Source organism: Pseudomonas sp. HMSC063H08 (genome assembly GCF_001813645.1).
Taxonomy (GTDB): domain Bacteria; phylum Pseudomonadota; class Gammaproteobacteria; order Pseudomonadales; family Pseudomonadaceae; genus Pseudomonas; species Pseudomonas aeruginosa.
The window spans coordinates 3,955-87,401 of record NZ_KV813438.1; the positions used below are offsets into that span (position 1 = coordinate 3,955).

77 protein-coding genes, 1 other RNA gene and 1 pseudogene are annotated in these 83,447 nt (G+C 66.8%); 45 read left to right on the plus strand and 34 right to left on the minus strand.

Translation table 11 applies throughout. The features are described 5' to 3' along the window. From HMPREF2924_RS14310 to HMPREF2924_RS14325, 4 genes and pseudogenes are all read left to right on the plus strand, one after another. Nucleotides 1-201 (plus strand): annotated as a pseudogene (locus HMPREF2924_RS14310) (TerC family protein); the annotation flags it as partial. A gap of 229 nt (nucleotides 202-430) precedes the next feature. Continuing rightward, nucleotides 431-1,060, plus strand: a complete 630-nt coding sequence (locus tag HMPREF2924_RS14315; RefSeq protein WP_003096365.1) for a LysE family transporter — start codon at nucleotides 431-433, stop codon at nucleotides 1,058-1,060. Nucleotides 1,061-1,164: 104 nt separating this feature from the next. Next, nucleotides 1,165-3,066: a cytochrome c/FTR1 family iron permease gene (locus HMPREF2924_RS14320; protein WP_003123698.1), complete on the plus strand. Its 1,902-nt coding sequence runs from the start codon at nucleotides 1,165-1,167 to the stop codon at nucleotides 3,064-3,066. A 66-nt stretch (nucleotides 3,067-3,132) separates the two neighbouring features. Further along, entirely contained in the window at nucleotides 3,133-3,615 is a 483-nt protein-coding gene (locus tag HMPREF2924_RS14325; protein WP_003136094.1) for a YaiI/YqxD family protein, read from the plus strand. Here the strand turns inward: HMPREF2924_RS14325 and HMPREF2924_RS14330 are convergent. From HMPREF2924_RS14330 to HMPREF2924_RS14340, 3 genes are all read right to left on the minus strand, one after another. Further along, complete coding sequence (locus HMPREF2924_RS14330) at nucleotides 3,600-4,073, minus strand: thioesterase family protein (RefSeq protein ID WP_003096359.1); 474 nt, start codon at nucleotides 4,071-4,073, stop codon at nucleotides 3,600-3,602. The genes HMPREF2924_RS14325 and HMPREF2924_RS14330 overlap by 16 nt on opposite strands. A gap of 95 nt (nucleotides 4,074-4,168) precedes the next feature. Further along, nucleotides 4,169-4,837, minus strand: a complete 669-nt coding sequence (gene elbB / locus HMPREF2924_RS14335) for an isoprenoid biosynthesis glyoxalase ElbB (RefSeq protein ID WP_003096356.1) — start codon at nucleotides 4,835-4,837, stop codon at nucleotides 4,169-4,171. 164 nt (nucleotides 4,838-5,001) lie between these two features. Then, the gene (locus HMPREF2924_RS14340; RefSeq protein ID WP_003096354.1) at nucleotides 5,002-5,592 is read right to left on the minus strand and encodes a DedA family protein; all 591 of its coding nucleotides are present in this window, start codon (nucleotides 5,590-5,592) and stop codon (nucleotides 5,002-5,004) included. A 243-nt stretch (nucleotides 5,593-5,835) separates the two neighbouring features. On the opposite strand from HMPREF2924_RS14340, the gene hemB reads away from it, so the two are divergent. Both hemB and ppk1 read left to right on the plus strand, forming a co-directional pair. Continuing rightward, the gene (gene hemB / locus HMPREF2924_RS14345) at nucleotides 5,836-6,849 is read left to right on the plus strand and encodes a porphobilinogen synthase (RefSeq protein ID WP_003096352.1); all 1,014 of its coding nucleotides are present in this window, start codon (nucleotides 5,836-5,838) and stop codon (nucleotides 6,847-6,849) included. A gap of 17 nt (nucleotides 6,850-6,866) precedes the next feature. Then, nucleotides 6,867-9,077 carry a polyphosphate kinase 1 gene (gene ppk1, locus HMPREF2924_RS14350; protein WP_003096343.1) on the plus strand — a complete coding sequence of 737 codons (2,211 nt, stop codon included), beginning with the start codon at nucleotides 6,867-6,869 and terminating at the stop codon, nucleotides 9,075-9,077. On the opposite strand, the gene ppx is transcribed toward ppk1, so the two are convergent. Beyond that, nucleotides 9,064-10,569, minus strand: coding sequence for an exopolyphosphatase (gene ppx / locus HMPREF2924_RS14355; RefSeq protein WP_003099207.1), 1,506 nt, complete (start codon nucleotides 10,567-10,569; stop codon nucleotides 9,064-9,066). The two genes, ppk1 and ppx, sit on opposite strands and share 14 nt — an antisense overlap. A gap of 198 nt (nucleotides 10,570-10,767) precedes the next feature. Between ppx and trxA the strand changes: the two genes are divergently transcribed. The 5 genes from trxA (at nucleotide 10,768) to HMPREF2924_RS14380 (ending at nucleotide 17,169) form a co-directional block, all read left to right on the plus strand. Next, entirely contained in the window at nucleotides 10,768-11,094 is a 327-nt protein-coding gene (gene trxA, locus HMPREF2924_RS14360) for a thioredoxin TrxA (RefSeq protein WP_003096336.1), read from the plus strand. Nucleotides 11,095-11,338: 244 nt separating this feature from the next. After that, nucleotides 11,339-12,598, plus strand: a complete 1,260-nt coding sequence (gene rho, locus HMPREF2924_RS14365) for a transcription termination factor Rho (RefSeq protein ID WP_003096334.1) — start codon at nucleotides 11,339-11,341, stop codon at nucleotides 12,596-12,598. 69 nt (nucleotides 12,599-12,667) lie between these two features. Beyond that, complete coding sequence (locus tag HMPREF2924_RS14370) at nucleotides 12,668-14,656, plus strand: acyltransferase family protein (protein ID WP_023094939.1); 1,989 nt, start codon at nucleotides 12,668-12,670, stop codon at nucleotides 14,654-14,656. Nucleotides 14,657-14,734: 78 nt separating this feature from the next. Beyond that, nucleotides 14,735-16,201, plus strand: coding sequence for a 4-hydroxy-3-polyprenylbenzoate decarboxylase (gene ubiD / locus HMPREF2924_RS14375; protein WP_003096332.1), 1,467 nt, complete (start codon nucleotides 14,735-14,737; stop codon nucleotides 16,199-16,201). Further along, nucleotides 16,201-17,169 carry a CDP-6-deoxy-delta-3,4-glucoseen reductase gene (locus tag HMPREF2924_RS14380; protein ID WP_003096331.1) on the plus strand — a complete coding sequence of 323 codons (969 nt, stop codon included), beginning with the start codon at nucleotides 16,201-16,203 and terminating at the stop codon, nucleotides 17,167-17,169. The genes ubiD and HMPREF2924_RS14380 overlap by 1 nt, the downstream gene beginning before the upstream one ends. A gap of 36 nt (nucleotides 17,170-17,205) precedes the next feature. On the opposite strand, the gene glpT is transcribed toward HMPREF2924_RS14380, so the two are convergent. Further along, nucleotides 17,206-18,552 carry a glycerol-3-phosphate transporter gene (gene glpT, locus HMPREF2924_RS14385; RefSeq protein WP_003096330.1) on the minus strand — a complete coding sequence of 449 codons (1,347 nt, stop codon included), beginning with the start codon at nucleotides 18,550-18,552 and terminating at the stop codon, nucleotides 17,206-17,208. 249 nt (nucleotides 18,553-18,801) lie between these two features. After that, entirely contained in the window at nucleotides 18,802-19,779 is a 978-nt protein-coding gene (locus tag HMPREF2924_RS14390) for an NADPH:quinone oxidoreductase family protein (protein WP_003096329.1), read from the minus strand. Between the two features lie 154 nt (nucleotides 19,780-19,933). Here HMPREF2924_RS14390 and HMPREF2924_RS14395 point away from each other — a divergent pair, with 154 nt between their 5' ends. The 4 genes from HMPREF2924_RS14395 to HMPREF2924_RS14410 all read left to right on the plus strand — a co-directional run bounded on the left by HMPREF2924_RS14395 (nucleotide 19,934) and on the right by HMPREF2924_RS14410 (nucleotide 25,508). Beyond that, nucleotides 19,934-20,353, plus strand: coding sequence for a flagellar basal body-associated protein FliL (locus tag HMPREF2924_RS14395; RefSeq protein ID WP_003096328.1), 420 nt, complete (start codon nucleotides 19,934-19,936; stop codon nucleotides 20,351-20,353). 206 nt (nucleotides 20,354-20,559) lie between these two features. Beyond that, on the plus strand, nucleotides 20,560-21,633 hold the full coding sequence (locus tag HMPREF2924_RS14400) for an HlyD family secretion protein (RefSeq protein WP_003136086.1): 1,074 nt from the start codon (nucleotides 20,560-20,562) through the stop codon (nucleotides 21,631-21,633). Beyond that, entirely contained in the window at nucleotides 21,630-24,380 is a 2,751-nt protein-coding gene (gene rbbA, locus HMPREF2924_RS14405; RefSeq protein WP_003110670.1) for a ribosome-associated ATPase/putative transporter RbbA, read from the plus strand. Before HMPREF2924_RS14400 ends, rbbA begins: the two co-directional genes overlap by 4 nt. Nucleotides 24,381-24,383: 3 nt before the next feature. Next, on the plus strand, nucleotides 24,384-25,508 hold the full coding sequence (locus tag HMPREF2924_RS14410) for an ABC transporter permease (protein WP_003110669.1): 1,125 nt from the start codon (nucleotides 24,384-24,386) through the stop codon (nucleotides 25,506-25,508). A 9-nt stretch (nucleotides 25,509-25,517) separates the two neighbouring features. Here HMPREF2924_RS14410 and HMPREF2924_RS14415 read toward each other — a convergent pair whose 3' ends face one another. Then, nucleotides 25,518-25,976: an EVE domain-containing protein gene (locus HMPREF2924_RS14415; RefSeq protein ID WP_003096326.1), complete on the minus strand. Its 459-nt coding sequence runs from the start codon at nucleotides 25,974-25,976 to the stop codon at nucleotides 25,518-25,520. A 184-nt stretch (nucleotides 25,977-26,160) separates the two neighbouring features. On the opposite strand from HMPREF2924_RS14415, the gene HMPREF2924_RS36435 reads away from it, so the two are divergent. Further along, nucleotides 26,161-26,292 (plus strand): hypothetical protein, encoded by a 132-nt coding sequence (locus HMPREF2924_RS36435; protein WP_003096323.1) that lies wholly within the window; start codon nucleotides 26,161-26,163, stop codon nucleotides 26,290-26,292. Between the two features lie 50 nt (nucleotides 26,293-26,342). On the opposite strand, the gene HMPREF2924_RS14420 is transcribed toward HMPREF2924_RS36435, so the two are convergent. The 4 genes from HMPREF2924_RS14420 to HMPREF2924_RS14435 form a co-directional block, all read right to left on the minus strand. After that, a complete protein-coding gene (locus HMPREF2924_RS14420) occupies nucleotides 26,343-26,954 on the minus strand; it encodes a 5-formyltetrahydrofolate cyclo-ligase (protein WP_003096321.1) in 612 nt (203 codons plus the stop codon). Nucleotides 26,955-26,963: 9 nt separating this feature from the next. Next, nucleotides 26,964-27,142, minus strand: a non-coding RNA gene (gene ssrS / locus HMPREF2924_RS14425) — 6S RNA. A gap of 33 nt (nucleotides 27,143-27,175) precedes the next feature. Then, nucleotides 27,176-27,490: a cell division protein ZapA gene (locus HMPREF2924_RS14430; RefSeq protein ID WP_003096316.1), complete on the minus strand. Its 315-nt coding sequence runs from the start codon at nucleotides 27,488-27,490 to the stop codon at nucleotides 27,176-27,178. Continuing rightward, nucleotides 27,487-27,696 (minus strand): TIGR02449 family protein, encoded by a 210-nt coding sequence (locus HMPREF2924_RS14435; protein ID WP_003096314.1) that lies wholly within the window; start codon nucleotides 27,694-27,696, stop codon nucleotides 27,487-27,489. The genes HMPREF2924_RS14430 and HMPREF2924_RS14435 overlap by 4 nt, the downstream gene beginning before the upstream one ends. Nucleotides 27,697-27,884: 188 nt before the next feature. On the opposite strand from HMPREF2924_RS14435, the gene HMPREF2924_RS14440 reads away from it, so the two are divergent. Genes HMPREF2924_RS14440 through HMPREF2924_RS14460 form a run of 5 tightly spaced genes read left to right on the plus strand, consistent with a single transcriptional unit; the run spans nucleotide 27,885 to nucleotide 32,708 of the window. Further along, complete coding sequence (locus HMPREF2924_RS14440) at nucleotides 27,885-28,439, plus strand: YecA/YgfB family protein (RefSeq protein ID WP_003099193.1); 555 nt, start codon at nucleotides 27,885-27,887, stop codon at nucleotides 28,437-28,439. A 9-nt stretch (nucleotides 28,440-28,448) separates the two neighbouring features. Continuing rightward, nucleotides 28,449-29,783, plus strand: coding sequence for a Xaa-Pro aminopeptidase (gene pepP, locus HMPREF2924_RS14445; protein WP_003096308.1), 1,335 nt, complete (start codon nucleotides 28,449-28,451; stop codon nucleotides 29,781-29,783). A 7-nt stretch (nucleotides 29,784-29,790) separates the two neighbouring features. After that, a complete protein-coding gene (gene ubiH, locus HMPREF2924_RS14450) occupies nucleotides 29,791-30,975 on the plus strand; it encodes a 2-octaprenyl-6-methoxyphenyl hydroxylase (protein ID WP_003096305.1) in 1,185 nt (394 codons plus the stop codon). A 4-nt stretch (nucleotides 30,976-30,979) separates the two neighbouring features. Continuing rightward, complete coding sequence (locus HMPREF2924_RS14455) at nucleotides 30,980-31,462, plus strand: hotdog fold domain-containing protein (RefSeq protein ID WP_003099189.1); 483 nt, start codon at nucleotides 30,980-30,982, stop codon at nucleotides 31,460-31,462. A gap of 28 nt (nucleotides 31,463-31,490) precedes the next feature. Further along, nucleotides 31,491-32,708, plus strand: a complete 1,218-nt coding sequence (locus HMPREF2924_RS14460; protein WP_009314482.1) for a 2-octaprenyl-3-methyl-6-methoxy-1,4-benzoquinol hydroxylase — start codon at nucleotides 31,491-31,493, stop codon at nucleotides 32,706-32,708. Between the two features lie 36 nt (nucleotides 32,709-32,744). Here the strand turns inward: HMPREF2924_RS14460 and HMPREF2924_RS14465 are convergent, their stop codons facing one another. Together HMPREF2924_RS14465 and HMPREF2924_RS14470 are read right to left on the minus strand one after the other, a co-directional pair. Then, nucleotides 32,745-33,566, minus strand: coding sequence for a hypothetical protein (locus HMPREF2924_RS14465; protein WP_003136060.1), 822 nt, complete (start codon nucleotides 33,564-33,566; stop codon nucleotides 32,745-32,747). A 38-nt stretch (nucleotides 33,567-33,604) separates the two neighbouring features. Next, nucleotides 33,605-34,798, minus strand: a complete 1,194-nt coding sequence (locus HMPREF2924_RS14470) for an MFS transporter (RefSeq protein WP_003096293.1) — start codon at nucleotides 34,796-34,798, stop codon at nucleotides 33,605-33,607. Between the two features lie 96 nt (nucleotides 34,799-34,894). Between HMPREF2924_RS14470 and HMPREF2924_RS14475 the strand changes: the two genes are divergently transcribed. The 6 genes from HMPREF2924_RS14475 (at nucleotide 34,895) to gcvP (ending at nucleotide 43,281) form a co-directional block, all read left to right on the plus strand. Further along, nucleotides 34,895-35,809 carry a LysR family transcriptional regulator gene (locus tag HMPREF2924_RS14475; protein ID WP_003110664.1) on the plus strand — a complete coding sequence of 305 codons (915 nt, stop codon included), beginning with the start codon at nucleotides 34,895-34,897 and terminating at the stop codon, nucleotides 35,807-35,809. A gap of 67 nt (nucleotides 35,810-35,876) precedes the next feature. Next, a complete protein-coding gene (locus tag HMPREF2924_RS14480) occupies nucleotides 35,877-36,875 on the plus strand; it encodes an extracellular solute-binding protein (RefSeq protein ID WP_003096289.1) in 999 nt (332 codons plus the stop codon). 67 nt (nucleotides 36,876-36,942) lie between these two features. Next, nucleotides 36,943-38,562, plus strand: coding sequence for an ABC transporter permease (locus HMPREF2924_RS14485; RefSeq protein WP_003099178.1), 1,620 nt, complete (start codon nucleotides 36,943-36,945; stop codon nucleotides 38,560-38,562). A gap of 150 nt (nucleotides 38,563-38,712) precedes the next feature. Beyond that, on the plus strand, nucleotides 38,713-39,795 hold the full coding sequence (gene gcvT, locus HMPREF2924_RS14490) for a glycine cleavage system aminomethyltransferase GcvT (RefSeq protein WP_003136048.1): 1,083 nt from the start codon (nucleotides 38,713-38,715) through the stop codon (nucleotides 39,793-39,795). Nucleotides 39,796-39,841: 46 nt separating this feature from the next. After that, nucleotides 39,842-40,231, plus strand: coding sequence for a glycine cleavage system protein GcvH (gene gcvH, locus HMPREF2924_RS14495; RefSeq protein WP_003107397.1), 390 nt, complete (start codon nucleotides 39,842-39,844; stop codon nucleotides 40,229-40,231). A 173-nt stretch (nucleotides 40,232-40,404) separates the two neighbouring features. After that, entirely contained in the window at nucleotides 40,405-43,281 is a 2,877-nt protein-coding gene (gene gcvP / locus HMPREF2924_RS14500) for an aminomethyl-transferring glycine dehydrogenase (protein WP_003136046.1), read from the plus strand. 34 nt (nucleotides 43,282-43,315) lie between these two features. Here gcvP and HMPREF2924_RS14505 read toward each other — a convergent pair whose 3' ends face one another. The 4 genes from HMPREF2924_RS14505 to HMPREF2924_RS14520 all read right to left on the minus strand — a co-directional run bounded on the left by HMPREF2924_RS14505 (nucleotide 43,316) and on the right by HMPREF2924_RS14520 (nucleotide 47,637). Then, on the minus strand, nucleotides 43,316-43,645 hold the full coding sequence (locus tag HMPREF2924_RS14505; protein WP_003096280.1) for a DUF2388 domain-containing protein: 330 nt from the start codon (nucleotides 43,643-43,645) through the stop codon (nucleotides 43,316-43,318). Between the two features lie 131 nt (nucleotides 43,646-43,776). Then, complete coding sequence (locus HMPREF2924_RS14510) at nucleotides 43,777-44,229, minus strand: NfeD family protein (RefSeq protein WP_009314473.1); 453 nt, start codon at nucleotides 44,227-44,229, stop codon at nucleotides 43,777-43,779. A gap of 221 nt (nucleotides 44,230-44,450) precedes the next feature. Further along, nucleotides 44,451-46,235 carry a type IV pilus assembly ATPase TfpB gene (locus HMPREF2924_RS14515; protein ID WP_003096276.1) on the minus strand — a complete coding sequence of 595 codons (1,785 nt, stop codon included), beginning with the start codon at nucleotides 46,233-46,235 and terminating at the stop codon, nucleotides 44,451-44,453. A gap of 37 nt (nucleotides 46,236-46,272) precedes the next feature. Beyond that, the gene (locus HMPREF2924_RS14520; protein WP_003136034.1) at nucleotides 46,273-47,637 is read right to left on the minus strand and encodes a CYTH domain-containing protein; all 1,365 of its coding nucleotides are present in this window, start codon (nucleotides 47,635-47,637) and stop codon (nucleotides 46,273-46,275) included. 113 nt (nucleotides 47,638-47,750) lie between these two features. Here HMPREF2924_RS14520 and HMPREF2924_RS14525 point away from each other — a divergent pair, with 113 nt between their 5' ends. The 3 genes from HMPREF2924_RS14525 (at nucleotide 47,751) to argE (ending at nucleotide 50,997) form a co-directional block, all read left to right on the plus strand. After that, entirely contained in the window at nucleotides 47,751-48,428 is a 678-nt protein-coding gene (locus tag HMPREF2924_RS14525; RefSeq protein WP_003096272.1) for a TIGR00153 family protein, read from the plus strand. A 46-nt stretch (nucleotides 48,429-48,474) separates the two neighbouring features. Beyond that, the gene (locus HMPREF2924_RS14530) at nucleotides 48,475-49,743 is read left to right on the plus strand and encodes an inorganic phosphate transporter (RefSeq protein ID WP_003109992.1); all 1,269 of its coding nucleotides are present in this window, start codon (nucleotides 48,475-48,477) and stop codon (nucleotides 49,741-49,743) included. Between the two features lie 99 nt (nucleotides 49,744-49,842). After that, a complete protein-coding gene (gene argE, locus HMPREF2924_RS14535; protein WP_003136032.1) occupies nucleotides 49,843-50,997 on the plus strand; it encodes an acetylornithine deacetylase in 1,155 nt (384 codons plus the stop codon). Here argE and HMPREF2924_RS14540 read toward each other — a convergent pair. Then, nucleotides 50,970-51,671 carry a MarC family NAAT transporter gene (locus HMPREF2924_RS14540; RefSeq protein WP_003096266.1) on the minus strand — a complete coding sequence of 234 codons (702 nt, stop codon included), beginning with the start codon at nucleotides 51,669-51,671 and terminating at the stop codon, nucleotides 50,970-50,972. The genes argE and HMPREF2924_RS14540 overlap by 28 nt on opposite strands. A 336-nt stretch (nucleotides 51,672-52,007) precedes the next feature. On the opposite strand from HMPREF2924_RS14540, the gene argA reads away from it, so the two are divergent. Beyond that, complete coding sequence (gene argA / locus HMPREF2924_RS14545) at nucleotides 52,008-53,306, plus strand: amino-acid N-acetyltransferase (RefSeq protein ID WP_003096265.1); 1,299 nt, start codon at nucleotides 52,008-52,010, stop codon at nucleotides 53,304-53,306. A 42-nt stretch (nucleotides 53,307-53,348) separates the two neighbouring features. Here the strand turns inward: argA and gshA are convergent, their stop codons facing one another. From gshA to HMPREF2924_RS14560, 3 genes are all read right to left on the minus strand, one after another. After that, nucleotides 53,349-54,932: a glutamate--cysteine ligase gene (gene gshA / locus HMPREF2924_RS14550; RefSeq protein WP_023094938.1), complete on the minus strand. Its 1,584-nt coding sequence runs from the start codon at nucleotides 54,930-54,932 to the stop codon at nucleotides 53,349-53,351. Between the two features lie 206 nt (nucleotides 54,933-55,138). Further along, on the minus strand, nucleotides 55,139-55,501 hold the full coding sequence (locus HMPREF2924_RS14555; protein ID WP_042115369.1) for a PaaI family thioesterase: 363 nt from the start codon (nucleotides 55,499-55,501) through the stop codon (nucleotides 55,139-55,141). 38 nt (nucleotides 55,502-55,539) lie between these two features. After that, nucleotides 55,540-57,879 carry a Tex family protein gene (locus tag HMPREF2924_RS14560; RefSeq protein ID WP_003136018.1) on the minus strand — a complete coding sequence of 780 codons (2,340 nt, stop codon included), beginning with the start codon at nucleotides 57,877-57,879 and terminating at the stop codon, nucleotides 55,540-55,542. Between the two features lie 188 nt (nucleotides 57,880-58,067). On the opposite strand from HMPREF2924_RS14560, the gene amgR reads away from it, so the two are divergent. Then, nucleotides 58,068-58,811 carry a two-component system response regulator AmgR gene (gene amgR / locus HMPREF2924_RS14565; protein ID WP_003096259.1) on the plus strand — a complete coding sequence of 248 codons (744 nt, stop codon included), beginning with the start codon at nucleotides 58,068-58,070 and terminating at the stop codon, nucleotides 58,809-58,811. A gap of 94 nt (nucleotides 58,812-58,905) precedes the next feature. Further along, entirely contained in the window at nucleotides 58,906-60,225 is a 1,320-nt protein-coding gene (gene amgS, locus HMPREF2924_RS14570; RefSeq protein ID WP_003109988.1) for a two-component system sensor histidine kinase AmgS, read from the plus strand. A 76-nt stretch (nucleotides 60,226-60,301) separates the two neighbouring features. Here amgS and HMPREF2924_RS14575 read toward each other — a convergent pair whose 3' ends face one another. The 3 genes from HMPREF2924_RS14575 to HMPREF2924_RS14585 form a co-directional block, all read right to left on the minus strand. After that, the gene (locus tag HMPREF2924_RS14575) at nucleotides 60,302-61,225 is read right to left on the minus strand and encodes an LD-carboxypeptidase (RefSeq protein ID WP_003136006.1); all 924 of its coding nucleotides are present in this window, start codon (nucleotides 61,223-61,225) and stop codon (nucleotides 60,302-60,304) included. A gap of 190 nt (nucleotides 61,226-61,415) precedes the next feature. Next, the gene (gene rimK, locus HMPREF2924_RS14580) at nucleotides 61,416-62,321 is read right to left on the minus strand and encodes a 30S ribosomal protein S6--L-glutamate ligase (RefSeq protein ID WP_003096254.1); all 906 of its coding nucleotides are present in this window, start codon (nucleotides 62,319-62,321) and stop codon (nucleotides 61,416-61,418) included. A 131-nt stretch (nucleotides 62,322-62,452) separates the two neighbouring features. Next, entirely contained in the window at nucleotides 62,453-62,887 is a 435-nt protein-coding gene (locus HMPREF2924_RS14585; protein WP_003123679.1) for a retropepsin-like aspartic endopeptidase RimB, read from the minus strand. A 209-nt stretch (nucleotides 62,888-63,096) separates the two neighbouring features. Between HMPREF2924_RS14585 and HMPREF2924_RS14590 the strand changes: the two genes are divergently transcribed. After that, nucleotides 63,097-63,492: an RNA-binding S4 domain-containing protein gene (locus HMPREF2924_RS14590; RefSeq protein WP_003136003.1), complete on the plus strand. Its 396-nt coding sequence runs from the start codon at nucleotides 63,097-63,099 to the stop codon at nucleotides 63,490-63,492. Between the two features lie 37 nt (nucleotides 63,493-63,529). Here the strand turns inward: HMPREF2924_RS14590 and HMPREF2924_RS14595 are convergent, their stop codons facing one another. Continuing rightward, entirely contained in the window at nucleotides 63,530-64,333 is an 804-nt protein-coding gene (locus HMPREF2924_RS14595) for a phosphatase PAP2 family protein (protein WP_003109984.1), read from the minus strand. Nucleotides 64,334-64,445: 112 nt separating this feature from the next. Here HMPREF2924_RS14595 and hslO point away from each other — a divergent pair, with 112 nt between their 5' ends. Then, a complete protein-coding gene (gene hslO, locus HMPREF2924_RS14600) occupies nucleotides 64,446-65,339 on the plus strand; it encodes an Hsp33 family molecular chaperone HslO (RefSeq protein WP_003109983.1) in 894 nt (297 codons plus the stop codon). Between the two features lie 115 nt (nucleotides 65,340-65,454). Then, nucleotides 65,455-66,996, plus strand: a complete 1,542-nt coding sequence (locus HMPREF2924_RS14605; protein WP_003096242.1) for a phosphoenolpyruvate carboxykinase — start codon at nucleotides 65,455-65,457, stop codon at nucleotides 66,994-66,996. A 57-nt stretch (nucleotides 66,997-67,053) separates the two neighbouring features. Here HMPREF2924_RS14605 and HMPREF2924_RS14610 read toward each other — a convergent pair whose 3' ends face one another. Next, on the minus strand, nucleotides 67,054-67,410 hold the full coding sequence (locus tag HMPREF2924_RS14610) for a fimbrial protein (protein ID WP_003109981.1): 357 nt from the start codon (nucleotides 67,408-67,410) through the stop codon (nucleotides 67,054-67,056). Nucleotides 67,411-67,663: 253 nt separating this feature from the next. Here HMPREF2924_RS14610 and HMPREF2924_RS14615 point away from each other — a divergent pair, with 253 nt between their 5' ends. Then, nucleotides 67,664-68,266: a nitroreductase family protein gene (locus tag HMPREF2924_RS14615; RefSeq protein ID WP_003136000.1), complete on the plus strand. Its 603-nt coding sequence runs from the start codon at nucleotides 67,664-67,666 to the stop codon at nucleotides 68,264-68,266. A 14-nt stretch (nucleotides 68,267-68,280) separates the two neighbouring features. Here the strand turns inward: HMPREF2924_RS14615 and HMPREF2924_RS14620 are convergent, their stop codons facing one another. Continuing rightward, nucleotides 68,281-69,189, minus strand: a complete 909-nt coding sequence (locus tag HMPREF2924_RS14620; protein ID WP_003096239.1) for a LysR family transcriptional regulator — start codon at nucleotides 69,187-69,189, stop codon at nucleotides 68,281-68,283. Nucleotides 69,190-69,331: 142 nt separating this feature from the next. Between HMPREF2924_RS14620 and HMPREF2924_RS14625 the strand changes: the two genes are divergently transcribed. The 4 genes from HMPREF2924_RS14625 to HMPREF2924_RS14640 are packed head-to-tail and all read left to right on the plus strand — an operon-like array spanning nucleotide 69,332 to nucleotide 74,015. Further along, the gene (locus tag HMPREF2924_RS14625; protein ID WP_003135998.1) at nucleotides 69,332-70,567 is read left to right on the plus strand and encodes a 3-hydroxyacyl-CoA dehydrogenase; all 1,236 of its coding nucleotides are present in this window, start codon (nucleotides 69,332-69,334) and stop codon (nucleotides 70,565-70,567) included. 1 nt (nucleotide 70,568) lies between these two features. Next, nucleotides 70,569-72,359: an acyl-CoA dehydrogenase C-terminal domain-containing protein gene (locus HMPREF2924_RS14630; protein ID WP_003135996.1), complete on the plus strand. Its 1,791-nt coding sequence runs from the start codon at nucleotides 70,569-70,571 to the stop codon at nucleotides 72,357-72,359. Between the two features lie 26 nt (nucleotides 72,360-72,385). After that, nucleotides 72,386-73,549 (plus strand): iron-containing alcohol dehydrogenase, encoded by a 1,164-nt coding sequence (locus tag HMPREF2924_RS14635; RefSeq protein ID WP_003135995.1) that lies wholly within the window; start codon nucleotides 72,386-72,388, stop codon nucleotides 73,547-73,549. Between the two features lie 22 nt (nucleotides 73,550-73,571). Next, nucleotides 73,572-74,015, plus strand: a complete 444-nt coding sequence (locus HMPREF2924_RS14640) for an acyl-CoA thioesterase (RefSeq protein WP_003096230.1) — start codon at nucleotides 73,572-73,574, stop codon at nucleotides 74,013-74,015. Here HMPREF2924_RS14640 and HMPREF2924_RS14645 read toward each other — a convergent pair. Next, the gene (locus tag HMPREF2924_RS14645) at nucleotides 73,997-74,554 is read right to left on the minus strand and encodes a chorismate mutase (RefSeq protein ID WP_003096224.1); all 558 of its coding nucleotides are present in this window, start codon (nucleotides 74,552-74,554) and stop codon (nucleotides 73,997-73,999) included. The two genes, HMPREF2924_RS14640 and HMPREF2924_RS14645, sit on opposite strands and share 19 nt — an antisense overlap. 223 nt (nucleotides 74,555-74,777) lie before the next feature. Here HMPREF2924_RS14645 and HMPREF2924_RS14650 point away from each other — a divergent pair, with 223 nt between their 5' ends. Continuing rightward, nucleotides 74,778-74,993 carry a carbon storage regulator gene (locus tag HMPREF2924_RS14650; protein ID WP_003096222.1) on the plus strand — a complete coding sequence of 72 codons (216 nt, stop codon included), beginning with the start codon at nucleotides 74,778-74,780 and terminating at the stop codon, nucleotides 74,991-74,993. A 68-nt stretch (nucleotides 74,994-75,061) separates the two neighbouring features. On the opposite strand, the gene HMPREF2924_RS14655 is transcribed toward HMPREF2924_RS14650, so the two are convergent. From HMPREF2924_RS14655 to HMPREF2924_RS14675, 5 genes are all read right to left on the minus strand, one after another. Further along, nucleotides 75,062-75,469, minus strand: coding sequence for a glycine zipper domain-containing protein (locus HMPREF2924_RS14655; protein WP_003135994.1), 408 nt, complete (start codon nucleotides 75,467-75,469; stop codon nucleotides 75,062-75,064). Between the two features lie 97 nt (nucleotides 75,470-75,566). Further along, nucleotides 75,567-76,082, minus strand: a complete 516-nt coding sequence (locus HMPREF2924_RS14660; RefSeq protein ID WP_003096217.1) for a hypothetical protein — start codon at nucleotides 76,080-76,082, stop codon at nucleotides 75,567-75,569. A gap of 309 nt (nucleotides 76,083-76,391) precedes the next feature. After that, entirely contained in the window at nucleotides 76,392-78,713 is a 2,322-nt protein-coding gene (locus HMPREF2924_RS14665; protein WP_003135992.1) for an FdhF/YdeP family oxidoreductase, read from the minus strand. A 7-nt stretch (nucleotides 78,714-78,720) separates the two neighbouring features. After that, nucleotides 78,721-79,560, minus strand: coding sequence for a formate dehydrogenase accessory sulfurtransferase FdhD (fdhD, locus tag HMPREF2924_RS14670; protein WP_003135991.1), 840 nt, complete (start codon nucleotides 79,558-79,560; stop codon nucleotides 78,721-78,723). A 58-nt stretch (nucleotides 79,561-79,618) separates the two neighbouring features. Continuing rightward, a complete protein-coding gene (locus HMPREF2924_RS14675; protein ID WP_003096212.1) occupies nucleotides 79,619-80,539 on the minus strand; it encodes a LysR family transcriptional regulator in 921 nt (306 codons plus the stop codon). Nucleotides 80,540-80,712: 173 nt separating this feature from the next. On the opposite strand from HMPREF2924_RS14675, the gene lysM reads away from it, so the two are divergent. Next, on the plus strand, nucleotides 80,713-81,150 hold the full coding sequence (gene lysM, locus HMPREF2924_RS14680) for a peptidoglycan-binding protein LysM (RefSeq protein WP_003096210.1): 438 nt from the start codon (nucleotides 80,713-80,715) through the stop codon (nucleotides 81,148-81,150). Nucleotides 81,151-81,201: 51 nt separating this feature from the next. Here the strand turns inward: lysM and yrfG are convergent, their stop codons facing one another. Continuing rightward, nucleotides 81,202-81,867 carry a GMP/IMP nucleotidase gene (yrfG, locus tag HMPREF2924_RS14685; RefSeq protein ID WP_003135990.1) on the minus strand — a complete coding sequence of 222 codons (666 nt, stop codon included), beginning with the start codon at nucleotides 81,865-81,867 and terminating at the stop codon, nucleotides 81,202-81,204. A gap of 125 nt (nucleotides 81,868-81,992) precedes the next feature. Here yrfG and nudE point away from each other — a divergent pair, with 125 nt between their 5' ends. Beyond that, a complete protein-coding gene (gene nudE, locus HMPREF2924_RS14690; RefSeq protein WP_003135989.1) occupies nucleotides 81,993-82,559 on the plus strand; it encodes an ADP compounds hydrolase NudE in 567 nt (188 codons plus the stop codon). Then, nucleotides 82,556-83,377: a 3'(2'),5'-bisphosphate nucleotidase CysQ gene (gene cysQ / locus HMPREF2924_RS14695; RefSeq protein ID WP_003135988.1), complete on the plus strand. Its 822-nt coding sequence runs from the start codon at nucleotides 82,556-82,558 to the stop codon at nucleotides 83,375-83,377. The genes nudE and cysQ overlap by 4 nt, the downstream gene beginning before the upstream one ends. Nucleotides 83,378-83,447 lie beyond the last annotated feature (70 nt).

Here is an 83,447-nt window from a genome sequence, read left to right on the forward strand (position 1 = left end):
ATGCTCGCCCTGTCGTTCCTCATCGTGGTCGGAACCGTGTTGGTGGCCGAGTCCTTCGAAGTGCACGTGCCGAAAGGCTACGTCTACTTCGCCATGGCCTTCTCCCTGGCGGTGGAGGCGCTGAACATCCGCTTGCGCGGGGCCATGGCGCGCAAGCGCGGCGAAGAGCCGGTGAAGCTGCGCAAGGGTTCGCCGGACTGAGAGCGTTCGGGGCCAGGGCGAATAGCCGCATCGCGGTGGTCCGCCCAACATGGCTGAGCGCGTATCCTCGGGAAAGCCCGGCATCTGCCGGGTTTTTTCTGTCCGCCAGGTTGCGCCCGCAAAGGTTGGGCGAGGCGCGTGGTCGGAAAACCTGTGCGGCTGCTCCGCCTTGGTGCACACTGGCTTTTTCGTTCCCGCCGCCAGCCGCGTTCGCTTTCCGAGGTGTGCAATGCTCGTCAGTACCTGGTTCGCCTTCTTTCTCGCCTGCTGGGCCATCAGCCTGTCGCCGGGCGCCGGAGCCATCGCCTCGATGTCCTGCGGGTTGCAGTACGGCTTTGCGCGAGGCTACTGGAACGCGCTGGGCCTGCAGATCGGCCTGGCCCTGCAGATCGCCATCGTCGCCGCCGGCGTCGGTGCGTTGCTGGCGACCTCGGCACTGGCTTTCAGCCTGATCAAGTGGTTCGGCGTGGCCTACCTGGTGTACCTGGCGGTGCGCCAGTGGCAGGCGCCGCCACAGGCCTTGAGCACCGATGGCGAACGGCCTTTGGGGCGACCGTTGACCCTGGTGCTGCGTGGTTTCCTGGTCAACGCCAGCAATCCCAAGGCGGTGATCTTCATGCTCGCGGTGCTGCCGCAGTTCATCGACCCGCACCAGCCGCTGCTGGCGCAGTACCTGATCATGGGCGGCACCATGATCGTCGTCGACCTGATCGTCATGGCCGGCTACACCGGACTGGCTGCGCGCGTGCTACGCGTACTGCGTTCGCCGCGCCAGCAGAAGCTGGTGAACCGTACCTTCGCCAGCCTGTTCGTCGGCGCCGCGGGGCTGCTGGCGACGGTACGCCGAGCGCCGCTCTGAGCCGCCCGACACGCCGACGGGCGTGATTGTTACAGAGTATTTCTTGCATGGGCGGGAAGGCGAAGGGACAATTTAATCTCTTCCATTCTCACTTCGTCTTCGCCATGCACCCTCCGAAAATCCTGCTGTGGCTGCTGCCGCTGGTCTGCGCGTTCAGCCTTGGAGCTATTGCCGACACGGCCGTCGACCCCTCCCAAGCCTTGCATCTGTTGAGTTACCTGGCGGCCGACTATCCGCCGACCGTGGCTGACGGCAAGATCGTCGACCCCAGCGAATACCAGGAACAGGTGGAGTTCGTTGGCAACCTGCAGGCATTGGTCCTGACCCTGCCGATGCGCCCCGAGCGCGCCGAGCTGGAGAGGGGGGTCGCCAGCCTGCGCCAGGCCATCGAGCAGCGCTTGCCGGGAAGGGACGTGGCCCTCCAGGCGCGCAACCTCGAGGCACGGGTGGCGGATATCTACCAGGTGGTGCAGACCCCCGCGATCACCCCCGACCCGAGCCGCGCAGCGCCGATCTATGCCCAGCAGTGCGCGATCTGCCATGGCGATGCGGGCAAGGGCGACGGCCCCGCCGGCATCGGCCTGGAACCGCCGCCGGCGAACCTCACCGATCGCCAGCGCCTCGACCACCTGAGCCTCTACGACCTGCGTAACGTCATTGGCCTGGGCGTGGCCGGCACCGACATGCCGGCGTTCGCCGACCAGCTCGACGAACGCCAGCGCTGGGACCTGGCCAGCTATGTGGCCGGCCTGAGCGCCGGCAGTGCGCAGCCGGACAAGGCCCATGCCTACCCGCTGGCGACCCTGGCCACGCAGACTCCGGCCGAAGTCGCCGAGCACGACGGCGAGGCCGCTGCGGAGAGCTTCCGCGCCCTGCGTGCGCATCCGCCGCTGGAGCAGCGCGGTCCTGGGCAATTGATCGACTATACCGCCGCCACCCTGGACAAGAGCTTCGCGGTCTATCGCGAAGGCGACCGCGACCAGGCCTACGACCTGTCGGTGGCGGCCTACCTGGAAGGCTTCGAGCTGGTGGAAAGCTCGCTGGACAACGTCGACGCCGATTTGCGCCGCTCCACCGAGAAGCAGCTGATGGCCTACCGCCAGGCGTTGCGCGATGGCCTCCCGGAAACCCAGGTGGCGCAACAGCTGGAGCTGGCCAAGGGCAAGCTGGCAGAGGCCGCCAAGCAGCTTGGCGGCGACTCGCTGAGTTTCTCCATCAGTTTCGTTTCCGCCCTGTTGATCCTGTTGCGCGAAGGGGTAGAGGCAATCCTGGTGCTTGCCGCCATCCTCGCCTTCCTGCGCAATACCGGGCAGGAAAGTGCCGTGCGTGGCGTGCACGTCGGCTGGGGGCTGGCCTTCGTCGCTGGCTTCGCCACCTGGGCGTTGGCCGCCTATGTGATCGATATCGGCGGTGCCCAGCGCGAGCTGATGGAGGGCTTCACCTCGCTGTTCGCCTGCGTGATGGTGCTCTGGCTCGGCGTCTGGATGCACGACCGCCGCCACGCGGCAGCCTGGCAGGACTACATCCGCAGCAGCCTGGTGGGCGGTGGTGGACGCTTCGGCTTCGCAGTGCTGGCGTTCTTCTCGGTCTACCGCGAGTTGTTCGAGGTCATCCTGTTCTACGAAACCCTCTGGTTGCAGGCCGGACCGGCCGGGCACAATGCCGTGATCGGCGGCGCAGCGACCGCCGTGGTCCTGCTGATCGGCCTGGCCTGGGTGATCCTGCGTGGCTCGGCGAAACTGCCGCTGGGGTTGTTCTTCAGCATCAACGCGGCGTTGCTCTGTGCGCTCTCGGTGGTGTTCGCCGGACATGGCGTCATCGCCTTGCAGGAAGCCGGGGTGATCGGCACCCGTCCGGTGCCGTTCTTCGACTTCGACTGGCTGGGGATCAAGGCCGACGCCTATTCGCTGTCGGCCCAGGCCATGGCGCTGGTGGCCATCGCGCTGCTCTACGGACGTAGCCGGATCGTCGAGCGCCGGCGTGCGGCGGCCAACGCGGCCGACTGAGCGGGTTCGCGCAACCACGACGGCCAGTGCGATACTGGCCGTCGTCATTTCTACGGAAGTCCGTTCATGCGTATCTGGATCGATGCCGACGCCTGCCCCAAGGCGGCCAAGGAACTGGTCTGCAAGTTCGCCCTCAAGCGCAAGCTGGAAGTCTGGATGGTCGCCGGCCAGCCGCAGGTCAAGCCGCCGTTCGCCTGCGTGCGTCTGGTGGTGGTGGAAAGCGGGATGGATGCGGCTGACGATTACCTGGTGGAGCAGGCCGAGCCGGGCGACCTGGCGATCTGCAGCGACGTACCGCTGGCCGATCGGCTGATCAAGAAACAGGTTGCCGCCCTCGATCCTCGCGGCCGCGAGTTCGACGCGCGGAACATGGGCGATAAGCTGGCCATGCGCAACCTGATGGCCGACCTGCGTGACCAGGGGCAGATGGGCGGCGGCCAGGCGCCCTACGCTGAGCGTGACCGCCAGGCGTTCGCCAACGCCCTGGACCGCCTGCTCACCCGCCTGCAGCGGGAAGCCGATCTACGCGCGAGTCAGCCGCACAGATAGGTACCGGTACCGACGGCGACCAGCGTGCCGTCGTCGCTATGCAGTTCCGAGCGCACCACTGCGACCTTGTTGCCCGAGCGAAGCGGCACCGCATGGGCGGTGAACGTCCGGCCGCGTCCCGGGCGCAGGTAGTCGACGCGCAAGTCGATGGTGCCGAGCTTCGACAGCCGCGCCATGCGCTCGTGGCCTGGCAGTTCGCGATGCCGTTCGAGGGCGCCGATCAGGGCCATCGCACCGCCGGTGACGTCGAGCAGGCTGGAGATCACCCCGCCGTGGAGAATGCCCTGGACGAAGTTGCCGATCAGTTCGTCCTTCATCGGCAGGTCGAGGACTACCCGCTCGCGGCCGAGGCTCGCCACGCGGATCCCGAGCATGCGGTTGAAGGGGATGCGCTGGAAGAAATCCGCCACCAGTTGGTGGACGTCGTCAGGCAGGGCGGGGGAGGGCGTTTCGCTCATCGCGGCGTCTCGATTCGATGGTTTCGAGACGCACGCTGGCGTAGCGGCACGGATTTGAAAAGGGCGGCGGCGCGACCGCCCTCGTGCTTGGCCGATCAGGCCTTGTCCTGGTCCACCAGTTCGAGCACCCGGTCGACCAGCTTGTTGATCCCGGAAGCGGCTTCGGCGATCGACTGGGCGAGCATGTAGGCCGGGGTGGTCACCAGCTTGCGCGCGCTGTCTTCGACGATCTCGTCCACCGGCGCGTCGATGTGCTCGGCACCCATCTGCTTCAGCGAGTCGGCGGTGTCGGCGTCGTTGCCGATGGTGCATTGGACGCCGGCACCGTAGATCTTCGCCGCCATCGCCGGAGCGATGCAGATCAGCCCGACTGGCTTGCCGGCTTCGGCGAAAGCCTTGGCCAGCGCCAGCACGTCCGGCTGCACCTGGCATTGCGCGCCGTTGATGGCAAAGTCGCTGAGGTTCTTCGCAGCGCCGAATCCACCGGGCACGATCAGCGCGTCGTAGTCCTCGGCGCGGGCTTCGCGCAGATCCTTGACTTCGCCGCGGGCGATACGCGCGGACTCGACCAGGACATTGCGGCTTTCCGGCATTTCCTCGCCGGTCAGGTGGTTGACCACATGGTGCTGGGCGATGTTCGGCGCGAAGCATTGTGCCTCGGCGCCGCGCTGGCTGAGGCGGAGCAGGGTGATCACGCTTTCGTGGATTTCCGCGCCATCGTAGACGCCACAACCGGAGAGGATGACGGCAACTTTCTTGTGCATGAGGCTTACTCCTTGGGAACGCAGGATCCGGACCGGACGGGCCTGGCCGGGGTCGGTATCGCGCAAGCATAGCGAGCCGCCGGCCCCGGCGGCCAGCCGGAGCGGAGGGTACAAGGAGTTGGAGTGTGCGAAGGGGCCGGCTGTTCAGTCGCGCCGGCGCGGGTTCACTCGGATTTGTCGGCGTTGCCGCCCGCGCCGTTGCCGCGCGGTGTCTTGAAACGCCGCCATAGCCAGAGCAGCAGGCCCAGCACGATCAGGCCGCCGAGGACCATGAGTTCGTATTTCTTGATGTTGCCGAGCATGCCTTCCAGTACGCTGCCGAAATAGTAGGCGGCGGAGCCCAGCGCGGCGGCCCAGACGATGGCGCCGATGCCGTTGAGAAGAAGATAGCGGGCCGGTGGATAGCCGGACAGGCCGATGGCCACCGGCATCACCGTACGCAGGCCGTAGACGAAGCGGAAACTCAGCACCCACAGGTCAGGATGGCGGCGCACATGGTCCAGCGCCTTGTCGCCGAGCTTCTGCCAGCGCGGCTTGCGCGCCAGCAACCGGCGTCCGTGGCGGCGTCCGAGGAAGTACCAGAGTTGGTCACCGGCGTAGCTGCCGAGGAAGGCGGTGAGAATCACGGTATCCAGCTGCATGTAGCCGCGGAAGGCAAGGAACCCGGCCAGCACGAGAATGGTTTCGCCCTCGAAGAAAGTACCGAGAAAAAGGGCGAAATAGCCGAAGTCCTGCAGGAATTGTTGGAGCATCATCGGGGCAGCGAAGCGAAATGAACGCGCAGCCTAACTCGGTTGAGGGCGTGGGGAAAGCGCGATCGTCACGGCCCAGGTCATTGATTGTGCAATGAATGGCCTTTGCCGCTGGCTTTTTGCGATGATTGGCGGTGCGGCAGGATGCCGCGACCTTGAGTCACTGTCGTCGCTTGTTGCCAATCCGTCATAATCAGGGACTATAACTGTCACACTGTGCCCGTTATCTGGGCCCTGGAGTAAACCGTGAGCTTCACTCCCGCCAACCGCGCCTATCCCTACACCCGCCTGCGGCGCAATCGCCGCGATGACTTCTCCCGCCGCCTGGTCCGCGAGAATGTCCTCACCGTCGACGACCTGATCCTGCCGGTGTTCGTCCTCGATGGGGTCAACCAGCGTGAAAGCATTCCGTCGATGCCCGGCGTCGAGCGCCTGTCCATCGACCAGTTGCTGATCGAGGCGGAAGAGTGGGTGGCCCTGGGCATTCCGGCGCTGGCGCTGTTCCCGGTGACCCCGGTGGAGAAGAAGTCCCTGGACGCCGCCGAGGCATACAACCCGGAAGGCATCGCCCAGCGCGCCACCCGCGCCCTGCGCGAGCGCTTTCCGGAGCTGGGCATCATCACCGACGTGGCGCTCGACCCGTTCACCACCCATGGCCAGGACGGCATCCTGGATGACGACGGTTACGTCCTCAACGACGTCAGCATCGACGTGCTGGTACGGCAGGCGCTGTCCCACGCCGAGGCCGGCGCCCAGGTGGTAGCGCCCTCGGACATGATGGACGGTCGCATCGGTGCGATCCGCGAGGCCCTGGAGTCTGCCGGTCACACCAATGTGCGGATCATGGCCTACTCGGCCAAGTACGCCAGCGCCTACTACGGTCCGTTCCGCGATGCGGTCGGCTCGGCTTCGAACCTCGGCAAGGGCAACAAGGCCACCTACCAGATGGATCCGGCGAACAGCGACGAGGCACTTCACGAAGTGGCCGCCGACCTGGCCGAAGGCGCCGACATGGTGATGGTCAAGCCGGGCATGCCCTACCTCGACATCGTGCGTCGGGTGAAGGATGAATTCCGCGCCCCGACCTTTGTCTACCAGGTCAGCGGCGAGTATGCGATGCACATGGGCGCCATCCAGAACGGCTGGCTGGCCGAATCGGTGATCCTCGAATCCCTTACCGCCTTCAAACGTGCCGGCGCCGATGGCATTCTGACCTACTTCGCCAAGCAGGCCGCAGAACAATTAAGACGGGGGCGTTGACCCCCTCGGGAAGATGAATGAATACGCAGCAAGGACTTGATGAGATCGAACGTATCGCCGCCGACGAAACCGTAGTGGCGAACGTGGAAAGCGAAGCAGAAGTGAAGATGGCCGAAACGATCCCGGTGGAAACGCCACCTGCGGTGGTTCCCAGCGTGGATGACAGCAGCCTGTACATTCATCGCGAGCTCTCCCAGTTGCAGTTCAACATCCGCGTGCTGGAACAGGCGCTGGACGAGTCCTACCCGCTCCTGGAGCGGCTGAAGTTCCTCCTCATCTTCTCGAGCAACCTCGACGAATTCTTCGAGATCCGCATCGCCGGCCTGAAGAAGCAGATCACCTTCGCCCGCGAGCAGGCCGGCGCCGACGGCCTGCTGCCGCACCAGGCCCTGGCGCGGATCAGCGAGCTGGTCCACGAGCAGGTATCGCGGCAGTACCGGATCCTTAACGAGACCCTGTTGCCGGAGCTGGCCAAGCACCAGATCCGCTTCATCCGCCGGCGTCACTGGACGCTGAAGATCAAGACCTGGGTGCGGCGCTTCTTCCGCGACGAGATCGCGCCGATCATCACCCCGATCGGCCTCGACCCGACCCACCCGTTCCCGCTGCTGGTGAACAAGAGCCTCAACTTCATCGTCGAGCTGGAGGGGATGGATGCCTTCGGCCGCGACTCCGGCCTGGCGATCATCCCGGCGCCGCGCCTGCTGCCACGGATCATCAAGCTGCCGGAAGACGTTGGCGGCGAGGGCGACAACTACGTGTTCCTGTCGTCGATGATCCACGCCCACGCCGACGACCTGTTCCCCGGCATGAAGGTGAAGGGCTGCTACCAGTTCCGCCTGACCCGCAACGCCGACCTGTCGGTGGACACCGAGGATGTCGAGGACCTGGCCCGCGCGCTGCGCGGCGAGCTGTTCTCGCGTCGCTACGGGGACGCGGTACGCCTGGAGGTGGTGGATACCTGCCCGCAGAACCTGACCAACTACCTGCTCAAGCAGTTCGGCCTGTCCGAAAGCGAGTTGTACAAGGTCAGCGGCCCGGTCAACCTGACCCGCCTGTTCAGCGTCACCGGCCTGGAAAGCCATCCGGAGCTGCAGTACCCGCCCTTCACCCCGGCGATCCCGCGTCTTTTGCAGAAGAAGGAAAACCTCTTCAACGTCCTCAGCAAGCTCGATGTGTTGCTGATGCACCCGTTCGAGTCCTTCACCCCGGTGATCGACCTGCTGCGCCAGGCCGCCAAGGATCCGAACGTGCTGGCGATCAAGCAGACCCTGTACCGCAGCGGCGCCAACTCGGAGATCGTCGACGCCCTGGTCGAGGCGGCACGCAACGGCAAGGAGGTCACCGCGGTGATCGAGCTGCGCGCCCGCTTCGACGAAGAGTCCAACCTGCAACTGGCCAGCCGCCTGCAACAGGCCGGCGCGGTAGTGATCTACGGCGTGGTCGGCTTCAAGACCCACGCCAAGATGATGCTGATCCTCCGTCGCGAGGACGGCGAACTGCGCCGCTACGCGCACCTGGGCACCGGCAACTACCATGCCGGCAACGCTCGCCTGTACACCGACTACAGCCTGCTGACCGCCGACGTGGCGCTCTGCGAGGACCTGCACAAGCTGTTCAACCAGCTGATCGGGATGGGCAAGACGCTGCGCATGAAGAAGCTGTTGCATGCGCCGTTCACCCTGAAGAAGAACCTGCTGGAAATGATCAACCGCGAGGCGGCCCAGGCGGCGCTCGGCCAGCCGGCGCACATCATGGCCAAGGTCAACTCGCTGACCGATCCGAAGGTCATCCGCGCCCTGTACAAGGCCAGCCAGGCCGGGGTCAGGATCGACCTGGTGGTGCGTGGCATGTGCTGCCTGCGGCCAGGCATCCCGGGGGTCTCGCACAATATCCACGTGCGCTCGATCATCGGACGCTTCCTCGAGCACAGCCGCATCTACTACTTCCTCAACGGCGGCGACGAGAAGCTCTATCTATCCAGCGCCGACTGGATGGAGCGCAACCTCGACATGCGCGTCGAGACCTGCTTCCCGGTGGAAGGCAAGAAGCTGGTGCAGCGGGTCAAGAAGGAACTGGAAACGTACCTGACCGACAACACCCAGGCCTGGGTGTTGCAGGCCGACGGTAGCTACCAGCGGCTCAGCCCCACCGGTAACCAGAACCCCCGCAATACCCAGGCGACCCTGCTGGAGAAGCTGGCCGCGCCGGTGCTTACCGCACGTTGAGGCTGTAGCCGACCCGCTTGAGCCATTCGGCTTCCTGGGCGAAGTCGGCCTGGGTCAGCGGGTTGGCTTCCAGCCAGCCCTCGGGGAAGGTCACCGAAAGGCTCTTGGGCTCTGCCTTCAGGCGCACCGAGGGCATTTCCTGGGTGCCGCGAATGTGGTGGAAGAGGATCGCGAAGCGCAGCACGATGCACAGGCGCACCAACTTGTCGCCTTCCGCGGCGAACTCCGCCAGCTTATCCGCCGGAATGTTGCGGCGGTGGCCGCGTACCAGTAGCGACAGCATCTGCTGGTCCTGGCGCGAGAAGCCAGCCAGGTCGGAGTGCTCGATCAGGTAGGCGCCGTGCTTGTGGTAGTGGTAATGGGCGATGTCCAGGCCGATCTCGTGGACCCGTGCGCCCCAGCTCAGCAGGTCGCGGTGCAGTTCGTCGTTCAGCTCCCAGGCGTCGCCGACTTCGGCAAGCACCTTGAGGGCCTTGGCCTCCACCCGCGAAGCCTGCTCCGGATCGACGTGGTAGCGCTGCATCAGCGAACTGATGGTGCGTTCGCGCACGTCCTCGTGCTGGTGACGGCCGACCAGATCGTAGAGAACGCCTTCGCGCAGGGCGCCCTCGGAGTGAACCATCTGCTCCAGTTCCAGCGCGTCGAAGATTGCTTCGAGAATGGCCAGTCCGGCCGGGAAGATGGTCCGGCGGTCCGGCTTGATCCCCTCCAGATCGAGCTTCTCCACGTCGCCGAGCTTGAGCACCTTGCGCTTCAGCCAGGCCAGTCCGTCCGGGCTGATCTCGCCGTTGCCGTGGCCGCCGGCCTTGATCGCCAGCGCCACTGCGCGGATGGTGCCGGAGGCGCCGACCGCCTGTTGCCAGCCGAGGCGCCGCAGGCTGTTCTCGATGCCCATCAGTTCCAGGCGTGCGGCGGTGTACGCCTGGGCGTAGCGGGCCGGGGTGATCTTGCCGTCGCGGAAGTAGCGTTGGGTGTAGCTGACGCAACCCATCTGCAGGCTTTCCCGCAGCTCGGACTCGAAACCCTGGCCGATGATGAACTCGGTGCTGCCGCCGCCGATGTCGCTGACCAGCCGGCGACCGCCGCTGTCGGGCATGCTGTTGGCGACGCCAAGGTAGATCAGGCGGGCTTCCTCGCGGCCGGAGATGACTTCCACGGGATGGCCGAGAACCTCTTCCGCACGACGGATGAAATCGCTGCGGTTGCGCGCCTCGCGCAAGGCGTTGGTCGCGACCACGCGTACGGAACCCTGGGGCATGCCGCTGATGAACTGGGCGAAGCGGCGCAGGCAGTCGAGGCCACGCTGGGTGGCCTCCTCGCTGAGATTGCGCTCCTCGTCGAGGCCGGCGGCCAGTTGGACCTTCTCGCCCAGCCGTTCGAGGATGCGGACTTCGCCGTGGATATTGGCCTTGGCCAGACAGAGGTGGAAACTGTTGGAACCCAGGTCCAGGGCGGCAATCAGCGGGAATGCCTCGGCAGGTTTTTGCGGCATGCTTTGCAAGTCCATTGGAAAACTGCGCCATCCTGCCACGATAGGGCGAGGGTCGCCAATGCGGCAGCCGATCAATCGGGAATCAGCCGACCAACGATAGAGACTCTCAATCGGCTGCGCCTTCCGGCGAGGGTCAAGGCGGGATATGATGGTCGGCACTTTCGCGTTTCAATTCGCGTCCGACTACGGAGAGATTTCATGAGCGAACATATCGTCAACGTTACTGATGCCAGCTTCGAGCAGGACGTGCTGAAGGCCGACGGCCCTGTGCTGGTGGACTACTGGGCCGAGTGGTGCGGTCCGTGCAAGATGATCGCGCCGGTGCTGGACGAAGTCGCCAGGGACTATCAGGGCAAGCTGAAGGTCTGCAAGCTGAACATCGACGAGAACCAGGACACCCCGCCGAAGTACGGCGTGCGTGGCATCCCTACCCTGATGCTGTTCAAGGACGGCAATGTCGAGGCGACCAAGGTCGGCGCACTGTCCAAGTCGCAGCTGGCGGCCTTCCTCGACGCCAATATCTGAGCCGGGCCCAGGCCTCGCTGGAAAGCCCCGCGATTCGCGGGGCTTTTTTTTGCGTTTCTATAGACGCCACGCGGCCACGGTGTTAAATTCGGGTTCGCGACGTTTTTTCCGTCGCCTTCTGCATGCCGTCCCGGACGCACTTCCTACTCGAACTTTCTAGCGCTCCTGTCGCCCCCTTGCGACACGGCTTTCCCAAGCTCGACGCTTTCTCCAATTCCTCTTTCTGCGTACCTATCTCTTTCCTATGAATCTGACCGAACTCAAGCAAAAGCCGATTGCCGAACTGCTGGAAATGTCCGATGCCATGGGCCTGGAAAACATGGCCCGTTCGCGCAAGCAGGACATCATCTTCGCCCTGCTGAAGAAGCACGCGAAAAGTGGTGAAGAGATCTCCGGCGATGGCGTGCTGGAGATTCTTCAGGACGGCTTCGGCTTCCTGCGCTCCGCCGACTCTTCCTACCTGGCCGGCCCCGACGACATCTATGTCTCGCCGAGCCAGATCCGGCGCTTCAACCTGCGCACGGGCGACACCATCATCGGCAAGATCCGGCCGCCGAAAGAGGGCGAACGCTACTTCGCCCTGCTCAAGGTCGACTCGATCAACTTCGATCGTCCGGAGAATGCGAAGAACAAGATTCTCTTCGAGAACCTGACGCCGCTGTTCCCCAACGAGCGGATGAAGATGGAAGCCGGCAACGGCTCCACCGAAGACCTGACCGGCCGCGTCATCGACCTCTGCGCGCCGATCGGCAAGGGCCAGCGCGGCCTGATCGTGGCGCCGCCGAAGGCGGGCAAGACCATCATGCTGCAGAACATCGCCAGCAACATCACCCGCAACAACCCCGAATGCCACCTGATCGTCCTGCTGATCGACGAGCGCCCTGAGGAAGTGACCGAAATGCAGCGCACCGTGCGCGGCGAAGTGGTCGCCTCGACCTTTGACGAACCGCCGACCCGTCACGTACAGGTCGCCGAGATGGTGATCGAGAAGGCCAAGCGCCTGGTCGAGCACAAGAAGGACGTGGTCATCCTGCTCGACTCCATCACCCGTCTGGCGCGGGCCTACAACACCGTGATCCCCAGCTCCGGCAAGGTGCTCACCGGCGGTGTCGACGCCCATGCCCTGGAGAAGCCGAAGCGCTTCTTCGGCGCCGCGCGGAACATCGAAGAGGGCGGTTCTCTTACGATTCTCGCCACGGCGTTGGTGGAAACCGGCTCGAAGATGGACGAGGTGATCTACGAGGAATTCAAGGGTACCGGCAACATGGAACTCCCATTGGATCGCAAGATCGCCGAGAAGCGCGTGTTCCCGGCCATCAACATCAACCGTTCGGGTACCCGCCGCGAAGAGCTGCTGACCAGCGAGGACGAGCTCCAGCGCATGTGGATCCTGCGCAAGATCCTGCACCCGATGGACGAGATCTCCGCGATCGAATTCCTCATCGACAAGCTCAAGCAGACCAAGACCAACGATGAGTTCTTCGATTCGATGAAACGAAAGTAGTCTTCGAGAGTACCAAACAAAGGCGCTCCGGTTGACCGGGGCGCCTTTTGCATATCTGGAGGGACGTGGATGTCGAGCCTGGCCTATCGAAGGGACATCGATGGTTTGCGAGCGTTGGCCATTCTGCCGGTGGTGTTCTACCACCTTGGCTTGGGGGGCATCACCGGCGGCTATGTGGGCGTCGATGTTTTCCTGGTCATTTCCGGCTACCTGATCACTTCGATCATCCGGCGCGAGCAGCAGGCCGGACGTTTCAGCTTCGTCGACTTCTGGGCGCGCCGGGCACGCCGCATTCTCCCCGCGCTGTTCGTGATGATGGCGGCGAGCCTGGTGATCGGCTGGTTCCTCATGGCGCCGCGCGACTACGAAGAGTTAGGGCGTTCGGTTCGCTACCAGACGATGTTCGCCTCGAACATCCTGTTCTGGAAGCAGGATGGCTATTTCGACGCCGCGTCCGAATTCAAGCCGCTATTGCATACCTGGTCGTTGTCGGTGGAAGAGCAGTTCTACATTCTCTTCCCTCTACTGCTGGCCGCGGTCTCCGGGCGTCTGCTGCGCTGGCGGCTCGCCATCCTCCTCGCGGTCCTGGCGCTATCGCTGGCGGCCAGCGTCTGGGCGGTGAACCAGCGACCTGGCAGTGCATTCTTCCTCCTGCCGATGCGCGCCTGGGAACTCCTGGCGGGTGCCGCGCTGGCATTGCTGCCGGGCGGTAGCCGCGGTCATTCGCAGTGGTCCCTGCAACTGGCGGCCACCCTCGGGATAGCGGCGATTCTCCTGCCGGTGTTCTTCTACGACAGCGACACTCCTTTCCCCGGCCTCGCGGCGCTGCCGGCGGTGCTTGGCACCGCCCTGCTGATCTGGGCCAACGGCGCCGGCGACACCTGGGCTCGCCGCCTGCTGGGCTGGCAACCGCTGGTCTGGTTCGGTCTGATCTCCTATTCGCTGTACCTCTGGCACTGGCCGTTGTACGTCTTCGTCCAGTACCACGCACTGGAGACCCTGGGCCTGCCGGCACGCCTGGGGTTGCTGGCGGCGAGCATCGGCCTGGCGGCACTGTCGCTGTACTACGTCGAGGCACCGTTCCGCGAGCGCAAGCTGTTCGCCGGGCGCCGGCAGATGCTTGGCGCGGCGCTGTGCAGCTTGCTGCTGCTGGGAGTCGTCGGCCAGTTGGTGCGGCATTACGACGGCGTGCCGTCGCGTCTTTCCGAGGAAGCCTTGCGTTATGCCAAGGCGTCCAAATGGCGCGATGGGCAGACCGACTGCATGTTCGACAAGAAGGCGCTCAGTCAGGAAAGCATCTGCCGCTTCCCGGCGGAACTGGCTGCCGAACGACCGCTGCTGGTCAGTTGGGGCGACAGCCATTCCGCGGCGTTGAGCCCGCTGCTGCGCGAACTGGCTACCAGTCGCCGACTGCCGATCTGGCAGGCTTCGCTGGCGGGCTGTCCGCCGTTGCTGGGGATGTTGGAAAAGGACACTTGCCTGCGTTTCAACCAGCAGATGCTCGAGTTCGTCGAACAGCAGCGGCCGGGCGGGGTGATCCTCGCCGGGCGCTGGGACATGTATATATACGGCGACTCGCAGGACGGTACCCGCAACATTCTCCGCGAGCCGGACGACACGCCGGACAGCTCGATCGCCGAGGCGCTGCTGCGGCAACGCCTGAGCGGGATGATCGAAAGGCTGAACGCGGCCGACGTACATGTCTGGCTGGTCAAGGACGTACCGCTGCTGCCATTCAAGGCACCGGCGCGGCTGGTGCGGCTGAGTCTGAGCGGGGAGGATGTCGGGCGCGCACGTTTTCCCTTCGCTGAGCACACTGCGCGCGTCGCCTACGTGAATGCGCTGTTCGATGCGCTGGCCGAAGGCAACCCGCGGGTGAGCGTGATCGACCCCTCCAGCGTGCTCTGCGATGGCCGGGATTGTTTCGCCGAACGTGATGGCTGGTCGCTGTACATGGATAACAACCACCTTTCGACCCAGGGGGCCCATGAACTCGGGCCTTTGTTCGAGCCGATGCTACAGAGCCTCGACGACTCGCGGATCGCCAGCCAGCAGTGACCGAATGCCGCGTTTGCCTGCTGCCGGATGGGCCGGGAGCAGGTAGGATGTGGGGTCTTGCAGTGAATGGTTAGGCCAATGACGTTCAAGGATCTCCGCGATTTCATCGCCCAGCTGGAGCAGCGCGGTGCGTTGAAGCGCATCCAGGTGCCGATTTCCCCCGTGCTCGAGATGACCGAGGTGTGCGACCGCACGTTGCGCGCCAAGGGCCCGGCATTGCTGTTCGAAAAGCCGACCGGCTTTGACATGCCGGTACTCGGCAACCTGTTCGGTACGCCGGAGCGCGTGGCGCTGGGCATGGGCGCCGAGGACGTCGGCGCGCTGCGCGAGATCGGCAAGCTGCTGGCGCAACTCAAGGAGCCCGAGCCGCCGAAGGGTCTCAAGGACGCCTGGGCCAAGCTGCCGATGTACAGGAAGGTCCTGTCCATGGCGCCGAAGGTGCTCAAGGACGCCCCCTGCCAGGAAGTGGTCGAGGAGGGCGAGGATGTCGACCTCGGCCGGCTGCCGGTCCAGACCTGCTGGCCGGGCGATGTCGGGCCGCTGATCACCTGGGGCCTGACCGTTACCCGCGGGCCGAACAAGGAACGGCAGAACCTGGGCATCTACCGCCAGCAGGTGATCGGCCGCAACAAGGTGATCATGCGCTGGCTCAGCCATCGCGGCGGCGCACTGGACTACCGCGAGTGGTGCCAGAAGCATCCGGGCCAGCCCTATCCGGTAGCCGTGGCGCTGGGCGCCGATCCGGCGACCATCCTCGGTGCGGTGACGCCGGTGCCGGACACCCTTTCCGAATACGCTTTCGCCGGCCTGTTGCGCGGGCATCGTACCGAGCTGGTCAAGTGTCGCGGCAGCGACTTGCAGGTGCCGGCCAGCGCCGAGATCGTCCTCGAAGGGGTGATCCACCCCGGCGAGATGGCCGACGAAGGTCCCTATGGCGATCACACCGGCTACTACAACGAGGTCGATCGCTTCCCGGTGTTCACCGTCGAGCGCGTCACCCGCCGGCAGAAACCGATCTACCACAGCACCTACACCGGGCGTCCGCCGGACGAGCCGGCGATCCTCGGGGTGGCACTGAACGAAGTGTTCGTGCCGATCCTGCAGAAGCAGTTCCCGGAAATCGTCGATTTCTACCTGCCGCCGGAAGGTTGTTCCTACCGGATGGCGGTGGTGACCATGAAGAAGCAGTACCCAGGGCACGCCAAGCGCGTGATGCTCGGGGTCTGGTCGTTCCTGCGGCAGTTCATGTACACCAAGTTCGTCATCGTCACCGACGATGACATCGATGCGCGCGACTGGAACGATGTGATCTGGGCCATCACCACGCGGATGGACCCCAAGCGCGACACGGTGATGATCGACAACACGCCCATCGACTACCTCGACTTCGCCTCGCCGGTCTCCGGCCTCGGCTCGAAGATGGGGCTTGATGCCACCCACAAGTGGCCGGGCGAGACCAGCCGCGAATGGGGGCGCGCCATCGTCAAGGACGAAGCGGTGACACGGCGCATCGACGCGCTCTGGTCGAGCCTCGGGATCGACTGATGCGTATCGTCCTGCAACCGTCCGGCGCCTGCCTCGAGCTGCTGCCGGGGGAACGCATCCTCGATGGCGCCCGGCGGCTCGGCTACGATTGTCCGCAGAGCTGCCGCAACGGCAACTGCCATATCTGCGCGGCGCTGCTGGTGGAGGGGCGGGTACGCCAGAACGGCGAGGTACGCGATCATGGCGAACTCTTCACCTGCCTCGCCGAGCCGCTGGAAGACTGCGTGCTGCATTGGGACGGGGTGCTGGCGCCGGGTGAACTGCCTCTGCGCAAGCTGACCTGCCAGTTGAGCTTCTGCGAAGAGGTCGGCGGCGACGTCTACCGGGTCGGCCTGCGCGCGCCGGCCGGCAAGCCGCCACGCTATCACGCCGGGCAGTACCTGTTGCTGGAGCGTGACGGCGGCGACAGCGCGGCGTTTTCCCTGGCCTCCGCACCGCATGCGGGACGCGACCTGGAGTTGCACATCCTGGCCAAGGAAGACAGTGCCGTCGCGCTGATCGCGCAGTTGCAGCGCGAGCGCCTGGCACGGATCCAGCTGCCGTTCGGCGACGCGCACCTGGCGGAACTGCCCGACGGTCCGCTGGTGCTGATCGCCGCGGGAACCGGCATGTCGCAGATGCACAGCCTGATCGAGCACTGTCGCGCCGCCGGCTTCGCCCATCCTGTACATCTCTACTGGGGCGTTCGGCGTCCGGAGGATTTCTACCGACTGCCGCACTGGACGGAGTGGGAAGGCCTGCCGAACCTGTTCCTGCACCGGGTGGTCAGCGACCTCTGTGGCTGGGAGGGGCGTTGCGGCTTGCTGCACGAGGCGGTGCGTGAGGATTTCGCCGACCTGTCGAGCCTGCATGTGTATGCCAGCGGCTCGCCGGCGATGGTCTACGCGACCCTGGATGCCCTGGTCGAAGCAGGGATGGACGCGCACCAGATGCGCGCCGACGTGTTCGCCTACGCGCCGCGGGACTGAACGCGGCTCCGGCCTGGCGCCGGAGCCGCCGCGTCATCAGCCGGCTTGCTGCGGCGCGGCCTGGACCGCGGGTTTGCGCAGGGTCAGGCAGAGGAACAGGATGGCCAGCAGGCAGGCGCCGATCAGCAGCTTGAAGCCACCGTCCCAGCCGAAGTGGTCCACCGTGTAGCCGACCAGGGCGTTGGCCGCCACCGAGCCGCCGAGGTAGCCGAACAGACCGGTGAAGCCGGCGGCGGTGCCGGCCGCTTTCTTCGGCGCCAGCTCCAGGGCCTGCAAGCCGATCAGCATCACCGGGCCGTAGATCAGGAAGCCGATCATGATCAGCGCGGCCATGTCGATCGCCGGGTTGCCGGCCGGGTTCAGCCAGTAGATCAGGGTGCCGACGGTCACCAGGATCATGAACACCACGCCGGTGGCGCCGCGATTGCCCTTGAACAGCTTGTCCGACAGCCAGCCGCAGAGCAGGGTGCCGGGAATCCCCGCCCATTCGTAGAAGAAGTACGCCCAGGACGACTTGTCGACGTTGAAGTGCTTGGCCTCCTTGAGGTAGGTCGGCGCCCAGTCGAGCACACCGTAGCGCAGCAGGTAGACGAACACGTTGGCCAGGGCGATGTACCAGAGCAGCTTGTTGCGCAGCACGTAGGTGACGAAGATCTCCTTGGTCGACAGCTCGCGCTCGTGGTGTTCGTCGTAGCCTTCGGGGTAGTCGTCCTTGTGCTTCTCGATCGGCGGCAGGCCGCAGGATTGCGGGGTGTCGCGCATGGCGAAATAGGCGAACACGGCTACGCCCACGGCGACGATGGCCGGCACGTAGAAGGCCGAGCGCCAGTCGCCGAACAGCGCCAGGCCGAGCAGGAACAGCGGGCCGATCAGGCCGCCGCCGACATTGTGGGCGACGTTCCACACCGAGACCACGCTGCCGCGCTCCTTCTGCGACCACCAGTGGACCATGGTCCGTCCGCTCGGCGGCCAGCCCATGCCCTGGGCCCAGCCGTTGATGAAGAGCAGGACGAACATGATGGCGACGCTGGAGGTAGCCCAGTGCGCGAATCCGAAAATGAACATCACCGCCGCCGACACCAACAGGCCGAACGGCAGGAAGACCCGTGGGTTGGAACGGTCCGAGACCAGGCCCATGATGAATTTCGACAGGCCGTAGGCGATGGCGATGGCCGACATCGCGACGCCCAGCTGGCCGCGACTGTAGCCGTCCTCGATGAGGTAGGGCATGGCCAGGGAGAAGTTCTTGCGCAGCAGGTAGTAACCCGCGTAGCCGATGAAGATACCGGCGAAGATCTGCCAGCGCAGGCGCCGGTAGGTGCTGTCCACCTCGGCATCGGGCAGTGGCGCCTGGTGTGGCGCGGGACGAAAGATTCCGAACATCGCGAGCTCCGCTTGTTGTTGTGTCGCGCCTTTTTACGCGGTTGCGAACACTACATTTTTCGTAAATGAAAAAATAGCGGAAATGTTACAGGTTGAGTGCATTGGTCGGAAATAAGAAAGCCCCGGTCGGAAACCGGGGCCTTCATAGGGGAAAAACATCTGACAGCGTGGGCCTCGGCCGGTGTATCGCTCCGGCCCGCCATGCCTTTCTCCGCAGGGGCGGGAGGCAATACTCGCCGCCTTCGTGGCTCAGCGAACCTCCACCACCACCTTGCCGACCGCCTTGCGCTGGCCGAGGGCGTCGATGGCGTCACCGGCCCGTTCCAGCGGGAAGCGCTGCGACACCAGCGGTTTCAGCTTGCCTTCGGCGTGCCAGGCGAACAGCTGGCGGAAGTTGTCAGCGTTGTCCTGCGGCTGGCGTTGGGCGAACGATCCCCAGAACACGCCGACCAGCGAGGCGCCCTTGAGCAGGGTCAGGTTGGCCGGCAGCGAAGGGATGCTGCCGCTGGCGAAGCCGACCACCAGCATCCGTCCGTTCCAGGCGATGCTGCGGAAGGCCTCCTCGAACAGTTCGCCGCCCACCGGATCGTAGATCACATCGACGCCCTGGCCGCCGGTCAAGGCCTTGAGCTGCTCGCGCAGGCTACCTTCGCTGTAGTTGATCAGTTCGTCGGCGCCGGCGGCCTTGGCCACGGCGAGCTTGTCGGGGGTACTGGCGGCAGCGATCACCCGGGCGCCCATGGCCTTGCCGATCTCCACGGCAGCCAGCCCGACCCCGCCGGAAGCGCCGAGCACCAGCAGGGTCTCGCCGGGTTGCAGGTTGGCGCGCTGTTTCAGGGCGTGCATCGAGGTGCCGTAGGTCATGCCGAAGGCGGCGGCGCTGGCGAAGTCCATGCCTTCGGGTATCGGCATCACGTTATAGCCGGGCACCTTGACCTGCTCGGCGAAGCTGCCCCAGCCGGTCAGGGCCATGACCCGGTCGCCGGGCCTGACGTGGGCGACCTTTTCGCCGACCGCGGCGACCACTCCGGCCGCCTCGCCGCCCGGGGAGAAGGGGAAGGGCGGTTTGAACTGGTACTTGCCCTCGATGATCAGGGTGTCTGGGAAGTTGACCCCGGCGGCGTGCACATCGAGGAGGATTTCGTTCTTCGCCGGGCTCGGGCTGGCGATTTCTTCCAGGACCAGGCTGCTGGCCGGGCCGAAGGCTTTGCAGAGGACGGCTTTCATCGGGGACGCTCCAGTTTGCGGTCCGGCCAGTGTAGGAGGGAGACGCCGGGGGTCAATCAGCATCGCCGCAACTGATGGTTGTCCATAAACCCCGGGCTTGGGCCCGGCCGAGAGTCTGGCTATGCTTGCCGGCATTCGTCGAGGAGATGCGCCCGTGAGAACCCCCATTGCCCTGTCGCTGGCCCTGTGCCTGAGTCTGTTCCCGTCGTTCGCCTCGGCCGAGGAGGCCGCGCCGGAAGGCGAGGGCGCGAACAAGCCGGTCTACGTCGACCTGACCCCGGCGCTGGTCGGCAACTACGGCAGCGGGCCGCGCCTGCAGTACTACAAGGCCGACATCGCCCTGCAGGTGGCCGACAAGGACGCGGCGACCAAGGTCGAGCATCACGAGCCCTTGATCCGCAACCAGTTGATCATGCTGTTCGCCCAGCAGACCGACCAGAGCCTGGGTACGGTCGAGGCCAAGGAAAGCCTGCGCCAGGAGGCGCTGAAGCAGGTCCAGCAGACCCTCGAGCAGGAAGAGGGCAAGCCGCTGGTGACCGACCTGCTGTTCAACAACCTCATCGTCCAGCCCTGAGGTCAACTATCCGTTCTGTCCCGCGCTCCCGGATGCGAGGCTCCGGGGATTCTGCTTTCCTGTGAGGTTCGGTCGGGCGCGTCTGACGTGCATCAACACCTGCGCGCCGCCCTGGAGGGACAATCGAGCCAGTGAAGTCCGCGGCGGCCGCGCTTTCCAGCGTGAGCGTCATCGCCGCGGCCTGGCCGAACGTGCGAGGAGAAGGGATGAAACAGGAAAGCAAACGGTGGCTGAGCCGTGCCCTGGTCGTGGCGGCGCTGCTCGGCGTAGGCGTGCTGGTCTGGCAGGTATCGCGACCGACCGGCCTGGGCGAGGGATTCGCCAGCGGCAACGGACGCATCGAGGCCACCGAGGTGGACGTGGCGGCCAAGCTTCCCGGGCGGGTCGCCGAGATCAAGGTCGACGAGGGCGACTTCGTCAAGGCCGGCGAAATCGTCGCGCGGATGGATACCCAGGTGCTCGAGGCGCAGTTGGCCCAGGCCCAGGCCCAGGTGCGCCAGGCGGAGAACGCCAAGCTCACCGCGACCTCGCTGGTGGCCCAGCGCGAGAGCGAGAAGAGCACCGCCCAGGCCGTGGTGGCGCAGCGCCAGGCCGAGCTGACAGCGGCGCAGAAGCGCTTCACCCGTACCGAGGCGCTGGTCAAGCGCAATGCCCTGCCGCAACAGCAACTCGACGACGATCGGGCGACCCTGCAGAGCGCCCAGGCGGCGTTGTCCGCGGCACGCTCGCAAGTGATTTCGGCGCAGGCGGCGATCGAGGCCGGGCGTTCCCAGGTAATCGAGGCGCAGTCGGCCATCGAGGCGGCCAAGGCCAGCGTCGCCCGGCTCCAGGCGGATATCGACGACAGCCTGCTCAAGGCGCCGCGCAACGGCCGCGTGCAGTACCGCGTGGCACAGCCGGGGGAAGTGCTGCCGGCCGGTGGCAAGCTGCTCAACATGGTCGACCTGGCCGACGTCTACATGACTTTCTTCCTGCCATCCATGCAGGCCGGCAGGGTCGGACTGGGCCAGGAAGTGCGCTTGGTGATCGACGCGGTGCCGGACTACGTGATCCCGGCCAAGGTTTCCTATGTCGCCAGCGTCGCCCAGTTCACCCCGAAAACGGTGGAAACCGCCAACGAGCGGGAGAAGCTGATGTTCCGGGTCAAGGCGCGGCTCGATCCGGCGCTGCTGGAAAAATACATCACCTACGTCAAGACCGGCGTGCCCGGAATGGCCTACCTGCGACTGGACCCTGAGGTCGAGTGGCCGGCCAACCTGCAGATCAAGGTTCCGCAATGACCGCTGGCGGGAGCGGCGTGGCGAGCCTCCGGGGCGTTTCGCTGCGCTACGGCGAGACGCGCGCGGTGGACGACGTCAGCCTGGAGATCCCGGCCAACCGCATGGTCGGCCTGATCGGTCCGGACGGGGTCGGCAAGTCCAGCCTGCTGGCGCTGCTGGCCGGCGCACGGAAGATGCAGGATGGCGAGATCCGCGTGCTCGATGGCGACATGCGCGACCGCCGCCACCGCCGGGCGGTCTGCCCGCGCATCGCCTACATGCCCCAGGGGCTGGGCAAGAACCTCTACCCGACGCTCTCGGTGTTCGAGAACGTCGACTTCTTCGGTCGGCTGTTCGGCCACGACAAGGCCGAGCGCGAGCGGCGCATCGCCGATCTGCTGCAAAGCACCGGATTGGCGCCGTTCGCCGAGCGTCCTGCGGGCAAGCTGTCCGGCGGCATGAAGCAGAAGCTCGGGCTGTGCTGCGCGCTGATCCACGATCCCGACCTGCTGATCCTCGACGAGCCGACCACCGGCGTCGACCCGCTGTCGCGCAACCAGTTCTGGGAGCTGATCGGCCGTATCCGCGCGGGCCGCGAAGGCATGAGCGTGCTGGTCGCCACCGCCTACATGGAGGAAGCCGAGCGCTTCGACTGGCTGGTGGCGATGGATGACGGAAAGGTCCTGGCCACCGGTACGCCGCAGGAGCTGCGCGAGCGTACCGGGACGCAGAGCCTCGAGTCGGCGTTCATCGCCCTGCTGCCGGAAAGCAAGCGCGCCGGCCACCATCGATTGGTGATCCCGCCGCGACCGCAGAGCGAAGGCGCGCCGCGGATCGCCATCGAGGCCGAGGGCCTGACCTGTCGTTTCGGCGACTTCGTCGCGGTCGATCACGTCAGCTTCCGTATCGAGCGTGGGGAAATCTTCGGCTTCCTCGGCTCCAACGGCTGCGGCAAGTCCACCACCATGAAGATGCTCACCGGCCTGCTGCCGGCGAGCGAAGGCACGTGCGCGCTGTTCGGCCAGGCGGTGGACGCCAGCGACATGGCGACCCGTCGCCGGGTCGGCTACATGTCCCAGGCCTTTTCCCTGTATGCCGAGCTGAGCGTGCGGCAGAACCTGGTGCTGCACGCCCGGCTGTTCCACCTACCGGCGGATGGTATCCCGGCACGGGTCGGCGAAATGCTCCGGCGCTTCGACCTGGAGAAGGTGGCCGACGAGCTGCCCGACGACCTGCCGCTGGGCATCCGCCAGCGTCTGTCGCTGGCGGTGGCGGTGATCCACAAGCCGGAGATCCTGATCCTCGACGAGCCCACTTCGGGGGTCGACCCGGTGGCTCGCGACGGCTTCTGGGAACTGATGGTCGAGCTGTCGCGCCGCGACGGGGTGACCATCTTCATTTCCACCCACTTCATGAACGAGGCCCAGCGCTGCGATCGCATCTCGCTGATGCATGCCGGCAAGGTACTGGCCAGCGATACTCCCGATGAGCTGGTGCGCCAGCGTGGCCTGCCGACCCTGGAAGCGACCTTCATCGCGTACCTGGAAGAAGCCGCCGGTGCCGCCGCGCCAGCGCAACCGGCCGAGGCGCCGGCCGTCGCGGAGCAGCCCGGCGATGGCCAGGGGCGCCAGGCGCAACGCCAACGCTTCAGCCCCCTGCGGCTGTTCAGCTATGCGCGCCGCGAAGCCATGGAACTGCGCCGCGACCCGATCCGCCTGACCCTGGCCCTGCTCGGCACCGCGCTGCTGATGTTCATCATCGGCTACGGCATCAACATGGACGTCGAGGACCTCTCCTGGGCGGTCCTTGACCGTGACCAGACCACCACCAGCCAGGCCTACGCGCTGAATATCGCCGGCTCGCGCTATTTCGTCGAACATGCGCCGATCACCGATCCGGACGACCTCGACCGGCGCCTGCGCAGCGGCGAGCTGAGCCTGGCGGTGGAGATCCCGCCGAACTTCGGGCGCGATCTCAAGCGTGGCTCCGATCCTGCCATCGGCGTGTGGATCGACGGAGCGATGCCGACCCGTGCCAACACCGTGCTCGGCTACGTGCAGGGCCTGCACACCAGCTACCTGGCGGACCTCTCGCGGCAGGTGGGTGGGGCCGAGGCCAGCGCGGCGGCCAGCACCGAGGTGCGCTATCGCTACAACCCCGACGTGGAAAGCCTGAAGGCGATGGTGCCGGCGGTGATCCCGCTGCTGCTGATCATGATCCCGGCCATGCTCACCGCCCTCGGCGTGGTGCGCGAAAAGGAACTGGGCTCGATCACCAACCTCTATGTCACCCCGGTGACGCGCCTGGAGTTCCTGGTCGGCAAGCAGTTGCCTTACGTCGCCATGGGCATGATCAACTTCCTGCTGATGCTGGTCCTGGCCATCGTGGTATTTCGCGTGCCGCTCAAGGGCAGCTTCCTGGCGTTGACCATCGGCGCTTTCCTCTATGTGGTCACCAGCACCGGCCTCGGGCTGTTCCTCTCGACGTTCATGCGCAGCCAGATCGCCGCTGTATTCGGCGTGGCGATCGCCACCATGATCCCGGCGATCCAGTTCTCCGGGCTGATCCACCCGGTGTCCTCGCTGGAAGGTGCGGCGGCCTGGATCGGCAAGCTCTATCCGACCTCGCATTTCCTGGTGGTCAGCCGCGGCGCCTTTTCCAAATCGCTGGGCCTGCCCGATCTCTGGGCCTACTACCTGCCGCTTGCCGCTTCCATCGTGGTGCTGACCCTGCTCAGCGTGGCCTGCCTGAAGAAGCAGGAGGACTGAGCGATGCGCAGCCTGGCCAACATCTTCAACCTGGGCATCAAGGAGTTCCGCAGCCTCGGCCGCGACTACGCGATGCTGGCACTGATCGTCTGGGCCTTCACCCTGGGCGTCTACAGTTCCGCTACCGGTATTCCGGAAACCTTGCATCACGCGCCGATCGCGGTGGTCGACGAGGACCGCTCGCAACTCTCGTCGCGTATCGTCAATGCCTTCCAGCCCCCGTACTTCCGGCCGCCGGAAATGATCGGGCATGCCGAGATGGATCGCGGCATGGACGTCGGCCTGTATACCTTCACCCTCGATATCCCGCCGGACTTCCAGCGCGACGTGCTGGCCGGGCGCAAGCCCTCGATCCAGGTCAACGTCGACGCGACCCAGACCGGGCAGGCGTTCTCCGGCGCGGGCTACATCCAGAACATCGTCGCCACCGAGGTGCGCGAGTTCGTCAGCCGCTACCGCGCGGAGCCGAGCATGCCGGCGCAGATCGAGGTGCGCATGGAGTTCAACCCGAACCTGACCCAGGCCTGGTTCGGCGGGGTGATGGAAGTGATCAACCAGATCACCATGCTGTCGATCATCCTCACCGGCGCCGCGCTGATCCGCGAGCGCGAGCACGGCACCGTCGAGCACCTGCTGGTGATGCCGCTGTCGGCCTTCGAGATCATGATGGCCAAGGTCTGGTCGATGGGGTTGGTGGTGCTGGTGGCGGCGGGGCTCTCGTTGCAGTGGGTGGTGCGTGGCTGGCTGGACGTGCCGATCAGCGGCTCGGTGGGGCTGTTCCTGCTCGGCGCCGGATTGCATCTGTTCGCCACCACCTCCATGGGCATATTCCTCGGCACGGTGGCGCGTTCGATGCCGCAGCTCGGACTGTTGACCATCCTCGTGCTGCTGCCGCTGAACATCCTTTCGGGCGGCAGCACGCCACGGGAAAGCATGCCGGAACTGGTGCAGAACATCATGCTGGCGGCTCCGACCACGCATTTCGTCAGCCTGGCCCAGGCGATCCTGTTCCGCGGCGCCGGTTTCGACATCGTCTGGCCGCAGTTCGCCGGCATCGTGGCGATCGGTTCGGCGTTCTTCTTCGGCGCGCTCTGGCGTTTCCGCCGGACCATCTCGCAGATGGCCTGAGCGATGGCTTCAGCGTTTCGCCAGCGGCAGGATCGCCTGCCATTCCTCGGCGCTGACCGGCATCACCGAGAGACGGCTGCCCTTCTGCACCAGGGCGAGGTTGGCCAGGGCGTCCTGCGCCTTCAGCCGGGCCAGTGGAACGACCTCGGCGAAGGCTTCGACGAAGCTGACGTCGCGGGCGCTCCAGGGATTCTTCTCGGCGCTGGCCTTGGGGTCGTGGTAAGGGCTGGCGGGATCCAGGGCCGTGGGATCGGGATAGGCTTCGCCCTCGATGCGGGCGATACCGGCGATGCCGGGCTGCGGGCAACTGGAGTGGTAGAAGAAGAACAGGTCGCCGGGGTTCATGCTGCGGATGAAGTTGCGCGCCTGGTAGTTGCGCACGCCATCCCAGCGGGCGGTTCCGAGGCGCTGCAGGTCGCGGATCGAGAGTTCGTCCGGCTCGGATTTCATCAGCCAGTAGGCAGGCATGAACTTTGCTCCTCTTTCGTAGATGTACGTAGGAAACGTCTGCGCGTGACCACCGGTCGCCGGTGTAATTGCGTATGACTTCAGCTTATCGGAAAATGCCGTTTTTCAGCGGGGCAGGGTGCTCAGGCGATAAGATAATCGCAAGGACCGGCCTCGAAAATTGCCTGGAAGGGGGAGGCAATCGATGAAGCGCAAGCCAGACTTGCTGTGGGTTTTGGTCATCATCTTCGGACTTGGGGTCGTCACCACCGGTTATACCCAGAGCCTCTGGGAACGACAGGCCAGTACGCCCGCCCAGGTGACGCAACAGCCGTAAGACTCGCCGGGTATCGCATGGAACGCGGTACCCAGGGTTCTCCCTCCTTCCTAGCGTTTCCCTGCCACGTACCAGCCCGCATCGGTCACCGTTCCCGCCAGGGGAATGTCCCAGCTGGCCAGCGCCAGTCGATCCACCTTCTGACATTCATGGGCCAGGCCGATCAGCGTCGGTTTGTGACCATTTTTGCGCCTCGCCAGGTAGGCCAGGCTGCGGTCGTAGAAGCCGCCGCCCATGCCCAGGCGCCCGCCCTGTTCGTCGAACCCCACCAGCGGCAGCAGTACCAGGTCCAGCGCCCAGGCCTTGCGCTGGCGGCCGGCGTCGGCCAGCGGTTCGCTGATGCGGAAGCGGTTGCGGGTCCAGCGTTCGCCGCTGCCGACCCGCTGGAACACCATGCGCGTCCGCGGCCAGGGCGCCAGCACCGGCAGGTAGGTGGCCTTGCCGCGCTTCTGCGCCGCACGCAGCAGCGGACGCGGGTCGATCTCGCCGTCGTTGGGCAGGTACAGGGCGATATGGCGGGCACGGCGAAAAAGGGGATGCTGCGCCAGTTGTCGATAGAGGGCGCGGGCGGCGAGGCGTTGCTGCAGGGGGGAGAGCGCGCGGCGCGCCTGGCGGAGCTTGCGGCGCAGGGCCGGGCGGCTGAGGTCTTGCGATTCGATCATGTGGAAAGGTAGCTCCCCGGTCGTGCCGCTGTCGGGTTAGCCCTTGAACCCGAAAGTTCAAGGTGGCGGTTGCAGTAGACCTTAAGGCTTTCCGTCGTGCGGACATGCACACCGGTCCAACTGGCAACCTCCGTTGTTGCAGTTATCGGCTCAGGGACATCACCGACTGGCCAACACACCAGGGAGCGGAGGCCAGTATACCCGAATTGGCCGTGCCCGGGTCAGGCTTCGCCGGCATCGGCCGGATTCGCCAGGGCGCGGTCGACGCGATCGAGCAGTTCGCGCACGCGCTCGCGGGTCGAGCTGCTTTCCTGGTCCAGGCGCTCCTTGCGGTGCAGCAGGTCGTGGGTGATGTTGAGGGCGGCCATCACGGCAACCCGGTCGGCGCCGATGACTTTGCCGCTGGAGCGGATCTCGCGCATCTTGCCGTCCAGGTAACGGGCGGCGCTTTCCAGGTTGGCGCGCTCGTCGTCCGGGCAATTGATGCAGTATTCCTTGTCGAGAATCTGCACGGTGAGGGTATTCGACTGGCTCATGTGTCCTGCTCCAAGGCTTTCAGACGCAAAATCATCGCTTCGACCTTGTGTCTCGCCATTTCGTTCTTTTCGATCAGATGAGCGCGCTCTTCGCGCCAGGACTTTTCGTTCGCCCGCAGCAGCCGGTTCTCCGCCTTGAGCTGTTCCAGCTTCTGGAGCAGCTGGTCGAACTTGGCCGTCAACAATTGCAGATCGGCGTCTTCCATGGGCTCTCGCTTGGGAATTGGGGTGATTGGACAACTATATAGGATCGTCCCCGGTCGGGGCCAATGCCCCGGCCGGGCCGGCGCGCCGGCAACCGGTCGCATGGTCTTGCCGGGGCGGGCGGTGCTAGGATAACCATCTTCATTTCACGTGTAGCGCCCCAATGGCGCCCAGCCGTCAGGGTCCCGAGATGTCCACTCAGAATTCCGCCTACAGCGCCTTTTCCTCCCTTCTCGCCGAGGCGGCCATGCCGGTCTCGCCGGCCGAACTGCACGGCCATCTGCTGGGTCGGGTCTGCGCCGGCGCCGGCTTCGACGAGGCCGCCTGGCAACACGCTGCCGCCGAACTGCTCGGCGGCGCGCCGGGCGAACGACTCAAGGCCGCGTTGTCCGGCCTGCTCGGCATGGTCCGGCAGGACTTTTCCGCCGGCGAGGTCGCCGTCGTCATGCTCCTGCCCGACGACGAAACCCCGCTCGCCCAGCGCACCGAGGCGCTCGGCCAATGGTGCCAGGGTTTCCTCGCCGGCTTCGGCCTCACCGCCCGCGAAGGCAGCCTGACCGGCGAGGCCGAGGAAGTGCTGCAGGACATGGCCGCCATCGCCCAGGTCCAGGGCCAGCTGGAAGACAGCGAGGATGGCGAGACGGACTATATGGAAGTCATGGAATACCTGCGGGTCGCTCCGCTGCTGCTGTTCGCCGAGTGCGGCAAGCCGCTGGAGCCCGCTCCCAAGCCTTCACTGCACTGAGGTTTCTGCATGATCCGTATCCCCAAGTCGGAGTACGCCCGTCGGCGCAAGGCGCTGATGGCGCAGATGGAACCCAACAGCATCGCCATCCTGCCGGCGGCGCCGATGTACATCCGCAATCGCGACGTCGAGCATGTCTACCGCCAGGACAGCGACTTCCAGTACCTCACCGGCTTCCCCGAGCCGGAGGCGGTGATGGCGCTGATTCCCGGCCGTGCCCACGGCGAATACGTGCTTTTCTGCCGCGAGCGAGATCCGGAGCGTGAACTGTGGGACGGCCTGCGCGCCGGCCAGGACGGTGCGATCGGCCAGTACGGCGCCGACGACGCCTTTCCCATCGGCGATATCGACGACATCCTGCCCGGCCTGATCGAAGGCCGCGACCGGGTCTACTACGCCCTTGGCGCCAATCCCGACTTCGACCGCCGGCTGATGGACTGGATCAACGTGATCCGCTCCAAGGCCCGCCAGGGCGCGCAGCCGCCGAACGAGTTCGTTGCCCTCGACCACCTGCTGCACGACCAGCGGCTGTACAAGAGCGCCAACGAAGTGAAGGTCATGCGCTACGCCGCCGAGGTCTCCGCCCGGGCGCACATCCGGGCGATGGAGGTGTGCCGGCCGGGGCTGTTCGAGTACCACCTGGAAGCCGAGCTGGAATACGAGTTCCGCAAGGGCGGGGCGAAGATGCCGGCCTACGGCTCGATCGTCGCCGCCGGACGCAACGCCTGCATCCTGCACTACCGCGAGAACGATGCGGCGATCAAGGACGGCGACCTGATCCTGATCGATGCCGGCTGCGAGATCGACTGCTACGCCAGCGACATCACCCGTACCTTCCCCGCCAATGGCCGCTTCAGCCCCGAGCAGAAGGCGATCTACGAACTGGTGCTGGAAGCCAACATGGCGGCGTTCGACTACATCGCCCCCGGTCGCCACTGGAACGAGGCCCATGAGGCCACCGTACGGGTCATCACCGCCGGGCTGGTGCGCCTGGGCCTGCTGGAGGGCGACGTCGACGAGCTGATCGCCCACGAGGCCTACAAGGCTTTCTACATGCACCGCGCCGGCCACTGGCTGGGGATGGACGTGCACGACGTCGGCGAGTACCGCGTCGGCGGCGAATGGCGGGTGCTCGAACCGGGCATGGCGATGACCGTCGAGCCGGGCATCTACATCGCCCCGGACAATACCTCGGTGGCGAAGAAGTGGCGCGGTATCGGCGTACGCATCGAGGACGACGTGGTGGTCACCCGCAATGGCTGCGAAGTGCTGACCAACGGCGTGCCGAAGACCGTCGCCGAGATCGAGGCGCTGATGGCCGCGGCCAAGAGCGAGGCAGCCTGAGGTGACGATGAGCAAGGTCAACCTGGCGATCATCGGCGGGGGCCTGGTCGGCGCCTCGCTGGCGCTGGCCCTGCAGGCCGGCGCTCGGGAGCGCGGCTGGTCGATCGTGCTGATCGAACCCTTCGCCCCCGGCAATGCCTACCAGCCCAGCTACGACGCCCGCTCTTCGGCGCTGTCTTACGGCAGCCGGCAGATCTACGAGCGTCTCGGCCTGTGGCCGGCGATCGCCGAGCGCGCCGAGCCGATCCTGCATATCCATGTTTCCGACCGCGGCCGCTTCGGCGCCACCCGCCTGACCGCCATCGAGGAAGGCGTGCCGGCGCTGGGCTACGTGGTGGAGAACGCCTGGCTCGGCCAGTGCCTGTGGAAGGCGCTCGACCCCGAGGTGGTGCGCTGGCACTGCCCGGCCGAAGTGAAGACCCTGGAAGCCCGGGAGGGCGGTTACCGGCTTACCCTCGACGACGAGACGCAACTCGATTGCGAGCTGGCGATCCTCGCCGATGGCGGTCGTTCCGGGCTGCGCGAACAACTCGGCATCGCCGTGGAGCAGACGCCGTACCGGCAGACTGCGCTGATCGCCAACGTATCGCCCTCCGAGGCGCACCTCGGGCAGGCCTTCGAGCGCTTCACCCCCAGCGGTCCGATGGCCCTGCTGCCGTTGCCGGAGAACCGTTGCGCGCTGATCTGGACCCGCCCAGGCAAGGACGCCGAACGTCTGCGTGGCCTCGATGACGCAGCCTTCCTCGGCGAGCTGCAGGCTGCCTTCGGCTACCGCCTCGGCGCCTTCCGCCAGGTCGGCGCACGGCACTGCTACCCCTTGCACCTGGTCGAGGCCCGCGAGCAGGTGCGTCCGCACCTGGTGGTGCTGGGCAACGCTGCGCACAGTCTGCACCCCATCGCCGGCCAGGGCTTCAACCTGTCGTTGCGCGACACCCTGGCGCTGGTCGACGCCCTGCTCCACGACGACGCGCCGCTGGGCGAGTTCGCCGTGCTGCAGCGCTACCTCGATGGGCAGCGCCTGGACCAGCAGATGACCGTCGGCTTCTCCGACCGGGTGACCCGGCTGTTCTCCAACGACCGCGCGCTGCTCGGCGCCGGGCGCAACCTCGGCCTGCTCGGGCTCGACCTGCTGCCGCCGGCCAAGCGCTGGTTCGCCCGCCAGGCCATGGGCCTCGGCGCGCGGCCGCTGTAGCGCCATGCCGGTCTGGTCGAGGGCGCGCAAGGCCCGCCTGCTGCGCTTCGCCATGAACCTCTACCCGCCCTTCCTGGGGGCGGGCATCCGTGTGCGGCACATCGCCGGCGATTTCCGCGAGGTTCGGGTGCGCATGGGCCTGAACCGGCTCAATCGCAACTATGTAGGCACCCAGTTTGGTGGCAGCCTCTACGCGATGACCGACCCGTTCTTCATGCTGATGCTGATGGAGAACCTGGGCCGCGACTACGTGGTCTGGGACAAGGCGGCCAACATCGAGTTCGTCAGCCCGGGCAAGGGCCCGGTGCATGCGCATTTCAGCATCGACCAGAAGCTGCTCGACGAGGTCCGTGAGCGGACCGCCGGCGGCGAGAAGTACCTGCCCCGGCTGCACGCCGAAGTGCGCGACGACGCCGGCACCCTGGTGGCGCGGGTTCAGAAAACCCTGTACGTGCGGCTCAAGCCGCGCCTGCGGAACGCGGCCTGAAGAGGGCCCACGAGTGGAGAACGAGGATATGCACGCGGATCTGGTCATCGTCGGCGCCGGCATGGTCGGTAGCGCCCTGGCCCTGGCCCTGGAGGGCAGCGGCCTGGAGGTGCTGCTGGTGGACGGCGGCTCGCTCGACGTGGCGCCGTTCAAGCCGGAGGCGCCCTACGAGCCGCGGGTCAGTGCGCTGTCCGAAGCCAGCCGGCGGATTCTCCAGCGCCTGCACGCCTGGGACGGCATCGTCGCGCGCCGCGCCGAGCCCTATCGCGAGATGCAGGTGTGGGATGGCTCCGGCACCGGGCGGATCGGCTTCAGCGCCGCCAGCGTGCACGCCGAGGTGCTCGGCCATATCGTCGAGAACCGGGTGGTGCAGGACGCCCTGCTGGAACGCCTGCACGATTCCACCACCGGCCTGCTGGCCAACGCGCGCCTGGAACAGATGCGCCACTCCGGTGACGACTGGCTGCTGACCCTGGCCGACGGCCGTCAGCTGCGCGCGCCGCTGGTGGTCGCCGCCGACGGCGCCAACTCGGCGGTACGCCGCCTGGCCGGCTGCGCCACCCGCGAATGGGATTACCTGCACCACGCCATCGTCACCAGCGTGCGCTGCGAGAACGCGCACCGCGCAACCGCCTGGCAGCGCTTCACCGACGACGGCCCGCTGGCCTTCCTGCCCCTGCCGGACCGCGGCGACGAACACTGGTGCTCGATCGTCTGGTCGACCACCCCGGAACAGGCAGAACGGCTGATGGCGCTGGACGAGGATGGCTTCCGCGCCGCCCTCGGCGAAGCTTTCGAACAGCGCCTGGGCGCCATCCTGCATGCCGACCGGCGCCTGTGCATCCCGCTGCGCCAGCGGCACGCCAAGCGTTACGTCGAGCCGGGCCTGGCGCTGGTCGGCGACGCTGCGCACACCATCCACCCGCTGGCCGGACAGGGCGTGAACCTGGGTTTCCTCGATGCGGCGGTGCTGTCCGAGGTCCTGTTGCACGCCCTGGAGCGCGGCGAACGGCTTGCCGACGAACGCGTGCTGAGTCGCTTCGAGCGGCGGCGGATGCCGCACAACCTGGGCATGATGACGGCAATGGAAGGCTTCGAACGCCTGTTCCAGGCCGACCGGTTGCCGCTGCGCTGGCTGCGCAACGCCGGCCTGCGCCTGGTCGACGGCCATCACGAGGCCAAGGCGCTGTTCGTCCGCCAGGCGCTTGGCCTCAGCGGCGACCTGCCGGCGCTGGCACGAGTCTGAGCGGGGCGGCTCCCCTGACGGGAGGGCCGCCAGTCCTCAGAACATCGCCGCGCAGTCACGCATGACCTGCGCCTTGTTGCGCAGGTAGAGCCCGAACAGGTTGCGCGCGGCTTCTTCGTTCACCTCGATTTCCATCGCCTCGACGAAGGCGTTCACCGCCGCCGTGGCGTGGGCGAAGTGATTGCTCTCGGTGCCGCCGGTGTGCACCGTTACCCAGGCCACGGTGGCGCGGGCGCGTTCGGCGGGTACGCCCATGTCGCGGCTGAACCATTCCTTGTACAGCGGGTGGATGTACTCCACCTCGCCGTGGGTATAGACCTCGTGTACCAGCGTGGTCAGCAGTCCCTGCATCAGGTCGCGCTCGCGCAGGCGCTGGCGGTCGGTCCAGTCCTTGAACGCCTGCGCCGAAGGCAGGCAGTTCTCGCGCAGCAGCCAGCGGTCGTCGCCGCAAAGGGTGGTGGCCATGGTGTAGAAAAGATCGGCATGCACGGTGTTGCCGAGGGCGCCGAGGTCTTCGTCGGTGATCCGTTGCAGGCTGCCGCAGGCTCGATAGAGCTGGTCTGCCGCTGCCGAACCCTGTTCCGAACGGGCCAGCAGGGTCAGGCGATTGGCCAGCCCGGAAACGCTGGCCGCCGAGTTGTTGGTCTTCGACCAGCTGGCGAAGAACTTGCGCAGCGGCTCGACCGCCTGGCGCCGGGCGGTGACCCGGGCGAAGGCGTCCTCGATGTCCAGCAACGACGCCGTCTCGTCCCAGAAGGCCCGGAACAGCGCATGGCGCAGGGGTCCGGCGGGCATGTCGTTGAGGACTGGCTCGATGACGCCGAGCAGCTTGCTGTGGGGGGTGATGACATGGTTCATGGCTAACCTCCTGTCGGTTCTTGTTGTTCTTGCGATGGTTACGGTCTTCCTTGCGACGCGCGCAGGGCCGCGCGTTCGGCCTGTGGTGCGGACCAGCCGTAGCGGGTCAGCAGCAACGGCAGCAACTGGGCCAGGAGGATCAGGCCCAGGCAGCCCGGCCAGCCCCAGCGGTCCCAGAATGGCGCCGGCAGCACCGCGCCGAGGCTGCCGCCGGCGTAGTAGCAGGCCAGGTAGAGGCCGACGGCGCCGGCCTTGTCGGTCCCGGCGTTGCTGGCGGTGAAAGCGTTGACCGTGGACTGTGCGAGGAACACGCCGGTGGCGCTGAGAGCCAGGCCGACGAGAATCGTCGGCAGGCCCGGCGCCAGGGTCAGCAGCGAGCCGCAGACGCCCAGCAGCGATGCGCCCAGCAGCAACTGGCGGTGCGGGCGGGCGCGGGCCAGGCGGCCGCTGGCGGGAATCACCAGCAGGGCGAGGAGGAACACCGCGTAGATCGAGCCGAGCTGAGCGGTGTCCAGGCTGTACGGCGGACGGCTGAGATGGATGCCGATATAGGTGAACATGGCGACCTGGGAAAAGAGGACACAGAACCCCACCGCGTAGGACGACAGCAGCGGAGCCCGGAACAGTTCACGGGATACTAAGGGGCGTTTCCCGGGTGCGGGCGAGTGCCTGCCAGAATTGGCAGGGAGCAGCGCGCGGATGGCGACGGCGATGAGCAGGGTCAGCCCGGCGAGGATCCGGAAGGCGACGCGCCAATCCCACTCCTCGGTCAGCAGGCCGGTGAGGAAGCGTCCGGCGAAGCCGCCGAGGATGGTCCCGGCGACATAGAGGCTGGTCAGCTCGATGACCGCGCCGCCGCTCCAGCGCTCGCCGATGTAGGCCACGCTGCTGGCGAACAGCAGGGGAATCAGCATCCCCTCGGCGAAGCGCCAGAGCAGGAAGGCGGCGAAGCTGCCGGCATGGGCGGCCAGCAGCATGGGCACGCAGAGCAGGCTGGCGGCGAAGGCGATCACCCGGCTGCGCTCGCGGCCGCCGCTGAGCCGGCCGACGAAGGGCGCGGCGAGGGCCACCGCCAGGGTGGTGGCGGTGATGCTCCAGTTCGATTGATGGGCGCTGATGTGGAAGCTCGCCGCCAGTTCGTCGAAGATGCCCTGGGTGGTATAGAGATTGAGGAACGCAGCGCAACCGCAGAGAAACAGCGCGAGGCGGGGGAAACCCTGGGACGAATTCATGGAACGCTCTGTCTGGACGAGAAACCCCCTGTTATAGGGGCGCTCCCGACGGGCTGGCCAATACCGATTCAGGACCGATCGATACCGAGGAACCGCATGCTCGACCTACGCCGCCTGCGCTGCTTCGCAGCCGTTGCCGAAACCCTGCATTTCGGCCGCGCCGCCCAGCGCCTGCACATGGCGCAGCCGCCCTTGACCCGGCAGATATCCGCGCTGGAGGAAGAGCTGGGCTTTCGCCTGTTCGACCGCTCCAGCCGGGCGGTGACCCTCACCGCCGAGGGCAGCCTGTTCCTGCCTTACGCACGCGGCCTGCTGGACCAACTGGAGCGCACCGCCGGCTTCGCCCGCAAGTTGGCGCAGGGGTTGGCCGGCCACCTGACCCTCGGCTACGCCAGCTCCATCGCCCTGTCGGACCTGTTCACCGAGGCGATCCGACTGTTCCGCGAGCGCCATCCGGAGGTGCAACTGGAGCTGCTCGAAGGCGCTTCGGCGGCGCAATGGGCGCAGATCGCCGAAGGCGGCATCGATGTGGGGCTGGGGCGCCTGCCGCCGCCGGAAGGCCAGGTCGGCATCGAGGTGCTGGCCCTGGGCGGCGAGCCGCTGGTGGTGGCCGTGCCCAACGGCGATCCGCTGGCGCGGCAAGAGCGGATCGACCTGTACGATCTGCGTGATCGGCCGCTGATCCTGTTTCCGCTGGACTACGGCTCCGGCCTCAACGAACTGATCGAGCGCCTCTACCGGAAGGCCGGGCTGGCGCTGACGAGGGGACCGGCCGGACGCCAGATCACCTCGATCATCGCCCTGGTCGCGGCCGGCCAGGGCGTTGCCCTGGTGCCGCGTTGCAGCACCGCGCTGGCCCGGGCCGGAGTCGTCTATCGCCCGTTGGCCGAGCCCGAGGCGCTGGCCGATTTCCTCGTCTTCACCCGCCGGCATGGCCGCAGCGCCGCGGTGGAGGCGTTTCTCGCCATCCTCGGCGGCCTGGACGCAGGCGAAACACCCCGACACATTTAGTCGCGCGGGTTCGCAAGCGAGATTTCTTATCATTCGTGCCTACGTTCCGCTGACGAGGCTGTTCTTCATGCAGGCAAGCAAAGCTCTACTCGCCGCCCTGGCCCTGGGCATCACCGGCCTGGCCCAGGCCGCCGACGAAGTGGTGGTGTATTCCTCGCGCATCGACGAGCTGATCAAGCCGGTGTTCGATGCCTACACCAGCAAGACCGGTGTGAAGGTCAAGTTCATCACCGACAAGGAAGCGCCGCTGATGGCGCGGATCAAGGCCGAAGGCGCGAACACCCCGGCCGACCTGCTGCTCACCGTGGACGCCGGCAACCTCTGGCAGGCCGAGCAGATGGGCCTGCTGCAACCGTTCAAGTCGGCCACCATCGAACGGAACATTCCCTCGCAGTATCGTTCCAGCACCGATAGCTGGACCGGCCTGTCGCTGCGCGCGCGGACCATCGTCTACTCCACCGAGCGGGTCAAGCCGGAAGAGCTGAGCACCTACGAAGCCCTGGCCGACAAGCAATGGGAAGGCCGCCTGTGCCTGCGCACGGCGAAGAAGGTCTACAACCAGTCGCTGACCGGGACCCTGATCGAGACCCACGGGGCGCAGAAGACCGAGGAAATCCTCCAGGGCTGGGTGAACAACCTGGCCACCGACGTATTCGCCGACGACAACGCGGTGATCCAGGCGGTGGACGCCGGCCAGTGCGACGTCGGCATCGTCAATACCTACTACTACGGACGCCTGCACAAGCAGAACCCGAACCTGCGGGTCAAGCTGTTCTGGCCGAACCAGGCCGACCGCGGCGTCCACGTCAACCTGTCGGGCATCGGCCTGACTCGCCACGCGCCGCATCCCGAGGCAGCCAAGGCGCTGGTGGAATGGATGACCGGGCCCGACGCCCAGGCGCTGTTCGCCGGGATCAACCAGGAATTCCCGGCCAACCCGCAGGTCGCGCCGTCAGCCGAAGTCGCCAGCTGGGGCAGCTTCAAGGCCGACAGCATCCCGGTGGAAGTCGCCGGCAAGCGCCAGGCCGAGGCGATTCGCCTGATGGACCGCGCCGGCTGGAACTGACCGCCGGTTATACTCGGCGCCCCGGCTCGTCCGAGCGGGGCGTCGTTCGTTCCGCACCGAGGATTTCGTGGCCCATCCCGCTCCCCGCCGCTGGTACCCCATCACCTTCACCGTTGCCGCGCTGGTGCTGCTGCCGCTCAGCGTGCTGCTGCTGAGCTGGCTGGAGATCGACCGGGAAATCTGGAGCCACCTGTGGGATACCCAGTTGCCGCGCCTGCTCGGCAACACCCTGACCCTGGTGCTCGGCGTCGGCATCGGCGTGACTCTGCTCGGGGTCAGCCTGGCCTGGCTCACCAGCCTCTGCGAATTCCCCGGGCGGCGCTGGCTGGACTGGGCGCTGATGTTGCCGTTCGCGATCCCGGCCTACGTCCTGGCGTTCGTCTTCGTCGGCCTGCTGGATTTCGCCGGACCGGTGCAGAGCCTGCTGCGCGAGTGGTTCGGCAGCGGCCTGCGGTTGCCGCGCGTACGCTCCACCGGCGGGGTGATCCTGGTCCTGGTGCTGGTGTTCTATCCCTATGTCTACCTGCTCGCGCGCAGCGCCTTCATCGCCCAGGGCAAGGGCCTGATGGAAGCCGCGCGGGTCCTCGGCCTGTCGCCCTGGCAGGCGTTCCTGCGGGTCGCCCTGCCGATGGCGCGGCCGGCGATCGGCGCCGGCCTGGCGCTGGCGGTGATGGAAACCCTGGCCGACTTCGGCGCGGTATCGGTGTTCAACTTCGATACCTTCACCACCGCTATCTACAAGACCTGGTACGGCTTCTACAGCCTCTCCAGCGCCGCCCAGCTGGCCAGCCTGTTGTTGCTCGGGGTATGCCTGGTGCTGCTCGGCGAGCGCCACACGCGAGGCCGGGCCAAGGCCGCCAGCGAGCGTCCGCGCGGCGCGCCGCTGTACCGCCTGCGCGGCGCCAGGGCGCTGGCGGCGAGCGCCTGGTGCGGGCTGGTGTTCCTCTGCGCCTTCGTGATTCCCGTGGCGCAACTGGTTGTCTGGTTCTGGCGCCAGGGCCGTTTCGACCTCGACGAGCGCTACTGGGACCTGATCGGCCATACTCTGACGCTGGGCGGCATCGCCGCACTGGCGACGGTCGCCGTGGCCCTGCTGCTGGCCTTCGCCGTGCGCCTGGCGCCGACCCGCGCTATCCGCGGCGCGGTGGGCCTGGGCAACCTCGGTTATGCGCTGCCGGGCTCGGTCCTGGCGGTTTCGATCATGCTGGCCTTCAGTTGGCTGGACAATCACTGGGTGATCCCGCTTTCCAGCGCCCTCGGCGGCGCCGGCAAGCCGCTGCTGCTGGGCAGTCTGTTCGCCCTGCTGCTGGCCTACCTGATCCGTTTCATGGCGGTGGCCTACGGGCCGCTGGAAAGCGGGCTGGCGCGGATCCGCCCGTCGCTGCCGGAAGCCTCGCGCAGCCTCGGCGTGGGCGGCCCGCTGCTGTTCCTGCGGGTCTACCTGCCGCTGTTGCTGCCGGCCTCGCTGAGCGCCGCGCTGCTGGTCTTCGTCGACGTGCTCAAGGAGATGCCGGCGACCCTGCTGATGCGTCCCTTCGGTTGGGACACCCTGGCCGTACGGATCTTCGAGATGACCAGCGAGGGCGAATGGGCGCGCGCCTCGCTGCCGGCCCTGACCCTGGTGCTGGTCGGCCTGCTACCGGTGGTCGGGTTGATTCGTCGTTCTGCCCATCATTCCGATCGCTGAGCCTAGTATCCATGCAGGCCGTAGGGTCTATGCACAGATCGCGGCACGCTTCCATGGTGTCCTGCTCCGGGGCTTGCGGCTACAATGCGCGCGATTTCGTGCCGGCGGTCTCTGCCGACGGCACCCGCTACGCCCGGAAGGAGAATACCCATGGGATTGCGCACCCCGCTTTACGAGCTGCACGTCGCGCTCGGCGCCAAGATGGTCGATTTCGGCGGTTGGGACATGCCGCTGCACTACGGTTCGCAGGTCGAGGAGCACCATCAGGTCCGGCGTGACTGCGGCGTCTTCGACGTGTCCCACATGACCGTGGTCGACGTCGCCGGCGAGCAGGCTACGGCCTATCTGCAGCATCTCCTGGCGAACGACGTGGCGCGCCTCGGCGAGACCGGCAAGGCGCTCTACAGCGCGATGCTCAACGAAGAGGGCGGGGTGGTCGACGACCTGATCGTCTACCTGACCGAGAACGGCTACCGGGTGGTGGTCAACGCCTCCACCCGCGACAAGGACATCGCCTGGATGCAGGCGCAGGCCGCCGGCTTCAAGGTCGACCTGCAGGAACGCGGCGACCTGGCGATGCTCGCCATCCAGGGCCCCAACGCCCGCGTGCACAGCTCCGAACTGGTATCCCCGGCACGCGCCGCGCTGATTCGCGAACTCAAGCCGTTCCAGGGCCGTGCCGAGGGCGACTGGTTCATCGCCCGCACCGGCTACACCGGCGAGGACGGCCTGGAAATCATGCTGCCGGCCGCCGAGGCGCCGGGCTTCCTCAACGAGCTGGTTGGCGCCGGGATCTCCCCGGCGGGCCTGGGGGCGCGCGATACGCTGCGCCTGGAGGCCGGGCTCAATCTCTACGGCCAGGACATGGACGAAAGCGTTTCCCCGCTTGCCGCCAACATGGGCTGGACCGTAGCCTGGGAGCCGGTTGCGCGGGACTTCGTCGGCCGCCGCGCGCTGGAAGCGCAGAAGGCCGCCGGCGACCAGCCGAAGCTGGTCGGCCTGGTTCTGGAGGAGCGCGGCGTGCTGCGCGCCCACCAGGTGGTGCGGGTAGCTGGCATTGGTGAGGGGGAGATCACCAGCGGCAGCTTTTCGCCTACCCTGAACAAGTCCATCGCGCTGGCCCGCGTGCCGGCCGCCACCGGCGACCGCGCCGAGGTGGAAATCCGCGGCAAGTGGTACCCGGTACGGGTGGTCCAGCCCAGTTTCGTGCGTCACGGCAAGCCCCTGATCTAACCTGGCAATGGCGACCGCCGTCGCCCCCGACTTCGAGGAAAACAAGATGAGCAATATTCCCGCCGAACTGCGTTACGCCCAGAGCCACGAATGGGCTCGTCTGGAAGCCGACGGCAGCGTTACCGTGGGCATTTCAGACCATGCCCAGGAAGCCCTTGGCGATGTGGTCTTCATCGAGCTGCCGGAGCTGGGCAAGACCCTCGCCGCCGGCCAGGAAGCGGGCGTGGTCGAGTCGGTGAAGGCCGCCTCCGACATCTATTCGCCGATCGGCGGCGAAGTCATCGCTATCAACGAAGCCCTGGCCGACACCCCGGAAGACGTCAACAACGACCCGTACGCGTCCTGGTTCTTCAAGCTCAAGCCGAGCAATCCGGCCGAGCTGGACAAGCTGCTCGACGCCGCTGGCTACCAGGCCGCCGTCGACGCGGAAGGCTGAGCCGCCGCGTAGTCGCGACAAAACCCGCTATCCTTGGACAAGGCCTCGATCATTCGAGGCTTTGTTCTTTTTGCAGCGGCGAAATGCGTTTTCGCCGTCGTTGCTTTCTCATTCGATATCCGTTCGGCGACGATCGCTGGCAGGGCGATGCCGCCCCCAACGAGACCGAAGCCATGTCGCAGACGCCGTCCCTCGCCCAGCTCCAGCCCGCCGATGCCTTCCTGCGCCGCCACCTCGGCCCCGATCCGGCGGAACAGCAGGCCATGCTGGATTTCCTCGGAGTTTCCACTCGCGCCGAACTGATCGTGCAGACGGTGCCGCCGGCGATCCGCCTCAACCGGCCGCTGGAACTGCCCGCCGCGCTCGACGAACAGGCCGCCCTGGCGCGCCTGCGCGGCTACGCCGGGCTCAACCAGCGCTGGACCAGCCTGATCGGCATGGGCTACTACGGCACCGTGACGCCGCCGGTGATCCTCCGCAACGTGCTGGAGAATCCCGGCTGGTACACCGCCTATACGCCCTACCAGCCGGAAATCGCCCAGGGCCGCCTGGAAGCGCTGCTGAATTTCCAGCAACTGACCATCGACCTCACCGGACTCGACCTGGCCAGCGCCTCGCTGCTCGACGAAGCCACCGCCGCCGCCGAGGCCATGGCCCTGGCCAGGCGGGTGGCGAAGGCCAGGAGCAACCGGTTCTTCGTCGATGCGCATTGCCATCCGCAGACCGTTTCGGTGTTGCGTACCCGCGCCGAGGCGTTCGGTTTCGAGCTGGTCGTCGACGAGCCGGACAATCTTGCCGCCCACGCGGTGTTCGGCGCCTTGCTGCAATACCCGGACAGTCGTGGCGAGATCCGCGACCTGCGCCCGCTTATCGAGGCGTTGCACGGCCAACAGGCGCTGGCCTGCGTCGCCAGCGACCTGCTCGCCCTGTTGGTGCTGACCCCGCCGGGGGAACTCGGTGCCGACGTGGTGCTCGGCAGCGCCCAGCGCTTTGGCGTACCGATGGGCTACGGCGGGCCGCACGCGGCGTTCTTCGCCACCCGCGAAGGGTACAAGCGGGCAATGCCGGGGCGGATCATCGGCGTTTCCCGCGACGCCCGCGGCAACCCGGCGTTGCGCATGGCCCTGCAAACCCGCGAGCAGCACATCCGTCGGGAAAAAGCCAACTCGAACATCTGCACCGCCCAGGTGCTGCTGGCCAACATTGCTTCGCTGTATGCCGTCTACCATGGGCCGCAGGAGCTGAAACGCATCGCCCAACGCGTCCAGCGCCTGACCGCGCTGCTGGCGGCGGGCCTGGAAAGCAAGGGACTGCGGCGGCTCAACCGGCACTTCTTCGACACCCTGACCTACGAGGTCGGCGAGCGTCAGGCGGCGATCCTCGAACGGGCGCGGGCGGCGCGGGTCAACCTGCGCGTGGTCGACGACCGGCGGCTGGCCCTGAGCCTCGACGAAACCTGTGACGCGGCGACCCTGGCGACCCTGTTCGAGATCTTCCTCGGCGCCGGCCACGGGCTGGATGTCGCGCACCTGGATGGCGGGGCGGTGGCCGACGGCATTCCGGCGGTCCTGCAACGCACTTCGGCCTACCTGCAGCATCCGGTGTTCAACGCCCACCACAGCGAGACCGAGATGCTTCGCTACCTGCGCCAGCTGGAAGGCAAGGACCTGGCGCTGAACCAGGCGATGATCCCGCTCGGCTCCTGCACCATGAAGCTCAACGCCAGCAGCGAGATGATCCCCATCACCTGGCCGGAATTCGCCGAACTGCATCCGTTCGTGCCGCGCGAGCAGGCCGAGGGCTATCGCCGGATGATCGACGAACTGGAAGCCTGGCTGCGGGCGATCACCGGCTTCGACGCCATCTGCATGCAGCCGAACTCGGGAGCACAGGGCGAATATGCCGGGTTGCTGGCGATCCGCCGCTACCACCAGAGCCGCGGCGATAGCCAGCGCGACATCTGCCTGATTCCCGCATCGGCGCATGGCACCAACCCGGCCTCGGCGATCATGGCCAGCATGCGGGTGGTGATCGTCGAGTGCGATCCCCGCGGCAACGTCGACCTCGACGACCTGCGCCTCAAGGCGGCCGAGGCGGGCGACCGGCTGTCCTGCCTGATGATCACCTATCCCTCGACCCACGGCGTCTACGAGGAGGGGATAGGCGAGATCTGCGAAGTGGTCCACCGCCACGGCGGCCAGGTCTACATGGACGGCGCCAACCTCAACGCCCAGGTCGGCCTGGCGCGACCGGCGGACATCGGCGCGGACGTCTCGCACATGAACCTGCACAAGACCTTCTGCATCCCCCATGGTGGTGGCGGACCGGGCATGGGGCCGATCGGGGTCAAGCGGCACCTGGCGCCGTTCGTCGCCAACCACCCGGTGATCCGCGTCGAAGGGCCGAACCCGCTGAACGACGCGGTCAGCGCGGCGCCCTGGGGCAGCGCCAGCATCCTGCCGATCAGTTGGATGTACATCGCCATGATGGGCCCGCAGTTGGCCGACGCCAGCGAGGTGGCGATCCTCTCCGCCAACTACCTGGCGAACCGCCTGGACGGGGCGTTCCCGGTGCTCTACCGCGGGCGCAACGAGCGCGTCGCCCACGAATGCATCCTCGACCTGCGACCGCTCAAGGCGCAGACCGGGATCACCGAGGAAGACGTGGCCAAGCGCCTGATGGACTACGGCTTCCACGCCCCGACCATGTCCTTCCCGGTGCCGGGCACGCTGATGGTGGAGCCGACCGAGAGCGAGTCGAAGGCGGAGCTGGATCGCTTCGTCGAGGCGATGCTGAGCATCAGGGCCGAGATCGGCAAGGTGGAAAGCGGCGACTGGCCGGCGGAGGACAACCCGCTGAAACGGGCGCCGCATACCCTGGCCGACGTTACCGGGATCTGGCAGAGACCCTACGAGATCGCCGAGGCGGTGACCCCGAGCGAACATGCGCGGGCGTTCAAGTACTGGCCGGCGGTTAACCGGGTGGACAACGTCTACGGCGACCGCAACCTGTTCTGCGCCTGCGTGCCGCTGGACGACTACCGCGAGTGACCTCGCCTCCGGGCGGAGGCGAGGTCGCCGGGGCCTACTGCTGGACGGCGGACTGCTCGCCGCCGGCGAGGATCGCGCTGGCCAGTTCCATGTCGCTGGCCTGCAGGTCCGGGTTGTCGTTGCGCAGCTTCTGCAGGGCGGCTTCCAGGTACGGCCCGCGGATCGCGCCGTCGCTGGCGATGTAGCTGCCGGCGTCGTCCTGCGCGGCGACGATCAGCTTGTGGTCGTGGCGGAAGGTCAGGTAGGTGGAGGCCGTGGTGGCACCCGAGGAAATGATGTTGCGCCAGAAGGTATCGGCCATGGCCGAGCCCAGCGGCAGGGCGGCGATGACCAGGGTGGCGGCGGCGAGTTTGACGGAACGCATGGGGGAACTCCTGATAGGGGGCTGCGTGTTACATCAGATCGCGTTTGGCGTCCCGGAGTTCCAGCGGGGATGACCGTCCGGTCGCTTTTTCCGCTGCCGTACAGCCCCCGCCGGCCGGGAGCTACAGCGATTCAGGGAACGGCAGGCTCGACGTGCAGCAGGGCGCCGTCCTGGCCGGTGACCCGGACCAGGGCGCCGCGCGGCAGGTCGGGACCGCTGACCAACCACAACGCGTCTTCGACGCGCAGCTCGCCGAGCCCGCCGACGATCGCCCGGTGCAAGGGAAAGGTGCGGCCGAACAGGTCGTCGCCGCGTCGCTGCAACCCTGGCGTTTCCTCGACGCTACCGGCCTTGCGGCGACGGCGTCGATGCAAGGCGGCGACCAGCCCGGAGAGCAGGACGAACAGCCCTACCTGCCAAGGCCAGGCCAGTCCCGGCAGGAGCGCGCCGAGCGCACCGACACAAGCGGCGGTGAGACCGACCCGCAGCAGATAGCCGCCGGCACCGAAGATTTCCAGGAGCAGGAGGACTGTACCGAAGGCCAGCCAGTCCCAGAAGTCCAGGCGTAGCAGCAGGATTTCCATCGGCCGGCCCTCAGCGCCGGCTCGGCGGCCGGCCGAGCCACATCGAGCCAGGGACGCCGCTCGCGGCTCGCCGCAGGTGCGGTGCGCCGGGGCTGGGGAGCGTCGGCGCGGGGACGGCGGGTGGAGCGCTCGTCATCGTCTACATCCTTGTCTGTGGGCCTGGCAGGCCCGTCCGGCGTTGTGCCGTGCAACCGTCGGAACTCCGCCGACGGGATGTGCCGCTACTTCTGTTCGCTCTGCGGGGTCACCCGCAGTACTTCTTCCAGCGTACTGATACCCGCGGCGACCTTCTGCGCGCCGGACAGGCGCAGGCTGCGGGTGCCTTCCTTGTACGCCTGGCGGCGCAGGGCGACCAGGTCGGTGTCGGCGGTGATCAGTTCTTTCAGGCTATCGCTGAGCAGCATGATTTCATAGACGCCGGCGCGCCCGCGATAGCCGGTGTCGCGGCACTCCAGGCAACCCACGGCCTGGTGCGCGCCGCTGGGCGGCGGGGCGCTCCAGGGGCGGGTCAGTTCGTGCCAGTCGCTGTCCGCCAGTTGCATCGGCGCCTTGCAGTGCGGGCAGAGTGTGCGCACCAGGCGCTGGGCCATGACCCCGAGCACCGTGGCGCGGATCAGGTAGTAGGGCACGCCCAGTTCGAGCAGGCGGGTGATCGCCGTGGGCGAGTCGTTGGTGTGCAGGGTGGAGAGCACCAGGTGCCCGGTGAGCGCCGCCTGGATCGCCATCTCGGCGGTCTCCAGGTCGCGGATCTCGCCGACCATGATGATGTCCGGGTCCTGCCGCAGCAGGGCGCGTACGCCGCTGGCGAAGGTCAGGTCGATGTTGTGCTGGACCTGCATCTGGTTGAACGAGGGCTCGATCATCTCGATCGGGTCCTCGATGGTGCAGACGTTCACCTCATCGGTGGCCAGTTGCTTGAGCGTGGTGTAGAGCGTGGTGGTCTTGCCCGAGCCGGTGGGGCCGGTGACCAGGATGATGCCGTTGGGCTGGCTGGTCATGCTCTGCCAGCGGCGCAGGTCGTCGGCGGAGAAGCCGAGCTGGTCGAAGCTCTTGAGCAGCACCTCGGGGTCGAAGATGCGCATCACCATCTTCTCGCCGAAGGCGGTGGGCAGGGTCGACAGGCGCAGCTCCACCTCGGCGCCGTCCGGGGTCTTGGTCTTGACCCGGCCGTCCTGCGGCTTGCGTTTCTCCGCCACGTTCATCCGTCCCAGCGACTTCAGGCGGCTGACCACCGCCATGGTCACCTGCGGCGGGAACTGGTAGACGTTGTGCAGCACGCCGTCGATACGGAAGCGCACGGTGCCCTGCTCGCGGCGCGGCTCGATGTGGATGTCGCTGGCGCGCTGCTGGAAGGCGTACTGGAACAGCCAGTCGACGATGGTGACGATGTGCGCGTCGTTGGCGTCCGGCTCCTGGTCGGCGGCGCCGAGGTTGAGCAACTGCTCGAAGTTGCCGACGCCGCTGATCTTCTGGTCCGGCGAGGTGGCGCCGCTGACCGAGCGGGCCAGGCGGAAGAACTCGACGGTGTAGCGCTGGATGTCCGCCGGGTTCGCCACCACCCGCTTGATCGGTCGCTTGAGCACATGCACCAGGTTGCTTTCCCAGCCCTGTACGAAGGGCTGGGCGCTGGCGATGGTGACTTCCTCCGGACTCAGCGCGACGGCGAGGATGCCATGGCGCTGGGCGAAGGCGTAGGACATCAGCGGAGTCACCGCGGCGACGTCGATCTTCAGCGGGTCGATGCGCAGGTAGGGCTGGCCGGCGTACTCGGCCAGCCACTGGGTGAGGGTCTCCAGGTCGAGCTTGCGTCCGGGGCGCTTGAGATCCTCGACCTGCTGCGCGGCGAGGAACTCCAGCGGATGCTGCTGGTTGCGCACCGCGCTGCGGCGGATCGCCAGGCACTGTTCGGCCTGCTCCTGCCCGACCCGGCCCTGGGCGACCAGCTCGCGGAGCAGGTCGCCGAGGTCCAGCAGGCGGTCCTGGGCGGCGGTGGCGAACACGGACATGCAGACTCCCTTCGGATGATGGCGGTAGCGGCGAAGCTTATTTCATCAGCGCCTTCCAGGGTTTGAGCGTCAGCACAGTATGGGCCTGCGTGGCGCGGTCAGCCAGGCGCTCGGCATCGACAGGTTGCCGCAGCAGCTCCAGCAACTTGGCCAGTTCGCCGTAGAGGCGGTCGGCTTCCGGCAGGTCGAGCACGCCGCGCGCCAGGCGCAACCAGGTAAGCATGCGCTGCAGGCGCGGCGCTTGGTCGGGAAGCAGCTCGGGATGCTGGTGGGCGCGCGCCAGCGGCGTGGCCTGGGCTTCTTCGGCAAGGCTGCGCAGCAGCCATTTGCTCAGCGCGGCGGCGCCCTGGCGGTTGCCGCGCTCGTTGCGCGACTCGGTCCAGGCCTTGGCCAGCAGCCAGCGCGAGGCATTCAGGGAGAACAGGCCCCAGCGGGTCTCGTCGAGTTCGCCGCGGAACAGTTGCGGCGCCTGCTGGCGTAGCGTCTCGTCGTCACGGCCGCGCTCGATGCGCGGCGCCCAGTCGGCGAGGAGAGCGTCCAGCGCTTCGCGCAGCTCGCGACTGCTGGCGCGTGGCACCGCCTGGCCGAGGCTGCCGAGCAGGGTACGCAGGTCCTGCAGGTGTTGCAGCCAGTCCTCCAGCAGGCGCCAGTGGCCGTTGAAGCGATACTGTTCGGCCAGTCGCTGGCTGCTGCCGAGCAGGTACCAGGCGATGGCGGCGAAGGCACCGTCCAGCGGGGTTTCCGCCAGCAGTTTCTGCGCCGGGGGATCGACCTCGTAGCTGTTCGGGTCGAACAAGCGGTAGCCGCGCTCGGCCTTGCTGATGTCGCAGGGCATCAGCGGCAGGTCGGCGGCCAGTTCCGCGGCCAGCTCGAGCAGCGCGGCGGCATCGCCCTGGCGCAGTTCCAGCTCCAGTTCGCAGATTTCCTCCTGGTTGTCGCCGGCGACCACCTTGCCCAGGTCGAGCGCCGCCTCCACGACTACCCTGGCCTTGCCGCGGCCCCAGGCGATTTCGGCGCGCTGGCGGACGAAGTCGGTGCTGAAGATCGGCTTGAGCTGCTTCTTGTCGAGGTCCTTGAGGGCCGCCGGCCAGCACTTGTCGTCGAGTTTCTTCAGGTCGAGCTTGTTCTTTTCCAGGTACCAGTCCCACTCGTTGCGTTCGGACAGCCCGGCCACGCTCTGCCCGCGGCTCTTCAGCGTCTGGATGTACTGCTCGCCGTCGCGGCGCATGCGCAGCGCGACCTTGGCCCGGGCCAGCTCGCGGCCGGGGGTGTCGTAGTACTGGTTGTACAGTTCGCGGCGCTCCCAGCCCGATTTGTTGCGTTTCTTCAGCAACGGGTGCTCCTGCAAGGCTTCCAGGGTGGCGCGGCTGACGCGGAGTTTGATTTCGGTTTCTTTCTGCATGGGGCGATGTCCGGCTCGGGACGCCAGGCGTCCGCGGGTGAAGGTGTTCCAGATCAAAGGCGCGCGGGGTGGGTGGCCTATACTTTTCGGCATTTCCACCAGGGAGGCGTTCCATGCCGACCAATCCGTTCATCAGCCTGTTCGGCCGTTCGCCGATCGGGCCGATGCAGCAGCACATCGCCAAGGCCCACGAATGCGCGGCCGGCCTGTTGCCGTTCTTCCGCGCGGTGATCGCCGAGGACTGGGCGCAGGTCGAACAGGTTCAGCAGGACATGGTGCGACTGGAGCAGGAAGCCGATCGGCTGAAGAAGAACGTCCGGATGCACCTGCCCAAGAGCCTGTTCCTTCCGGTGCCGCGCTCCGATCTGTTGGAGCTGCTCAGTGTACAGGACAAAGTCGCCAATCGCGCCAAGGACATCGCCGGGCTGATGCTGGGCCGGCGCATGCGCATCCCGCTGCCGCTGCAGGGCCAGATGCTCGCCTACGTGCAGCGCTCGGTGGACGCCAGCGCCCAGGCGTTGCGGGTAGTCAACGAACTCAACGAACTGCTCGAGACCGGCTTCGGCGGGCGCGAGACCAGTCTGGTGGAGAGCATGGTGGAGGAACTCGAGGCGATCGAGAACGACACCGACCGCATCCAGGTCGAGGTGCGCCGCGAGCTGTTCCGCCTGGAAAGCGAGCTGCCGCCGGTGGACGTGATGTTCCTCTACCAGATCATCGAATGGATCGGCGATGTCGCCGACCGCGCCCAGCGGGTCGGCAACCGCCTGGAGCAATTGCTGGCGCGTTGAGCGCCAGGTTTCTTTCCGCCTTCTGCCCGCATACGGATCCCCGCCCATGTCCCTGATCGCCGACCACGGCTTCGCCTTCCTCGTACTCGCCTGCCTGTTCGGTTTCTTCATGGCCTGGGGCGTCGGCGCCAACGACGTCGCCAACGCCATGGGCACCTCGGTGGGCTCACGGGCGCTGACCATCCGCCAGGCGATCCTGGTGGCGATGGTCTTCGAGTTCTGCGGTGCCTACTTCGCCGGCGGCGAGGTCACCGAAACGATCAGGAGCGGCATCGTCGATCCGCAGTACATGACCCCCGACCTGCTGGTCTTCGGCATGCTCTCGGCCTTGCTGGCCGCCGGGGTCTGGCTGTTGCTGGCGACGATCAAGGGCTGGCCGGTGTCGACCACCCACTCCATCGTCGGCGCGATCATCGGCTTCGCCTCGGTCGGTGTCTCGGTGCACGCGGTGCACTGGGGCGCGATCGGCCCGATCGTCGCCAGTTGGGTGGTGACGCCGGTGCTGTCCGGGCTGCTCGCCTTCGCCCTGTTCAGGAGCGTGCAGTGGCTGGTACTGCATGCCGAGGACCCGTTCCGCAGCGCGCGCCGCTACGTGCCGCTGTACATGTTCCTGGCGGGCTTCATGGTCGCGCTGATGACCGTCGGCAAGGGCCTGAAGCATGTCGGCCTGGAGCTTTCCGGCATCCAGACGCTGGGCCTGGCGTTGCTCGCCGGTGGCCTGGTGATGGGCCTGGGCATCGTCCTGCTGTTGCGCATCCGACCCACTGGCGGAGCCGATCCGCGTGGCGGCTTCGCCAGCGTCGAGCGGGTCTTCGCGGTGCTGATGATCTTCACCGCCTGCTCCATGGCTTTCGCCCATGGCGCCAACGACGTGGCCAACGCCATCGGCCCGGTGGCGGCGGTCGTCGCGGTGGTCCAGGCCGGCGGCGACCTGGAACTGGTGACCCGCTCACCGGTGCCGTCCTGGGTACTGCTGCTGGGCGCGGTGGGCATCGTCATCGGCCTGGCTACCTATGGCTACCGGGTGATCGCGACCATCGGCCGGGAGATCACCGAGCTGACCCCCAGCCGCGGCTTCGCCGCCGAGCTGGCGACCGCCTCCACGGTGGTTGGCGCCTCGGCCATCGGCCTGCCGGTGTCCACTACCCATACCCTGGTCGGCGCGGTGCTCGGCATCGGCATGGCGCGCGGTATCGGCGCGCTCAACCTGCGGGTGATCGGCTCGATCTTCCTGTCCTGGGTAGTGACCCTGCCGGCCGGCGCGGTGCTGGCGATCCTGTTCTTCCTGGTCCTGCGCGCGCTGTTCGGCGCCTGAGCGCGGTCTTCGTCGGCTGGCGCAGGCGGAACCGGAACGGACGGTTTTATCCACCGCCGCGATAGGCCATGATGGGGCTCGATCCGTGTGGAGAGTCCCATGCCGTTGCCGTCTCTGAAAGACCAGTTCGGCGCGCTGATCGCCGCGTCTTCCGTCAGTTGCACCCAGCCCGAGCTGGACCAGACCAACCGCCCGGTGGTCGACCTGCTGGCCTCCTGGCTGGGCGATCTAGGCTTCCGCTGCGAGATCCGGGAAGTCTCGCCGGGCAAGTTCAACCTGCTGGCCAGCTACGGCAGCGGTCCCGGCGGGCTGGTGCTGGCCGGCCACACCGATACCGTGCCCTACGACGAAGCGCTGTGGAGCAGCGATCCGCTGCGCCTGGACGAGCGCGACGGCCGCTGGTACGGCCTCGGCAGTTGCGACATGAAGGGCTTCTTCCCGCTGGCCATCGAGGCCTTGCTGCCGCTGCTCGACCAGCCGTTCCGCCAGCCGCTGATGATCCTCGCCACCTGCGACGAGGAAAGCTCGATGGCCGGCGCCCGTGCCCTCGCCGAAAGCGGGCGGCCGCTGGGGCGCGCCACGGTGATCGGCGAGCCGACCAATCTGCGGCCGATCCGCCTGCACAAGGGGGTGATGATGGAGCGCATCGAGATTCTCGGGCAGAGCGGCCATTCGTCCGATCCGAACCTCGGGCGCAGCGCCCTGGAGGCGATGCACGCGACCATCGGCGAGCTGATGGCGCTGCGCGGGGAATGGCAGCAGGCCTGGAACAACCCGCAGTTCAGCGTGCCCCAGCCGACCCTGAACTTCGGTTGCATCCACGGCGGCGACAATCCCAACCGCATCTGCGGCCAGTGTTCGCTGGAATTCGACCTGCGCCCGCTACCCGGCATGCAGCCCGAGCAGTTGCGCGAGGCGATCCGCCAGCGCCTGCGGCCGCTGGCCGAACGGCACAAGGTGAGCATCGACTACCAGCCGCTGTTCCCTGCCGTGCCGCCGTTCGAACAGGCGCAGGACAGCGAACTGGTACGCGTCGCCGAACGCCTGACCGGGCATCGCGCCGAGGCCGTGGCGTTCGGTACCGAGGCGCCGTACTTCCAGCGCCTGGGCAGCGAGACCCTGGTCCTCGGCGCCGGCGACATCGCCTGTGCCCACCAGCCCGACGAGCACCTCGAACTGGCGCGTATCGAACCGATGGTCGGCGTGCTGCGCCGGCTGATCCAGCATTACTGCCTGACGCCCGCCGCCGACTGAAGCGCGGCGTGGCCGGCGACCAGCTCGAAGCCGCCGTTGATGACGAACTGCACGCCCATCGCCACCAGCAGGAAGCCGACCACTCGCGAGATGGCGTCGATCCCGGATTCGCCGAGGAACTTCATGATGCGCCCGGAGCTTTGCAGGGCGATCCAGAAGATCAGCGCGGTGAGCAGGGTGACGGTGATCGCCGCGAGGTGGATGAACAGCGGAATGCTTCCGTAGGTGGATTGCAGCGTCGACGCCGAGCTGACCACCAGGGCGATGGTCCCCGGCCCCGCGGTACCCGGCAGGGCCAGCGGAACGAAGGACAGGTCGCGGAAGTGCGGGGTGATCTTTTCCTCGTCCGACAGCAGGTCGTGCTGGACTTCGGTCTCGTCCGGCGTGGTGGCGGGGAACAGCATGGTGAAGCCGATATAGGCGACGATCAGCCCGCCGGCGATGCGCAGGCCGGGAATGGAGATGCCGAACACCTGCATCACCAGGCTGCCGCCGTAGAAGCTGACCAGCATGATCAGCGCCACGTAGAGGCTGGCCTTGAATATCTGCCGGTTGCGCTCCGCCGGCGGTAGGCTGCCGCCGAGGCCAAGCAGCAGCGAGACGCTGGTCAGCGGGTTGGCTACCGGGAGCACGGCGAGCAGGCCGACCAGGACGTGATGGAAGTATTCGCTCATGGATTTTCCTCGTTCGCGTGGGTGCGCGCCGGACGGCACGGCGAACGAGGCAGCCTAGCGAAAAAGCGCTGCGCGAGTTAACCGGGGTTTTCGGATAGTTTTTTTCAGAAATAGTGGTAAAACGGTTCGGTCCGGCCCCAAGCCCCGTACCATGGTCGAATCCCGCCGCTGCGGGGCCGCCGAGGGTTTAAACTCGCGCGTGATCCATCCGTCTCGTTAACCAGAAAGTGAGGAGAAGCCTGTCGATGTTGCTGCGACGACGATAACGGCGCCCTTCGGGCCGTCCCGGCCGCTCACGCTTTGCTCTCGCTCACGAAACGACAGGCTTTCCCCACCATGCCCGACTACGTCAACTGGTTACGTCACGCTTCGCCCTACATCAACTCGCACCGGGACCGCACCTTCGTGGTCATGCTCCCCGGCGAAGGGGTGGAGCATCCCAATTTCGGCAATATCGTCCACGACCTGGTCCTTCTCCACAGCCTCGGCGCGCGCCTGGTGCTGGTGCACGGTTCGCGCCCGCAGATCGAGGCGCGCCTGGCCGCGCGCGGCCTGGCTCCGCGCTATCACCGCGACCTGCGAGTGACCGATGCGCCGACCCTGGAATGCGTCATCGACGCCGTGGGTAGTCTGCGCATCGCCATCGAGGCGCGGCTGTCGATGGACATGGCCGCCTCGCCGATGCAGGGCGCGCGCCTGCGGGTCGCTGGCGGCAACCTGGTCACCGCGCGGCCGATCGGCGTGGTCGAGGGTGTCGACTACCACCATACCGGCGAGGTCCGTCGCATCGACCGCAAGGGCATTGGCCGCCTTCTCGACGAGCGCAGCATCGTCCTGCTCTCGCCGCTGGGCTACTCGCCGACCGGGGAAATCTTCAACCTGGCCTGCGAAGACGTGGCCATGCGCGCCGCCATCGACCTGGAAGCGGAAAAGCTGATTCTCTACGGCGCCGAACAGGGCCTGCTGGACGCATCCGGCAAGCTGGTCCGCGAACTGCGCCCGCAGCAGGTGCCCGCGCACCTGCAACGGCTGGGCAACAGCTACCAGGCCGAGCTGCTGGACGCCGCGGCGCAGGCCTGCCGGGCCGGGGTCAAGCGCAGCCATATCGTCAGCTACACCGAGGACGGCGCGCTGCTCAGCGAGCTGTTCACCCGCACCGGCAACGGCACCCTGGTCGCCCAGGAGCAGTTCGAACAGTTGCGCGAGGCGGGCATCGAGGACGTTGGCGGGCTGATCGAGCTGATCCGCCCGCTGGAAGAGCAGGGCATCCTGGTACGCCGTTCCCGCGAGGTGCTGGAACGCGAGATTGAACAGTTCAGCATCGTCGAGCGCGAAGGGCTGATCATCGCCTGCGCCGCGCTCTACCCGATCGCCGATTCCGAGGCGGGCGAGCTGGCCTGTCTGGCGGTCAACCCGGAGTACCGCCACGGCGGGCGTGGCGACGAACTGCTGGAGCGGATCGAGGAGCGCGCGCGCGGACTCGGCCTGAAGACCCTGTTCGTGCTCACCACGCGGACCGCGCACTGGTTCCGCGAGCGCGGCTTCCAGCCCAGCAGCGTAGAGCGGCTACCGGCGGCGCGGGCCTCGCTGTACAACTTCCAGCGCAATTCGCAGGTATTCGAGAAGAGCCTGTGATCCGCCGGCGCGTCCCTGGGCGCAGGGGCGCGCCGGCTTCGCTCAGTTGCTGATCAGGCCGAGGATGCTCGCCTGGTAGGCGGCGACGAAGGTATCGAAGTCGCCATCCTGGTCGCGTTCCAGCTCCGTCTGTTCGGCCAGGGAGTCGCTGGCCATCTTCTCGAAGCGTGCCTGCTCTTCGGCGGCCAGCGGATGCTGGCGGAAATACTCCGCGTGTTCGCGGCTCTGGCGCAGGGAGAACGCTTCGAAGCTCTCGCCGCGCTCGCGCATGACCTTCAGCACCTGCGCCGAAGGCGTCAGTTCCGCATCGGCCACCTTAGCCCGCTGCGCTGCCAGCGCCGCCGCGTGGGCTTCGCCGCCGCGTGCGCGGTCGAGCAGCGCCGCGGTGTCGGCGATTCGTTCGAGCAGCTCGTTCGCCCAGACCTTCAATTCCACCGGCTGGCCGCGACGTTGCAATTGCAGGCCCGGCCGCCTGCCTTCCTTGACCACGGCGAGGAAGTTGTCGGTGGCGTCGCTGCACTCGCCATTCAGCAGCGGGCTGTCGCTGAACGCGCAGAACAGCAGGAAGGCGTCGAGGAAGCGCGCCTCGTCCAGGTCGATGCCCAGCGGCAGGAACGGGTTGATGTCCAGGCAGCGCACTTCCACGTACTGCACGCCGCGAGCGGCCAGGGCCTGCACCGGACGCTCGCCGGTGTAGGTGACGCGCTTTGGCCGGATGCTCGAGTAATACTCGTTTTCGATCTGCAGGATGTTGGTGTTCAGCTGCACCCACTCGCCATCCTGCTTGGTGCCGACCTTCTCGTAGGGCGGGTAGGGCGTGCTGACCGCCTGGCGCAGGCTGTCGATGTAGCTCTGCAGGTCGTTGTAGCAGGGCGTCAGGCCGGCCTGGGCGTTGTTCTGGTAGCCCAGGTCGCTCATCCGCAGGCTGGTGGCGTAGGGCAGGTAGAGCGTGTGTTCGTCGAGGCGCTCCAACTGGCTCGGGCGGCCACGCAGGAAGCCGGCGTCGAGGGCCGGCGAGGCGCCGAACAGGTACATCAGCAGCCAGCTGTAGCGGCGGAAATTGCGAATCAGGGCGATGTAGGCGGCGGACTGGTAGTCGCGTTCCGACAGCTCGCTGCCTTCGGCCTGGCGCAGCAGCGGCCAGAGCCTCTCCGGCAGGGAGAAGTTGTAGTGGATGCCGGCGATGCACTGCATGGTCTTGCCGTAGCGCAGCGCCAGGCCCTTGCGGTAGACGTACTTCAGGCGGCCGATCAGCGAGCTGCCATAGCGGGCGATCGGGATGCTCTCCTCGTCCGGCAGCTCGCAGGGCATCGATGGGCTCCACAGGTATTCGCCGTCCAGCTTCGAACTGGCGAAGCGGTGGATGCGCTCGAGATCGGCCAGGGTGTCGGCGACGTCGGTTTCCGTGGGCGTGATGAACTCCAGCAAGGCCTCGGAGTAGTCGGTAGTGATCTGCGGATGGGTCAGGGTCGAACCCAGGGCCCGGGGGTGGGGGGTGAGTGCCAGCTTGCCGTCGCTATCGACTCGCAGGCATTCGCGCTCGATGCCATGCAGGCACTCGGTCAGCAGGGGCAGGTTGGCTGCGGCGCCGAGCAGAGCCAGGCGGCGGGAGAGAAGATCGCTCAAGTCGGGATTCCTTGTGATCGCGTCCCAGATCGGTCGCCCCAATATGAGGGTGGACCGAGCGGTCTACAAGAGGGAGGACGTAAATGCGTTTTCGCTTCGTCCGGGGGCCGGTCGCCGCGCCTTCGGCGGGAGCCGTCGAGGCGGGCGCCCGGCACGGATCGGGATCGCCGTTGCGCGCCACTCTGCCGCATGGCGGCCGCGCCGGTTTACAACTGGGCGAAGGTACCTTGTCCTTTCGCGACCAGTTTGTCGCCTTGCCGCACCTCGGCTTCCACCACCAGGCTGCGGCGCCCGGCATGGAGGACGCGGGCGACGCAGCGCACCTCGCCGTCGGCGACGGCGCGGATGTAGTTGATCTTGCATTCCAGGGTGACGCTCTGGCGGTCGAAACCATGGGAACTGGAGCAGGCCAGCCCCATGGTCACGTCCATCAGCGAGAACAGCGCGCCGCCATGCATGACCCCGCCGCGGTTGCGCAGGTGCGCGGCCATCGGCAGGCGTACCTCGGCGACTCCGTCGCCGAGGCTGACCGGGTCCAGGCCGACCAGTTCGCTGTAGGCGCTGATCATCTGCTCGCGGGCGGGCATCTCGCTCATGGACGGCTCCGTCACTTCTTCTTCAGTTGCTTGGCGTTGGCGAACAGCGCGGCCATGGCGTTGTTCGCCGGCGGCGCGCTCTGTCCGCGCGGGGCGCCACGCTCCTGGCGTGGCTGGCCGCCGCCGGCGGGACGCCCGCCGCGCTGGCCTTCGACCTTCTCGCCGGGGGTGTCGCTCATGCGCATGGACAGGCCGACACGGTTGCGCGGAATGTCCACTTCCATGACCTTGACCTTGACGATGTCGCCGGCCTTGACCACTTCGTACGGATCCTTGACGAACTTCTCGGACAGCGCCGAGATGTGCACCAGGCCGTCCTGGTGGACGCCGATGTCGACGAACGCGCCGAAGTTGGTGACGTTGGTCACCACACCCTCCAGGACCATGCCCGGCTTGAGGTCCTTGAGGCTCTCGACGCCTTCCTGGAACTCTGCGGTCTTGAACTCCGGACGCGGGTCGCGGCCGGGCTTGTCGAGTTCCTTGATGATGTCGGTGACGGTCGGCAGGCCGAAGGTCTCGTCGGTGAACTTCTTCGGGTCGAGGCGCTTGAGGAACGCCGAGTCGCCGATCAGCGAGCGGATGTCGCGCTCGGTGTCGGCGGCGATGCGCTGCACCAGCGGATAGGTTTCCGGGTGAACCGCCGAGGCGTCCAGCGGGTTGTCGCCGTTCATCACGCGGAGGAAGCCGGCGGCTTGCTCGAAGGTCTTCTCGCCCAGGCGGCTGACCTTCTTCAGCTCGTCGCGGGTGCGGAACGCGCCGTTGGCGTCGCGGTGCGCGACGATGTTCTGCGCCAGCGTCGAGTTGAGGCCGGAGATGCGTGCCAGCAGGGCGGCGGAGGCGGTGTTGACGTCGACGCCGACGGCGTTCACGCAATCCTCGACCACCGCGTCCAGGCTACGCGCCAGCTTCAGCTGGGACACGTCGTGCTGGTACTGGCCGACGCCGATCGACTTGGGCTCGATCTTCACCAGCTCCGCCAGCGGGTCCTGCAGGCGGCGGGCGATGGACACGGCGCCGCGCAGGGACACGTCCAGCTCGGGGAACTCCTTCGCCGCCAGTTCGGAGGCGGAATACACCGATGCGCCGGCTTCGCTGACCATGATCTTGGTCAGCTTCATGCCCGGATATTTCTTGATCAGTTCGCCGGCCAGCTTGTCGGTCTCGCGGCTGGCGGTGCCGTTGCCGATGGCGATCAGCTCGACCTGGTGCTTGGCGCAGAGCGCGGCGAGCACGGCGAGGGTCTGGTCCCACTGGTTCTTCGGCGCATGCGGGTAGACGGTGGCGGTGTCCAGCAGCTTGCCGGTGGCGTCGACCACCGCGACCTTGACCCCGGTGCGCAGGCCCGGGTCGAGGCCGAGGGTGGCGCGCGGGCCGGCCGGGGCGGCCAGCAGCAGGTCGTGCAGGTTGCGCGCGAACACGCTGATCGCCTCATCCTCGGCGCCGTCGCGGAGCTCGCCGAACAGGTCGGTTTCCAGGTGGGTATAGAGCTTGACCTTCCATGTCCAGCGCACCACCTCGGCCAGCCACTTGTCGGCGGCGCGGCCCTGGTTGGACAGGCCGAAGCGCTCGGCGATCATGACCTCGCATGGGTGCAGGGTGCCCGGCGCTTCCTCGCCGACCTTCAGCGAGGTGCTGAGGACGCCTTCGTTGCGTCCGCGGAAGATTGCCAGGGCGCGGTGCGACGGGGCGCTTTTCAGCGGCTCGTCGTGTTCGAAGTAGTCGCTGAACTTGGCGCCTTCCTGTTCCTTGCCGGGGACCACGCGGGCGGTCAGGGTCGCTTCGTTCTTCATGAACACGCGCAGCTTGTCGAGCAGCGTGGCGTCTTCGGCGAAGCGCTCCATGAGGATGTACTTGGCGCCTTCCAGCACCGCCTTGACGTCGGCGAAGCCTTTCTCGGCGTCGACGAAACGCGCGGCCTCGCTTTCCGGGACCAGGGTCGGGTCGTCGAACAGTGCGTCGGCCAGCGCGCCGAGGCCGGCTTCCAGGGCGATCTGGCCCTTGGTGCGGCGCTTCTGCTTATAAGGCAGGTAGAGGTCTTCGAGACGGGTCTTGGTGTCGGCAAGCTTGATGTCGCGGGCCAGTTCGGGGGTCAGCTTGCCCTGTTCCTCGATGCTGGCGAGGATCGCGCCGCGGCGTTCTTCCAGTTCGCGCAGGTAGCGCAGGCGCTCTTCCAGCATGCGCAACTGGGTATCGTCGAGGCTGCCGGTGACCTCTTTGCGGTAACGGGCGATGAAGGGAACGGTGGAGCCTTCGTCGAGCAGGGCGACGGCAGCGGCGACTTGCTGCGGTTGAACGCGGCCGGAGGGCAGTGCGGAGAGCTCTTCGGCGATACGGGTGTTGATGCTGTCCATTGATCCACCTGGTAAAACGAACGAAAACGGGCCGTGTAGACAACGCCCCGCCGCAAAAGCGCCGCATTATACCTGCCAAGTTTCGCCTTGGAGGGCGGCTGGTCGGGGAAAAATCTGCTAACAATGGACAGTCCGGCCCAGCCGCTACCTGGGCGATAATGCCCGCCTGACTCATTCTGGGAGTTTCTATGTCGAACCCTGCCGCCCTGGCCGAAGGTGAAAAGATCCTCGTCGTCGACGACGACGCCCGCCTGCGCCGCCTGCTCGAACGTTTCCTCGACGAGCAGGGCTACCGCGTCCGCGCGGTGGAGAACACCGAGCAGATGGATCGCCTTCTATCCCGCGAACTGTTCCAGCTGGTTGTGCTCGACCTGATGCTTCCCGGCGAGGACGGCCTCACTGCCTGCCGCCGCCTGCGCGAACAGAACAACCAGGTGCCGATCATCATGCTCACCGCCAAGGGCGACGAGGGCAGCCGCATCCAGGGCCTGGAACTGGGCGCCGACGACTACCTGGCCAAGCCGTTCAACCCGCGCGAACTGCTGGCGCGGATCAAGGCCGTGCTGCGCCGCCAGGCGCCGCTGGTGCCCGGCGCGCCTGCCGGTGCCGACGAGGTGGTGACCTTCGGCGACTACCAGCTGTTCCTCGCCACCCGCGAACTGAAGAAGGGCGACGAGGTACACATGCTGACCACCGGCGAGTTCGCCGTGCTCAAGGCCCTGGTGCAGCACGCCCGCGAACCGCTGACCCGGGACAAGCTGATGAACCTCGCCCGTGGCCGCGAGTGGGATGCCCTGGAGCGTTCCATCGACGTGCAGATCTCGCGCCTGCGCCGGCTGATCGAGCCGGACCCGTCCAAGCCGCGCTATATCCAGACGGTCTGGGGCGTCGGCTACGTGTTCGTGCCGGACGGCAACGCGCGCAAGGCCTGAGTCTCCGCGCGGCCGGTGCAGCGATGCACCGGCCGCGTCGTCTTACCCGCAACAGGCGTCGGCCCCGTCCGCCGGCGCGCAACCGGTCCGATCGATGAAAACGCCGCTCTGGTTCCCGCAAAGCTTCTTCGCCCGCACCCTCTGGCTGGTGCTGATCGTCGTGCTGTTCTCCAAGGCGCTGACCCTGGTCTACCTGCTGATGAACGAGGACGTGATCGTCGACCGCCAGTACAGCCACGGCGCGGCGCTGACCATCCGCGCGTTCTGGGCTGCCGACGAGGAGTCGCGCGCGGCCATCGCCAAGGCTTCCGGCCTGCGCTGGGTGCCGAGCAGCGCCGACCAGCCCGGCGAGCAGCACTGGCCGTACACGGAAATCTTCCAGCGGCAGATGCAGATGGAGCTGGGGCCGGACACCGAGACCCGCCTGCGTATCCACCAGCCGTCGCAGCTCTGGGTGCGCGCACCGAGCCTCGGCGAAGGCTGGCTGGCGGTGCCGCTGTATCCGCATCCCTTGCGTGGCCAACGGATCTGGAGCGTGCTCGGCTGGTTCCTCGGCATCGGCCTGCTCTCCACCGCCGCCGCCTGGATCTTCGTCCGCCAGCTCAGCCAGCCGCTCAAGCGCCTGGTGGTCGCCGCCCGCCAGTTCGGCCAGGGGCGCAGCGTGCGCCTGCCGCTGGGGCCGGAGACGCCAAGCGAAATGGCCGAGGTGTATCGCGCCTTCAACCAGATGGCCGAGGACATCGAGCAGGGCGGGCGCGAACGCGAATTGATGTTGGCCGGTGTCTCCCACGACCTGCGCACCCCGCTGACACGCCTGCGCCTGTCGCTGGAGTTGCTGCCGGAGAGCGAACGGGAGATGGTCGAGGACATGGTCCGCGACATCGAGGACATGGACGCGATCCTCGACCAGTTCCTCGCCTTCATCCGCGACGGCCGCGACGAGCCGGTGGAGGAGGGCGACCTGACCGACCTGGTGCGCGAGGTGGTGGCACCGTTCAACCAGACTCGCGAGCAGGTGCGCATGGCCTTGCAGCCGGTACCGGCGATGCCGTTGCGGCGGGTGTCGATGAAGCGTCTGCTGGGCAACCTGATCGACAATGCCCTGAACCACGGTGGCGGCTCGGTGGAGGTGGCCAGCTACGTGGCCGGCGAAAGCGCGGCGCCCTACGTGGTGCTGAGTGTGCTCGATCGCGGCCAGGGCATCGATCCCGCGGAAGTGGACAGCATCTTCAATCCCTTCATCCGCGGCGACAAGGCGCGTGGCGGCAAGGGCACCGGCCTCGGCCTGGCGATCGTCAAGCGCATCGCCGCCCAGCACGGCGGCAGCGTCGAACTGCGCAACCGCGATGGCGGCGGCCTGGAAGCGCGGGTCTGCCTGCCGCTGGGGTTGCTGCTGCCGCGCGGCGCGGCCTGATACCCGACGGGTTTGCGCCGTTCCAGCGGCACTTCCCGCCCCCTCTCGCGCTTACGGAGAGGGGCGCGCCCCGTCCCTACCAGCGCAACCGGTTTCCCTCGAGCACCGCGGTCTTCCCGTAAGGCCAGGCCCGGTTCTGCGCACCATGCCCGCTGGGCAGGTGGTGGTAGAGCGGCACCTCGATGGCGGCGGCGTATTCGCCGAAGATCCGCTCCAGGCTGTGGGCGACTTCCTTGCGCGGGCAATCGGTGAACGAGCCCAGGCAGATCGCGCCGAGCTGGCGCGCGTCGATGCTTTCTAGCAATTGCCAGAGGCTGCGCTCCAGGCGGTAGTAGGGTTCGCCGACGTCCTCCAGGACCAGGATCGACCCCGCCGGGGCGTGCAGGCCGCCGAGGGTGCCGGCCATGCAGGCCAGGGCGGTGAGGTTGCCGCCGATCAGCGCGCCTTCGACGCGTTGCTTGTGTCCGCCGAGGTGCTGCACCGGGAGTTCATGGTCGATTCCGGCCAGCAAGCGGCTGACCGAGGCCAGAGAGGCTAGCCGCTCCTGCTGCTCGCGGGGGGCGCTGAGCGGCGACAGACCGAGTCCGGTGGCCACCGGGCCGTGGATCGCAGGCAGGCCGTGGCGGTGGAAAGCGCTGAGCAACACCGAGATGTCGGAGAAACCGATCAGTGGCCGCGGCGAGGCCGTCTGCAGGCGCCCCCAGTCCAGGCCCGGCAGCAACTGGCCGCAGCCGTAGCCGCCGCGCAGGCACCAGACCGCGGAGATGTCCGGCATGTCGAAGGCGTTGTGCAGGTCTTCCAGGCGCTGCTCGACCGTCCCGGCGAGGTAGCGGTAGCGGGCTTCGACGTGGCGGCCGAGATGGTAGTCCACGCCGTGCACTTCCAGTTGCCGCAGGGTCGCCTCCAGCACGTCGGTGGCGATGGCCGAGGCTGGCGCGATCAGCGCCACCCGGCCGTCGATGGGCTGCCAGGTCTGGTCGGAGGAGGGACGAGAGGTCATGCGGCGATTCCGTGAAGCGTCAGGAAAGGATTCGAGTGCCGGAAGAGCACGGGGTTCGACGGGGTTTCCGGCATCGGTTGCGGCGGTGCTTCATTCAAGCGTGGCATGGACCTTCTGTCGAGGCCGGGATCGCCGGCGTAACGCGGTGCGTCCGATGCGCCGGGACAACGCATGCGTTGTCTGGTCCGGCTCACCCCTTTCCCTTCGTCCTGGCCAGGTGGGGGCCGCCGTTCTTTTCCAGGTACTGGATGATGATCCCGGCGATGTCCTTGCCGGTGGTGGATTCGATACCTTCCAGGCCCGGCGAGGAGTTCACCTCCATTACCAGCGGACCATGGTTGGAGCGCAGGATGTCCACCCCGGCGACGTTCAGGCCCATCACGCGGGCGGCGCGGATGGCGGTCATGCGTTCTTCCGGGGTTATCTTGATCAGGCTGGCGCTGCCGCCGCGGTGCAGGTTGGAGCGGAACTCGCCGGGCGCTGCCTGGCGCTTCATCGAGGCGATCACCTTGTCGCCGACCACGAAGCAGCGGATGTCGGCGCCGCCGGCTTCCTTTATGTACTCCTGGACCATGATGTTGTGCTTGAGCCCCATGAAAGCCTCGAGCACCGATTCGGCGGCCTTCTCGGTTTCGCAGAGGACCACGCCGATGCCCTGGGTGCCCTCCAGCAGCTTGATCACCAGCGGTGCGCCACCGACCATCTCGATCAGGTCCGGGACATCGTCCGGGGAGTGGGCGAAGCCGGTCACCGGCAGGCCGATGCCCTTGCGCGAGAGCAGTTGCAGCGAGCGCAGCTTGTCCCGCGAGCGAGCGATGGCGACCGACTCGTTGAGCGGGAACACGCCCATCATCTCGAACTGGCGCAATACCGCGCAGCCGTAGAAGGTCACCGAGGCGCCGATGCGCGGGATCACCGCGTCGAAGCCCTCCAGCGGTTGTCCCCGGTAGTGGATCTGCGGCTTGTGGCTGGCGATGTTCATGTAGGCGCGCAGCGTATCGATGACCACCATTTCATGGCCGCGCTCCCGCCCGGCCTCCACCAGGCGACGGGTCGAGTAGAGCCGGGGATTGCGCGACAGCACGGCGATTTTCATTCAGCACCTGTGGATGGGTTGGACCGGCTGGCGGGCAGCGGCGGCGAGGCTGTGGGTTGTCGTCGCGGCAGGCATTGGACCGGCCGTTTCGGGAATGGATGGAGGTTGGACAGGTGCTGCCGGCGAATGGCTCAAACCGGACTCCCGTCGAGCAGGTTGATGCCCGTCGCCGCGGGCAGGGCGGCCGGCGACTCGGGACGATCCTGGACGTAGGCCAGGGCCGGGTTGACCACCAGTTGCCCGGCGATCAGCGCCTTGGAGCCGAGCAGCACGCGATAGCGCATGGACTTGCGGCAGGCCAGGGTGAATTCCACCGGCCACATGCGATCGCCCAGCGCCAGGGTGGTGCGGATCACGTAGCGGGTCTGGGCCTGGCCGTTGGAGCTGCGAATGGTCTTGCGCGCGACCATCGGCGCTTCGCAACGGTGCCGGCGCTGTACCAGCGTGCCGAGGTGGGCGGTGAAGCGCACCCACTTCTCGCCGTCGCGCTCGAAGGGAACGATGTCCGAGGCATGCAGGCTGGAGGTGCTGGCGCCGGTGTCGATCTTCGCGCGCAGCCCGACCATGCCCAGTTCGGGAAAGGCGATCCACTCGCGCAGACCGATGACGGAAAGCTGGTCGAATGTCTTCACGGGTAGGCATTCCAGGCGTTTTGCCGGCATTCTAGCAGGGCTATGGGCGGCCGCCAGACGGCTGCCCGAGGATGCCGAAGACGAACCTAGCGGCTGTCGATGACAGTCGCGAGACAACGGCGGAACGGATACGGGAAATGCCAGTGAGCGAGAAAGACGACGACAAGGTGCGCCTGGACAAGTGGCTCTGGGCGGCGCGCTTCTTCAAGACCCGGGCGCTGGCCAAGGCCGCGATAGAGGGCGGCAAGGTGCATTGCCGGGGCGAGCGGTGCAAGCCGAGCAAGGAACCCAGGGTAGGGGAGGAATTGACCATTCGTACGGGCTTCGACGAGCGAACCGTGACGATTCGCGCGCTTTCCGTAGTCCGTCGTGGCGCGCCGGAGGCCCAGGCTCTCTACGAGGAAACCGCGGACAGCGTGGAAAGCCGCGAGCGCGCGGCGGCCATGCGCAAGGCCGGGGCGCTGGGCGTACAGACCGAGGGGCGGCCGAGCAAGAAGCAGCGGCGGCAGATCCACCAGTTGCGCGGCGGCCAGGACTGAGAAGCGCCGATCTCCCGCAGGGGAGACCGGGATGGCCTCAGGCCGAGTCGCGGACCACGCCGAGGCGGCCGATCAGCGGCAATTTCGCCAGCAGGCGGAACAGCGGTTCGGTCACCTGCACCAGCCAGCCGCTGGCCTTCGCCGCCAGCGGTGTGTAGCAGCCCCAGGCGAGGGCCAGCAGGGCCATCTGCAGGCCGCCGATGTAGTCGTCCTGGCCCCAGTGCGCGCCGGCTACCAGGCGCGGCAGCATGAACAGCACGGCCAGGGTCCAGATCAGCAGGAACTGCCCGGCGCGGCGGGCGAACAGCGACATGAACAGCGCCCAGACCAGCAGCACCGAGGCGTGGTCGCCGGGGAAGCTGCGCTTGGAGCGGTCCTTGATTTCCCACACGCGTTCCCAGTCCGGGAAGTGGTCGCTGAGGTGGATGGCCTTGTCCATCAGCATCGACAGGCTGGCGTGCTGCCAGTGCAGGTGGTGGGCGATCTTGGCGTAGAGCACGCGGATCACCACCAGGATCAGCAGGGTCACGATGAAGCCGAAGGTCAGCCGCCGTACCTGGTTCGCTGGCAGCAGCCAGTCGCCGCGAATCAGCAGGCAGAGCAGGATCACCCCGACCACCGCGTCGAACGGTCGGGTACTGAGCAGGCCCCAGAGTTTCAGCCAGGTTTCGTTGAGGGCGAGGGAGCCGTTGAGCTTGTCGAAGAGCCAGAAGTCGAAGCCGTTCATCAGCTCGCGGGTGGGGCCCCAGAGCCACAGGATCAGCAGCAGGAGCGCCAGAAGATGACAGGTGGCGAACTTGCGCCATTGCCAGGCCGCTTGGAACGGAGAGGCATTATCCATAAAATCGTTTCCCCCTATCGGCGCCGGGTCGGCGTACGACTGTCACGAAGCGCGCTTTTATAGGCCTTTGTCACTCACTTGTCATTCCCTCATTCGTAGCGTTGTGTCCCGCATGTCCCATTCAGATCAGAGCCAGCGTTTCCTTTTCGACGATACCGACGTGCGCGGCGAGATGGTCGATCTCGAGCGTAGCTACAGCGAAGTGCTGGCCAAACATCCCTATCCGGAACCGGTCGCGCAACTGCTCGGGGAGATGCTCGCGGCGGCCTCGCTGCTCTGCGGCACGCTCAAGTTCGACGGCCTGCTGGTATTGCAGGCGCGCTCCAGCGGCGCGGTTCCGCTGTTGATGGTGGAGTGTTCCAGCGACCGCCAGGTGCGTGGCCTGGCCCGCTATTCGGCGGAGTCCATCGGCGCCGACGCCGGCATGCAGGAACTGATGCCCGAAGGCGTGCTGACCCTCACCGTGGACCCGGTCAAGGGCCAGCGCTACCAGGGGATCGTCGCCCTGGAGGGGGTGAACCTGGCGGAATGCCTGTCCAACTACTTCGCCAGCTCGGAACAGCTGCCGACCCGTTTCTGGCTCAACGCCAACGGCCGCCGCGCCCGCGGCCTGCTGCTGCAGCAGCTTCCCGCCGACCGCCTGAAGGACCCCGAGGCCCGCGAGGCCAGTTGGCAGCACCTGACCACCCTGGCCGACACGCTGACCGCCGAAGAGCTGCTGGCGCTGGACAACGAGACCGTCCTGCACCGCCTCTACCACGAGGAAACCGTGCGCCTGTTCGAGCCGCAACCGCTGGTCTTCCATTGCAGTTGCTCGCGGGAACGTTCGGCCAACGCCCTGGTCAGTCTCGGGCAGGCCGACTGCGAGCGGCTGCTCGAGGAGGAAGAAGGCTCGATCACCATCGACTGCCAGTTCTGCAACCAGCGCTACCTGTTCGACGCCTCCGACGTCGCCCAGTTGTTCGCTGGCGCTGGCAGCCAGGGGCCTTCCGAGACCCGCCACTGACGATTTTTCATCCAGCGGGCTTTTCTGGCATAATCCCGCCACTTTTTTCCTGTAGTGAGTTTTTTGAAGCGCTACGAAGTTTGGAGGACTCGGCCTCTGGCCGACGGGGAACCACATGACGCAAGCCAACAACGCCGTGTACACCGATATCAGCGCCGCCCAACTGGTAGAAGAAGCCATTCGCCGCGGTGAGGGCGAACTGGCCGCCAACGGCTCGCTGGTCGTACGCACCGGCCATCGCACCGGCCGTTCGCCGGTCGACCGTTTCATCGTCGAAGAGCCGAGCACCAAGGACGCGATCGCCTGGGGCAACATCAACCGTCCGTTCCCGGCCGACAAGTTCGATGCGCTGTGGGCCCGCGTGGAAGCGTTCAACAACGCCCAGGACCATTTCGTTTCCCATGTTCATGTAGGTTCCGCCGAGGCTTACTACCTGCCGGTGAAGATGACCACCGCTACCGCCTGGCAGAATCTGTTCGGCCGTTGCCTGTTCATCGAGCCGGAGCAGTACAACCCGGCCGGCAAGGACGAGTGGCAGGTCCTCAATGTCGCCAACTTCGAATGCGTGCCCGAGCGCGACGGCACCAACTCCGACGGTTGCGTGATCCTCAATTTCGCCCAGAAGAAAGTGCTGATCGCAGGCATGCGCTATGCCGGCGAGATGAAGAAAGCCATGTTCTCCGTGCAGAACTTCCTGCTGCCCGAGCGCGACGTGCTGCCGATGCACTGCGCTGCCAACATCGGCGAAGCGGGCGATGTGACCTTGTTCTTCGGCCTGTCCGGCACCGGCAAGACCACCCTGTCCGCCGATGAAAGCCGTTACCTGATCGGTGACGACGAGCACGGCTGGGGCGAGGGCGTGGTGTTCAACGTCGAAGGCGGTTGCTATGCCAAGTGCATCGACCTGTCCGAGAAGAACGAGCCGGTCATCTGGAAAGCCATCAAGTTCGGCGCCGTGCTGGAGAACGTGGTTCTCGACGAAGAGCGTGTGCCCGACTACGCCGACGACAGCCTGACCCAGAACAGCCGCGCCGCCTACCCGCTGGAGCACGTCGAGAAGCGTTCGGAGAAGAACCTCGGCGGCGAGCCCAACGCGGTGATCTTCCTGACCTGCGACCTGACCGGCGTACTGCCGCCGGTATCGATCCTGAACAACGAGCAGGCGGCCTACCACTTCCTGTCCGGCTACACCGCGCTGGTCGGCTCCACCGAGATGGGTTCCGGCGGCGGTATCAAGTCGACCTTCTCCACCTGCTTCGGTGCTCCTTTCTTCCCGCGTCCGGCCGGCGTCTATGCCGAGCTGCTGATCAAGCGCATCAAGGCCTTCGGCTCCAAGGTCTACCTGGTCAACACTGGCTGGACCGGCGGTGGCTACGGCGTCGGCAAGCGCTTCAACATCCCGACCACCCGTGGCGTGATCGCGGCGATCCAGAGCGGCGCGCTGATCGGCGCGGAAACCGAGCACCTGGATATCATCAACCTGGACGTGCCGAAGGCCGTTCCGGGCGTCGAGACCAATCTGCTCAACCCGCGCAACACCTGGGCCGACAAGGCTGCCTACGACGAGGCGGCGAAGGGCCTGGCCAAGCAGTTCATCGAAAACTTCAAGAAATTCGAGGTTTCCGATGCGATCAAGGCCGCCGGCCCGCAGCTGTAAGCACGTTTCGGCACCATGAAAAAAACCGCCTTCGGGCGGTTTTTTCATGGGCGAACGTCAGGGGTAGGTGACGGTGATCAGGTAGTTGCCGGAGCGGCGACCGCTTCCGGCCAGCTCATAGCGCGCCGAGAAATCCCGTTCACCGATGACCGTATCGCTGGGTTGCAAGTGGCGCACCTCGCCGGTCTTCATCGAACGGATGCTGACATCCGCGGTGCGCGCCTGCATGGGACAGCCACTGAGGTGGAAACTGCCCTTGCTTTCGTCTTGGCGGGGAGCGCTCATCGAGCATGGTGGCTCGACAATGGCGCCGGTGAAGCGGATGACGCCGCTGATGCTGCCGGGGGCGGCGAACAGGTTGCTGGAAGTTCCTACAAGAAGACCGAACAAAGCCAGTTGGCCCATCCTGTTCATGAGCTTACTCCTACGTGAGTTCATCCTTATTTTTCTGCGTTCGTGCGTCCCGGGAGGGGCCCTCTCCCAGGCGCTGGCATTGGAGTGGAATATAGGACAATTCCTTAGGAAAATTCCTTCCTAGGAATAGTCCTAGTCTTAATTCTGTAAGTAGCTGCTGTGGGGCTGCGTCGGATTTATTGAAGTCTGGTTTATCTTCTCGCCAATGCTCTAGAGTGGGCGCCCCTTTGTTCCCTCGCAGTGGATTTCCCCCATGCATATCGAAGACGCCGTTCGGAGTCGCCGTGCCATCAAGGGCTACGACTCATCCTTCAGCCTGACTCGCGAAGAGAAGGACCATCTCCTGGACCTGGCACTGCATGCGCCTTCCGCCTTCAACCTGCAACACGTGCGGCTGGTCGAGGTCAGCGATCCGCAATTGCGCACGCAGTTGCGTGAAGTGGCCTGGGACCAGGCGCAGGTCACCGACGCGGCGATGCTGGTGGTGGTGTGTGCCCAGCTCGACAGTTGGGAGCGCAACGCGCAGCGGGTCTGGGACGGTGCTCCCGAGGCGGTACAGGCGTTCATGGCAGGCGCCATCGACACCTACTACCGCGGCAAGCCCCAGGTACAGCGCGACGAAGCCATGCGCAGTTGCGGCCTGCTGGCGCAGACCCTGATGCTGGTCGCCCGCGGCCAGGGCCTGGATTCGTGTCCGATGGATGGTTTCGACTTCGATGCCGTGGCCCGGCTGATCAACCTGCCGGACAACCATGTGATCGGCCTGATGGTCGCGGTCGGGAAAAAGGCCGTTGAACCCTGGCCGCGCAGCGGCAAGCTGCCGCGGGAAGAACTGGTCATCCGCGACCGCTTCTGACTGCCCGGATTCCCCTAGTCCGGTCCGGCGGCCCCGACCTGGCGGATCTGTTCGACCAGCCATTGCAGGGCGATGTCGCGTTCGCGCTGGGCCAGAAACACCAGTTCCAGGTGGAACGGGCCGAGGTCGAACGGCAGGTCGAACGATTGCAGGGGCAGCAATCGTTCGAAGTAGTGCGCCAGTTGTCGCGGCAGGACGCCGACCAGGTCGCTGTACGCGGCGATGTGCGCTGCCTGCAGGTAGTTCGGTGTGGTGTAGGCCACTTGCCGCTTGAGCCCCTGGCTGCCCAGCCACTGGTCGACCATCCCCTTGGTCTGCCCGCCGTGCACCCACAGGTGCTGTAGCTCCAGAAAGGTGGCCAGGTCGGGAGCCTGCGCCAGCAGCGGGTGCTGACGTCGGGCGACCAGTTGCAGGGTCTCGCTGGCCCAATGGCGGCGCTGGAAGCGCGCCGGGACGTTTTCGAAGCGGCCTAGCACCAGGTCCAGTTCGCCTTTGTCCAGCGCCTCGGCCGGCAAGGTCGGGGTCAGGTGCTGGATGGCGATGGAGATTCCCGGCGCCCGCTCACTCAGGCGGCGCATCAGGGCGGGCATGCAGATCAGTTCGACGTAGTCGGTCACCGCTACGGTGAAGCGCTGCCGGCTGCGCCCGGGATCGAAGCCCTCGCCGTCGCCCAGGCTCTGTTCGATCTGCCGCAGCGCCGCGCGGATCGGCGCTTCCAGCGCCAGCGCCCGGGGCGTCGGCTGCATCGCACGACCGGCGCGGACCAGCAGCGGGTCGTCGAGCAGCTCGCGCAGGCGGTTCAGTGCATTGCTCACTGCCGGCTGGCTCAGCGCCAGGCGCTCCGCCGCGCGCGAGACGTTGCGTTCGCGCAGCAGGGCGTCGAGGACGCGTAGCAGGTTGAGGTCGAAGGTTTGGATATTCATTGCCTGAATTCCAGCTATCACAAGACTAAATTTCAAAAATAGTACGACCTTCCCCTAAGGTAGTGGTCGCTTTTTGTGCGGTCGGACTGCCCCAGGTTTCGTCCACCGTTCCTCCTGCGCTCGCTACAACGAGGACAAGACCATGAGCCAGAACTTTTCCTTCCGCCAGGCCGCGGTGATCGGCGCCGGCACCATGGGTCGCGGTATCGTCATGTGCCTGGCCAACGCCGGTCTCGACGTGCAGTGGCTGGACAGCAACCCGCAGATGCTCAACCAGGCGCTCGGCGCCGTGGCCGACACCTACGCGCACAACGTGCGTCAGGGGCGCATCGGCGAAGAGGAAGCGGCCGCGCGCCGCGCCCGCATCACGCCGGTCCAGCACCTCGCCGCGATGCGCGAGGCGGACCTGGTGATCGAGGCGGTCTACGAGAACCTGGAACTCAAGCAATCGATCTTCCGCGAGCTGGACGCGGCGCTGAAGCCCTCCGCGGTGCTGGCCAGCAATACTTCCTACCTGGACATCGACGCCATCGCCGCGGTCACCGCGCGTCCGGGTCAGGTGCTCGGCCTGCACTTCTTCAGCCCGGCCCACATCATGCGGCTGCTGGAGATCGTGCGCGGCGCGCAGACCGCGCCGGCGGTGCTGGAGGCGGCCCTGGCGCTGGGCGAGCGGATGGGCAAGGTCAGCGTGGTGGCCGGCAACTGCCACGGCTTCATCGGCAACCGCATGCTCGAACCCTACGCCACCGAGGCCCGCCTGATGCTGCTGGAAGGCGCCCTGCCGTACCAGGTGGACCGGGCTCTCCAGGCGTTCGGTTTCGCCATGGGGCCGTTCCGCATGTACGACGTGGTCGGTATCGACCTGGAGTGGCGCGCCCGCGAGTTGGCCGGGGTCGGCCAGGACCAGCCGGCCGTGCAGGTGGACAACCGCCTTTGCGAGCTGGGCCGCTTCGGCCAGAAGAGCGGTGCCGGTTACTACCGCTACGCGCCGGGCAGCCGCCAGGCGGAGCACGATACCGAGGTGGATGCCCTGGTGCTCCGGGTCGCCGAGACGCTGGGCTACCCGCGGCGCGATTTCGCCGACGAGGAAATCCTCGAGCGTTGCCTGCTGGCGCTGGTCAACGAGGGCGCGAAGATCCTCGACGAGGGTATCGCCGCCCGTAGCGCCGACATCGACACTGTCTACCTGAACGGCTACGGCTTCCCCGCCGCGGAGGGCGGTCCCATGGCCTGGGCCGATCGCCTCGGCGTGGCCGAGCTGCTGCAACGCCTGCGTTTCCTCGAACAGCGCCACGGCGCGCGCTGGAAGCCGGCGTCCCTGGTCGAGCGCCTGGCCGCCGAGGGCGGAGCCTTCGCCGACCTGCAGGAGGTGCGCTGAGATGGATTACCAGGCCCCCTTGCGCGACATGCGCTTCGTTCTCCATGAACTGTTCGATGTCGGCGCGCATTGCGAACTGCTGGGCAACGGCATCGATCGCGAACTGATCGACGGCGTGCTCGAGGAAGGCGCGCGCTACACCGGCCAGGTGGTGGCGCCGCTCAATCGCAACAGCGACGAGGAAGGCGCGAAGCTGAAGGATGGCGTGGTGACCACCCCCACCGGCTTTCGCGAAGCCTACCGGCAGTACAGCGAGAACGGCTGGGCGAGCATGACCGGACCCACCGAGTACGGCGGCCAGGGCTTCCCGCAGATGGTCTCCGCGTGTTTCCACGAGATGTTGATGGCCGCCAGCCTGTCCTTCCGCGTCTATTCGGGGCTGACCGAGGGCGCCGTGCTGGCCCTGTACAAGCATGGCGACGAGGCGTTGCGGCGCGACTACCTGGCCAAGCTGGTGAGCGGCGAATGGGCCGGCACCATGTGCCTGACCGAACCCCAGGCCGGCACCGACCTCGCTCTCCTGCGCACCCGCGCCGAGGCGCAGGCCGACGGCAGCTACGCGATCAGCGGCAGCAAGATCTTCATCAGCGGTGGCGAGCAGGACCTCACCGAGAACATCGTCCACCTGGTGCTGGCGCGCCTGGCGGACGCGCCGGCCGGGGTGAAGGGCATCAGTCTGTTCCTGGTGCCGAAGTTCGTCGCCAATCCCGATGGCTCCCTGGGCGAGCGCAACAGCCTGGGGTGCGGCGCCATCGAGCACAAGATGGGGATCAAGGGCGCTTCCACCTGCGTGATGAACTTCGACGGCGCCAGGGGCTGGCTGCTGGGCCAGGCGAACCAGGGCCTGGCCTGCATGTTCACGATGATGAACGATGCGCGCTTCCAGGTCGGCCTGCAGGGCCTGGGTATCGCCGAACGGGCCTTCCAGGGCGCCCTCGGCTACGCCCGCGAACGCCTGCAGTCGCGCGCCCTGGTCGGCCCGCAGGCACCGGACAAGGTCGCCGACCCGATCATCGTGCACCCCGACGTGCGGCGCATGCTGCTGACCCAGAAGACCCTGGTCGAAGGCTGCCGCATGCTGGCGGCCTGCTGCGCACGCCAGCTCGACCTGGAACACGGCCATCCGGATGCTGACGGCCGGCGCGCGGCGACGCGCCGTGCAGCGCTGCTGATTCCCGTCGTCAAGGCCTTCCTTACCGATGTCGGCCAGGAAGTCGCCAGCCTCGGCGTACAGGTCTATGGCGGTCACGGCTTCATCCGCGAATGGGGCATGGAGCAATTGATGCGCGACAGTCGCATCACCCAGATCTACGAAGGCACCAATGGCATCCAGGCGCTCGATCTGGTCCGCCGCAAGCTGCTCGGCGACCAGGGCGGCGAACTGCTGGCGCTGCAAGGCGAACTGGCGGCGGCCAGCGAGGCGCTGCAAGGGCGTGCTGCGCTGGCGCCGCTGGTCGAGCCGGTGCTGCAACGCCTGGAGGAGTGGCGGCAGCTCACCGGCCAGGTACTCGAGGCCTGCGCCCGCGATCCCCAGGAGATCGGCGCCACTTCCGTGGACTTCCTCCAGTACAGCGCCTACGTATTGCTCGCGGCCCTCTGGTTGCAAGCCGCTGCACGAGCCCAGGAAGCGCTGGACGGCGGCTCCGGCGAGGGCGATTTCTATCGGGCCAAGCTGCGCAGCGCCGATTTCTACCTGCGGCGCATCCTGCCGCGGGCGAGCATGCACCGCGAAGCCTTGCTCGGCGGCGCCGACTGCCTGATGGCCCTGCCCGAGGAGCATTTCTCGTTCTGACGGGCGTCTCGCCCAAGGAGACCGATATGCAAGCTTTCAGTTTCGCCACTACCGCGCAGATCCTCTGCGAGGCCGGCTCCGCCATCCGCCTGGCGGAACTCTGCCGCGAGCGAAGGGCGTGCCGCGTGTTGATCGTGACCGACCCGGGGATCACCCGGCTCGGCTTGCTGGATGCGATCCTGCCCGGCTTCCCGCGCCTGGGCCTGGCCGTCGAGGTGTACGACCAGGTGCTCGCCGATCCGCCTGAATCGGTGGTCGAGGCCGCGCTCGGGCGGGCGCGGGGCATGGCTGCCGAGCTGGTGGTCGGTTTCGGCGGTGGCAGTTCCATGGACGTGGCCAAGCTGGTCGCGCTGCTCGCCCATCCAGAGGCAGGGCAGGGGCTCGGCGAGGTCTTCGGGGTCGGCAACGCACGCGGGCCGCGCCTGCCGCTGATCCAGGTGCCGACCACCGCCGGGACCGGCTCCGAGGTGACGCCGATCGCCATCGTCACCACTGGCGAGACCACCAAGATGGGTGTGGTCTCGCCCTACCTGCTGCCCGATCTGGCGCTGCTCGATGCCGACCTGACCCTCGGGCTGCCGCCGGCGGTCACCGCGGCGACCGGTATCGACGCGATGGTGCATGCGATCGAGAGCTATACCAGCAAGCTGAAGAAGAACCCGCTGTCCGACCTGCTGGCGCGGGAGGCGTTGCGCCTGCTGGCGGCCAACCTGGAACGCGCGGTAGGCGACGGCGGCGACCGCGAGGCGCGCCAGGCCATGCTGCTGGGCGCCTGCCTGGCCGGGCAGGCCTTCGCCAATGCGCCGGTGGCGGCGGTGCATGCCCTGGCCTATCCGCTGGGAGGGCATTTCCACATTCCCCACGGCCTGAGCAATGCGCTGGTGCTACCGGAGGTGATTCGTTTCAACGCTCCCGCTGCCGCTGGACTCTATGCCGAGCTGGCGCCGCTGCTGCTGGGCGACCGCTTGCGTCCGGGCGATCGCGACGCGCTTACCGCGCAGCTGATCGACGAACTGGCCCAGCTCAGTCCGCGCAACGGCCTGCCGAGCCGCTTGCGCGACGCCGGGGTGGACGAGGCGATGCTGCCGCGCCTGGCCGCCGACGCGATGCTCCAGCAGCGTCTGCTGGTCAACAACCCGCGCGAGGTCGGCGAGGCGGACGCCCTGGCGATCTATCGCGCGGCATACTGAATCCCTTCTACGAGGACCGGGCATGGCGACCGCCCCGCGACCGCTGCGCGAGCAGTACCTTCATTTCCAGCCGATCACCACGCGCTGGCACGACAACGATATCTACGGACACGTGAACAACGTGACCTACTATGCGTTCTTCGACACGGCGGTGAATACCTACCTGATCGAGCGTGGCGGCCTGGATATCCAGGGCGGCGAAGTGATCGGCCTGGTGGTCAGTTCCAGCTGCGACTATTTCGCGCCGGTGGCCTTCCCCCAGCGGATCGAGATGGGCTTGCGGGTGGCGCGCCTGGGCAACAGCTCGGTGCAGTACGAACTGGCCTTGTTCCTCGAAGGGCAGCGGGAGGCCTGCGCGGCCGGGCGTTTCGTGCATGTCTTCGTGGAGCGCCGAAGCAGCCGCCCGGTGGCCATTCCGCAGGGACTACGCGATGCGCTGGCCGCGCTTCAGAGCGCGGCCCAGTGACAGAGATCGCCCGCCGCCCGTGACAGGGCGATGGCGTGCAGTTCGTCCAGGCGATCGTCGCGTACCTGCCGTTGCAGCGCCTGGTTTAGCCTCGGCCGACAGTCGTCGACGCGCAGTTCGGCGAGCGCCGGGGCGTAGCCGCGCAGCAGCTCCAGGTTGAGCTGATTGAGGCGGTTGCGGATGCGCTCCAGGTCGACCGCCTGGCCAGCGTCCGGTAGCGGCCGGCTGAGCAGGCGGTACTGGACCAGCTTGTTCGCCTCGATCTGCGCGGCGAACAGCAGGCGCACCTGCTCGGCGCCGACCCCGTGGCTCCCGGCTTGTCCGGCGAGCATCTGCAACTGTTGTTCTTCCCGCGGGCTGTCCTGTACCGCCTTGCCCGACTGGGCCTTGCTCTGGGCTACCTGATCGGCTAGTTGCAAACGCTGGCTGCTCAAGCTCAACAGTTGCTGGAGAGCCGGCGACAGCGGCTGGGCCTGGAGCAGCGGGCCTTGCAGGAGCAGGAGGGCAAGCAGGCCCCAACTGGCGAACGACGGGCGCATCTGGAAATCTCGATTGAATTGATGCCGGGCACGCTAGCAAAGCGAGCCCGGTGCGACAATCCATGACATGGCGTGAGGCGATGAGGAAGCGCTGGATGGGACATTTCTGATTGAACGTTTGCAGTCTCGACGCTGGAGCAATGTTCTGTGACCATCCCTCCACACCATTTCATTCACCAAAGGGGCCGGTTTGCCCCTGCTATGACTGGCAAGGACGCGGAACATGGGTTTCCTGATACTCTCCCGCCGAGAAGGCGAAGGCATCACCCTGTCCCTCAAGGCCGACTACCCGGCGGAGGAACTGATTCGGCAATTGCGCGAAGGCGGCATCCGGATCCTGGTCACCGATATCATCGGCAACCAGGCCCGGGTCGGGATCGAGGCGCCGCGTGGCGTCCTGATCGTTCGCGACGAGTTGAAGACGGCACCGAAAGGCTGACGAACGGTAGAAAGTAAAAGCCCCGCGGTCGCGGGGCTTTTCCACATCGGCTTCGGCAAGCATGCCGATCAACGATGCTTGTGCTTGCGGTGTTTCTTGCCGCGGTGACCGCTGTCGTTGTCCTTGCCCAGGTTGTTACCGACCGCGCCACCCGCTGCGCCGCCGAGGCCTGCACCTATGGTCGCGCCGGTGCTGCCGCCCAGCTTGTTGCCGATCACCGAACCGCCGGCCGCGCCTAGCCCGCCACCCAGGGCTGCTTCGGTCTTGCGCCCGTCCTTGGCGGTCATCGCGCCGCCAGCCGCTCCACCTAGGCCGGCACCTATGGCCGCACCGGTGCTACCGCCGATGGCGTTGCCCACGACGTTGCCCAGGGCGCCGCCCACGCCGCCGCCCACGGCGGTCTTGGTGGAGTCGCCGGCGAGCGCGGCTTGTGCGCCCAGCAGGCCGAACGCGATTACCAGGAGAGATTTACGCATCGTGCGTGCCTCATCGTTGAATCAGGAGGGAAATACGGTCGTTCGCACAAAGGCCGGACCATCAGGCCCGGCCTTTGCGTCGTGGGGAGCGGAGGAATCAGTCGTCGTAGTAGCGACGATGATGCTTATGGCGCTTCCACTTCTTGTACCGGCCATAGTGATGGCCGTTGTCATGCCGGTAATAGCCATCGCGATAGCCGGCGCGGCGGTAGTAGCGACGGTCGCGGTAGTCGTCATCGTCGTCGTAGCGGCGGTTGCCGTCGCCATAATGGTTGCCCAGCGCGCCGCCGCCGGCGCCGCCGAGGGCCGCGCCGATCAGGCCACCGGTGCTGCCACCGATCTGCCGGCCGATGACGTTACCGCCTGCGGCACCGAGGCCGCCGCCGATCGCCGCTTCGGTCTTGTTACCGCGTCCGGCGCCGACTGCACCGCCCGCAGCGCCACCGATGCCGCTACCGATCGCGGCGCCAGTGCTGCCGCCGACCGCATCGCCGACGACCGAACCCAACACCCCGCCCAAGGCGCCGCCGATGGCCGCGCGGGTGTTGTCGCCTGCGAAGGCGGTACCACCGACCAGACTCAGGGACAACAGGAGTATCGAGGAATACTTCATAGAGAGTTTCTCTCTGTGGGGATGACGGCTGCGATGCTGGGGTTGGCCCAAACCGCTGACAAGCGTCAGCCGACGATTGGTAGAACAAACTCGAAATATTCCAAGTGTTTGTTTTTTATGGGGAACTTTCTTCGGCGGAGGCGGTCTTAAACCGAATGCGAAACGCGATTTCAGGGTCGAAATCGGTATTTTTGCTGGCGGGATGCTGGCCATTCTAACGCCGACGAGCGGCCTGCCTTCAAGGCCTTTCATCGACTTTTTCCTTAAGACGCCGCCTCCTGTTGCAGGAGGCGGCGTTTTTCGTGGGCTTCAGATAATGCGCCCGTCGCCCGTGGCCTTTTCCAGGCGTACCGCGATGAACTTCGAAGTCGGCGTATGGCTGCCGACGCCGACGCTCTCCAGCGGCACCAGGGGATTGGTTTCCGGGTAGTAGGCGGCTGCCTGGCCGGCCGGGATGTCGAAGGCGAGCAGGGTGAAGTGGCGTACCCGGCGTTCGATGCCATCGCTCCACAGCGAGACCAGGTCGACCTTGTCGCCCGGCTGGTAGCCCAGGCGGCGGATATCCGCCTCGTTGGCGAATACCACTTCGCGCTGGCCCTTCACTCCGCGATAGCGATCGTCCAGGCCGTAGATGGTGGTGTTGTACTGGTCATGGGAGCGCAGGGTCTGCAGGATCAGGTCGGGTTCGAGGCCACTGTCGCGCACCTGTGCCGGCAACAGGTCGCGGGGCAGCGGGTTGGCGACGAAGTTGGCCTTGCCGCTGGCGGTGTTCCAGCGTCGTTCGCCGGCGGCGTTGCCGAGGTAGAAGCCGCCGGGATGCCGGACGCGGCGGTTGAAGTCGGCGAAACCGGGGATGGTGTCGGCGATCAGCTCGCGGATGCGCTCGTAGTTGGCGATCAGCGCGTCCCAGTCCACCGGATGGTTGCCCAGGGTTGCCTTGGCGATGCCGGCGATGATCGCCGGTTCCGAACGCATCTGCTGCGAGAGTGGCTCCAGTTGTCCGTAGGACGCGTGGATCATGCTGAACGAGTCTTCCACCGTGACCGCCTGCGGGCCTTCGGCCTGGCGGTCGATGTCGGTGCGCCCCAGGCAGGGCAGGATCAGTGCGTCGCGGCCGGTGGTCAGGTGGCTGCGGTTGAGCTTGGTGCTGATGTGCACGGTCAGGTCGCATGACGCCAGGGCGGCGTGGGTGCGCGGACTGTCCGGGGTGGCCTGGGCGAAATTGCCGCCCAGGCCGATGAAGACCTTCGACTTGCCCGCGAGCATCGCGGCGATCGCCTCGACGGCGTTGTGCCCGTTGTGGCGTGGCACTTCGAAGCCGAAGCGCCGTTCCAGTGCGTCGAGCAGCGCCGCCGGCGGCCGCTCGTTGATGCCCATGGTGCGGTCGCCCTGCACGTTGCTGTGGCCGCGGACCGGGCAGAGACCGGCGCCCGGGCGGCCCAGGTTGCCGCGCAGGAGTTGCAGGTTGACGATTTCCTGGATGATCGCCACCGAATGATGGTGTTGGGTGATGCCCATCGCCCAGCAGACGATGACCCTGTTCGCCCGCCGGTACATCCGCGCAGCCTGTTCGATTTCCGCCAGGCTCAGCCCGGACTGGCGCTCCAGGTGTTCCCAGGGGGTGGCATCCAGTTCGGCCAGGTAGGCCTCGAGGCCGTCGGTGTGCTCGGCGATGAAGGCGTGGTCGAATACCGGCTCGCCGCCCTCGGCCTGGGCGTCGCGCTCCCAGGCGAGGAGGAACTTGGCGATCCCGCGGATCGCCGCCATGTCGCCGCCCAGTGCCGGACGGAAGAACGCGGTGTTCAGCGGCGAGGACCCGTTGGTCAGCATTTCCAGCGCATTCTGCGGATGCTGGAAGCGCTCCAGGCCGCGCTCCTTGAGAGGGTTGAAGCAGACCACCTGGGCACCGCGCTTCACTGCCTCGCGCAGCGGCTCGAGCATGCGCGGGTGGTTGGTGCCGGGGTTCTGCCCAAGGATGAAGATCGCGTCGGCGTGTTCGAAGTCGTCGAAGGTCACGCTGCCCTTGCCGACCCCGACGCTGCGGCCCAGTGCCACGCCGCTGGCCTCGTGGCACATGTTCGAGCAGTCGGGGAAGTTGTTGGTGCCGAACGCGCGGACGAACAACTGGTAGAGGTAGGCCGCCTCGTTGCTGGCCCGCCCGGAGGTATAGAACTCCGCCTGGTCGGGGCTATCCAGGCGTCGCAGGTGCTCGGCGACCAGGGCGAAGGCGGCGTCCCAGGTGATCGGCTGGTAGTGGTCGCTGAGCGGGTCGTAGCGCATCGGTCCGGTGAGGCGGCCCTGGTATTCCAGCCAGTAGTCGCTCTGTTCGCGCAGGGCGCTGACGCTGTAACGGGCGAAGAACGCCGTGTCGACGCGGCGCTTGGTGGCTTCCCAGTTGACTGCCTTGGCACCGTTCTCGCAGAACTTCACCCGGCCGTCTTCCGGCGAGTCGCCCCAGGCGCAGCCGGGGCAGTCGAAACCGCCGTTCTGGTTGGTCTTGAGCAGGGCGCGGAGGTTCTTGAACGGCTGTTTGCTGTCCAGCCAGAAGTGCGCCACGCTGTGCAGCGCGCCCCAGCCGGCGGCGGCACCGGCGTAGGGCTTGTAGCGGGGTTGGAGAGGTTGCAGGCTCATGACGGACTCACTCGGTTGCGGCCGGCGCCGGGCTGTAGACCCGCGGGGCACTGTGATGGGGCTGGTGGATCAGGTTCAGCTGGTGGCGGCGCGCCCATTGCACGGTCAGGGCGGTTGGCGCGGAGAGGCTGACCAGGGTGCCGATCCCGGCGCGTACGGCCTTGTGGATAAGCTCCAGGCTGCAGCGGCTGGTGACCACGGCGAAGCCCTGCGCAGCATCCAGTCCCTGTCCATGCAGGGCGCCGATCAGCTTGTCGAGGGCGTTGTGGCGGCCGATGTCCTCGCGACACAGGCGCAGCTCGCCATGCCCGTCGAAATACAGCGCGGCATGCAGGGCGCCGCTATGGCGCGCCAGTCGCTGGGCCTGCTCGATACGCTGGCGCAGGGCGCCGAGATGGGCGGCGGGAGGCAGCGCCTGCGACGACCGCTCCGGCAGTTGCGGCAGCGCCTGCTCCAGGGCTTCGACGCCGCACAGGCCGCAGCCTGACGTGCCGGCCAGTTGCCGGCGCTGGCGCTTGAGGTTCCAGAATGCGCGGCTGCTGATCTCGACCTCGGCGTGGAGGGATTCGCCCTGGCCGCTGACGCGGATTTCATAGATTTCGTCGATGGCCTGTACGAAGCCACTGCTGAGGCTGAAGCCGCGGACGAAATCCTCGATGTCCTCGGGCGAGGCCATCATCACCGCCTGGTTCAGTCCGTTGTAACTGATCGCCAGGGCGCACTCGGCGGCAAGGGAGGCCTGGCCGATCTGCTGCGGCAGGTGCAGGTCGGCGTAGCGGTAAACGTCGGGAACGGCGGAAGGCGCCCAGGTATCGGCGGATACCGGGCATGCAGGCTGGCAAGGCATGGGCTGGGCCCTATCGTTCTAGGTGTGGAGCCAGCCTAGGCCTGTCGCGGAGCGGCGTCTAATCGGTTGTGCCGATACCCTGATCGACAGGGTCTATCAAGCCGGCGGGCGCCAGCCAGGTCCGGGCCTCCTCGAAGCAGGCTTCGGCCAGCGCCGAGCGCGGCTGTCCGCTGCGAATGATCAGGCCGAGCGCTGCCAGGGTATGGGCGTCCTCGATGGGGACCAGGCGCAACTCGTCGTCGACTTCGCTGCCCAACGGCATGATCGCGCAGCACAAGCCACGCTGCACCGCCTGCAGCAGTTGCTGCACCGAGTCGGTTTCCAGGCGCGCGATGGGGCTCAGCCCGCGGCTGCGGAAGTTGTGGTCGATGGATTGGCGGAAGTGCATGCCCGCCGAGAGCAGGCCCAGCGGCAGGCCAGCCAGCGCATCCCAGTTCAGCAGCGCGGCGTCGAGCGGGAAATGGCTGGGGTGATGGAGCAGGCCCATGCGGGTCTCCGCCAGTTCGATGCCCTCGAAATGGCTGCGGTCCAGACGGTCCAGATAAGAGACGCCGAGATCGAACTGGTTGCGCGCCAGGCCTTCGAGTACTTGTTCCGAACTCAGGGAATAGAGCTGGAAACGCAACTCCGGGTGGCGCCCGGCCATGTGCTGGACCAGGCGCATCGGGTCGAAGCTGGCCAGCGGCACCACGCCCAGGCGCAGGGTCCCGACCAGTTGCCCGCGGCAGGCGGCGGCTTCCGCGTACAGCCCTTCCTGGGCCGCCAGCAGGCTGCGTGCCCAGGCCAGTACGCGCTCGCCGGCCTCGGTGAAGCCTTCGAAGCGCTGGCTGCGTCGCACCAGTTCCAGGCCGAGTTCTTCCTCCAGGCTGCGCAGGCGCATGGACAGGGTCGGCTGGGTGACGTGGCAGCGTGCGGCGGCCTGGCCGAAGTGGCGGGTTTCGTCGAGGGCGCAGAGGAATTTCAGTTGCTTGATGTCCATCGGCGCTTCCGTGGCGGGGGTGTCGCCGAATCTTAACGCGAATGGGCGCAGTGTTATGGGGTGGCGAAGGAGGCTAGGGATATTTCGCCGGTTTTTGCAGTCTAGACTTGGCTAGTCGCGGATCGGGATTGCGCCGGCCGCTTGCAACCGTAACCGTAAAGGGAGAACCAAAGATGGGTATTTTCGCGTTCGTGAAGGAAGCCGGTGAAAAGCTGTGGGATACGCTGACGGGGCATGAGGCACAGGCGGCCGAGTCGCTGAAGGAGCACGTCGCCAAGGTCGGCCTGGGCAACCCGAACATCCAGGTTTCGGTGGAAGGCGACAAGGTCATCGCCTCGGGCGAGGTGGCCAGCCAGGAGGAGAAAGAGAAGATCCTGCTGGCGCTGGGCAACGTCGCCGGCGTCTCCTCGGTGGAAGACAAGATCACCGTGGCCCAGGCCGCTCCGGAGGCGCGCTTCGTCACCGTGAAGAAAGGCGACACCCTGAGCGCCATCGCCAAGGCCGAATACGGCAATGCCAACGCCTACATGAAGATCTTCGAGGCCAACAAGCCGATGCTCAGCCATCCGGACAAGATCTACCCCGGCCAGGTCCTGCGCATTCCCGAGTGATCCCGGCGTTTCGCCAACCCCGCCCGCGTGGCGGGGTTTTCGTTTCCGCGGCTACGGCAGTCCTTCGAGCAGCCGCCGGTAGTCCTCCTGGGCAGCGAACTCCTCGGTGTCCCGGACCTGGCCACGGCTGTCCGGGTGGCGTACCGCCAACAGGTGGGCGACACCATAGGCGCGGGCGCTGCGCAGGATCGGCAGGCTGTCGTCGATGAACAGGCTGCGCTGCGGGTCGAAGCCGAAATCGGCTTGCAGGGCGCTCCAGAAGCGCGCGTCCTCCTTCGGGTAGCCGTAGTCGTGGGAGCTGATCAGTCGGTCGAAATAGGGCGCCAGTTCGATCCGTTCCAGCTTCAGCGACAGCGAGTCGCGGTGCGCGTTGGTGATCAGCGCCACGCGCTTGCCGGCCTGGCGCAGGGCGGCGAGGAAGGTATCGGCGTGCGGACGCAGCGAGATCAGGTGCGCCACCTCGTGCTTGAGTTCGCGGATCGACAGGTCCAGTTCCCGGCTCCAGAAATCCAGGCAGTACCAGTTGAGCTGGCCAGCGTGTTCGCGGAACAGCGGCTCGAGCACGGCATCGGCTTCGGCGCGACTCAGGCCGTTGCGTTCGGCATAGCGCTGGGGCAGGTGTTCCAGCCAGAAGTGGTTGTCGAAGTGCAGGTCGAGCAGGGTGCCGTCCATGTCGAGCAGCACGGTGTCGATGGCGGACCAGGGCAGGGTGGGCATGGCGGCTCTTGTCGCGGTTCGTCGCGATCGATGCGGAAATCTGTCGCTTCCCATCAATCTCCGACAGGGATAATCGGAAAAGCCGGGGTATGATAACCCGCCGGCTTCGCCAAGGAGTTATCCACATGCGTCAGAAACCCACCGTACTCGCCAGCGAGATCGTCGCGAAGAGCCGACTGTTCGCTGTCGAGGAGTTGCAACTGCGCTTCAGCAATGGCGTCGAGCGCACCTACGAGCGTCTGGTCGGCAAGGGCCAGGGCTACGGTGCGGTGATGGTGGTGGCCATGCTCGATGCCGAGCACGCGGTGCTGGTGGAGGAATATTGCGCCGGGGTCGACGAATACCAGTTGTCGCTGCCCAAGGGCCTGGTCGAGCCGGGCGAGGACATCCTCGCGGCGGCCAACCGCGAACTCAAGGAGGAAGCGGGCTACGGTGCCCGGCAACTGGAGCACATCACCGAACTGTCGCTGTCGCCGGGCTACATGAGCCAGCGCATCCAGGTGGTGCTGGCGCGCGACCTCTACGAGGAGCGCCTGCCGGGCGACGAGCCGGAGCCGATGAGCGTCGATCGCATCAGCCTGCGCGAACTCTCGAGCCTGGCCCAGCACGCCCAGTTCAGCGAAGGCCGCGCCCTGGCCGCGCTGTACCTGGTGCGCGACCTGCTCACCCAGCGCGGCGAGTACCAGGCATGAGGCCGGTGCCTTGGGGCGAATTGGTGGCGCTGGTGCGGCGCGCCGGCGAGGCGATCCTGCCGCACTGGCGCGCCGACGTGGCGGTGCGCTCGAAGGCCGACGAATCGCCGGTGACTGCCGCCGACCTGGCCGCGCACCATATATTGGAGGCGGGATTGCGGGCGCTGGCGCCGGACATTCCGGTGCTTTCCGAAGAGGATTGCGAGATACCGCTGAGCGAGCGCGGCCACTGGCGGCGCTGGTGGCTGGTGGACCCGCTGGACGGCACCAAGGAGTTCATCTCCGGTAGCGAGGAGTTCACCGTCAACGTGGCCCTGGTCGAGGATGGCCGGGTGCTGTTCGGCCTGGTCGGCGTGCCGGTGAGCGGCCGCTGCTACTACGGTGGCGCCGGTCTCGGTGCCTGGCGCGAGGAGGCCGATGGCGGCGCGCAACCGATCAGTGTGCGCCTGGAGCCCGAGGAGGCCTTCACCGTGGTGGCCAGCAAGCGCCACGGCAGCCCGGCCCAGGAGCGCCTGCTGGATGGCTTGAGCGAGCGCTTCGGCGACCTGCGGCGAGCCAGCATCGGCAGTTCGCTGAAGTTCTGCCTGCTGGCCGAGGGCGCTGCCGACTGCTATCCGCGCCTGACGCCAACCTCGCAATGGGACACGGCCGCCGCCCAGGGTGTGCTGGAAGGCGCCGGCGGCGAGGTGCTCGACCTGCATGGCGCGCCATTCACCTACGAGCCGCGCGAGGACTACCTCAACGGCTCATTCCTGGCCCTGCCGCGCGCTGCCGAGTGGCGCAACGAGCTGATCCAACTGGCGCGCGCGCTGCACTGAAACGAAAGAGCTGGTCGAACCCTAATGCTGTTTACTTAAGAAAAACGCCGCGCCCCAATTGGGGCGCGGC

Bases quoted from the DNA above. Each gene is read 5' to 3' on its own strand.
- ubiH (WP_003096305.1), top strand. From the start codon at position 29,791: ATGAGCAAGGTCAACCTGGCGATCATCGGCGGGGGCCTGGTCGGCGCC.
- HMPREF2924_RS14585 (WP_003123679.1), bottom strand. From the start codon at position 62,887: ATGGTCGGGCTGCGCGCGAAGATCGACACCGGCGCCAGCACCTCCAGC.
- amgR (WP_003096259.1), top strand. From the start codon at position 58,068: ATGTCGAACCCTGCCGCCCTGGCCGAAGGTGAAAAGATCCTCGTCGTC.
- trxA (WP_003096336.1), top strand. From the start codon at position 10,768: ATGAGCGAACATATCGTCAACGTTACTGATGCCAGCTTCGAGCAGGAC.
- argA (WP_003096265.1), top strand. From the start codon at position 52,008: ATGCCCGACTACGTCAACTGGTTACGTCACGCTTCGCCCTACATCAAC.
- elbB (WP_003096356.1), bottom strand. From the start codon at position 4,837: ATGCACAAGAAAGTTGCCGTCATCCTCTCCGGTTGTGGCGTCTACGAT.
- HMPREF2924_RS14420 (WP_003096321.1), bottom strand. From the start codon at position 26,954: ATGATCGAATCGCAAGACCTCAGCCGCCCGGCCCTGCGCCGCAAGCTC.
- rimK (WP_003096254.1), bottom strand. From the start codon at position 62,321: ATGAAAATCGCCGTGCTGTCGCGCAATCCCCGGCTCTACTCGACCCGT.
- rho (WP_003096334.1), top strand. From the start codon at position 11,339: ATGAATCTGACCGAACTCAAGCAAAAGCCGATTGCCGAACTGCTGGAA.
- HMPREF2924_RS14465 (WP_003136060.1), bottom strand. From the start codon at position 33,566: ATGAACCATGTCATCACCCCCCACAGCAAGCTGCTCGGCGTCATCGAG.
- hslO (WP_003109983.1), top strand. From the start codon at position 64,446: ATGTCCCATTCAGATCAGAGCCAGCGTTTCCTTTTCGACGATACCGAC.
- HMPREF2924_RS14455 (WP_003099189.1), top strand. From the start codon at position 30,980: ATGCCGGTCTGGTCGAGGGCGCGCAAGGCCCGCCTGCTGCGCTTCGCC.
- HMPREF2924_RS14560 (WP_003136018.1), bottom strand. From the start codon at position 57,879: ATGGACAGCATCAACACCCGTATCGCCGAAGAGCTCTCCGCACTGCCC.
- HMPREF2924_RS14510 (WP_009314473.1), bottom strand. From the start codon at position 44,229: ATGGAAATCCTGCTGCTACGCCTGGACTTCTGGGACTGGCTGGCCTTC.
- HMPREF2924_RS14315 (WP_003096365.1), top strand. From the start codon at position 431: ATGCTCGTCAGTACCTGGTTCGCCTTCTTTCTCGCCTGCTGGGCCATC.
- nudE (WP_003135989.1), top strand. From the start codon at position 81,993: ATGCGTCAGAAACCCACCGTACTCGCCAGCGAGATCGTCGCGAAGAGC.
- HMPREF2924_RS14530 (WP_003109992.1), top strand. From the start codon at position 48,475: ATGTCCCTGATCGCCGACCACGGCTTCGCCTTCCTCGTACTCGCCTGC.
- HMPREF2924_RS14540 (WP_003096266.1), bottom strand. From the start codon at position 51,671: ATGAGCGAATACTTCCATCACGTCCTGGTCGGCCTGCTCGCCGTGCTC.
- gcvT (WP_003136048.1), top strand. From the start codon at position 38,713: ATGGGATTGCGCACCCCGCTTTACGAGCTGCACGTCGCGCTCGGCGCC.
- ppk1 (WP_003096343.1), top strand. From the start codon at position 6,867: ATGAATACGCAGCAAGGACTTGATGAGATCGAACGTATCGCCGCCGAC.
- HMPREF2924_RS14400 (WP_003136086.1), top strand. From the start codon at position 20,560: ATGAAACAGGAAAGCAAACGGTGGCTGAGCCGTGCCCTGGTCGTGGCG.
- HMPREF2924_RS14650 (WP_003096222.1), top strand. From the start codon at position 74,778: ATGGGTTTCCTGATACTCTCCCGCCGAGAAGGCGAAGGCATCACCCTG.
- cysQ (WP_003135988.1), top strand. From the start codon at position 82,556: ATGAGGCCGGTGCCTTGGGGCGAATTGGTGGCGCTGGTGCGGCGCGCC.
- HMPREF2924_RS14575 (WP_003136006.1), bottom strand. From the start codon at position 61,225: ATGACCTCTCGTCCCTCCTCCGACCAGACCTGGCAGCCCATCGACGGC.
- yrfG (WP_003135990.1), bottom strand. From the start codon at position 81,867: ATGCCCACCCTGCCCTGGTCCGCCATCGACACCGTGCTGCTCGACATG.
- HMPREF2924_RS14505 (WP_003096280.1), bottom strand. From the start codon at position 43,645: ATGCGTTCCGTCAAACTCGCCGCCGCCACCCTGGTCATCGCCGCCCTG.
- HMPREF2924_RS14480 (WP_003096289.1), top strand. From the start codon at position 35,877: ATGCAGGCAAGCAAAGCTCTACTCGCCGCCCTGGCCCTGGGCATCACC.
- HMPREF2924_RS14525 (WP_003096272.1), top strand. From the start codon at position 47,751: ATGCCGACCAATCCGTTCATCAGCCTGTTCGGCCGTTCGCCGATCGGG.
- HMPREF2924_RS14630 (WP_003135996.1), top strand. From the start codon at position 70,569: ATGGATTACCAGGCCCCCTTGCGCGACATGCGCTTCGTTCTCCATGAA.
- HMPREF2924_RS14410 (WP_003110669.1), top strand. From the start codon at position 24,384: ATGCGCAGCCTGGCCAACATCTTCAACCTGGGCATCAAGGAGTTCCGC.
- HMPREF2924_RS36435 (WP_003096323.1), top strand. From the start codon at position 26,161: ATGAAGCGCAAGCCAGACTTGCTGTGGGTTTTGGTCATCATCTTCGGA.
- ppx (WP_003099207.1), bottom strand. From the start codon at position 10,569: ATGCCGCAAAAACCTGCCGAGGCATTCCCGCTGATTGCCGCCCTGGAC.
- HMPREF2924_RS14615 (WP_003136000.1), top strand. From the start codon at position 67,664: ATGCATATCGAAGACGCCGTTCGGAGTCGCCGTGCCATCAAGGGCTAC.
- rbbA (WP_003110670.1), top strand. From the start codon at position 21,630: ATGACCGCTGGCGGGAGCGGCGTGGCGAGCCTCCGGGGCGTTTCGCTG.
- HMPREF2924_RS14435 (WP_003096314.1), bottom strand. From the start codon at position 27,696: ATGGAAGACGCCGATCTGCAATTGTTGACGGCCAAGTTCGACCAGCTG.
- HMPREF2924_RS14605 (WP_003096242.1), top strand. From the start codon at position 65,455: ATGACGCAAGCCAACAACGCCGTGTACACCGATATCAGCGCCGCCCAA.
- HMPREF2924_RS14515 (WP_003096276.1), bottom strand. From the start codon at position 46,235: ATGTCCGTGTTCGCCACCGCCGCCCAGGACCGCCTGCTGGACCTCGGC.
- HMPREF2924_RS14655 (WP_003135994.1), bottom strand. From the start codon at position 75,469: ATGCGTAAATCTCTCCTGGTAATCGCGTTCGGCCTGCTGGGCGCACAA.
- HMPREF2924_RS14665 (WP_003135992.1), bottom strand. From the start codon at position 78,713: ATGAGCCTGCAACCTCTCCAACCCCGCTACAAGCCCTACGCCGGTGCC.
- HMPREF2924_RS14415 (WP_003096326.1), bottom strand. From the start codon at position 25,976: ATGCCTGCCTACTGGCTGATGAAATCCGAGCCGGACGAACTCTCGATC.
- HMPREF2924_RS14610 (WP_003109981.1), bottom strand. From the start codon at position 67,410: ATGAACAGGATGGGCCAACTGGCTTTGTTCGGTCTTCTTGTAGGAACT.
- HMPREF2924_RS14640 (WP_003096230.1), top strand. From the start codon at position 73,572: ATGGCGACCGCCCCGCGACCGCTGCGCGAGCAGTACCTTCATTTCCAG.
- HMPREF2924_RS14430 (WP_003096316.1), bottom strand. From the start codon at position 27,490: ATGAGCCAGTCGAATACCCTCACCGTGCAGATTCTCGACAAGGAATAC.
- HMPREF2924_RS14380 (WP_003096331.1), top strand. From the start codon at position 16,201: ATGCGTATCGTCCTGCAACCGTCCGGCGCCTGCCTCGAGCTGCTGCCG.
- amgS (WP_003109988.1), top strand. From the start codon at position 58,906: ATGAAAACGCCGCTCTGGTTCCCGCAAAGCTTCTTCGCCCGCACCCTC.
- HMPREF2924_RS14660 (WP_003096217.1), bottom strand. From the start codon at position 76,082: ATGAAGTATTCCTCGATACTCCTGTTGTCCCTGAGTCTGGTCGGTGGT.
- HMPREF2924_RS14470 (WP_003096293.1), bottom strand. From the start codon at position 34,798: ATGAATTCGTCCCAGGGTTTCCCCCGCCTCGCGCTGTTTCTCTGCGGT.
- HMPREF2924_RS14520 (WP_003136034.1), bottom strand. From the start codon at position 47,637: ATGCAGAAAGAAACCGAAATCAAACTCCGCGTCAGCCGCGCCACCCTG.
- HMPREF2924_RS14625 (WP_003135998.1), top strand. From the start codon at position 69,332: ATGAGCCAGAACTTTTCCTTCCGCCAGGCCGCGGTGATCGGCGCCGGC.
- HMPREF2924_RS14620 (WP_003096239.1), bottom strand. From the start codon at position 69,189: ATGAATATCCAAACCTTCGACCTCAACCTGCTACGCGTCCTCGACGCC.
- HMPREF2924_RS14595 (WP_003109984.1), bottom strand. From the start codon at position 64,333: ATGGATAATGCCTCTCCGTTCCAAGCGGCCTGGCAATGGCGCAAGTTC.
- HMPREF2924_RS14390 (WP_003096329.1), bottom strand. From the start codon at position 19,779: ATGAAAGCCGTCCTCTGCAAAGCCTTCGGCCCGGCCAGCAGCCTGGTC.
- HMPREF2924_RS14675 (WP_003096212.1), bottom strand. From the start codon at position 80,539: ATGGACATCAAGCAACTGAAATTCCTCTGCGCCCTCGACGAAACCCGC.
- gcvP (WP_003136046.1), top strand. From the start codon at position 40,405: ATGTCGCAGACGCCGTCCCTCGCCCAGCTCCAGCCCGCCGATGCCTTC.
- HMPREF2924_RS14475 (WP_003110664.1), top strand. From the start codon at position 34,895: ATGCTCGACCTACGCCGCCTGCGCTGCTTCGCAGCCGTTGCCGAAACC.
- HMPREF2924_RS14320 (WP_003123698.1), top strand. From the start codon at position 1,165: ATGCACCCTCCGAAAATCCTGCTGTGGCTGCTGCCGCTGGTCTGCGCG.
- HMPREF2924_RS14370 (WP_023094939.1), top strand. From the start codon at position 12,668: ATGTCGAGCCTGGCCTATCGAAGGGACATCGATGGTTTGCGAGCGTTG.
- HMPREF2924_RS14635 (WP_003135995.1), top strand. From the start codon at position 72,386: ATGCAAGCTTTCAGTTTCGCCACTACCGCGCAGATCCTCTGCGAGGCC.
- gcvH (WP_003107397.1), top strand. From the start codon at position 39,842: ATGAGCAATATTCCCGCCGAACTGCGTTACGCCCAGAGCCACGAATGG.
- HMPREF2924_RS14325 (WP_003136094.1), top strand. From the start codon at position 3,133: ATGCGTATCTGGATCGATGCCGACGCCTGCCCCAAGGCGGCCAAGGAA.
- HMPREF2924_RS14645 (WP_003096224.1), bottom strand. From the start codon at position 74,554: ATGCGCCCGTCGTTCGCCAGTTGGGGCCTGCTTGCCCTCCTGCTCCTG.
- glpT (WP_003096330.1), bottom strand. From the start codon at position 18,552: ATGTTCGGAATCTTTCGTCCCGCGCCACACCAGGCGCCACTGCCCGAT.
- lysM (WP_003096210.1), top strand. From the start codon at position 80,713: ATGGGTATTTTCGCGTTCGTGAAGGAAGCCGGTGAAAAGCTGTGGGAT.
- HMPREF2924_RS14330 (WP_003096359.1), bottom strand. From the start codon at position 4,073: ATGAGCGAAACGCCCTCCCCCGCCCTGCCTGACGACGTCCACCAACTG.
- fdhD (WP_003135991.1), bottom strand. From the start codon at position 79,560: ATGCCTTGCCAGCCTGCATGCCCGGTATCCGCCGATACCTGGGCGCCT.
- HMPREF2924_RS14555 (WP_042115369.1), bottom strand. From the start codon at position 55,501: ATGATCAGCGCCTACAGCGAACTGGTCGGCCTGGACCCGGTCAGCCTC.
- ubiD (WP_003096332.1), top strand. From the start codon at position 14,735: ATGACGTTCAAGGATCTCCGCGATTTCATCGCCCAGCTGGAGCAGCGC.
- argE (WP_003136032.1), top strand. From the start codon at position 49,843: ATGCCGTTGCCGTCTCTGAAAGACCAGTTCGGCGCGCTGATCGCCGCG.
- pepP (WP_003096308.1), top strand. From the start codon at position 28,449: ATGATCCGTATCCCCAAGTCGGAGTACGCCCGTCGGCGCAAGGCGCTG.
- HMPREF2924_RS14440 (WP_003099193.1), top strand. From the start codon at position 27,885: ATGTCCACTCAGAATTCCGCCTACAGCGCCTTTTCCTCCCTTCTCGCC.
- HMPREF2924_RS14340 (WP_003096354.1), bottom strand. From the start codon at position 5,592: ATGATGCTCCAACAATTCCTGCAGGACTTCGGCTATTTCGCCCTTTTT.
- HMPREF2924_RS14460 (WP_009314482.1), top strand. From the start codon at position 31,491: ATGCACGCGGATCTGGTCATCGTCGGCGCCGGCATGGTCGGTAGCGCC.